Annotated in this window: 105 protein-coding genes, 8 pseudogenes and 1 riboswitch (1 of these 114 running past the window's edge); of the genes and pseudogenes, 55 read left to right on the forward strand and 58 right to left on the reverse strand. The window is 71.6% G+C overall.

The genetic code is table 11. From position 1 onward, the window contains the following. The 7 genes and pseudogenes from IE257_RS38270 to IE257_RS15595 form a co-directional block, all read left to right on the forward strand. On the forward strand, positions 1–455 hold a 455-nt coding region (locus IE257_RS38270), incomplete at its 5' end, for a zinc-binding dehydrogenase (protein WP_229920382.1). A 208-nt stretch (positions 456–663) separates the two neighbouring features. After that, positions 664–921 (forward strand): annotated as a pseudogene (locus tag IE257_RS39410) (DUF2804 family protein); the annotation flags it as partial. Between the two features lie 128 nt (positions 922–1049). Next, complete coding sequence (locus tag IE257_RS39415; protein WP_268251410.1) at positions 1050–1712, forward strand: DUF2804 domain-containing protein; 663 nt, start codon at positions 1050–1052, stop codon at positions 1710–1712. A gap of 177 nt (positions 1713–1889) precedes the next feature. Next, a complete protein-coding gene (locus IE257_RS15580) occupies positions 1890–2582 on the forward strand; it encodes a helix-turn-helix transcriptional regulator (RefSeq protein ID WP_189968925.1) in 693 nt (230 codons plus the stop codon). Between the two features lie 32 nt (positions 2583–2614). After that, entirely contained in the window at positions 2615–3103 is a 489-nt protein-coding gene (locus IE257_RS15585; RefSeq protein WP_189968927.1) for a DUF3291 domain-containing protein, read from the forward strand. 91 nt (positions 3104–3194) lie between these two features. Beyond that, the gene (locus IE257_RS15590; protein ID WP_189968929.1) at positions 3195–3839 is read left to right on the forward strand and encodes a dihydrofolate reductase family protein; all 645 of its coding nucleotides are present in this window, start codon (positions 3195–3197) and stop codon (positions 3837–3839) included. 160 nt (positions 3840–3999) lie between these two features. Beyond that, on the forward strand, positions 4000–5841 hold the full coding sequence (locus tag IE257_RS15595) for a glycoside hydrolase family 15 protein (RefSeq protein WP_189968930.1): 1842 nt from the start codon (positions 4000–4002) through the stop codon (positions 5839–5841). A gap of 68 nt (positions 5842–5909) precedes the next feature. Here the strand turns inward: IE257_RS15595 and IE257_RS15600 are convergent, their stop codons facing one another. From IE257_RS15600 to IE257_RS15630, 7 genes are all read right to left on the reverse strand, one after another. Continuing rightward, the gene (locus IE257_RS15600) at positions 5910–6554 is read right to left on the reverse strand and encodes a CatB-related O-acetyltransferase (RefSeq protein ID WP_189968932.1); all 645 of its coding nucleotides are present in this window, start codon (positions 6552–6554) and stop codon (positions 5910–5912) included. Positions 6555–6670: 116 nt separating this feature from the next. Then, the gene (locus IE257_RS15605) at positions 6671–7714 is read right to left on the reverse strand and encodes a cytochrome d ubiquinol oxidase subunit II (protein WP_189968934.1); all 1044 of its coding nucleotides are present in this window, start codon (positions 7712–7714) and stop codon (positions 6671–6673) included. Continuing rightward, on the reverse strand, positions 7711–9204 hold the full coding sequence (locus IE257_RS15610) for a cytochrome ubiquinol oxidase subunit I (RefSeq protein WP_189968936.1): 1494 nt from the start codon (positions 9202–9204) through the stop codon (positions 7711–7713). Before IE257_RS15610 ends, IE257_RS15605 begins: the two co-directional genes overlap by 4 nt. A 33-nt stretch (positions 9205–9237) precedes the next feature. Further along, positions 9238–10077 (reverse strand): SDR family oxidoreductase, encoded by an 840-nt coding sequence (locus IE257_RS15615; protein ID WP_229920383.1) that lies wholly within the window; start codon positions 10075–10077, stop codon positions 9238–9240. Between the two features lie 168 nt (positions 10078–10245). Then, a complete protein-coding gene (locus tag IE257_RS15620) occupies positions 10246–11826 on the reverse strand; it encodes a GMC oxidoreductase (protein WP_189968938.1) in 1581 nt (526 codons plus the stop codon). Between the two features lie 114 nt (positions 11827–11940). Next, positions 11941–12855, reverse strand: a complete 915-nt coding sequence (locus tag IE257_RS15625; protein ID WP_189969246.1) for a cyclase family protein — start codon at positions 12853–12855, stop codon at positions 11941–11943. Positions 12856–12989: 134 nt separating this feature from the next. Beyond that, positions 12990–13592 carry a TetR/AcrR family transcriptional regulator gene (locus IE257_RS15630; protein ID WP_189968940.1) on the reverse strand — a complete coding sequence of 201 codons (603 nt, stop codon included), beginning with the start codon at positions 13590–13592 and terminating at the stop codon, positions 12990–12992. Positions 13593–13785: 193 nt separating this feature from the next. Here IE257_RS15630 and IE257_RS15635 point away from each other — a divergent pair, with 193 nt between their 5' ends. Beyond that, a complete protein-coding gene (locus tag IE257_RS15635; RefSeq protein WP_372453012.1) occupies positions 13786–14313 on the forward strand; it encodes an ATP-binding protein in 528 nt (175 codons plus the stop codon). Between the two features lie 71 nt (positions 14314–14384). Here the strand turns inward: IE257_RS15635 and IE257_RS15640 are convergent, their stop codons facing one another. Beyond that, on the reverse strand, positions 14385–15194 hold the full coding sequence (locus IE257_RS15640; protein WP_189968943.1) for a M15 family metallopeptidase: 810 nt from the start codon (positions 15192–15194) through the stop codon (positions 14385–14387). A gap of 297 nt (positions 15195–15491) precedes the next feature. Between IE257_RS15640 and IE257_RS15645 the strand changes: the two genes are divergently transcribed. Then, on the forward strand, positions 15492–16232 hold the full coding sequence (locus IE257_RS15645; RefSeq protein ID WP_189968944.1) for a hypothetical protein: 741 nt from the start codon (positions 15492–15494) through the stop codon (positions 16230–16232). Positions 16233–16309: 77 nt separating this feature from the next. Here IE257_RS15645 and IE257_RS15650 read toward each other — a convergent pair whose 3' ends face one another. From IE257_RS15650 to IE257_RS15705, 12 genes are all read right to left on the reverse strand, one after another. Next, positions 16310–17674 (reverse strand): carotenoid oxygenase family protein, encoded by a 1365-nt coding sequence (locus tag IE257_RS15650; RefSeq protein WP_189968946.1) that lies wholly within the window; start codon positions 17672–17674, stop codon positions 16310–16312. After that, positions 17671–17856, reverse strand: coding sequence for a hypothetical protein (locus IE257_RS15655; protein ID WP_189968948.1), 186 nt, complete (start codon positions 17854–17856; stop codon positions 17671–17673). The genes IE257_RS15650 and IE257_RS15655 overlap by 4 nt, the downstream gene beginning before the upstream one ends. Before the next feature lie 84 nt (positions 17857–17940). Further along, entirely contained in the window at positions 17941–19377 is a 1437-nt protein-coding gene (locus IE257_RS15660; RefSeq protein ID WP_229920385.1) for an MFS transporter, read from the reverse strand. Positions 19378–19497: 120 nt separating this feature from the next. After that, positions 19498–20064 carry a TetR/AcrR family transcriptional regulator gene (locus IE257_RS15665; RefSeq protein ID WP_189968949.1) on the reverse strand — a complete coding sequence of 189 codons (567 nt, stop codon included), beginning with the start codon at positions 20062–20064 and terminating at the stop codon, positions 19498–19500. Positions 20065–20095: 31 nt separating this feature from the next. After that, the gene (locus tag IE257_RS15670; protein WP_372452970.1) at positions 20096–22999 is read right to left on the reverse strand and encodes an NHLP bacteriocin export ABC transporter permease/ATPase subunit; all 2904 of its coding nucleotides are present in this window, start codon (positions 22997–22999) and stop codon (positions 20096–20098) included. A gap of 1 nt (position 23000) precedes the next feature. Next, a complete protein-coding gene (locus tag IE257_RS15675) occupies positions 23001–25259 on the reverse strand; it encodes an NHLP family bacteriocin export ABC transporter peptidase/permease/ATPase subunit (protein WP_189968950.1) in 2259 nt (752 codons plus the stop codon). Beyond that, complete coding sequence (locus IE257_RS15680; protein WP_189968951.1) at positions 25256–26062, reverse strand: HlyD family efflux transporter periplasmic adaptor subunit; 807 nt, start codon at positions 26060–26062, stop codon at positions 25256–25258. The genes IE257_RS15675 and IE257_RS15680 overlap by 4 nt, the downstream gene beginning before the upstream one ends. Before the next feature lie 102 nt (positions 26063–26164). Next, complete coding sequence (locus IE257_RS15685; RefSeq protein ID WP_189968952.1) at positions 26165–26404, reverse strand: hypothetical protein; 240 nt, start codon at positions 26402–26404, stop codon at positions 26165–26167. Positions 26405–26855: 451 nt separating this feature from the next. After that, positions 26856–27653: an N-formylglutamate amidohydrolase gene (locus tag IE257_RS15690; protein ID WP_189968953.1), complete on the reverse strand. Its 798-nt coding sequence runs from the start codon at positions 27651–27653 to the stop codon at positions 26856–26858. A gap of 52 nt (positions 27654–27705) precedes the next feature. Next, positions 27706–28218 (reverse strand): SRPBCC family protein, encoded by a 513-nt coding sequence (locus IE257_RS15695; RefSeq protein ID WP_189968954.1) that lies wholly within the window; start codon positions 28216–28218, stop codon positions 27706–27708. Between the two features lie 127 nt (positions 28219–28345). Then, on the reverse strand, positions 28346–30352 hold the full coding sequence (gene recQ / locus IE257_RS15700) for a DNA helicase RecQ (RefSeq protein ID WP_189968955.1): 2007 nt from the start codon (positions 30350–30352) through the stop codon (positions 28346–28348). A gap of 91 nt (positions 30353–30443) precedes the next feature. Continuing rightward, the gene (locus IE257_RS15705; RefSeq protein WP_189968957.1) at positions 30444–30986 is read right to left on the reverse strand and encodes a GNAT family N-acetyltransferase; all 543 of its coding nucleotides are present in this window, start codon (positions 30984–30986) and stop codon (positions 30444–30446) included. Between the two features lie 175 nt (positions 30987–31161). On the opposite strand from IE257_RS15705, the gene IE257_RS15710 reads away from it, so the two are divergent. From IE257_RS15710 to IE257_RS15735, 6 genes are all read left to right on the forward strand, one after another. After that, on the forward strand, positions 31162–31494 hold the full coding sequence (locus IE257_RS15710; protein ID WP_189968959.1) for a GYD domain-containing protein: 333 nt from the start codon (positions 31162–31164) through the stop codon (positions 31492–31494). Between the two features lie 352 nt (positions 31495–31846). Beyond that, positions 31847–33385, forward strand: a complete 1539-nt coding sequence (locus tag IE257_RS15715; protein ID WP_189968961.1) for a sensor histidine kinase — start codon at positions 31847–31849, stop codon at positions 33383–33385. A 6-nt stretch (positions 33386–33391) separates the two neighbouring features. After that, the gene (locus tag IE257_RS15720; protein ID WP_189968963.1) at positions 33392–33796 is read left to right on the forward strand and encodes a roadblock/LC7 domain-containing protein; all 405 of its coding nucleotides are present in this window, start codon (positions 33392–33394) and stop codon (positions 33794–33796) included. Beyond that, complete coding sequence (locus IE257_RS15725; RefSeq protein WP_189968965.1) at positions 33793–34152, forward strand: DUF742 domain-containing protein; 360 nt, start codon at positions 33793–33795, stop codon at positions 34150–34152. Before IE257_RS15720 ends, IE257_RS15725 begins: the two co-directional genes overlap by 4 nt. Further along, entirely contained in the window at positions 34133–34753 is a 621-nt protein-coding gene (locus IE257_RS15730) for a GTP-binding protein (protein ID WP_189968967.1), read from the forward strand. Before IE257_RS15725 ends, IE257_RS15730 begins: the two co-directional genes overlap by 20 nt. Then, positions 34750–36156 carry a cytochrome P450 gene (locus IE257_RS15735; RefSeq protein WP_229920386.1) on the forward strand — a complete coding sequence of 469 codons (1407 nt, stop codon included), beginning with the start codon at positions 34750–34752 and terminating at the stop codon, positions 36154–36156. Before IE257_RS15730 ends, IE257_RS15735 begins: the two co-directional genes overlap by 4 nt. A 96-nt stretch (positions 36157–36252) precedes the next feature. Here the strand turns inward: IE257_RS15735 and IE257_RS15740 are convergent, their stop codons facing one another. From IE257_RS15740 to IE257_RS15755, 4 genes are all read right to left on the reverse strand, one after another. Beyond that, entirely contained in the window at positions 36253–37350 is a 1098-nt protein-coding gene (locus tag IE257_RS15740; protein ID WP_229920387.1) for a terpene synthase family protein, read from the reverse strand. Then, positions 37347–38264 (reverse strand): SAM-dependent methyltransferase, encoded by a 918-nt coding sequence (locus tag IE257_RS15745; protein ID WP_189968969.1) that lies wholly within the window; start codon positions 38262–38264, stop codon positions 37347–37349. The genes IE257_RS15740 and IE257_RS15745 overlap by 4 nt, the downstream gene beginning before the upstream one ends. Before the next feature lie 176 nt (positions 38265–38440). Then, the gene (locus IE257_RS15750) at positions 38441–39274 is read right to left on the reverse strand and encodes a hypothetical protein (protein WP_189968971.1); all 834 of its coding nucleotides are present in this window, start codon (positions 39272–39274) and stop codon (positions 38441–38443) included. A gap of 169 nt (positions 39275–39443) precedes the next feature. Further along, the gene (locus IE257_RS15755; protein ID WP_229920388.1) at positions 39444–40160 is read right to left on the reverse strand and encodes a restriction endonuclease; all 717 of its coding nucleotides are present in this window, start codon (positions 40158–40160) and stop codon (positions 39444–39446) included. A gap of 336 nt (positions 40161–40496) precedes the next feature. On the opposite strand from IE257_RS15755, the gene IE257_RS15760 reads away from it, so the two are divergent. The 5 genes from IE257_RS15760 to IE257_RS15780 all read left to right on the forward strand — a co-directional run bounded on the left by IE257_RS15760 (position 40497) and on the right by IE257_RS15780 (position 45573). Continuing rightward, the gene (locus tag IE257_RS15760) at positions 40497–41255 is read left to right on the forward strand and encodes an esterase/lipase family protein (RefSeq protein WP_189968973.1); all 759 of its coding nucleotides are present in this window, start codon (positions 40497–40499) and stop codon (positions 41253–41255) included. An 87-nt stretch (positions 41256–41342) separates the two neighbouring features. Next, entirely contained in the window at positions 41343–43106 is a 1764-nt protein-coding gene (locus IE257_RS15765) for a bifunctional phosphatase PAP2/diacylglycerol kinase family protein (protein WP_189968975.1), read from the forward strand. Further along, entirely contained in the window at positions 43060–44016 is a 957-nt protein-coding gene (locus IE257_RS15770) for a YihY/virulence factor BrkB family protein (RefSeq protein WP_189968978.1), read from the forward strand. The genes IE257_RS15765 and IE257_RS15770 overlap by 47 nt, the downstream gene beginning before the upstream one ends. Positions 44017–44088: 72 nt before the next feature. Next, on the forward strand, positions 44089–44952 hold the full coding sequence (locus IE257_RS15775; RefSeq protein ID WP_189968980.1) for a phosphatase PAP2 family protein: 864 nt from the start codon (positions 44089–44091) through the stop codon (positions 44950–44952). 150 nt (positions 44953–45102) lie between these two features. Next, a complete protein-coding gene (locus IE257_RS15780) occupies positions 45103–45573 on the forward strand; it encodes a Dps family protein (protein ID WP_189968982.1) in 471 nt (156 codons plus the stop codon). Between the two features lie 62 nt (positions 45574–45635). On the opposite strand, the gene rph is transcribed toward IE257_RS15780, so the two are convergent. Beyond that, positions 45636–48257 (reverse strand): rifamycin-inactivating phosphotransferase, encoded by a 2622-nt coding sequence (rph, locus tag IE257_RS15785; protein ID WP_189968984.1) that lies wholly within the window; start codon positions 48255–48257, stop codon positions 45636–45638. A gap of 210 nt (positions 48258–48467) precedes the next feature. Between rph and IE257_RS15790 the strand changes: the two genes are divergently transcribed. The 3 genes from IE257_RS15790 to IE257_RS15800 all read left to right on the forward strand — a co-directional run bounded on the left by IE257_RS15790 (position 48468) and on the right by IE257_RS15800 (position 53757). Then, positions 48468–49034: a hypothetical protein gene (locus IE257_RS15790; protein ID WP_189968986.1), complete on the forward strand. Its 567-nt coding sequence runs from the start codon at positions 48468–48470 to the stop codon at positions 49032–49034. 7 nt (positions 49035–49041) lie between these two features. Then, complete coding sequence (locus IE257_RS15795) at positions 49042–53397, forward strand: P-loop NTPase family protein (protein ID WP_189968988.1); 4356 nt, start codon at positions 49042–49044, stop codon at positions 53395–53397. Positions 53398–53613: 216 nt separating this feature from the next. Beyond that, complete coding sequence (locus IE257_RS15800) at positions 53614–53757, forward strand: hypothetical protein (protein WP_189968990.1); 144 nt, start codon at positions 53614–53616, stop codon at positions 53755–53757. Here the strand turns inward: IE257_RS15800 and xdhC are convergent. From xdhC to IE257_RS15815, 3 genes are read right to left on the reverse strand one after another with little or no spacing between them, the layout of a single operon-like run. Next, positions 53747–54589: a xanthine dehydrogenase accessory protein XdhC gene (xdhC, locus tag IE257_RS15805; RefSeq protein ID WP_189969260.1), complete on the reverse strand. Its 843-nt coding sequence runs from the start codon at positions 54587–54589 to the stop codon at positions 53747–53749. The two genes, IE257_RS15800 and xdhC, sit on opposite strands and share 11 nt — an antisense overlap. 1 nt (position 54590) lies before the next feature. Further along, the gene (gene xdhB, locus IE257_RS15810; protein ID WP_189968992.1) at positions 54591–56990 is read right to left on the reverse strand and encodes a xanthine dehydrogenase molybdopterin binding subunit; all 2400 of its coding nucleotides are present in this window, start codon (positions 56988–56990) and stop codon (positions 54591–54593) included. Continuing rightward, positions 56987–58450, reverse strand: a complete 1464-nt coding sequence (locus IE257_RS15815; RefSeq protein ID WP_189968994.1) for a xanthine dehydrogenase small subunit — start codon at positions 58448–58450, stop codon at positions 56987–56989. Before IE257_RS15815 ends, xdhB begins: the two co-directional genes overlap by 4 nt. Before the next feature lie 688 nt (positions 58451–59138). Here IE257_RS15815 and IE257_RS15820 point away from each other — a divergent pair. Then, positions 59139–59507 (forward strand): hypothetical protein, encoded by a 369-nt coding sequence (locus IE257_RS15820; RefSeq protein WP_189968996.1) that lies wholly within the window; start codon positions 59139–59141, stop codon positions 59505–59507. A 79-nt stretch (positions 59508–59586) separates the two neighbouring features. Here the strand turns inward: IE257_RS15820 and IE257_RS15825 are convergent, their stop codons facing one another. Both IE257_RS15825 and IE257_RS15830 read right to left on the reverse strand, forming a co-directional pair. Continuing rightward, entirely contained in the window at positions 59587–60006 is a 420-nt protein-coding gene (locus tag IE257_RS15825) for an ArsR/SmtB family transcription factor (RefSeq protein WP_189969262.1), read from the reverse strand. Positions 60007–60187: 181 nt separating this feature from the next. After that, the gene (locus tag IE257_RS15830; protein WP_189968998.1) at positions 60188–60562 is read right to left on the reverse strand and encodes a hypothetical protein; all 375 of its coding nucleotides are present in this window, start codon (positions 60560–60562) and stop codon (positions 60188–60190) included. A 412-nt stretch (positions 60563–60974) separates the two neighbouring features. On the opposite strand from IE257_RS15830, the gene IE257_RS15835 reads away from it, so the two are divergent. Next, on the forward strand, positions 60975–62207 hold the full coding sequence (locus tag IE257_RS15835; RefSeq protein WP_189969000.1) for a serine hydrolase domain-containing protein: 1233 nt from the start codon (positions 60975–60977) through the stop codon (positions 62205–62207). Between the two features lie 25 nt (positions 62208–62232). On the opposite strand, the gene IE257_RS15840 is transcribed toward IE257_RS15835, so the two are convergent. After that, a complete protein-coding gene (locus IE257_RS15840) occupies positions 62233–62688 on the reverse strand; it encodes an STAS domain-containing protein (RefSeq protein WP_189969002.1) in 456 nt (151 codons plus the stop codon). Positions 62689–62965: 277 nt separating this feature from the next. Here IE257_RS15840 and IE257_RS15845 point away from each other — a divergent pair, with 277 nt between their 5' ends. The 4 genes from IE257_RS15845 (at position 62966) to IE257_RS15860 (ending at position 65378) form a co-directional block, all read left to right on the forward strand. Beyond that, a complete protein-coding gene (locus IE257_RS15845; RefSeq protein WP_189969004.1) occupies positions 62966–63196 on the forward strand; it encodes a DUF6480 family protein in 231 nt (76 codons plus the stop codon). A 97-nt stretch (positions 63197–63293) separates the two neighbouring features. Then, positions 63294–64055: a HemK2/MTQ2 family protein methyltransferase gene (locus IE257_RS15850; RefSeq protein ID WP_189969006.1), complete on the forward strand. Its 762-nt coding sequence runs from the start codon at positions 63294–63296 to the stop codon at positions 64053–64055. Then, positions 64039–64302 (forward strand): CDGSH iron-sulfur domain-containing protein, encoded by a 264-nt coding sequence (locus tag IE257_RS15855; RefSeq protein ID WP_229920389.1) that lies wholly within the window; start codon positions 64039–64041, stop codon positions 64300–64302. Before IE257_RS15850 ends, IE257_RS15855 begins: the two co-directional genes overlap by 17 nt. Continuing rightward, positions 64302–65378, forward strand: a complete 1077-nt coding sequence (locus IE257_RS15860) for an iron-containing redox enzyme family protein (protein ID WP_189969008.1) — start codon at positions 64302–64304, stop codon at positions 65376–65378. Before IE257_RS15855 ends, IE257_RS15860 begins: the two co-directional genes overlap by 1 nt. Before the next feature lie 27 nt (positions 65379–65405). Here the strand turns inward: IE257_RS15860 and IE257_RS15865 are convergent, their stop codons facing one another. Continuing rightward, positions 65406–65765 carry an STAS domain-containing protein gene (locus tag IE257_RS15865; protein ID WP_189969010.1) on the reverse strand — a complete coding sequence of 120 codons (360 nt, stop codon included), beginning with the start codon at positions 65763–65765 and terminating at the stop codon, positions 65406–65408. A gap of 240 nt (positions 65766–66005) precedes the next feature. Between IE257_RS15865 and IE257_RS15870 the strand changes: the two genes are divergently transcribed. Beyond that, positions 66006–66467, forward strand: coding sequence for a DUF5709 domain-containing protein (locus tag IE257_RS15870; protein WP_189969011.1), 462 nt, complete (start codon positions 66006–66008; stop codon positions 66465–66467). Between the two features lie 111 nt (positions 66468–66578). Here IE257_RS15870 and IE257_RS15875 read toward each other — a convergent pair whose 3' ends face one another. After that, complete coding sequence (locus IE257_RS15875; RefSeq protein WP_189969013.1) at positions 66579–66920, reverse strand: HopJ type III effector protein; 342 nt, start codon at positions 66918–66920, stop codon at positions 66579–66581. A gap of 137 nt (positions 66921–67057) precedes the next feature. Here IE257_RS15875 and IE257_RS15880 point away from each other — a divergent pair, with 137 nt between their 5' ends. Further along, positions 67058–67255, forward strand: coding sequence for a hypothetical protein (locus tag IE257_RS15880; protein WP_189969291.1), 198 nt, complete (start codon positions 67058–67060; stop codon positions 67253–67255). Here the strand turns inward: IE257_RS15880 and IE257_RS15885 are convergent. Then, complete coding sequence (locus IE257_RS15885) at positions 67252–68160, reverse strand: LysR family transcriptional regulator (protein WP_189969014.1); 909 nt, start codon at positions 68158–68160, stop codon at positions 67252–67254. The genes IE257_RS15880 and IE257_RS15885 overlap by 4 nt on opposite strands. A gap of 117 nt (positions 68161–68277) precedes the next feature. Here IE257_RS15885 and IE257_RS15890 point away from each other — a divergent pair, with 117 nt between their 5' ends. The 3 genes from IE257_RS15890 (at position 68278) to IE257_RS15900 (ending at position 70532) form a co-directional block, all read left to right on the forward strand. Continuing rightward, positions 68278–69006, forward strand: a complete 729-nt coding sequence (locus IE257_RS15890) for an SDR family NAD(P)-dependent oxidoreductase (protein ID WP_189969016.1) — start codon at positions 68278–68280, stop codon at positions 69004–69006. Positions 69007–69042: 36 nt separating this feature from the next. After that, positions 69043–69249, forward strand: a complete 207-nt coding sequence (locus IE257_RS15895; protein ID WP_189969018.1) for a tautomerase family protein — start codon at positions 69043–69045, stop codon at positions 69247–69249. A gap of 260 nt (positions 69250–69509) precedes the next feature. Then, on the forward strand, positions 69510–70532 hold the full coding sequence (locus IE257_RS15900; protein WP_189969021.1) for a hypothetical protein: 1023 nt from the start codon (positions 69510–69512) through the stop codon (positions 70530–70532). 55 nt (positions 70533–70587) lie between these two features. Here the strand turns inward: IE257_RS15900 and IE257_RS15905 are convergent, their stop codons facing one another. Next, complete coding sequence (locus tag IE257_RS15905) at positions 70588–70953, reverse strand: hypothetical protein (protein WP_229920390.1); 366 nt, start codon at positions 70951–70953, stop codon at positions 70588–70590. A gap of 293 nt (positions 70954–71246) precedes the next feature. Next, a complete protein-coding gene (locus tag IE257_RS15910; protein ID WP_189969023.1) occupies positions 71247–71735 on the reverse strand; it encodes a lamin tail domain-containing protein in 489 nt (162 codons plus the stop codon). 1238 nt (positions 71736–72973) lie between these two features. On the opposite strand from IE257_RS15910, the gene IE257_RS15915 reads away from it, so the two are divergent. From IE257_RS15915 to IE257_RS15925, 3 genes are all read left to right on the forward strand, one after another. Next, positions 72974–73183 carry a hypothetical protein gene (locus IE257_RS15915; RefSeq protein WP_189969024.1) on the forward strand — a complete coding sequence of 70 codons (210 nt, stop codon included), beginning with the start codon at positions 72974–72976 and terminating at the stop codon, positions 73181–73183. A gap of 70 nt (positions 73184–73253) precedes the next feature. Then, on the forward strand, positions 73254–73943 hold the full coding sequence (locus tag IE257_RS15920) for a restriction endonuclease (protein WP_189969026.1): 690 nt from the start codon (positions 73254–73256) through the stop codon (positions 73941–73943). A gap of 404 nt (positions 73944–74347) precedes the next feature. Next, the gene (locus IE257_RS15925; protein ID WP_189969027.1) at positions 74348–75202 is read left to right on the forward strand and encodes a hypothetical protein; all 855 of its coding nucleotides are present in this window, start codon (positions 74348–74350) and stop codon (positions 75200–75202) included. A gap of 266 nt (positions 75203–75468) precedes the next feature. On the opposite strand, the gene IE257_RS15930 is transcribed toward IE257_RS15925, so the two are convergent. Next, on the reverse strand, positions 75469–76542 hold the full coding sequence (locus tag IE257_RS15930) for an alpha/beta hydrolase family protein (protein ID WP_189969028.1): 1074 nt from the start codon (positions 76540–76542) through the stop codon (positions 75469–75471). Positions 76543–76627: 85 nt separating this feature from the next. Between IE257_RS15930 and IE257_RS15935 the strand changes: the two genes are divergently transcribed. Beyond that, positions 76628–77590, forward strand: coding sequence for an ArsR/SmtB family transcription factor (locus IE257_RS15935; RefSeq protein ID WP_189969029.1), 963 nt, complete (start codon positions 76628–76630; stop codon positions 77588–77590). Positions 77591–77728: 138 nt separating this feature from the next. On the opposite strand, the gene IE257_RS15940 is transcribed toward IE257_RS15935, so the two are convergent. Then, complete coding sequence (locus IE257_RS15940) at positions 77729–78310, reverse strand: dihydrofolate reductase family protein (RefSeq protein ID WP_189969030.1); 582 nt, start codon at positions 78308–78310, stop codon at positions 77729–77731. A gap of 841 nt (positions 78311–79151) precedes the next feature. Here IE257_RS15940 and IE257_RS15945 point away from each other — a divergent pair. Then, complete coding sequence (locus IE257_RS15945) at positions 79152–79889, forward strand: dienelactone hydrolase family protein (RefSeq protein WP_189969031.1); 738 nt, start codon at positions 79152–79154, stop codon at positions 79887–79889. Positions 79890–80174: 285 nt separating this feature from the next. After that, on the forward strand, positions 80175–80477 hold the full coding sequence (locus IE257_RS15950; RefSeq protein ID WP_268251409.1) for a C2 domain-containing protein: 303 nt from the start codon (positions 80175–80177) through the stop codon (positions 80475–80477). Between the two features lie 182 nt (positions 80478–80659). Here IE257_RS15950 and IE257_RS15955 read toward each other — a convergent pair whose 3' ends face one another. Further along, positions 80660–81289 carry a winged helix-turn-helix transcriptional regulator gene (locus IE257_RS15955; protein WP_189969034.1) on the reverse strand — a complete coding sequence of 210 codons (630 nt, stop codon included), beginning with the start codon at positions 81287–81289 and terminating at the stop codon, positions 80660–80662. An 81-nt stretch (positions 81290–81370) separates the two neighbouring features. Here IE257_RS15955 and IE257_RS15960 point away from each other — a divergent pair, with 81 nt between their 5' ends. The 5 genes from IE257_RS15960 (at position 81371) to IE257_RS15980 (ending at position 85662) form a co-directional block, all read left to right on the forward strand. Further along, positions 81371–82123, forward strand: a complete 753-nt coding sequence (locus tag IE257_RS15960) for an MBL fold metallo-hydrolase (protein WP_189969036.1) — start codon at positions 81371–81373, stop codon at positions 82121–82123. 23 nt (positions 82124–82146) lie between these two features. Next, positions 82147–82791 carry an NAD(P)-dependent oxidoreductase gene (locus IE257_RS15965; RefSeq protein ID WP_189969037.1) on the forward strand — a complete coding sequence of 215 codons (645 nt, stop codon included), beginning with the start codon at positions 82147–82149 and terminating at the stop codon, positions 82789–82791. Between the two features lie 3 nt (positions 82792–82794). After that, a complete protein-coding gene (locus IE257_RS15970) occupies positions 82795–84060 on the forward strand; it encodes a multidrug effflux MFS transporter (protein WP_189969039.1) in 1266 nt (421 codons plus the stop codon). Positions 84061–84407: 347 nt separating this feature from the next. Next, the gene (locus IE257_RS15975) at positions 84408–84980 is read left to right on the forward strand and encodes a DUF4240 domain-containing protein (RefSeq protein ID WP_189969041.1); all 573 of its coding nucleotides are present in this window, start codon (positions 84408–84410) and stop codon (positions 84978–84980) included. 337 nt (positions 84981–85317) lie between these two features. Continuing rightward, on the forward strand, positions 85318–85662 hold the full coding sequence (locus IE257_RS15980; RefSeq protein WP_189969043.1) for a hypothetical protein: 345 nt from the start codon (positions 85318–85320) through the stop codon (positions 85660–85662). A gap of 446 nt (positions 85663–86108) precedes the next feature. Here the strand turns inward: IE257_RS15980 and IE257_RS15985 are convergent, their stop codons facing one another. Further along, entirely contained in the window at positions 86109–86324 is a 216-nt protein-coding gene (locus IE257_RS15985) for a DUF6479 family protein (RefSeq protein WP_189969045.1), read from the reverse strand. 226 nt (positions 86325–86550) lie between these two features. On the opposite strand from IE257_RS15985, the gene IE257_RS15990 reads away from it, so the two are divergent. Further along, positions 86551–86757: a CsbD family protein gene (locus tag IE257_RS15990; RefSeq protein ID WP_189969047.1), complete on the forward strand. Its 207-nt coding sequence runs from the start codon at positions 86551–86553 to the stop codon at positions 86755–86757. A gap of 187 nt (positions 86758–86944) precedes the next feature. On the opposite strand, the pseudogene IE257_RS39420 reads toward IE257_RS15990, so the two are convergent. After that, positions 86945–87421: pseudogene (locus IE257_RS39420) on the reverse strand (oleate hydratase); the annotation flags it as partial. Between the two features lie 127 nt (positions 87422–87548). Beyond that, positions 87549–87920: pseudogene (locus tag IE257_RS39425) on the reverse strand (oleate hydratase); the annotation flags it as partial. Between IE257_RS39425 and IE257_RS16000 the strand changes: the two are divergent. The 3 genes from IE257_RS16000 (at position 87894) to IE257_RS16010 (ending at position 90427) form a co-directional block, all read left to right on the forward strand. Continuing rightward, on the forward strand, positions 87894–88565 hold the full coding sequence (locus tag IE257_RS16000; protein WP_189969049.1) for a HEAT repeat domain-containing protein: 672 nt from the start codon (positions 87894–87896) through the stop codon (positions 88563–88565). The pseudogene IE257_RS39425 and the gene IE257_RS16000 sit on opposite strands and share 27 nt — an antisense overlap. Before the next feature lie 3 nt (positions 88566–88568). Beyond that, positions 88569–89627 carry a MerR family transcriptional regulator gene (locus IE257_RS16005; RefSeq protein WP_189969051.1) on the forward strand — a complete coding sequence of 353 codons (1059 nt, stop codon included), beginning with the start codon at positions 88569–88571 and terminating at the stop codon, positions 89625–89627. A 374-nt stretch (positions 89628–90001) separates the two neighbouring features. After that, on the forward strand, positions 90002–90427 hold the full coding sequence (locus tag IE257_RS16010) for a subtilase-type protease inhibitor (protein ID WP_189969053.1): 426 nt from the start codon (positions 90002–90004) through the stop codon (positions 90425–90427). A gap of 12 nt (positions 90428–90439) precedes the next feature. Here IE257_RS16010 and IE257_RS16015 read toward each other — a convergent pair whose 3' ends face one another. The 3 genes from IE257_RS16015 to IE257_RS16025 all read right to left on the reverse strand — a co-directional run bounded on the left by IE257_RS16015 (position 90440) and on the right by IE257_RS16025 (position 95214). Continuing rightward, positions 90440–91369, reverse strand: a complete 930-nt coding sequence (locus IE257_RS16015; protein WP_189969055.1) for an alpha/beta fold hydrolase — start codon at positions 91367–91369, stop codon at positions 90440–90442. Positions 91370–91454: 85 nt separating this feature from the next. After that, positions 91455–93908, reverse strand: coding sequence for a SpoIIE family protein phosphatase (locus IE257_RS16020; RefSeq protein ID WP_229920393.1), 2454 nt, complete (start codon positions 93906–93908; stop codon positions 91455–91457). Between the two features lie 94 nt (positions 93909–94002). Beyond that, complete coding sequence (locus tag IE257_RS16025) at positions 94003–95214, reverse strand: PP2C family protein-serine/threonine phosphatase (protein WP_189969059.1); 1212 nt, start codon at positions 95212–95214, stop codon at positions 94003–94005. 137 nt (positions 95215–95351) lie between these two features. On the opposite strand from IE257_RS16025, the gene IE257_RS16030 reads away from it, so the two are divergent. Further along, entirely contained in the window at positions 95352–95843 is a 492-nt protein-coding gene (locus IE257_RS16030; protein ID WP_189969061.1) for an SRPBCC domain-containing protein, read from the forward strand. A gap of 9 nt (positions 95844–95852) precedes the next feature. Here the strand turns inward: IE257_RS16030 and IE257_RS16035 are convergent, their stop codons facing one another. Beyond that, positions 95853–97340, reverse strand: coding sequence for a SulP family inorganic anion transporter (locus tag IE257_RS16035; RefSeq protein ID WP_189969267.1), 1488 nt, complete (start codon positions 97338–97340; stop codon positions 95853–95855). 169 nt (positions 97341–97509) lie between these two features. Here IE257_RS16035 and IE257_RS16040 point away from each other — a divergent pair, with 169 nt between their 5' ends. Beyond that, a complete protein-coding gene (locus IE257_RS16040; protein ID WP_189969064.1) occupies positions 97510–98784 on the forward strand; it encodes a cytochrome P450 in 1275 nt (424 codons plus the stop codon). On the opposite strand, the gene IE257_RS16045 is transcribed toward IE257_RS16040, so the two are convergent. Both IE257_RS16045 and IE257_RS16050 read right to left on the reverse strand, forming a co-directional pair. After that, positions 98781–99452: a hypothetical protein gene (locus IE257_RS16045; RefSeq protein WP_229920394.1), complete on the reverse strand. Its 672-nt coding sequence runs from the start codon at positions 99450–99452 to the stop codon at positions 98781–98783. The genes IE257_RS16040 and IE257_RS16045 overlap by 4 nt on opposite strands. Continuing rightward, complete coding sequence (locus IE257_RS16050) at positions 99449–102103, reverse strand: amino acid permease (RefSeq protein WP_229920395.1); 2655 nt, start codon at positions 102101–102103, stop codon at positions 99449–99451. Before IE257_RS16050 ends, IE257_RS16045 begins: the two co-directional genes overlap by 4 nt. A gap of 245 nt (positions 102104–102348) precedes the next feature. On the opposite strand from IE257_RS16050, the gene IE257_RS16055 reads away from it, so the two are divergent. Next, the gene (locus IE257_RS16055; protein WP_229920396.1) at positions 102349–102759 is read left to right on the forward strand and encodes an MFS transporter; all 411 of its coding nucleotides are present in this window, start codon (positions 102349–102351) and stop codon (positions 102757–102759) included. 34 nt (positions 102760–102793) lie between these two features. Here IE257_RS16055 and IE257_RS16060 read toward each other — a convergent pair whose 3' ends face one another. The 5 genes and pseudogenes from IE257_RS16060 to IE257_RS16070 form a co-directional block, all read right to left on the reverse strand. Further along, entirely contained in the window at positions 102794–103279 is a 486-nt protein-coding gene (locus IE257_RS16060; RefSeq protein WP_189969070.1) for a VOC family protein, read from the reverse strand. Positions 103280–103415: 136 nt separating this feature from the next. Beyond that, positions 103416–103508 (reverse strand): annotated as a pseudogene (locus IE257_RS38280) (ECF transporter S component); the annotation flags it as partial. Positions 103509–103724: 216 nt separating this feature from the next. Beyond that, a pseudogene (locus IE257_RS38285) lies at positions 103725–103931 on the reverse strand (3-hydroxyacyl-CoA dehydrogenase family protein); the annotation flags it as partial. Between the two features lie 3 nt (positions 103932–103934). Then, positions 103935–104455: pseudogene (locus IE257_RS38290) on the reverse strand (malate synthase A); the annotation flags it as partial. After that, positions 104450–104956, reverse strand: a pseudogene (locus tag IE257_RS16070) (isocitrate lyase); the annotation flags it as partial. The pseudogenes IE257_RS16070 and IE257_RS38290, both read right to left, overlap by 6 nt. On the opposite strand from IE257_RS16070, the pseudogene IE257_RS16075 reads away from it, so the two are divergent. Next, positions 104956–105534: pseudogene (locus IE257_RS16075) on the forward strand (enoyl-CoA hydratase-related protein); the annotation flags it as partial. The pseudogenes IE257_RS16070 and IE257_RS16075 sit on opposite strands and share 1 nt — an antisense overlap. An 89-nt stretch (positions 105535–105623) precedes the next feature. On the opposite strand, the gene IE257_RS16080 reads toward IE257_RS16075, so the two are convergent. The 5 genes from IE257_RS16080 to IE257_RS16100 all read right to left on the reverse strand — a co-directional run bounded on the left by IE257_RS16080 (position 105624) and on the right by IE257_RS16100 (position 112753). Further along, a complete protein-coding gene (locus IE257_RS16080; protein ID WP_189969074.1) occupies positions 105624–106289 on the reverse strand; it encodes a deoxynucleoside kinase in 666 nt (221 codons plus the stop codon). A 288-nt stretch (positions 106290–106577) separates the two neighbouring features. After that, positions 106578–107384, reverse strand: coding sequence for a dihydropteroate synthase (folP, locus tag IE257_RS16085; RefSeq protein WP_372453169.1), 807 nt, complete (start codon positions 107382–107384; stop codon positions 106578–106580). Beyond that, on the reverse strand, positions 107279–109603 hold the full coding sequence (gene metE / locus IE257_RS16090; RefSeq protein WP_189969076.1) for a 5-methyltetrahydropteroyltriglutamate--homocysteine S-methyltransferase: 2325 nt from the start codon (positions 109601–109603) through the stop codon (positions 107279–107281). Before metE ends, folP begins: the two co-directional genes overlap by 106 nt. A gap of 164 nt (positions 109604–109767) precedes the next feature. Next, positions 109768–109993: riboswitch (cobalamin riboswitch) on the reverse strand. A gap of 149 nt (positions 109994–110142) precedes the next feature. After that, complete coding sequence (locus IE257_RS16095) at positions 110143–111567, reverse strand: amino acid permease (protein ID WP_245385868.1); 1425 nt, start codon at positions 111565–111567, stop codon at positions 110143–110145. 205 nt (positions 111568–111772) lie between these two features. Further along, entirely contained in the window at positions 111773–112753 is a 981-nt protein-coding gene (locus IE257_RS16100; protein ID WP_189969080.1) for a hypothetical protein, read from the reverse strand. 409 nt (positions 112754–113162) lie between these two features. Here IE257_RS16100 and IE257_RS16105 point away from each other — a divergent pair, with 409 nt between their 5' ends. Together IE257_RS16105 and IE257_RS16110 are read left to right on the forward strand one after the other, a co-directional pair. After that, positions 113163–114602: an FGGY family carbohydrate kinase gene (locus tag IE257_RS16105; RefSeq protein WP_189969272.1), complete on the forward strand. Its 1440-nt coding sequence runs from the start codon at positions 113163–113165 to the stop codon at positions 114600–114602. Then, positions 114599–114723: the beginning of an FAD-dependent oxidoreductase gene (locus IE257_RS16110; RefSeq protein WP_372453168.1), read on the forward strand. 1321 nt of this gene lie beyond the right edge of the window; only the first 125 of its 1446 coding nucleotides appear in the window; it begins with the start codon at positions 114599–114601; its stop codon lies off the right edge, out of view. The genes IE257_RS16105 and IE257_RS16110 overlap by 4 nt, the downstream gene beginning before the upstream one ends.

The following is a 114723-nucleotide window of genomic DNA, read 5'->3' on the forward strand; positions in this document are numbered from 1 at the left end:
TGGGCACGGTCGCCGCGCAGTTGGCCGTGGCCCGGGGCATCACCGTCGTCGGAACGGCCGCCGAGCACGACATCGAACGGGTGACCGCGCTGGGAGCCACGGCCGTCCGTTACGGCGACGGCTGGCCGGAGCGGGTGAAGGCCGCCACCCCTCAGGGGGTGGACTTCGTCCTCGACACCTCCGGCGCCGGCGTGCCGGCAGAATCCGTCGAGCTGACCGGTGACAGCGCACGCGTCCTGACCATCGCCGACATGGCGGCGGCGCAGCACGGCGTGCGCTTCAGCACCGGAAGCGGCGACCGGACCGGGGACGGCCTGCCGGAGCTGGTGGGGCTGGCGGCCGAGGGGAAGCTCTCGGTGCCGGTCTGGCGCACCTATCCGCTGGCGGAAGACGCGCAGGCCCACGCCGACCTGGAGGCCCGCCGCAACCGCGACAAGGCCGTCCTGCTGCCCTGAGCCGCGCCGGGAGAGATCCCGCCCGGCCCGTCCACGGCTCAGGACCGCCCGAGGGTGCGGTTCGCACCGGGGCCGGTCAGCACGGAGGATCCTGCATAGGCGAAGGTGTGTGCGGTTCGCGTCATGTGGAAAACGCTACGAGGGGCCACTGACAACGGCGTTCGCGAACGGCGTCGAAGCGTGCGCCGACGCCCTGTAGGGTCCGGCCATGGCCACGCACGAACGCGAGATCACCGCTCCCGTCGACCTGTGCCGCGCCGACGGAAGGATCGACCCGGGCGCGATCGGCTGGTCGCGCCGGCCGCTGCACCGCAGTCGGATATCCGGTTGGGGGCGGACGAAGCGGTGGGAGTACTGGTGCGTGACCACGCCGACCCACCTGGTGGCACTGACCGTGAGCGACCTCGACTACCTGGCCCTGAACTCGATCTACGTTCTGGAATTCGGTGCTGAGGTGCGGGAGTTCGAGCGCACCGCGCTCGTGCCCGGCGGATTCGGCGTCCGCCTCCCCGACACCGTCGCCGGAGCTCCGGAACCGGGGTCTGCGTCACTTGTGGTCGGACCGCCCCGGCCGGGGGCCGGATACGGATCGAGATCCGCGGCGAGGGCTCCGCCACCCGCCTGCGGGCGCGCTGCAGGGGTCCGCAGGGCCTCCCGTTGGAGGTGGACCTGCTCGTCGGGATGCCCGCCGGGCACGAGACCCTCTCGGTGGTGGTGCCCTGGGACGAACGCCGCTTCCAGTACACCTCCAAGCACACGGCCCGGCCCGCGTCCGGCACGGTGCGCATCGGCGGCGACGTGCTGGCGTTCGGCGAGGGTGCCTGGGGCACCCTCGACCACGGACGGGGCCGGTGGCCCCGCTCGGTCGCCTGGAACTGGGGCGCTGCCTCCGGCCGCACGGACGGCCGCACCGTCGGGCTGCAGTTCGGCGGCCGCTGGACGCGCGGCACCGGCGCGACGGAGAACGCGGTGTGCGTGGACGGCCGGATCAGCAAGATCGGCCAGGAGCTCCAGTGGCACTGGTCCCGCGGCGACCACCTGGCACCGTGGTCGATCCGCAGCCCTGAACCGGCGGGGGTGGACCTGGTGTTCACGCCGTTCCACAACCGGTCCACCCGCACCGACATCGGCCTCCTCGCCAACCGCACCGATCAGTGCTTCGGCCACTACACGGGCTCGATCCGCACGGACGACGGCGAGCGGATCGTGGTGGACCGGCTGCTGGGCTGGGCCGAGGACGTCCGCATGCGTTGGTAGCCCCGGCCACGTGCACCCGCGGCAGAGGTGGTCCGGGCGGGTGGGCTCGTGATCGAGCAGCGGATCCACGGCCTGCTCGCCGAAATCGACGTTCCGGCATCGGCGTGAGCGCCGCCGAGCGGCCGTGAGGGGTTCCGCCATTCTATTTCCAATCTGCGTTGTTCCTAGAATGGTCGCGTGAAGGACATCGATGCGATCGCGGCGCTGCAGGATCCGGTGCGGCGGCGCCTGTACGAGTACGTGGCGGCACAGGGCCGTGAGGTCGGCCGCAACGAAGCCGCCGAGGCGGCCGGGGTGGCGCGCACGCTCGCCGCGCACCATCTGGACAAACTGGTTCAGGCCGGGCTGCTGGAGAGCGGCAGTCGCCGTCTGACGGGTCGCTCGGGTCCGGGGGCCGGCCGCCCGGCCAAGGTGTACACGCGAGCGCGGGCCGAGCGGTCGGTGTCGCTGCCCGCGCGCGACTACCGGACCGCCGCCGAGCTGCTCGCGGAGGCGGCCGAGGAGGTCGGGCTGGACGCGGTGCTGTGCGCGTCCGCACGCCGCCGGGGCGAGGCCCTGCGCGGCTCTGCGGCCCCCTGTGGTGGCCTCGCGGAGGCCATGGAGGTGCTGGCCGCCCGCGGCTACGAGCCGCACCTGGAAGGCGGCAAGGATGTCCAGGACGCCGAGGGGGAGGCCGCCGCGCGCGTCGTCCGGATGCGCAACTGCCCCTTCCATGCCGTGGCCGAACGCTTCCCGCCGCTCGTCTGCGGCATGAATCTCGCGCTGCTGGAGGGGCTGCTCGGTGCGGACGGTCCCGTCCGGGCCCGCATGGACGCCCGGCCGGGGGAGTGCTGCGTGGTGGTGGAGGCTTCTAAAAACAAAAATGATTGACATAGAAAACGGCGCCGTGCTGGGATGAGGCCATGACCGCATCCCCGCATGCCACCCACCACCTCGCCCAGCTCAACGTCGCCACGCTCCGTCACCCCCTCGACGATCCGCGCACGGCGCCGTTCGTCGAGATGCTCGATCCGGTCAACGCCGCCGCCGACGCCGCGCCCGGCTTCGTCTGGCGGCTCGTGGAGGAGGGCGCCGGCGACGCCACCGGCCTGCGCCCGGCGGGTGAGCGCGTCATCGTCAACCTTTCGGTGTGGGAGACCCAGGAGGCGCTGTGGGACTTCGCCTACCGCAGCGGGCACCTGGAGGTGATGCGGCAGCGCCGCGACTGGTTCGAGCGGCACGTCGAGGCGCACCTGGTCCTCTGGTGGGTACCCGCCGGGCACCTCCCGACCGTCGGTGAGTCCCTGGAACGGCTGGCGGAGCTGCGGGCGCACGGCCCGTCCCCGCGTGCGTTCACCTTCACCTCCTCCTACACCGCCGGCGAGGCCGCACCGCACCTCCGACCGGCGTAGTCCGTGATCCGGCCCCGTCGCGGCGATGAGTCCGGGGGCGCCCGCAGGTCTATCCCTATGACGGAGACAACCGACTCACCGGGAGTACGCCATGGGCCACATCCACCTCGAACTGTTCGCGACCCTCGACCTCGTCGGGCAGGCGCCCGGCGGTCCCGACGAGGACCCCGCGGGGTTCCCGTTCGGCGGCTGGCAGGCGCCCCTGCTGGACGAGGTCGCCGGGGCCCAGGTCGGTGCCGCGTACGAGGGCACGGACGCCCTCCTGCTCGGCCGGCGGACGTACGACATCTTCGCGGCCTACTGGCCCCACCAGAAGGGCGGCGAGGACGGCGAGATCGCCACGCTCTACAACAGCGTCCCGAAGTACGTGGCTTCCCGCGGCAGGCCCGACCTCTCGTGGGCCGGGTCCACGCAGCTCGGCCCGGACCTCGCCGGCGCGGTCCGTGAGATCCGTGAACGGCACCGGAACGTGAAGGTCGTCGGGAGCCTGAACCTCGTGCAGACCCTCCTGCGCGAGAAGCTCTTCGACCGTATCGACCTCTGGCTGCACCCGATCGTGCTCGGCGTCGGGAAGAAGGTGTTCGAGGACGGCGCGGTACCCACCAACGTCACGCTCCTCGCGCCGCCGGTGGCCGGACCGAAAGGCACCGTGTACCTGCGCTACGGGCTGGCCGACGGGATTCCCGCGACGGGGGACATGAGCGCCCCCGACCGCGGTCTCGGAAGCGACGGCTGAAGCCCTCCGCGCCGGCCGGCCGCTCGGCAGTACGGCCCGCGTCGTACGTCGTACGACGCGGGCCCGGCCACGGCTCGGCGGGACGGTACCGCGGGCCCGGCATACGCTGGTTCGGGGGGCCGAGATCCGGGCGGCGACGCATGCCGGAAGGGACGCCCTGATGGACGAGTACCCGCTGATCGAGAACCACGGCCTGATAGGTGATCTGCAGACCGCGGCGCTGGTGACCTCCGACGGAACGGTCGACTGGTTCTGCTGCCCGCGTTTCGATTCGCCCAGCGTGTTCGGAGCCCTTCTGGACAAGGGCAAGGGTGGCCATTGCACGGTCCGCCCGGCCCACACGACGTACGCGACCAAACAGTTGTACCTGCCCGACACCGCGGTCCTGGTGACCCGCTTCATGACCGAGGCCGGCGCCGGCGAGGTGATCGACTTCATGCCGCTGACCGGCACCACGGTCACCGACCGGCACCGGCTGGTCCGCATGGTCCGCTGCGTGCGCGGCAGCATGACCTTCGAAGTCGACATCGCGCCCCGGTTCGACTACGGGCGCAAATCGCACGAACTGCACACCACCGAGAACGGGGCGGTGTTCACCGCCGACGGCACGACCCTGACCGTGCACCCCATCCGGGAACCGGACGACGAGCGACTGGGCCGCCTCCTCACGGGTGACCACGACCTGCGTCTCACCCTGAACCTGCAGGCAGGGCAGCAGCGCGGGCTGATGCTGGAGTCCGCCGCCGACGGCCCGCCCCGGCAGATCCGCCTCGCCGAGTACGAGGAGATCTTCCACGCCACCATCGGCTTCTGGCGGTCCTGGCTGAGCACCTCCCGCTACACCGGCCGCTGGCGCGAGGCGGTGGAGCGCTCCGCCGTGACCCTGAAGCTGATGACCTACGCCCCCACCGGCGCCGTGGTCGCCGCCCCCACCACCGGCCTGCCCGAGCAGCTCGGCGGCGAGCGCAACTGGGACTACCGCTACACGTGGATCCGGGACGCCTCGTTCTCCGTGTACGCCCTGCTCGGCATGGGGTTCACGGAGGAGGCGAGGGCGTTCATCGGGTGGCTCGGCGACCGGATCGAGGAACGGGCGGGCGATGAGGGGGACACCGGGCCGCTGAACATCATGTACGCGGTCGACGGCTCCTCCGACCTGAAGGAGGAGACCCTGGACCACTGGGAGGGCTACGAAGGCTCGGCGCCCGTCCGCATCGGGAACGGAGCGGCCACCCAGCTCCAGATGGACATCTACGGCGAGGCGCTGGACAGCATCTCGTTCGCGCAGGGACACGGCATCCACCTCGGGTACCGCGGATGGACCGGCCTGATCCGCGTGCTGGAGTGGCTGGCGGACCACTGGGACTCGGCCGACGAGGGCCTGTGGGAGACCCGTGGCGGGGCCCAGGACTTCACCTACGGCCGCGTGATGTCCTGGGTGGCGTTCGACCGTGCGCTGCGGCTCGCCGACTTCAGCGGCCGCCCCGCCCCGGCACAGCACTGGAGCGCCGCCCGGGACCGGATCTTCCAACAGGTCATGGCGAAGGGATGGAGCCAGGAGCGCGGCGCGTTCGTCCAGCACTACGGCAGCGGGGTCCTGGACTCCTCGCTCCTGCGCATGCCCACCGTCGGCTTCCTCACTCCCCAGGACCCGATGTGGTCCTCCACCCTCGACGCGATGGAGCAGGAACTCGTCAGCGACAGCCTGGTGTACCGCTACAACCCGGAGGCGTCGCCGGACGGCCTGCGCGGCTCCGAGGGCACCTTCTCCCTGTGCACCTTCATGTACGTCGACGCACTCGCCCGGGCCGGACGGATCGACCAGGCCAGGCTCGTCCTGGAGAAGATGCTGGGCTACGCCAACCACCTCGGCCTGTACTCCGAGGAGATCGACCTCACCGGACGCCAACTGGGCAACTTCCCGCAGGCGTTCACCCACCTCGCCCTCATCGACGCGGCGATCACCCTCGACGCGGCCCTGAACCGCGGCTCCGCGCCGTAGTTGCAGGGCCGGCGGCGCCGTGGGCCGGGTGGATGACGACCCCGGAGCCGTCCGGTACGCCCGTCCGGTCACGCTCGGGGTGCGGCCTTCTCCAGGTCGTCGATCGTGCCCGACATGACGGTCCGAATGTGTTCGGTGAGGTGGGCCGTCGGCCAGTCCCACCAGGCGATCGAGAGCAGGCGGACGATGTCCTGTTCGGTGTGCCGCGTACGGATGAGCCCGGCCGGGTTGCCGCCGACGATGCCGTAGTCGGGGACGTCGTCGACCACGACGGCACCGGAGGCGATGACGGCGCCGTGCCCGATGCGCACCCCGGGCATGACCGTCGTGTTGTGGCCGAACCAGACGTCGTTGCCGACGACGGTGTCCCCCCTGGAGGGAAGGCCGGTGAGCAGGTCGAAGTGCTCGGCCCAGGAGCCGCCCATGATGGGGAAGGGGAACGTGGAGGGGCCGTCCATGCGGTGGTTGGCCCCGTTCATGATGAACCGGACCCCGGTGCCCAGCGCGCAGAACTTCCCGATGACCAGCCGCTCCGGCCCGTAGTGGTAGAGGACGTTCCTGGTCTCGAACGCGGTCGGGTCCTCCGGGTCGTCGTAGTACGAGTACTCCCCGGCCTCGATCAGCGGTGACTTCAGCAGCGGCTTCAGCAGCACCACGCGCGGCTGGTCCGGAAACGGGTGGAGGACGGTCGGGTCCGCGGGAAGACGATTCACGGCAGTCGCTTTCGAAACGGCGGGCAGTGGCTGGCGAAGGCTCCATTCTGCGCGTGCCGTGCCGTGCCGTGCGGTGCTTCGGCGATCCGCCGCCGGCTCCGGGACCCGGCGGCCCGTCAGCCCTCGCGTTCCGGCCCGCCCCGGCGCAGGTCCGCGTCGGCTAGGGGTTCCAGTTCGCCGCGGGTGTCGAGCCGGTACAGGAAGGCCACGGCGGGGAAGACCAGGACCGCGGCCACGACGGTCACGACGAGCAGCCAGTGCAGAGTGCTGGGTGCCCCCGCCGCCTCGGCCACCGTCAGCCGGCCGGGGATGAGGTACGGGCGCTGCGCCACGCCCCACGCGATCACGGCCGAGGCCATGACGCCGACGGCCGCCGGCCGGGACCAAGCCCCGGAGGTGCGCAGCAGCAGCCCTGCCGTCACGAGGGTGGACACCACGGCCACGATGACGAAGAAGAGCCCGGCGCCGTGCGTGAGGCCGTGCCACAGATGGGGTGCGTCGCCGTGGGCGACGGTCAGCGTGACCGCTCCCAGCACGGCGAAGGCGGCGAGGGCGGTCAGGGCCCGCCGCCGGAAGTAGGCGTGCAGGTCGGGGGCTTCGTAGCGGACGGCGTCCGCGGCCAGGAACACCGCCCCCAGCAGCGCCGTGCCGACGACGGCCAGCAGACCGAAGAAGACGGAGGTCGGGTTGAACCAGGCGTGCGCCGACGGCTCGGTGCCCGGTGCCACGCGCCCCGAGGCGATCCCGCCCACCGCGGCACCGAGGAAGAACGGGGTGAGGAGCGAGGAGACCGCGAACACGGCGCCGTAGACGCGCCGTCCGGCGAGCCTGCGGGTGGGCTTGCGCAGCGCGAAGCCGGCACCCCGCAGCACGATGCCGATGGCGGCCAGGGCCAGCGGCAGCCACATCGCGGAGAACACGGTCTGGAAGAACACCGGGAACCCGGTCCACATGGTGATCAGGACGAAGATCAGCCAGACGTTGTTGACCTCCCAGACCGGGGCCATGGCGTGGTCGATGAGCCACCGGGGGCGCTTCCCGCGTTCCGCGCCGCCCGCCGTCAGGTCCCAGAACCCCGCGCCGTAGTCGGTACCGCCGGCACAGGTGTAGGCGGCCACCGCGAGGAGCAGGACGGCGGCGACCACGCCGGCGGCGGTCACGGCCGGCCGTCCTCGGTCGGTGCCGTGCCGTCGCCGTTCCCCGCAGCGGGGGCGGGGGCGTCGCCGGCCGCGACGGCGGCGCGGGGCCCATAGGGGGTGTCGGTCTCCGGTGTCGCCATCGTGCCCGCCCCAAGGCTTCGTTCGTCGTCCAGGCGCCATCGGGTGCGCATCTTCAGGAGCACGGCCAGGAAGGAGCCGAAGATGAGCACGTACACGAGGACGACCACCCCGAACATGGTCCACAAGGAACTCGAGCGGGCCCCGGTCACGGCATCGGCGACCCGCATGTTCTCGTAGACGATCCATGGCTGGCGGCCCACCTCGGTGGTGATCCAGCCGCACTCGACGGCGATGACGCTGGCCACGCCGGCGCAGGCGGCGCTGCGGTAGAACCACGGCGAGGCGGGCAGCCGGCGGCGGCGCCACCAGACGAACGCGTACCAGACGACGAGCAGCAGGAGCACCGTGCCGATGCCGACCATGATGTCGAAGGCCCAGTGGGTGATGGTGGCCTGGGTCGCGTTGGGCCGGTCGGCCGCCGCCACGGAGGCCAGCCCGCGCACCTCGGTGTCGGGGCTGAAGCCGGCCAGGATGGAGTCGAGTTGCGGGATGGCGATGCCGCCGGAGACCGTCCCGTCGGGGTGGAGGCGGCCGAAGAGGTACTCCGGAACGTGCGTGTCGGTGTTCCAGACGATCTCCATCGCCGCGAACTTCACCGGCTGCTTCTGGAACACCGCCCGGGCGATGGAGTCGCCCAGGAAGAACTGGACGGGAGTGAACACGGCCGCGACCGTGAACGGAACGGTGAAGCCGAGGCGGTGGTAGCGGTCGCGGCGCCCGCGCAGCCAGCCGACGGCGTAGACACCGGCCACCACGAATCCGGCGGTGAGCAGCATGGCCACGACGAAGTGCCAGTACTGCGGCCCGAACATCGGCGTGAAGATCGCCTTGCGGACGTCCACGTCGACGGGGTTGCCCTCGGAGTCGAGGGAGAAGCCCTGCGGGGTGTTCATCCAGGAGTTGGCGGCCAGGATGCCGAAGGCACCCAGCAGGGCCGTCGCCGGCAGGGGCAGCCCGAGCAGGAAGTGGGTACGGGCCGGCAGCCGGCGCCACCCGTAGAGGTAGATGGCGATGAGGACGGCCTCCAGGAAGAAGGCCCAGGCCTCGACGCCGAAGCCGATCCCGAACACGTCGCCCCACCGGCCCATCAGGCCCGGCCACAGCAGGCCGAACTCGAAGGACAGGACGGTGCCCGTGACGACGCCGATGGCGAACTGCACCGCCATGACCGCCGACCAGCGGCGCGCCAGCAGCAGGGCGGTCGCATCGCCGCGCCGCAGCCCGTAGCCGTGCATGATCAGAGTGATCAGCGGCAGCGCCACGCCCATGGGCACCAGGATGATGTGCGAGGCGAGGGTGAAGGCCATGAGCGATCGGGCCGGCAGCATCTGAGGCGGTGCCTCAGCGAGCAGGTGGAGCGTCGTGTGCATGCGTCCCTTCCCGGGGCCGAAGCGGACGGAGGGTCAGCCGCCGGTGGCGAAGCCGGGGAAGAGGGTCATTCCGCCGTCGACGTACAGCGTGGTGCCCACGACGTAGTCCATGAGGTCGGAAGCGAGGCCGACGGCCGCGTGGGCGATGTCCGCCGGGTCGCCGACGCGGCCGTACGGGATCAGCTTGAGCAGGTCCTGCTCGGCCTGCTCGGTGTCCCAGGCGCTGCGGTTGATGGGCGTCCGGATCGCGCCGGGGGCGATCGCGTTCACGCGGATCTTCTGCGGGGCGAGCTCCTGGGCCAGGGTCTCCATCATCATCTGCACACCGCCCTTGGAGGAGGCGTAGTTCACGTGTCCCGCCCACGGGATGATCTGGTGCACCGAGCTCATGCAGATGATCTTTCCGGCGGAGCTGGAGACCTCCGGGACGACCCCGCGCCGGAGGAACTCCTTCGTCGCCTCGCGGGCGCACAGGAACTGCCCGGTCAGGTTGACGTCGATGACCTTCTGCCACTGGGCGAGCGTCATCTCGGTGAAGGCGGAGTCCCGTTGCAGGCCGGCGTTGGCGACGAGGATGTCGATGGTCCCGAACTCCTCGACCATGCGGTTCGTCATGGCCACGACCTGGTCCTCGTCGGACACGTCCGCCTCGTACGCCACCGCGCGCACCCCGAAGGAGGCGATCTCCTCGACGACCTTCTCGGCCTCCTCCCGCCCGGACACGTAGTTCACGACCACGTCCGCCCCGGCCCGGCCCATGCCGATCGCCGTGGCTTTGCCGATCCCGGAGTTCGCACCCGTCACCAGTGCCTTCTGGCCCCGGAGCAGGTGTGGGGGGATCACACCCCGGGGTGCGCCTTCGGTGGAACTCACGACGGACTGCCTCCTTCGCACCGCCACCCCGCGCCGTCGGGATGACGGCACCCCTGGCGGGTCCGGCGTCACCCAATCACCGGGCCGGGGGCGTGGCGGCTCACCGGAATCCGTGTTGCGCCACCCGGCCCAGGATCTTCGCCCGGTCGGCGGTGTCCCGTCGCGGGGTCAGCTCAACCGCTCAAGGAGGTGGTCGCCGACCCGCAGGGCGTTCGCGATGGCCGTCAGGGAGGGGTTGACCGCGCCGATGCTCGGGAAGAAGCTCGTGTCGACCACGTACAGGTTGTCCAGCTCGTGCGCCTTGCAGTTGAGGTCCAGGGCGGACGACGCCGGGTCGGTTCCGAACCGTACGGTGCCGGCCTGGTGCGCGGTGGCACCGATCGGCATGCCCTTGTGCAGGTAGAGGCTGTGGTCCAGCAGGTGGTGCTCGTGCATGCCGAGGCGGCCCAGCATGCTCTGGAGTTTGTGCCGCAGCCGCTTGAGCCCGGCCGTGTTGTGGGACTCGTCGAGCGCGAGGTGGATGCGCCCGTCGCCGTCCAGGGTGACGCGGTTGTCGTGCAGCGGCAGGTCCTCCCCACACAGCCAGAAGTCCACCGCATGGTGGGCCATGACCTCGAACGGCATGTCGGGGGTCACCGCCCCGGCCCAGCGCGGGGCCTCGCCGTGGATCTGCTCGGCGTCCGACTTGCCGAGCATCTGGATCCCGCCGAGGGGGTAGTCCCAGTCGTCGGCGCCCAGGTACCAGTCGTGCAGGGCGAGGGTCTTCTGGAACTGCGTGTTGTTCGGTTCCCTGGAGACGGCCATCAGAGCCAGGTTGTTGTGACGCATGTAGAACCGCCCGACCACGTCCGAACCGTTCGCGAGGCCGCGCGGGTGCCGGTCGTTCGCCGAGGCGAGCAGCAGCGCGGCCGAGTTGACCGCGCCGCAGGCCACGACGACCAGGTCGGCGGAGAACCGGGACTCCTCGCCGTCGGCCAGGCGGGCGACGACCGAGCTGACCGTGCGCCCCGTAGGGTCGGTCTCGAGCCGCAGCACGTGGGCGTGGGTGACCAGTTCGACGCCCGGGTGCAGCAGCGCCGGCTCCACGCAGATCACCTGGGCGTCGGACTTGCCGCGCACCAGGCACGGGAAGCCGTCGACCCGGTTGCAGCGGATGCAGACGCTGGACGGGGTCGCCCGGCCGGCCGCGTCCTGGTCCAGATCCACCCCGATGGGCAGGTGGAAGGGGTGCAGGCCCTGCTTCTCCAGATCGTCGCTCAACTGCTGGATCCGTGGCTCGTGTTCCACCGGCGGGTGGGCGTACTGGGCACTCGCCGGACCCTCCGTGGGGTCCTCGCCGTGCCGGCCGTGCACCCGGTAGAGGTGCTCCGCCTGGGTGTAGTACGGCTCCAGGTCCTCGTAGCGGATCGGCCAGGCGGGCGAGATCCCGTCGTGGTGGCGCAGTTCGCCGAAGTCCTCCGAACGCAGCCGGAACAGAGCCGCACCGTAGAACTTGGTGTTGCCGCCGACGTAGTAGTTGACCTCGGGAGGGAACTCGCGGCCGTGCCGGTCGAACCAGAACTCGGGCGCGCGGTACTTCCCCTTGACGAACACCGCGGTGGAGTCCCAGTTGTCGCGTTCGCGCGGCAGGAAGCCACCGCGCTCCAGGATCAGCACCCGCTTTCCCGACGGGGCGAGCCGGTGGGCGAGCGTGCCGCCGCCGGCCCCCGTTCCGATGACGATGACGTCGTAGTGCGAAGCGTCGTTCAACCGGTCACCGTCCTCGGCTTGCGGTGCCGCCGCCCGGTGGGCCTGTCGCGGCAGGGTCCCCCTCCGAACGTATACGCCCCCCGCCGGTGCGGCACCCGGGGATGCGCACGCCGGTCACAGCACGGCGATCGGGTTCACCGGGGAACCGGTGGCGCCCGGCAGCCGCAGCGGTGCCACCGTGCACAGGAACCGCCAGCGCCCGAGCTCCGCGCACGCGTGGGCCAGTTCGTCCAGGTCCAGGTAGTCCAGGAGGTGCATGCCCAGGGCGTGCAGGGCCAGGACGTGCACGGGGAAGGGGACGCCGGCCACCGGGCTCGGGGCCGTGTCGTTGTTGCCGTCCGAGCCGAGGAGGGCAACCTGCCGCTCGGCCAGCAGCCGCATGCACGCCGGATGCAGCCCCGCTCGGGCGTGCGCAGCGTCCCACGCGCCGGTCTCCCGGCGCCGACGGCGGTGACCGACCCGTACGAGCAGCAGGTCGCCCGGACCGATCCGGACGCCCTGGGCCTCCTCGGCCGCCGCGAGCTCCTCGACGGTCACGAAGTCCCCGGGCTCCAGCCAGGAGACCGCGCGCAGCCGCGGGACGTCCAGCAGGACCCCGGGGCCCACGATCCCGTCGCGCACCAGGTCGAGGGTGATCCGACGGGCACCGCCCGCCGCCAGTCGGCTCTCCGGGACGCCGCCGTGCAGCTCTCCGTCGAACACGACGTGGCACAGCGCATCGAGATGGCTGTGGGCGTCCCCGTGCACGTTCATGGCGAACCGGTCCAGGGCGAAATGCACACCGGGGGTTCCGCTCTCCGGCCCGGTCGGGGCGGTCAGACGGTAGACGGCGGGCTGCGGATCGTCCGGACCCGGCTGCGTCTCGATGGGGGCGGCCAGCGACACAGTGCGCCCCAGACGCACTTCGGCCGCGGCCGCGACCACGCGCTCGGGGGTCAGATGGGCGAGGGCTCCGTGCCGGTGCTCCGCTCCGGTGGGTGCCCGCCGGAGCAGCTCGGCGTGGAGGGAACGGAAGGCCGCCTCCGTCATGAAAGGCGAAGCCGTCGGGTGGGGCGTCGGGTAGGGCGTCGGGCCGTCGTCCGTCACGTGGGTCCTCCCGGTCTGCCGAAGGCGCCGCCTCCACTGTCCGCTGCCGCCACGTACCGCGCATCCCGGCGGCCGTGTCATGCCTGGGGGGTCCGCCAGCCGGGTTCCAGGCGGTCCAGGAGGAGGACGAAGGCGCGGTCGGACCGGTCCCGGTCGCCGTCGGCGAGCGGCGCGAGCAGCAGGCCGAACGTGCCGTCGACGAGAAGGGCCGCTTCGGTGCGCGCCCGGGCCGGGGGCAGGCCCAGGCCGGTGAGGAGGCCGTTGGTCAGGTCGGTCCATTCGGTGAGGATGTCCCGCATCACGGGCCCGAACCGCTCCGGGTGCAGCACGCTGGTGGCCATCATCTCCAGGTAGAGCGGGAGGGAGGCCTGGATGTCCGGGACGTGGAACTGCTGCCACACCCGCTCCATCGTCCGCCGCAGCGCAGCGGCGTCCCGTGGCGGATCGTGCGAGCCCAGCAGCTGCCGCAGCCGGAGGATGGGGCGCTGCTCGTCCAGGGCGAGGGCTTCCGCCACCATGCGCTCCTTGGTGCCGAAGTAGTAGAGCAGCATGCGGTCACTGGTGCCGAGGGCACGGGCGAGGGGGCGCAGGGACAGCTCGGACAGGCCGTGCCCGCGTACGTACGCACGGACCCGTTCCAGCAGGTTGCGGCGTTTGGCCTGGTCAGTGGGGCGTGGCACGGGCACCTCCGGAAGAACGGACAGGCACGGACACATGTCTGATTTGAGTGTTTTTGTTAGGGCTTTACTGTAATGCCCGCTACGTGTATTCTGTAAATGTAGCGCCTGCTACGTGAACGCGGCCGTGCACCCCGCCCGGCCGATCGGAACCCACCGAACGTCCGGGCCACCGGCACAGAAGGGACTGATGACCATGGCCCGCCCCACCGCCCTCTCCACAGCATGCGGCGCGGAATGGGTCAGGAAGAACGCATCGACCACGTGGCTCACTCGGCACCTGGGTCTCTGGGCGCGGAACCTGGAGCCCCTGCGACCCCTCTGCGCGCCCGCCGCCCGGGCGACCGACCGCGAGGCGTCCTGGCCCCTGCCCCGGGACCTCTCCTCGGCCGGCCGGGCTCGTAGGCTGGCCCGCGGAAGCCTGCGGGACTGGGACTTGGACCAGCTCACCGAGACCGCCGAACTGCTGGTCAGCGAAGTGGTCGGCAATGCCTTGCGGCACGCGAGGGGGCCCGTGCGACTCAACCTGCGCGCGACGGGCGACCGGCTGATGTGCGAGGTGGAGGACACCTGCGACACCGCCCCGGTACGCCGCACCACCGACCTCGGTGCCGAGGGCGGCCGCGGCCTCGACCTCCTCGACCTGCTCAGCGAATCCTGGGGCAGCGCCCGGACGGCCACCGGCAAGTCGACGTGGTTCGTGCTGTCCGCTCCCTCCCGCTGAGGCGGTACGCATCCCCTCCGCCCGGGCGTGCACCGGGGAGGACGGTCGGCTTCGGATTCGGATCGAAGCCGTCAGGGGCGGCGCCCGGCGATCGACCGGTGTGCGACGGGGAAGTCGAAGTACGTGTCGGGGAACAGCTCCGGCTTGTGCGTGAAGTGCCACCACTCCTCGGGCAGGTTGACGAACCCCTGCGCCGTCAGCGCCGACCTCAGGAGGTCCCGGTTCGCTCGCTGCACCCCCTGCACCCGCGGGTCGTCGGTGTGCGACAGCGTGTCGAAGCAGTCGAAACCCGTGCCCATGTCCACGGAGTTGTCCGGGTACCGCTCCGCCCGGGGCGCGTAGCAGGGCACCGACTCCTGCCCCGGCCGCGGGCGTGGCGCCGGAAGCGCGGGCAGCCGTACGAGCGTCACGTCCATGGTGCTGCCCCGGCTGTGTCCCGACTTCTCGGCGATGTAGCCGTCCTCGAACAGCCGGGACTTCTCGACACGCGGATAGAACTCCGCCTTGCGCCGCTCGTCCCCGAGGTCCTTGGCCCACCGGACGAAATGGTCGACGGCCCGCTGCGGCCGGTAGCAGTCGTACACCTTGAGCGAGTACCCCTGGCGCAGCAGGCCCGCCTGGGCCCGGTGCAGGGCCTCGGCGGCCGGGCGGGTCAGGATGCAGACGGGTTGGCGGTAGCCGTCGACCGGTTCGCCGACGAAGTTGTGCGGACGCAGGTACCGCATCTCCTGCAGGATCGTCGGGTCGACCGAGCTCAGTGCCACGAACGCGCGCGGAGCTTTCGGCTCCGGGGGCGGTGCGCCCGCCGCGGAGGTGACCGAACCGGCCATCGCGAGTGCGGTGGCGGCGGCCGTCACGGTCACGGCGAGGCGAGTACTCATCGGCGGCAAGGACGCGGAACCGGTCATCCAACCCTCCATCGGCGGTGCTGCGGGGACGTGATCGGGCACCATGCTGCCCGACACCGGGGCCGTCCCGTCCGAGTCCGGCCGAATCCCGCTCCGCCCGCTGCCGGGGCCGTCCGTACGCCCGTCCCCGTACGCCCGTGCCGCCGGCCGCCCGGACTGCGCCCGCCTCGCTGCGGACCTACGCTGATCAGGTGACCGGCCGCGCCCGGGAAGCGGTGGGGCGGTGATGCCCGCCGCGGTCCTGACACGGCCCGAGGAAGGTGATGCCCGATGTCCGCATCCAGGGCAGGCGCGGCCCGCTGCGCAACCGCCGGAGCCGCCTGCCTGCTGGTCCTCGCGAGCGGAACCACTGCCGGAGCCGATGACAACGGCATCGCCGACGAGAGCGCCCAGGCCATCGCACAGGCCTCGCGCGAGGCCATGGCCGACGTCACCTCGATGCGCTTGGTGGGCAAGGTGACCGAGGCCTCGGGCACCACCGCACTCGACCTCCGGTTCGACGAGCAGGGCAACTGCGTCGGCAGCGTCACACCTCCCGGCAACGCCGGGACGGCCGACATCGTCAAACGCGGCAACGACGTCTGGATGAAGCTCGACGACGCCCTGCTGAAGGCCCAGGTACCGGGTGCCGGGGCAGACGCCGCGATCGCGCTCGTCAACGGCCGGTACCTGCACGGCACCACGGACAGCCCGATGCTGCGCGAATTCGCCCAGGTCTGCGACCTGGACTTCTTCAAGAAGGAGTTCTCGGCGAAGCCGGCGGGCGAACAGCTGGCCAAGGGCTCCCGGACCACCGTCGACGGCCGGCCCGCCATCACGATCACCAGCCGCCGCGAGGGCAGGACCGGCACGTACCAGGTCTCCACCGAGGACAAGCCGTACTTGCTCCAGGTCCAGGGCACCGAGGAGTCCGGCGAGCGGGTGACCGCCACGTTCTCGGCCTTCGACGAACCGGTCAAGGCCGTTCCCCCGGCGCCGGCCGACTCGGTCGACCTGTCCCGGCTCCAGTAGTGGCCGACCGGGCGCGAACCGTGACCCGGGGGAGGGGTTCCCCGGGTCACGGTGGTCGGCGGCGGACCGGTCGGTGGTCAGTGGTCGGAGCCGCCGAGGTCGCTGTCGGGGATCCAGGAGCCGTGGATGCCGGCGGTGACGCGGCGCGGCAGGTGCACGGTGGCGATCCGGTCGAGGCCGGAGGCATCCAGGACCAGGAGCTGCGAGGAGTCCTGCTTGAGGTCGGAGACGACGGTGAGCAGATAGCCGTCGTCCTCGCGCGTGGCGCCGGCGGCGGGGACGAACACGGCCTCGCTGGGCAGGCGGGCATCGCCGGCCTCGTGGATGTCCCGGGCGCCGGTGGTGCGGTCGTACTTGACGATGCCGTAGCCGCCCTGGCCCTCCTGGTCGGGGAAGGATATCGCGTACTGGTAGCGGTGCTCGGAACCGAGGAACTCTTCGTTGAGCGTCGGGAATTCGATCGCGAGGTCGTCGGTGATCTGCTCGGCGACGCTGTCGGCGGCCAGGTCGATGACCCATCGGCGGTTGTAGGAGCGGGCATTGGGCTCGGTGCCGCGGCCCGGGGCGCCGACCCACCAGTTCCACGAGAGCCGGAACCCCTCCCGGTCCACGGTCGGGCCCTCCAGCACGATGCGGCCCCGAGCGTCCTCGTACGCGTTGGCGGCGTGCAGCATGCTGCCGGGCTCGATGGGGAACCATCGAATCAGCCCGGCGCCCCGGGGCCCGCGAGGCATGACGCCGATCCTGGCGGGCTGCTCGTCGTTCCAGCCGTAGGGGATGCCGGAGTGCTCGGTGGGGTCGAAGGTGACGGTGCCCTCGATGAAGACCACGTGGTGGCGGGTGATGGCGAAGTCGTGCTTGAGCGCGGCGGTCGCCCCCGGCACTTCGGCGCTGTGGGTGATCCGGCCGTTGGCGTCGGCGACGTAGTACATCAGGTGGGGCGGGAGGGGGGAGGAGCCGAAGAAGTGCAGCTCGCCGGTGATCGGGTCCGTCTTGGGATGCGCGGTCATGGCGCCGCGCAGCCTGCCGTCGAAGTCGTGGGCGCCGACCGTCTCCAGCTCCGGGGTGAGTTCGAAGGGGAGGTTCGCCTCGCACAGGGCGAGGAGGCGTCCGGCGTGTTCGATGACGTGGGTGCCGGCGGTGCTGGCGGTCAGGTCGGGGCCGTGCTCGGTCAGGTAGGGGGCGCCGTCCAGGGCGGGCGTGTGCACCCAGCGGTTGCGGTACCACTCGGCGCGGCCCTCGCGCAGCCGGATGCCGTGGACCATGCCGCTGCCCTTGAACCAGTGGGTGGGGGTGACGCCGGCCTTGGGGTTGTGGCTGTTGCGGATCAGCCGGCCGGTGAGCTCCGGCGGCAGGGAGCCCTCCACGGTCAGTTCGGTGGCGGTGATCTCGTCGACGGCCGGGGTGTAATGGCCGGTCAGGAAGGGCGCGTTGGTGGTCATGGCAGGAACCTCGTTCGGTGTGTGGGTGCGTGGGCGCTCGGGTCGTGGAGGGCGGGCGGTGGTGCGGGTGACCGGGGCGGACGTCGGTCGGCCTGCTCCGCGCGGGCCTTGAGGGCGGCGAGCCAGGCGGTCGGCCAGCCGTGCAGGGCCCGGCCGAGCTCGTCGGTCGCGGTGTCTGTCACGGTGGACAGGCGGACGATGACGGGTGCGGTTTCGTCGACGGGAACATGTTTGTTCTTCCTCTCGGTTCGGTTGACGTGCGGTGGTTACGGGCGCGGAGCCGCGGCCGCGGGAACGGCCGCGGTGCGGCGGGTGCCGGTACGGATGAGGAGCAGGGTGAGGACGGCGGTGGCCGCGAGGACCGCGGAGGAGATGCCGAAGGCGGTCCGGTAACCGGCGGTGAGCGCTTCGAGGTGCGGCCGGTGCGCGGCCGCGTGGGCGGTGGTGGTGCCGGCCAGGGTGGCCAGGACGGCGAGGCCGATCGCACCGCCGACCTGCCGGGTGGTGTTCACCAGGCCGCCGGCCAGCCCGGCGTCCTGTCCGGGGACGCCCTCCACGGACAGGGCGGTGAGCTGGACGAAGGCGATGCCCAGGCCCAGGCCGATGAGGGTGCTCGGGCCGAGGACGTCGGTGAGGTAGTCGCCGTGGGCGCTGATCCGGGTCAGCCACAGCATCCCGGCCGCCTCGGTCAGCAGGGCCGTGGTCACCGTCGCGGTGGCGCCGATCCGGCGGGAGATCCGTGGGGCGAGGGTGGAGCCGAGCATGTTGGCCGCGGCCAGCGGGAGTTGGCCCAGTCCGGCGGCCAGGGGGCTGGAGCCGAGGACCTGCTGCTGGTAGAGCGGGAGGAAGAAGAACAGGGCGATCCACACCGAGCCCAGCAGGGCCATCAGCAGATTGCCGGCGGTGACCCGCCCGGTGCGGAACAGGCGTGGCGGCAGCAGTGGGTGCGGGTGGTGGCGCTCGACGAGGACGAACGCGCCCGCCAGCACCGTGGTGAGGGCGAAGGCCCCGAGGACGGAGGTGTCCGTCCAGCCCGACCGGCGGGCCGTGGTCAGGCCCCACACCAGGGAGGTCACCGCGAGGGTGGCCGTGATGCTGCCGGGCAGGTCGAACCGGCCGCCGCCGCTGATCGCGGTCCGCGGCACGCACACCGCGACACCGGCCAGGACCGGGAGGGCGCCGATGGCGGCGGCGTGGAAGACCCACTGCCAGCCCCACGCCTGGGTGAGGACGCCGCCGAGCAGGACTCCGGCCGCGGCTCCCGCACCGGACACGGCGCCCCACACCCCCAGTGCCCTTCCCCGCCCGGGCCCCGGCGGGAAGAGCTCCATCACCAGGGCCAGCGCCGCCGGGGCGATCGCCGCCGCGCCCAGGCCCTGCACCGCGCGGGCCGCGATCAGTACGGGGGCCGAGGCGGCCAGCCCCGCCGCCAGTGAGGCGCCGCCGAACAGCGCGAGCCCCGCGAGCAGTACCCGGCGCCGGCCGACGAGGTCGGCCGCCCGGCCACCGGCCAGCAACAGCGCGCCGAAGGCCAGGCCGTAGGCGTTGACCACCCACGTGGTGCCGTTGTCCGACAGCCCGACGCCGTCGCGGATCTGTGGCAGGGCCACGTTCACGATGGAGGTGGCGAGCATGACGGTGAACTGCGCTCCTGCCAGTGCGGCGAGTGCCGCTCCGGGGCTGCGGGTGGTGGCGGGTTGCACTGCGATCCTCCTTGAGTGGTTGACCACTCACTCTTTAGGTCGAAGAAAAGGCGGAGCCGGGCGCCCCGCCGACAGTCGAACGGTCGGACGTCGGTCGGTCGGACGTCGGTCGTGCGGGTATCAGAAGTGCTTGATGCCTGCGGACAGGGTTCGGGTCCAGGGGGCGTCGACCTCGTCGGCCCCCATCGAGACGATGAGATGGCACAGCATGCCCTGCGCGAAGAACTCCTGGACCTGCCCTTCGGTGCCGCCCGAGGCGCCCCGGACGTACTCCACCAGCCGCGCGTAGCCCTGCCGGACCGCCTCGCGGACTGCCGGCTCGGAGACGGCCGCGGCCTGGGCGTGCAACTGGATCAGCATCAGGTCGTTGTCGCTGATCAGCAGTGCGTACGCATCCCCCATGGCCCCCAGTACGGCCTCGGGGGAGCTGCCCCTCGCCTCGGCCGCCGCCCGCTCCAGGCTGGCCCGGACCTGTACGAAGCAGTGCTCGACCACGGCCGTGAACAGCAGTTCCTTGTTCGGGAACAGGCGGTAGACGTACGCCTGCGAGATGCCGGCCGCCTTCGCCACCTCGGTCGTGGTGGTGCCCCAGTAGCCGCGCGCCGCGAAGGCGCCGATGGCGGTGCGCAGCACCGTCTCGCGGCGCTCCTCGGCGGTGGACAGCTGGCGGGGTCGTTCGCTCTTCATGTGAGTACTCAACCACTCACACTTTCGTGTGTCAACGCAGTTGCCGGCGGACCAGGCCGTGGAAGAGGCCGGTCGTATCGGCGAGCAGCTCGGCGGGCGGCCCCTGCTGGACGACCCGGCCGTCCGCCATGACGATCACGCGGTCGGCGTCCATGACCGTGGAGAGGCGGTGGGCGATCACGACGCGGGTGGTCCGCAGGGTGCGGGTGGATTCGATGACCACGCGCTGGGCCTCGTTGTCCAGCGCGCTCGTGGCCTCGTCGAGGAACAGGACGCGCGGTTTGCGGACGAGCGCCTGGGCGATCATCAGCCGCTGGCGCTGACCGCCCGAGACGGTGCCGCCTCCGTCGGACAGGATGGTGTGCATGCCCATCGGCATGGCCTTGATGTCCTCCGCGAGACCCGCCAGCGCCGCTGCCTCCCACGCCTCCTCCAGCGAGAACGTCCCGGCGCCGCAGATGCAGTCGAGGATCGAACCGGAGAGGGGCTGGGCGTTCTGCAGCACCACGCCGCACTGGCGGCGTACGGCCGCCCGGTCGAGCGCCGCCAGGTCCTGGCCGTCGTAGAGCACGCTGCCCGAGAGGGGCCTGTCGAACCCGATGAGCAGCCGCAGCAGGGTCGACTTTCCGCAGCCACTGGCCCCGACGATCGCGACGAACTCGCCCGCTCCGACCCGGAGGCCGACGTCATCGAGTACGAGCGGGCCGTCGTCGGTGTAGCGGTAGGACAGGTTCCTGGCCTCGACGGCACCGGTCAGCTCCCCCGGGCGGGTACTGGAGCGGTCCACCTCCGGGGTCTCCCGCAGGAGCGGCCGGATCTGCTCGAACATCGGCAGTACCGCGGCGGCCGAGACGAGGGCCCCGGTCACCTGCGTGACCGACGACAGCAGCATCGTCAGTGCGGTGCTGAAGGTGAGGAACTCGCTCGCGGACAGGGTGCCGCGGGCCGGGCCGGCCAGCAGCACGAACATCACGAGGGTGCACAGCGGCAGGTGGACGGCGCCGAGGACCGTGCTGACGTTCTGCGTCCGGCCGATGCGCTGCTGCAGGTCCCGGGTACGGGCGAACTCCTTCGCCCAGGCCGCGTACGCGAAGCTCTCGGCCGCCGCGACCCGGAGCTTGGGCAGGCCGCGCAGGGTCTGGAAGGCCTGGTTGCCCAGCCGGTGGCCGAGCGTGTTCAGCCGGCGCTCGTACCGCAACTGCCACAGTCCCAGGCCCAGGAAGATCCCCGCGACGACGACCAGCATGGCCAGCGCCGCCATCGCCAGCGGCACGCTGTGGACGAGCAGCAGCACGAAGCTGACCGCGCCGACCGCGCCCGCCTGAACGCAGACCGGGCCGATGCCGGACAGCACGCGGCGGATGGCGCTGATGCCCATCGCAGCGCCGGCCAGTTCGCCGGTGGAACGACCGGTGAAGAACGTCGCCGGCAGCCTCAGCAGCCGGTCCCACACGGCCGGTTGCAGGGTGGCCTCGATGCGGCCCTCCATCCGCAGCAGGGAGGTGTTCTGCAGCAGCATGAAGACGGCCGAGACCACGGCGGTCGCGATCAGCGCCAGCCCTGTCTGCACGATGAGGCCGGTCTCGCCCTGCGGGACGTACCGGCCGAGGACCTGGCCGGTGGCGACCGGCACCAGTGCGCCCAGGACCACCGCGACCAGCCCGCCCAGCATCAGGCTGCGCAGCTCCGGCAGGATGCCGCGCGCGCTGAACCGGAGCAGCGCCGGCAGGCTCACCCGCCCGTCGGGCAGGGGGCGGTACAGCATGACGGCGCGCGGTTCGTAGGCGGCCACATTGCCCTTCCCGACGCGGTCGCGCGTGCCGGTGGCGGGGTCGACCGCCTCGTAGCCGCCGCGCCGCCACAGCAGGGCGACCGGCGCGCCGTCCTTCTCGCGCCGCCCCACCAGCGGACCGCTGTTCTCCCGCCACCAGCGCCCGCCGAGCCGGACCACCCGGGTCCGGATCCGTGAGGCGAGCGCGATGCGTTCGACGGGATCCAGCTGCTCGGACGCGGCATCGGCCCCGCCCGGCGCGGTCAGGGCGATGCGTGCCGCGTCGGCGACGACGCGGCACGCCGCGAGGGTCGCGTCCACGTCCGCGCTCCGGTGAGGATCCCGGCCGCCGGCGCGGACGATGGACGCCAGCAGCGTCCGGTCCGCCTGGGTGCGGGCCGCCCGGCCCGCTTCGATCCCGGCCGCCGTACGGTCCTCGTGCGCGCGTTCGAGTTGCTCGATCCAGTCGTCCAGGGCGTACAGCAGCCGGTACTGCTGGTCGACCATGCCCTGCCACATCGCCGCGTCGACCAGGAGGGTGCCCACCGCCTCCGCCTCGTACACGGCGCCGTACTGCACACTGCCCGGCGTGATCCGCATCCACAGGATGTCCTCGTCGGCTCCACCGTGCCCGGTGGTGGCGGTGCCGTCCAGCGGCGCCTGGTAGAGCACGCGCAGACCGCGGCCGATGCCGCGCGCGAAGGCGTCCTCCAGGGGGCTGGGCAGTCCCGCGGCCACGGGGCCGTACTGCCCTTCGTCGGCGTACTGCGGATACGGCGGATACTGCGGGTCCTGCGGGCGGTACAGCTCCCGCAGAGCGATGCGGCGCAGCCGGCACCCCGGCAGGGGCCGGCCGACCAGGGTGTGGTCGGGGCCCTCGGCGGGGCCCAGCAGCAGCGTGCCCGGCTCCAGCCGGCCCAGGAAGTGCCAGTGCCCGCCCTGCGCGGCGTCCACCGCGAAGAGGTCCAGCTCGCCCTGGACGACCAGCCACAGGACGAGCGGACCTTCCAGGGACAGGCTGCGCATGCCCGTGCAGTCGACCGGCCGGCCCAGCGCACCCAGGGCCGCGACGACCGGGTCCGGGGCCCCGCCCGCGGGGGCGGCGGCAGCGGCGCCAGGGGCGGCACCGGTGGCCGTGGTGGGCGGGTGCTGTGCGTACGTCACCTCAGTGCTCCTTGACCAGTGCGGCGTACCGGCCCTGCGCGGCCACCAGATGCTCGTGCCGGCCGCGCTCCACGACCGTGCCCCGGTCGAGCACGACGATCTCGTCGCTGTCGCGCACCGTGCTCAGCCGGTGGGCGATGACCACGCAGGCGCAGCCCCGGCGGCGCAGGTTCTCGATGATGACCTGCTCGGTCACCGCGTCCAGGGCGCTGGTCACCTCGTCGAGCACCATGACGCTGGGGCGGCGCACCAGCGCCCGCGCGATCTCCAGGCGCTGGCGCTGGCCACCGGAGAAGTTGCGCCCGTCCTGCTCGACGCGGCTGTGGATGCCGCCGGGGCGGCGGGCGACCACCTCGTGCACGGCGGCGTCCTCCAGCGCGGCGACCACGGCCTCGTCCGGGATGGAGGGGTCCCACAGCGTGACGTTGTCGCGGACGGTGCCCTCGAAGAGGAAGACGTCCTGGTCGACGAAGGAGACGGAAGCGGCCAGCGCGCCGCGCGGGATGTCCTCCAGCCGCATCCCGTCGATGCGGATGGCCCCGGCCCAGGGGGCGTGGAGGCCCGAGATCAGCCGCGACACGGTGGACTTGCCGCTGCCGGAGCCGCCGACGAGCGCGACCTGCTGCCCGGGTCCGACCGTGAGCGAGAACTCCTCCAGCAGCGGGGCGTCCAGCGGGTTGTAGCCGAAGGTGATGCGGTCCAGCTCCACGTGGCCCTTGAGCCGTCGGGTGGAGGTGGCGGGCTCGCGCCGTGCGTAGACGCGGTCGACCGGGAAGTTCTCGACGTCCCTGAGCCGGGCGACGTCGGCCGCGAAGTCCTGGATCCGGCCGGCGACGCCGCCCAGCCGGGAGATCGGGGCGGTGAAGCTGGTCACCAGGGCCTGGAAGGCGACGAGCAGGCCCACGGTGAGGTGCCCCTCCACCGCCCGCAGACCGCCGATCGTCAGGATCAGCGCACTGTTGAACGCCGCCAGCGTGGGCGCGACGATCGCCAGCCACGCGCTGGGCACGCCGAGCCGCTGCTGCACGTCGAGGGTGACCGCGTGCTGTCCGGCCCAGCGGCGGAAGAAGCCGTTCTCGCCGCCCGTGGCCTTCATCGTTTCGATGAGCTGGAGACCGCTGTACGAGGTGTTGGTCAGCCGGGCGCTCTCGGCGCGCAGCTTGTGGGTACCGGTGGCCCGGAGCCGGATCGCGATCCGCAGGGCGACCACGTTGAGCAGCGCCACGGCCACACCGACGAGGGTGAGCTGCGGGTCGTAGGTCCACAGCAGCACTGCGTAGAGCAGCACCACCACGGCGTCCACAGCGGCGGCGGAGAGGTCCCGGGCGAGGGTCTCGGCCACCGAGTCGTTGGACTGCAGGCGCTGGACCAGATCGGCCGGGTTGCGCTGGGAGTAGAAGGTGACCGGAAGCCTGAGCAGGTGCCGGAAGAAGCGGGCACTGCCCAGGGTCGAGGAGATGATGCGCCCGCGCAGCAGGTTGGCCTGCAGCAGGGCGGTGAGGGTCGCGGTGAGGACGAGGGCGACGGCCATCGAGGCGAACAGCACACCCAGCAGGGAGGTCTGCTCGCCGATGAGGAACATGTCGATGTACGTACGGCTCAGGGTCGGCACCGCCGCACCGACGACGACCAGGAGGAGACTGGCGAGCACGGCGGCGGTCATGGTGCCCGAGGTGCCCCGCAGACGGGCCGGCACGGTCCCCAGGACGCCGGGCCTGCGGCCGCCGCGGCGGAAGCCGTCGCCGGGCTCGAAGGTGAGGACGACGCCCGTGAAGCTGGTGTCGAACTCTTCGATGGGGACGAACCGGCGGCCCTTGGCGGGGTCGTTGACGTACACGCCCCGGCGGCCGAGGCGCCGTGCCGTGCCGTCGTAGACGACGTAGTGGTTGAACTCCCAGAACAGGACGGCCGGGCCGCTCACTTCGGCGAGCGCGGCCAGGTCCATCTGCATGCCCTTGGCCTTCAGCCCGTACCCACGGGCGGCCTTGAGGAGGTTGCTGGCGCGGGAGCCGTCGCGGGAGACGCCGCACGCGATGCGCAGTTCTTCGAGCGGGACGAAGCGGCCGTAGTGGCCGAGGACCATGGCCAGGGCGGCGGCGCCGCACTCCACCGCCTCCATCTGCAGCACGGTGGGGGTGCGTACGGGGCGGGGCGTCCTGCCCCTGGGGGCGGTTGCGGGCGCGGCCCTGCGCCGGGAGCCGCTCTTCGGGCCGGGCCGGTGGCGCCGGCGTCCGGCGGGAGGGAGGTGCGGCGCGGTCACGGCAGCAGCCAGTCGACCGGGCGCTGCGCGGAGAGGTGGACGGCGCCGGTGACCGGGGTCCTCGAATCGACGGCGTACGGGGGCCCGTCCGAGGAGGACCAGCGGTAGCCGGACGGGGTGGAGGAGGAGCGATCGAGCGCGACGAGCACGGCCACCGGGTTGCCGTGGCGGGAGAACTGTTCGGCGAGCGCGCTGTCGCCGAGGAAGCCGCCGATCTGCGCCTGCGTCAGGGGTGCGCGGCCGACCGCCTCGACCCGGCCGCGCAGCATGCCGAACTGCTGCCGCGGGACGGACTGGAGGCTCAGGTCGACCGGGGCGCCCACGTTGATCGCCGAACCGCTGCCGCCGGGCACGTACAGCACGGCGACCAGCGGGTCCTGCGGATCCTTCACGCGTTCCACGGTCGCCACGTCGGCACCGGTGGCGATGACCGCGCCCACCTTGGCCACGAGTGTCGTCAACCGGCCGCCGGTCACCAGCCGCACGGGGCGTTCACCCTGCTCCGTACGGACATTGAGCAGGGGCGCGCCCGCGGCGAGCAGTTGTCCCTCCTGGGCGAGGACCTCCGTCACCTGGCCCGCGGTCGGGGTCTGCAGCACGTAGCTGCCCTCGGCGCGGGTGAGGATTCCGGCTGCGCTCAACTTGGACGACACGGTGCCGGTGAAGGCCCAGAACGTCGCAGCCGCCATGACGAGGACCGTGACGGCCATGACGAGCCGCCCCTGCGGGCGGGCAAAGCGAACGGGCAGGTCGAGTTCTTCGGGCGATTGCAGCTTGGAAAGAGCCTTTTGGCGAAACTGCACGGACTGTTCCTTCAACTGCATTCGTATCTTCGGGCGGGCGCAGGGACGGCCGAGAACCCCGGAGCCGTGGGGGACGCTCCGGGGTTCACGGGTATTTCCCGATCAGAGACCGGCGCGACCGGCGTTCACCGAAACGCCGGTGAGGCCCGTGACGAGGCCGGGGACGTGGGACACGATGCCCTGCGCGGCCTGGACGGTGTTGAGGGAGCCCACGACACCCACGATGTTGCTGACGTCGCTGGTCACGGCGCCGCCGAGGCCGCCGGACACGCTGATGAGACCGCCGGAGACGGCGTCCAGCTCGGTGTCGTCGATCTCACGGGTCTCAAGGTCGTTACGCATGGCGCGCACCTTTCATTGGGGGGAGGAATTCACGCTGCGCGGTGGGCGGCACGAAACTCTGCCGCCGTTCCCGACTGCTGCGATGCGGACGATGAAAGCACGCGAACGGGCCGCCCACCCAATTCCATTGACTCCCCGTCACGGGCAGATGGTCGCCTCCGTCGACGGACGTGCAGCTTGATTCACCGAATGGTGGCGACTTCTTCACAGAAACGAGTAACAGATATGGCAGACGCGTTGCTTACACAGAACTAAGCAGAGTAAATCAGCACCAAAAGGACAGGGCATACCAGGCGTATCGCCACACGGAGGAGGTCTGCTGTCGAGATCGCGAACACGATGTGCAGGTTTCCTGAGGGTGCACGGGGTGACGCCCCCATCACGCCGGGTGTGCACGCGGAAAGGGCCGGGCCGTCGTTCGACAGGCCCGGCCCTTTCGGTCGGATGCGGCCTAGGGGTGGAGGCGGTCCACGAGTTCGGCCAGAGCCGCCGCCGGCGCGAGGAGGCGGGGACCTGCCGGCCCGCCCGGCTCGGACATGTACACGTCCCGGCGGATCTCGACCATCAGCGCAGCGACCCGCCGGTCCCTGCCGTAGTGCTCCAGCGGCACGTACGTCCCCGCGAAGGGGCTGTCGAGCCCCGTGCCGCCGAAGCCCGCGAAGGCCTTCTCGGCCGCTGCGAGGAGGTCGGGCGCGGTGTGGAAGGGGTCGGTGCCCAGGCAGATCGGTGGCCGAGGGCCGGCGCTGTGCAGTTCGTACGGGAGCGGCTCCGTCGGGTACGAGTGCACGTCGATGATCACGGCTCGTCCGACGGCCGCCAGTCGGTCCTCCACGGCCCGCGTCATCGCGTCCGCGTACGGGTGGAAGTAGCGCTCGATCAGCGGCCGGGCGTCGAAGCCGTCCGCGCGCAGACGCTCCCGGTGGGTGGTGCGCGTGTACACCGCTCCCATGCCCGCGGCCAGCATCTCCTCGCGCTCGTCCGGGAAGCGCTCGGGGTCGATGACCAGACGGGACAGCCCGTTGACGAACCGCCACGGCGGGAGGGCGCAGCCGGCGGCGGCCGCCTCGGCGATGTCCGCGGTGTGGGAGTCGGTGATGTGGTCCAGCTCCTGCTCCAGTTCCCGGTCGCCCAGCACGATGCCGCCGCGGACTGCCTCCGGTATGACGCGCGAGGAGTGCGGGACGTGCAGGATCACCGGCGACGCGGCGGCGCCGGGCAGGAGCCGGAAGGACTCGGGTGCAGGGTTCATGTGGATTCCTCGGTGGGACGGGTCGTACGCGCGGACGCCGCGGACACCGGGGTCACCGCGTGTCGGGCGCCGGCTCCAGGGCCTTCTTGAGGTTGCGCAGGGTGGTCGCGATGTTCCTGCGCTGGAAATCGGCGAAGGTGTGGCCTCGTGTGGCGATCCGGTCGAAGGCGTGCGCCACGAAGTCCGGCCACGAGCGGCGGTCGTCGGTCCACGTCTCGGTCACCCGCGTGCCCTCCGGCACCGGCTCGAACCGGTACTCCCAGGTGGCGATGGGGCCGGGCACCCGTGGACGCCGGATCCCGATGGCGTGCACCCGGAACCGGAACAGCCGCTCCTGTTCGACCGCCGTCACCGTGCACCGAGTGGTCCAGCGGAAGGACCCGCGCTTGTTCCGTCCGTCGAAGACCATCCCGACATGGGTCTCCCCGGCCTCTCCGTGCACGGTGGCACCGAGGTTCTCCGGGCTCCAGCCGCCCATCCGGGCGGGATCGGAAACGTGCCGGTAGACGTCGGCGGGACTGACGCGGACGACGATGCTGTCGGACACGGTGAACGTACGAGACATGGCTCTCCCCTCCAAGGACCACGACGCTACCGTCCCGCCCCACCCGTGGCTACCCTTCGGTAACTTCACGGGTGGGCTCACGCAGGGCGCCGCGGCTCCGACTCCCGCCTGCTGCGACGGCGGCCGGCTACTGCCAGTCGTCCCAGGGCGGCGGGGCCATCTCGTCCAGGTCGAAGGGCGGCTCGTCGTCGTCCGGCGCCGCCGGGCGGGCCGGAGCGGCGGACCCGGACCCGGACCCGGGCGCGGGCGCGGGCGCGGCGACGGCAGCGTCCGGGTCCGTGGCTCCGCACTCCGCCAGGGTGCCGAGGACGCCCTCGGCGTACTTGGCGAGCTTGGCCTCGCCGATGCCGCCGACGGTGCCCAGCTCCTCCGCCGTGGCCGGCAGCCGCGTCGCGATCTCCCGCAGCGTCGCGTCGTGGAAGACGACGTACGCCGGTACGCCCTGTTCCTTCGCGGTCTCGGCCCGCCAGGCGCGCAGGGCCAGGAAGACCGGTTCGGCCGCGGCCGGCAGGTCGACCGGTACGCGGGCGCCCTTGCCCGAGCGCGATCCGGACTCCTTGCGGGCGGGGCCCGCCGGCGCCTTCTCCTTCCGCATCGAGACGCTGCGGCGTCCGCCCAGCACCTCGCCGCTGTCCTCGGTCAGCACCAGCGTCCCGTAGTCGCCCTCCACCGCCAGCAGCCGCTGCGCGAGCAGCTGGCGTACGACGCCCCGCCACTCCGCGGTACCCAGCTCCGACCCGACGCCGAACACCGAGAGCGCGTCGTGGTCGAACTGGATGACCTTGGCCGTCTTCTTGCCCTGGAGGATGTCGATGACCTGGCCGGCGCCGAACTTCTGGCGCCGCTCCTTCGCCAGCCGCCACACGGTCGACAGCAGCTTCTGCGAGGCGACCGTCGCGTCCCAGGACTCGGCCGGCGTCAGGCACGTGTCGCAATTGCCGCACGGAACGCCCGACTGCCCGAAGTACTCCAGCAGCCGCACCCGGCGGCAGTCGACCGTCTCGCACAGCGCGAGCATGGCATCCAGGTGCATGCCCAGGGACCGGCGGTGCATCTCGTCGCCCTCGGATCCCTCGATGAGCTTGCGCTGCTGCACCACGTCCTGCAGGCCGTACGCCAGCCACGCCGTGGCCGGCTCGCCGTCGCGGCCGGCCCGGCCGGTCTCCTGGTAGTAGCCCTCGACCGACTTCGGAAGGTCGAGGTGCGCCACGAACCGCACGTCCGGCTTGTCGATGCCCATGCCGAAGGCGATCGTGGCCACCACGACGACTCCGTCGTCCCGCAGGAAGCGCGCCTGGTTCGCCGCACGCGTGCGGGCGTCCATGCCGGCGTGGTACGCCACGGCGTCGATGCCCTCCTCCACCAGGAAGGCCGCGGTCTTCTCCACCGAGGCCCGCGAGAGGCAGTACACGACTCCGGCGTCACCGGCGTGCTCGCTCCGGATCAGCTCCAGCACCTGCTTGAGCGGGTTGTTCTTGGGGGCGATCCGGTACTGGATGTTCGGCCGGTCGAAGCTGGCGACGAAGTGCCGGGCGTCCTCCAGACCGAGCCTCGCCACGATCTCGGCGTGGGTGGCCTCGGTGGCCGTCGCGGTCAGCGCGATCCGCGGCACCTTCGGCCAGCGCTCGTGCAGCATCGACAGTGCGAGGTAGTCGGGCCGGAAGTCGTGACCCCACTGGGCGACGCAGTGCGCCTCGTCGATCGCGAAGAGCGACACCTTGCCCCGGTCGAGCAGCCGCTGGGTGCTCTCGGTCCGCAGCCGCTCGGGAGCCAGGTAGAGCAGGTCCAGCTCGTCGGCGAGGAAGGCCTGCTCGACGGCCTGCCGCTCGTACGGGTCCTGTGTCGAGTTGAGGAATCCGGCCCGCACCCCGAGGGCGGTCAGTGCGTTCACCTGGTCCTGCATCAGTGCGATGAGCGGCGAGATCACGATGCCCGTGCCGTCTCTGACGAGCGCCGGGATCTGGTAGCAGAGCGATTTGCCGCCACCGGTCGGCATCAGCACGAGGGCGTCGCCGCCGCCGACGACCTGCTCGATGATGTCCTGCTGCTCGCCGCGGAAGGAGCTGTATCCGAACACGCGGTGCAGTACCTGCAGGGCGTCGGAGGTGTCGGGGGAAGCGTCCGGAAGTGCCATCCACGAAGCCTATCGGCCCCCACCGACACGCCGTCCCGATCCACCCGGACCGGGACGGCGGAGGCGGCCCGACGAGGCGGACGCCGTCGGCCTAGCCCTGCGGGTCCCGCTTCCAGTCCTGGGCGAGGAGCCCGAGGAGGACCTCGTCCAGGAACTCGCCCAGCACCCAGGCCGAGGAGCGCAGCACACCCTCGCGGACGAAGCCGTTGCGCTCGGCGGCGCGCAGCATCGCGGTGTTGTCCGACAGCGTCTCGATCTGCAGCCGCTGCAGGCCGCGCACGACGAAGCCGTAGTGGCACAGCGCCGCCACCACATCGGTGCCGTAGCCCTTGCCGCGGGAGGACGGCAGCAGTCCCAGCCCGATGTGCGCGGACCGGTTGTGGTCGTCGATGCCCCACAGCGTCGCCGTGCCGACGAGCGTGCCGCCGTCCAGCTCCACCACGGAGAACCGGACGTGCCGCTGCTCCTCGTCGTCGGCCACGAGCCGCGGATCCTTCGAGCCGGGCGGGACCGGCCGCCACGGCCCGCTCTCGGCCCGCGAGGCGTTGATCACGTCGTCGTAGAGCTCGGCCCGCAGGATCGGGATGTCTTCCTCGTGCCGGGCCCTGAGCCCGACCGTGCTGCCTCGTAGCATGCAGGCTTCCTACCCGGCCGGACCGGCCGGCGGCAAGCCGATTTGCCGCGGACCGGACGGGCCGACCCGGCCGTGACGGCGGGTGCTGAGCGACAATGGTCGGGTCGGCGAACCGATCCCTGATCCCGGTCACCTGCTCATCGGCGGTGCCGGCGGAGCAGTGGGGAGAGAGACCATGCCGCTCTATCTGTCGAGGTTCAGCTACACGCCGCAGACCTGGGCCCGGCTCATCAGCCACCCCGAGGACCGCGCAAAGGCCGCTCAGGCGTACATCGAGTCCGTCGGCGGGAAGCTCCACGGCTTCTGGTACGCCTTCGGTACGCACGACGGCTACAACCTGTGGGAGGCGCCGGACAACGTCTCCATGGCCGCCGTGGCGCTGGCGATCAGCGGGGGCGGCGCGCTCAGCTCCTTCGAGACGACCGTCCTGCTGACCGTCGACGAAACGCTGGACGCCCTGCGCAGGGTCGAGCAGGTCCAGTACCGGGCTCCTGGCCTGCAGCAGTGAGCCACGCTCGCGAGTGCCACGGGCAGGAGTGAGCCGGCCGTCGGCGCCGGCTTCCTAGCGCATTTCCGTCCGCGACACCACTTCGGCACGACGCGATACGGCCATCCCCGGCGCCGGTGTACGTACGGGTTTCCTCCCCGTGCGGGCGGTCGCACGTCCTCGACCTGCTCCTACGTCGGCGCGTGCTGCAGACGGGCGCCCGCGGTTGCCGGAATTCGCCCCGGTTGATGGCGCATAACTGTTCCTTCGGTCCGATGAACTCCAACGAAAGCGCCCGTGCGGGCAGTTGAGCGTAGTTATGCTCCCGCCCACCGGTCCAAAGGTCGCCCTTTTCGATAATTCGAGGACACAGATGGAGCAAAAAGACATTCCTCCCGAGTCGGTCCACTCGGAGGAGGGGAGAGGTCCCGTGCTCGCAACGCTCGGCGCCCTGGCCGCCGCCTGTCTGGTCGGGGCGCTCCTCTCCTCCTCGGAACCCGTCGGCACGGGCCTGATCGCCGCGGGCGCCGCCTGCACCGCCGCCGTGTTCGTCGAAGCGCTGCGCCGCGGCCGCGCGCTCGCCGCGGAGCGCGCCCAGGTGGCGGCACTCCGGCACGCCCTGTCCCGGCAGGAGGCCGAGGCGATCCGGCTGTCCGCCGTGGTGCTGCCCGAGGCCATCGAGCGCCTCCGCAGGGGCGAACTGCCCGAAGAGGTGCTGACCGCCCTGGGCGGGCGCCGCGGACACGGCAACCGCTGGGGCAACGACGCAGCCCTGACCCCGCGCTTCAGAGCCGCCCTGCAAGCCGTTCTCGCCCATTCCGTCGACGCGGTCGACAACGAGGAGAGCCTCCGCGACTCGGCGCAGCGGGCCTTCGTGAACGTGGCCCGCCGCGTGCAGGCGATCGTCCACCAGCAGGCCCAAGAGATGCGCGAGATGGAGGACCGGCACGGCACCAACCCGGACGTCTTCGGCGACCTCCTGCGCCTCGACCACGGCACCGCCCTGATCGGCAGGCTCGCCGACTCCATCTCGGTCCTCGGCGGCGCGCGTCCCGGCCGCCAGTGGAGCAGGGCCGTCACGCTCTACAGCGTGCTGCGCGGTGCGATGTCGAGGATCATCGACTACCAGCGGGTGGAACTGCACTCGGTCTCCGAGGTCGCCGTCATCGGCCCGGTCGTGGAACCACTGATCCACACCCTCGCGGAGCTGCTGGACAACGCCACCCGGTACTCGCCCCCGCACACCCGGGTCCACCTCACCGCCGTCGAGGTGCAGTCGGGCATCGCCGTGGAGATCGAGGACGGCGGTCTGAGCATGAGCGAGGAGGCGCGCGCACGCGCCGAGAAGATGCTCGCGCAGGCGCAGTCCGGCATCGACCTCAACGACCTGGGCGAGACGCCCCGGCTGGGCCTGGCGGTGGTGGGCCGGCTGGCCCAGGCGTACGGGTTCCAGGTCTCCCTGCGCTCGTCCGCGTACGGCGGCGTGCGCGCCGTGGTCATCGTGCCGCAGCACCTGATCACCACGGCCTCCGCGGCGACCGGCCTCGCCCACGGCATCGGCTCCTCCTCGGGCCCCAGGGCCGTGGCCGCCACCCCGCGCGAGCACCCCGTGCACCATCCGTCGGCCGGCGTGTCCGCGCCGCGGTCGGCCCGGGTTCCGGCGCCCGGGCCGGCGCCCGTCAGCGGCGGGCCGACCGCTGACCGCACCGCGACCGGCCTGCCGCAGCGACGCCGGAAGGACCGTGTCACCACCTACGACTACGACACCCGGCCGGCCGCGGGGCCGCAGTCGGCGGACGACAGCGGCCCCGGAATGTGGCTGGAGGCGTTCCACAGCGGACTGTCCGGTGAGCCCGGCCAGGACGCACAGGGCGCGGAGGACGCGTCGGGCTCAGCGACCAAAGGGGCGTAAACAGTGATGACTCAGCGAAGCAGTATGGACTGGATGCTCAAGGACCTGGCCGCCGGGGTGCCGCAGACCCGGCACGTGATCGTACTGTCCGCGGACGGGCTCTGCGTCGCTCAGTACGGGGCCGAGACGGACACGGCCGACCGCCTGGCGGCCGCGTGCGCCGGCCTGCAGAGCCTCGCCGGAGCGGTGGCCGCGGAACTGCCCAACTCCCGGGGCAGAATGCGGCTGGTCGTGATCGAGATGGACGGCGGGTTCTTCTACCTGATGGCCGCCGGAGACGGCTCCTACCTCGCGGTGCTCGCCGACGAGGGTGTCGACGCGGGCCTGATGGGCGCACAGATGCGCGCCCTGGTCTCCCGGATGGGGGACCACCTGAGCAGCCCGCCCCGGCACGACGGGCAGCCCGCGTGAAAGAGCCGCCCTCAAGCTGGGAGGACAGCAGTCCCGAACGGCTCTACGTCATCACCGGCGGACGCAGCGGACCTTCCACCGCCGTCCACCTGGACCTCGTGACCTTAGTGGTGGCCAAAGGGCCTCCCCGGCCCGAGACGCAGCCCGAGCAGGCAGCCATTCTGCGGATGTGCCGGTCACCGCTCTCGGTGGCCGAGATCGCCGCGTACGTCGGCCTGCCCGTGAGCGTCGTCACCGTGCTGGTCGGAGACCTGATGGCCGCCGAGCGCGTGCACGTCCGCCCGCCCGTTCCCGCCGCGCAGCTACCCGACCTTGCTCTGATCGAGGCAGTGATCGATGGACTTCAGAAGCTCTGACGCCCCTGCCGGGCCGCTCCCCGCGGACATACTCCCGGAGACGGCCGCGGCCGCCGTGAAAGTCGTCATCGTCGGCGGCTTCGGCGTGGGCAAGACGACGATGGTCGGTGCGGTCAGCGAGATCAAACCGCTGACGACCGAGGAGACGATGACCCGGGCCGGCGTCGGCGTCGACGACACCTGGGGCGTCTCCCGCAAGATCACCACCACCGTGGCCATGGACTTCGGCCGCATCAGCATCAACGACGAACTCGTGCTGTACCTGTTCGGAACCCCCGGCCAGGAGCGCTTCTGGTTCCTGTGGCGCGGGCTCTTCGAGGGCGCCCTCGGAGCGGTCGTCATCCTCGACACCCGCCGGCTGGAGATCAGCTTCGATGTGATCGGACGGCTGGAGGAGCGCGGCGTCCCCTTCGTCGTCGCGGTCAACTCCTTCCCCGGCGCGCCCGAACATCCGCTGGAGGAACTGCGCGAGGCCCTCGACCTGCCCGCCGCCGTCCCGATCCTCGTCTGCGACGCCAGACGGCGGGAATCGTCCCGCGACGTCCTGCTGACCCTCATGCGCTACCTGCACTCCCAGGCAGCCACCCAGGAGGCAATGTGAGCACCACCCCCACCCCACCGCCCGAGTGCCCCGCCCACGCGGCGGCGACCGCGGGGGGTCTGTACCGTCTCCACGGAGCGGAGGCCCAGGCCGATCCCTTCGCACTGTACGAGAAGCTGCGGGCCGAACACGGCTCGGTGGCCCCCGTACTGGTGAGCGGGGACCTCCCGGCCTGGCTGGTCCTCGGCCACCGGGAGAACCTGGACGTGGCCCGCACGTCCTCGCGCTTCGCCCGCGACCCCCGCGGCTGGCGCGACATGAGAGAGGGCCGCGTACCGGCCGACACCCCGCTCGGCCCCATGGTCTCCTGGGTGCCGGTGTGCAACTTCACCGACGGCCCCGTCCACGAGCGGCTGCGCGGGGCCGTGGTGGAGTCCCTGGAGCGCTTCGACAAGCGCGGCATCCGGCGCTACGTGACGCGCTTCGCCAACCAGCTCGTCGACCAGATCGCGGGCGAGGGCTACGCCGATCTGGTGTCCGCCTTCTCGGACCAGCTTCCGATGCTGGTGATGACGCAACTCCTCGGGGCACCCGACGAACACGGCCCCCTGCTCGTCAACGCGGCACGCGACATGCTCCAGGGGACCGAGACCGCCCTCCAGAGCGACCGCTACGTCACCACCACGCTGGAGAACCTGGTGGCGGAGCGGAAGGCCGAACCCGCCCGCGACCTCGCCTCCTGGCTGATCGAGCACCCCGCGAACCTGACCGACACCGAGGTGCTCATGCACCTGCGCGTCGTGTTGATCGCCGCCTACGAGACCACCGCCAACCTCATCGCCAACACCCTGCGGACGGTGCTGACCGACCCGCGCTTCCGGGCGAGCCTCTCCGGAGGCCACATGACCCTGCCCGACGCGCTGGAGCAGGTCCTGTGGGACGACCCGCCGATCAACACGATCATCGGGCGCTGGGCCACCGGAGACACGCTGCTGGGCGGCCGGCAGGTCAAGGCCGGCGACATGATCCTGCTCGGCCTGGCGGCCGGCAACGCCGACCCGCAGATCCGGCCGGATCCCAACGCCTCCGTTCACGGCAACCGTTCCCACCTCGCCTTCAGCAGCGGACCGCACGAGTGCCCGGGCCAGGACATCGGGCGCGCCATCGCCGACACCGGCATCGAGGTCCTGCTGGACCGGCTGCCCGACCTCCAGCTGGCGGTCGACGCGAGCGAACTCCGCTGGCGCGGCACCCTCATGTCCCGCCACCTGCTGTCCCTGCCGGTACGGTTCGCTCCGCGCTCCGCGCCGGCCCCGCAGCTCGAACCGGAGCAGCCGGCCGGGCACCCCGTGCACGCGCTGATCCCGCCGCAGCCGACGGCACCGCCGACGCCGGTGCCGGCCGTCACCGGTCGCCGCCGGCGTGGCGTCAGCTGGTGGCGCCGACTGCTCGGCCGCATCTGACGGCCTTCCGCAGCGCGGGGCCCGCGCCTACCGAGGGCCCCGTACCGAAGGCCCGTACCGGGGCCCCGGCCACACCGGCCGGGGCCCCGGCAGCGCTCAGCGGCGTACCAGCCGCCACCAGGACGCGAGCGCCGGCAGGTCCGGCGGTTCGGTTCCCGTGACGCTGGGCCCGTCGGCGAAACCTATCGCGAACGCCGCGTCCGGCAGGGGCAGTTCGTGCCGGTTGCGCGGACTGGCGTACCGGGGCGCGCGAGTCTGCCACCCGATGGAGCCGGCCACGTAGTGCCCCAACGCCGCCAGATGGCGGCCCAGTTCGCCGTCCGCACCGTCCTCCAGCTGCTCCCGCAGCCGGAGGAAGAGGACCATCACCCGGTCGCGCAAGGCCACCGCGAGCGGCACCGCCTCGGCCGGGGAACAGTTCTCCTGATGGGCCAGGACGTTGACGAGATTCACCTCGCGCGGCTCCAGGTGGTCGTCCTTGTCGTAGGAGAACAGGTCGTTGTCCGCACTGACGACGAAGCCCGCCGCGTCCGTCAGCGCCGTCAGGGCGGGGGAGCAGCGGACGTCCGCCGGCAGCCGGACCCCGCGCGCGACGTCGGACCAGGTCAGTGAGAACCGCGTACCGTTCGCGAGCGGCCCCATGGCGACGAAGTCGTTCAGCCCCGGCATCGTCCGCGCCTCCGCCCGTGCGGCCCGCCAGGCCGCCCCGAGCAGCCAGTCCCGCGTCCCCTCCGCGAACCTGCGGAGCTCGTAGGGCGAGAGCATGGCGTGCGTACGGCTCACCAGGTCCGCCAGCGCCGCGGTCATCGGACCCGGGGGCAGCACGGATGCTCCCGGGTCCTCGATGGTCCGCAGCAGCCGTGCCCCGTGCTCGATGACGGCGGCCGTTCCCACCTCTTCGGAACCGGAGTCCTGCCAGTCGTCGACGGCGTTGGCCCAGTAGTTCCACTGGGTGAACAGGAGGACGGCCTCCACGTTCCCGTCGGGGACGATGCGGCAGGAGAAGTCGGCGCTGTGGGTGGCGAGACCCCATGCGCGCTCGACGGGATCGGGGTACAGGCCGAAGGCGTCCAGCCACTCGACGGCCCGGGCCTCCACCTGCTTGGCCTCGGGGTGGACGAGGTCGCGGGGGAGGGGGCAGTAGAAGGCCGGCAGGCGCGGACCGAGGAGGGAGGGGCGCGGCGACGCGGTCATCGGCCGCCCCCGAGCCGGAAGCGCAGCAGCCGGGTCTGCACCGCGTGGTCGCGCCAGAGGCGGAAGAACCTGCTGTGCGCGATCGTCGATTGTTCGAGTCTTTCACCGGTCCAGGCGCCGGGTTCACCGCCGGCGCCCGCTCTGAGCCGGTCGAGTTCGGCGGTGTTCCACGCCATGGACTGCACCCAGAACTCCGTCACCGAGTCCGTCACGTCCTCGTCCTGCACCAGTTCGAAGCCGGCCGCCTCGGCCGCGGCCAGGTACTCCGCGCGGCGTCCGAGCCGGGTTCTGTAGTAGCCGTCCATGAACTCGCGCCACTGGGAGGGGCCGACGAAGTGTTCCTGGATCCCGAACCATCCACCGGGTACCAGCGCCCTGGCCACGACCTCGAACAGGCGGGCCCGGTCGGTGTACCCGCTGCTCTCGTTGGCGTAGACGGCGTCGTACGCACGGGTTTCGTCGAGCCGGTGCACATCCGCCAGACGCGGATGCACCTGTTCGTGGACCCCGGCGCGCCGGGCGAACTGCCGCACGATCGGCAGGTGTTCCCGTGCGACGGTGAGACTGGTGACCGATGCCCCGTGCTCCTGCGCCCAGTAGAGCGACGTGCCGCCCAGGCCGCAGCCGATGTCCAGCAGCCGCCGCGGAGGCTCTTCGTACGCGCCCCAGGAGCGGGCCGCGTGCTCGACTATCCGCTCCTGTGCGTCGAGCAGGCGCTGCTTGAGCATGTATTGGGGGACGGTGGTGTCCGGTGGGCCGTCGGGATAGAGCCCTACGTGGAAGTGGACGCGGGGGCCCGGGCCGTACTTCTGGAGTATTTCCTGGGTCTTGCGGCTGTAGTAGAGCCGTACCGGATCGTCCGCGGCCGAGCCCTGGTCGCTGCCTAAGGACGATACGGGAGGTGTCACGCGCATGGGATGTCCGCCCTTTCGTGGGGTAGGGCCGTTCTTCCGGGACGCGCTGCGGCCGCCCTCACCGCGTCCCTTCCGTGCACTGTCGAAGCACGGGTCATCGTGGCACTTCAGGTGTCCCGCGTCAGCCCACTGGACGACGCGGAACCCGATCGATTCCGCTACGCACCGGGGCCGGCTCAACCTTCACGGCGACGCTGCAGGGCTGCGCGGATCTCCCGGGCCCTTCGGGTGCCGAGCAGGTCGAGCACCTGTTCCGTGGTCGTCACCGGGTGCCCGGCCAGTACCTCGGCGGCCTGCTCGGGCAGCAGGGGGTCGACCTCCTCGGCCAGCCGCTCGACGACCGACACCTGCGGCACTTGCGCCGGCTCGCGGTGGGGCGCGGGGGACAGTGCCGGGCGGGCGGACGCGGACGCGGTCGGGGGCGGAGCGGGTTCGGGCACCGGCGCGGCGAAGGCCGGCAGCGGGTGTCCGGGCGGCCAGGGGGCGCGGTGGACCAGCGCTGCCGTGACCGCGCACAGCCACGGGGCCCAGGCTCCCGAGAAGAGCAGGGGGGCACCCCCGTTGAAGGTCAGGTGCACCGCCCGGCCGTCCGGGGCGGGGGTGAGGGCCAGGAGGTGCTCCCACCAGTACACCTCGGCGCCGCTGCCGAAGAAGCCGACGAGACGGTGATCCGTGAGCACCACCCGGATCTCGCCCTCCCACCGCCACTGCATCTCCGCCATCCGCTCGGCCTGTCGGCGGGTCCGGGCGTGGTGGAGCTCGCCGGTCAGGACACCGAAGGCCATGAAGAGCGGGCCGCCCTGCACCGCGTAGCCCGAGGAGTACTCGACATTCGTCCCGTAGTAGGCGTGGGCGCCGACCACGAGGTCCGCGTACTGGGTCTCCCCCTGCCGGGTCACCATCGTCGGGGTCATCGGAACGAGGGGGTGGCCGGAGGACAGGTGCGTCACCAGGCTCCGGACCGCCTCGTCGGGAGACTCCTGCGCCCGCCGACGTCTCAGCCACCCCATGGAACCCCTCCCCGCGCGCGACAGCTGTGCCAACAAGCCTGTGTGCACGGCATGTTGGGTCGACAGCGTAACGGTCGAACCGATCCCGCAGACACGACTTCCGCCGTACACCGCGTCTGCCGGTGCCCGGTGCGGAGCCACGGAGCCACGGAGCCGCGGAGCCACGGAGCTACGGGGTACCGGCGCCGGCCACCCCCTGCGCGCCCTCGGGGCGTGCCGCGGCGATGCTCTCCCACGGAGGGGGTGTCCGCGACCGGGTCCACTCGGCCAGGTCGTCGCCGTCGACGCAGACGATGTCGCAGGCGGCGGCGTACTCCGCGGCCGGAGCAGTGAAGGAGCTCGTGGTCACGACGACGGCCACGTCCGCCTCGTGGACGGCGAAGCAGGTCCCGCCGAAGCGCTGGAGGTCCTGCGAACCGACCCGGTTGCCCTCGCCGTAGTGCTTGCACTGGATGACCACGCGCAGGCCGTCCGCCGTCGTGGCGATCACGTCCGCCCCCAAGTCGCCCGCGCCACCGACCACTTCCACCTGGGGGCAACCGTCCCGCGCGCACAACGCGGCGACCGAGTGCTCGAAACCGTCGGCGTCCACCGCGGAGTGGTCCAGGGCGTCGGTGCCCACCTCGTGCAGGCCCGCCGTCTCCGGGTTGCCCCCCGCCCCGGCTTCCGGGGCGCAGGTTGCCGGGATGCCGGGGGCCAGCGGTCCGCGCCGGTCGGACCCGCGTACGGGCGAGCGGTGCGGGCCCGGAGCCACGCACCACCGCATGACCGCCGCCGCGGCCAGCAGGACGAGCACGCCGACGATCGGCGTCACCGGTACGCCGCCGCCCGCCGACGGACCGGCCGTCCTGACGAAGACGGCGGCCCCACCCAGGCAGATCCCCACCAACCCCACCGCCAACACGACGTCACGCCCCACCGATACGGGGCCCTCGCCCCCACCGCGCCGACGTCCTCTCTGTACCTTCACCACGCGCCCCCTCTCACTCGCCACCCGACACGGCCGATCACCCCGCCCGGGGGTGACGGACCCGGTGGTTACTCTCCGTCTGATCAGGAACGCCGGATCCAAACGGCCCGGTGCACGGGGACTTCCCGTGGTCAGCGGCCGCTCGGCCGCGATCGCGACCGAAACGTTTCTGGTGTGAAGTGCGGCAGCCGGACGGGTGAGTGGGGCGGCATCGGGGCCGGGGCCGGTGCGGCGCACCGCTACAAACGGGCCATGCACGCGTACTTGCTCCGCCTCGTCCCGGCCGTGGTCGTGGCCCTGGCCGTCTGCGCGGCCCCGGCCGCCGCTCGTCCCATCGTGCCGGCCCACGCGTCGGCCCACGCGTCGGCCCACGCGTCGGCCCACGCGTCGGCCCGCGCGCCCGCCGACGTACCGGCCCACGTAGCGGCCGAACCCGACCCCGTGGTCTTCGTACACGGCTGGAACGGCGACGGGTCGACCTGGAACACCTTCGTCGACCGGTTCCTGGCGGACGGCCGGCCCGCCGACCGCCTGTACCGGTGGACGTACCCCACCTCCCAGTCCAACGCCACGACCGCGTCGCAACTCGCCGCCACCGTCGACCGCGTCCTGACCGCGACCGGAGCTGCCGAGGTGGACCTCGTCACCCACTCCATGGGCGCCCTGCCGTCGCGCTACTACCTCAAGAACCTCGGCGGCGACGCCAAGGTCGACGCATGGGTGTCCTTGGCGGGCCCCAACCACGGCACGGACACCGCCCGCCTCTGCGGGCAGGCCTCGTGCGTCGAGATGCGGCCCGGTTCCGCCTTCCTCACCGCGCTCAACGCGGGTGACGAAACACCCGGCCCCACCCGCTACGCCACCTGGCGGTCCCCCTGTGACCTGGTCGTCAGTCCCGACAGCACGGTTGCTCTCGCCGGCGCGATGAACACCCGGATCCCGTGTCTGCAACATTCCGCCTTCCTCACCGACCCCGGGGTGTACGCGCAGGTGCGGGACCACATCGGCTGACCGCGGACGCCGCCGTGTGACCGCGCCCCCGCCGAACCCCGGCGGACCGGCGCGCATCATCGGGCCGGGACGGGTCAGACGGGCCCCATGAAGAGAAGACGCGGCGCCGCCGCTCGCGGGGCAGCCCGGCCGCTGCTGCTCCTGCCGGTCCAGGCGGCCCTGCTGATCGGCCTGGGCGGGCTGGTCACCGGGCCGGCCGCGCACCACTGGCCGCTCGCGGTCGAGGACCGGGTCCCCCGGGCCCTGGCGGAGTACCGCGATGCGCCCGTCCTCATCACGGTGTCCGAGTGGCTCTCCGCACTCGGGAGCACGCAGGTCGTCGTCGGGCTGACCCTGGCCGCGCTGCTCGCCCTGCTCCGGCTGCCCCGGGTGGCGCTGCGCCGAGAGGCGCTCTTCCTCGGTGCCGCGGTCGCCGCGCAGTCGGCGGTGTTCGTCCTGGTCACGGCGTTCGTGGAACGGCCGCGCCCGGACCTCCCCCGACTCGACGCCGCACCGCCCACTTCCAGCTTCCCCTCCGGCCACGTCGGAGCCTCGCTGGCCCTCTACGGCGGACTGGCCGTCATCGCGGCCCTGCGGCTGCGCGGCCCCTGGCGCCCCGCCGTGATGGCCGCCCTCCTGCTGGTGCCGCCCGCGGTCGGCCTGGCCCGGGTCTACCGCGGCATGCACTACCCCAGCGACATCGCAGGCGGCCTCCTCAACGGCGCAGCCACCCTCCTGATCACGGCTTCGGTCTTCCTCCACGGCCGCCACCGGTCCACGCCCCGGCCGCCGCACGGCCCGCACCTGCCCGCTCAGGCGGCCACCGCCGATGCCCGCGGCGGGCGGACGGAGCTCGTCGTGCCGACGGTGCTCGTCGTACGGCACCCGTACGGCTGCCCGGACGACCTCGCCGAGCGGTTGCGCGCCGTACTCGAAGGCCACGGCCACCCCCACCGCGAGCAGCGCTGGATCCGCACCACCGCCGAGCGCCCGGCGGGCGCTCTCACCGAGGAGCTCGCCGCGCGCCGCCCCGCCCTGGTGGTGGCCTGCGGCGGCGACGGCACCCTGCGCGCCTGCGCCGAGCTGCTGGCCGGCAGCGGGATCCCGCTGGCCGTGGTGCCCTGCGGCACCGGCAACCTCCTGGCCCGGAACCTAGGCCTCCCGCTGGACCCGGCTGCGGCGCTCGACGCGTCCCTGGCCGGCGACAGCCACCTCATCGACGTCGGGCGCGTCCGGGGCGACGGCCTCGCGCCCACCCGGTTCACCGTCATGGCCGGCGCCGGGTTCGACGCCGCGATGGTCAAGGACGCCTCACCCCGCCTCAAGTCCCGGCTGGGCTGGGCCGCGTACGTGCTGTCGGCGCTCCGGCACCTGCGCGATCCGAGCGTGCGACTGACGATCCGCGTGGACGGGGCCCGCGCACGGCGGCGCCGGGCCCGGATGGTCGTCATCGGGAACGTGGGCACCCTCCAGGGCGGGCTGCCGCTGCTGCCGGGAGCCCGCCCCGACAGCGGACACCTGGACGTGGTGCTGTTCGACCCGCGCGGCCCGGCCGGATGGCTCGCGGCCGCCACCCACCTCCTGTCCCGTCTCCTGCGCCGCCACCCGCCGCTCCCGGCCGCCGCCGCGCGCACGGAGGCCGGGGGAGCCCTGGAGTACTTCACCGCGACCCGTGTCGACGTGCGCTGCGCACGCCCCCAGCCCCGCGAACTCGACGGCGACCCGGTCTCCGACGGCACCCGCCTCACCGCCTGGATCGAACCGGGCGCACTGCGCGTCCAGCTGCCCCGGACCACCGCCGTACGAGAAGGAGAGGAGGAACGGCATGGGAACAGCCCGACGCGTACCGCCGCGCCACGGCGTGCACGGTGACGAACTCTCCGGCGACGAGGCGTGGACCGCGCTGCGCCGCTACGGCAGTTGGAGCCTGGCCCGTGACTCCTTCGTCCGATTCCGCTACGCCGACGGGTTCAGCCACGCCCGCGCACTCGCCCTGCAGACCGTCCTGTGCCTGGTCCCGCTGGCGATCGCCGCCGTCGGCCTCTCCAGTGTCCTGCACACCGAGGACGCCGGCCGGGTGGTCGAGCTGACCATCCGCGGCCTCACCCCCAGCGGCCCCGGCCGGGCGGCGGTGGACGACGCGCTCAGCGGCAGCCGCCGCCGGGCGGGCGACGGCGGCCAACTCGCCCTGTGGTTGGGCCTGCTGTTCGCCGTCGTCAACGTCACCACGGCCCTCTGCCAGGTCGAGCGCGGCGCCAACCGCATATACGGCAACGAACGCGATCGGCCGTTCCTCGCCAAGTACGCCCGCGGCCTCGCGATGTCGGCCCTCGCCGGCTTCCCGCTGGGCCTCAGCTTCGTCCTCACCGTACTCGGCGCCGACCTCACCCGCGCCCTCGCCGAGGTGTACGACCTGGCCCCCGCCACCGTGCGGACCTGGGAGATCCTGCGCCTGCCCGCGGGTGTCCTGCTGGCCGTCCTCGCCACCAGCGCGATCTTCCGGCTCTCCCCGCGACGCCGGCAACCCGGCTACACCTGGCTGGCCTTCGGCGCCGTCGTGTACCTGGCGCTGTGGAACCTCGCCACCTGGGGCCTCAGCCTGTACGTCGGCGCCAGCGGCTCGTTCACCAGCGTCTACGGGCCGCTCAGCGCCATCGTGTCCCTGCTCCTGTGGTCGTACCTCACCTCGACGGCCCTGTTCCTCGGACTGTCCTTCGCCGCCCAGCTGGAAGCCGTACGCGCCGGGGTCCGCGACCCGGTCCTCCCCGACCCCGGGATCTGACCGACCGCCACCGGCCGCCACCGACCGCCGACAACTGCCACCGACCGCCGCACACGAGAGGACGCCGCAGGCATGGCACCACCCACCGGAAGCTCCCCCCGCCGTGCGGCCCTGCGCGATCGGCTCCGCCATCCGCTGCGGCACCTGCCGGCGTGGCACGGCGGCCCCGACGCCACTTTCGCCGCCCGGCTGCTCCTCACCACGGCTGCGACCGCCGTGGTGTCCGTCCCCTTCGCCGTCGCCCTGGTCCTCGTCGAGTCCGGGTGGCAGCCCCTGCTCCGCCTGGACCGTGCGACGGCCGAACGGCTGCACGCCACGGCCCTGGAGCACCCCGGCCTGGTGCGCGTCCTCGACGTCCTCACCGGGGTGGTGTGGGACCCGGTGACCCTACGCCTCCTGGTGGCCCTGCTGGTCGTCCGGCTGGCCGTTCGCGGAGCATGGCGGCCGGCCGCCTGGGCCGCCGTCACGGCGGCCGGCAGCGCCCTGGTGGGGTACCTCGCGAAGATCGCCGTCGAGCGGGCCCGGCCCCACCTCCCCGAGCCGGTCGCCCACGCACCCGGCTTCTCCTTCCCCTCCGGGCACGCCATGACGGCCCTCACCTCCAGCGCGGTGCTGCTGCTGGTCCTGCTGCCGCTCGTCCCGCGCGCCTGGCGCCCGCTGCCCTGGGCGCTGGCCGTGCTCACCGTGGTGGGCGTCGGCTACACCCGGGTGGCGCTGGGCGTCCACTGGGTCAGCGACGTCGTCGGCGGCTGGCTCCTGGGGCTGGTCACGGTCACCGCGACGACCCTGGTCTTCGAGGCCTGGCGGGCGGACACCGGACGCCCCCGGGCCGCGGTCACCGACGGCCTCGAACCCGAGCTCACCGGCCCCGACCCCGAGTCCGCACCTCCGGCCGGTGCCCCGGCCCCGCCTGCGCCCCGCACGGGCCGCCGATGAGCAGCCACTGCTTCCGCACGCGGACGACACCTGTCCGCCGGTTGTCCGGCTCGACCGAAAGGACCAGCCGGACGATCGGCCCGTTTTGGCTCGGGCATAGCGGGTAGTCGACGTTTCATCGATACATATCCCGATATGAATGGAGACGTCGTGTCCGTCGTCAAGAACGCCCTCCCGGAAGCCGACCTCAAGGTCGTCGGTGAAGCGCTGCAGGGCGCTCTGGTGGACCTGGTGGACCTCTCGCTCGTGGCCAAGCAGGTGCACTGGAACGTGGTGGGACCCCGCTTCCGGTCCGTACACCTCCAGCTCGACGAGGTCGTCACCACGGCGCGCACCCACTCGGACGTCGTGGCCGAGCGGGCCTCCGCCCTCGGGATCACCCCGGACGGCCGGGCCGCGACGGTGGCGTCCGCCACCGCGATCACGGGTGTGCCCGAGGGCTGGATCAAGGACGTGGACGCGGTCCGCATCCTCGTCGACGCCCTCAGCACGGTGATCACCCGCATGCGCGAGCGCATCCGGTCCACGGACGAACCCGACCCGGTCACCCAGGACCTCCTGATCGCCCTCACCGGCGAGCTCGAGAAGCACCACTGGATGTTCGCCGCCGAGAACATCTGAGCGCGCCGGCCGGCGTGGCCCCGGACGGCAGCAGCCGTCCGGGGCCACGCCGGTGCGCCCGCTCAGGAGAGGATTTCGACGTACCCGTCGGTCCCGTGCAAGCGGATCCGCTGGCCGTCGCGGATCAGCCGGGTGGCCTGCTCCACGCCGACGACGGCGGGCAGACCGTACTCCCGGGCGATCACCGCGCCATGGGTCATCAGGCCGCCCACCTCGGTCACCAGGCCCGCGATGCCGACGAACAGCGGCGACCAGCTGGGGTCCGTGAAGGCCGTGACCAGGATGTCGCCCGCTTCGAGATCGGCCTCCGCCATGTCGAGGACCACCCGCGCCCGTCCCTCGACCGTCCCGGCCGAGACCGGTACGCCGACCAGGGCGCCGGCCGGTACGTCGTCGCGCCGGTACGCCCCGGTGAGGGCCTCACCGTCCGAGGTGAGCACCCGGGGCGGCGTGAGCGCGTGGTAGGCACGGAAGGCCTCCTTGCGCTGCTGGACGAGCTGCTGGAGGGCCTGCCGGTCGTCCGCGCTGTTCGAACGCACGACCTCGTGGAGTTCCTGGAAGGTGAGGTGGAAGACGTCCTCCCGCTCAGGGACCACGCCCGCCTGCACGAGGCGCCCGGCCTCCTCCATCAGGGCCCGCTTGTAGAGGAAGTAGCGGCTGATGATGCCGTACTTCGGGTACTCCCGGTACCCGATGAAAGTGCGCACCCGGTCGATCATCCGCTTGGTCTCGTCGGCCTTCCGCTCCCCGTCCGGCAGGGCGCGCAGGCGTGACAGCACGTCCTGTTCTTTCTCCTGCGCCTTCTTCCGCCCCTCCTCGAAGCGCCGCTCGGCCGCGCCCGGCTCGAAGTTCCGCACGTTGTCGAGGATCACGGGCACCAGGGTGCCGGGGCGCTCGCGCCAACGCGGCCTGGTGATGTCGATCTCGCCGACGCAGCGCATGCCGTACCGGTCGAGGTATGTCTCGATGGCGTCGCGCGCCTCGGCCCCGCCCGGGAGCTTCGCCAGCTCGTCCAGGAAGGCTTCGTCCTCGATGGGGTCCACGCCCTGCAGGAAGGCCACCACCTCCGGCAGCGGACGGATCACGTCCGCGACGTCGAGCAGCGCCAGTCCCATCTCCGACGTGATGTTGTCGGGGGCGGACAGCGTCAGCGTGTCGGCCGCGTTCTTCTCGCCCAGCCACTCCTGCAGCTTGTCGTTCAGCCACCAGGTGGCCTCCATTCCCGCCATGATCGCCTGAATGCTCAGGGGATCACTGAGGAGCCGCTTGTGCTCCTCGAAGGCCTCCAGCAGGAAGTCGAACAGAGCCGGTCCGCTCTTCGTCCGGATGTCGCGCTCCAGGGCGGCGACGGACACCCGGCTGCGCTCGATCAGCGCGGTGACGACGGCCGGACCGGTCTCGATCGGGGCGGGTGCACCGCCGGCCGGCGGCCCGCCGGGGACCGCGTCCGGGAGCGACGGGACGAAGTCCCCGCGGTCGAGGACGGTCTCCAGAGCGTCCCTGATCAGCGGATCGCCCTTCCCCAGGGCGTCCAGGAGGCCGGCGCGGCTCGCGGGCGAGGCCAGGCGCGCGGTGACGTCCACGAACAGCCTTCCGCCGGCCTCGTGCATCGGCACCATGGCCGTCAGCTGCCACATGGAGAACCCCAGCGCCTTCATGGGGTCGGTCATCATCTGTCCGTGGCCGACGGAGACGTAGACGTGGTTCTCCCGGTCGCCGCTCTCCGGGACGGGGAACAGCGTCGTGATCGGCCGGCTCTGCACGATCCGGAAGCCGTCGTCGACCAGGCACCACTCGATGTCCTGCGGGCGGCCGAAGTGCGCCTCGATCCGCCGCCCGAGCTCTACCAGCCGCACGACCTGCGCATCCGTCAGCGCCGGCTGGTCCTGCCGCTGCGCGTCGATCGCCACCTCCTGCGTACCGCCGGCCGGCAGGGCGGTCAGGGCGCGCTGCTTCGAGGCGATCGCCTTGGCGACGACCTCGCCGTCGCGCACCGTGAAGACGTCCGGGTTCACCAGGCCGGAGACCAGGGCCTCGCCGAGGCCGAAGCCGGCGTCCACGGTGGAGACCTTGCGGTCGCCCGTGACCGGGTCGGCCGTGAACAGGATGCCGGAGGCGTGCGGGAAGGCCATCTGCTGCACGACCACGGCCATGTGCACCGTGCGGTGGTCGATGCCGCCCCGCTCGCGGTAGGTCACGGCGCGCTCGGTGAACAGCGAGGCCCAGCACCGGCTGATGTGCCGGAGGATCTCCGCCGGCCCCACGATGTTCAGGTACGTGTCCTGCTGGCCCGCGAAGGACGCCGTCGGCAGGTCCTCCGCCGTCGCGCTGGACCGGACGGCGTACGCGGCCTGCTCGCCGGACCGGGCGAGCGCGCCGGTGATCTCCGCCGCGAGATCGTCCGGGACGCGGATCCCTTCGACGGTCCGGCGGATCTGCGCGCTGAGCGTGCGGATCGCCTCACGGTCGTCCGGGTCGACGCGCGACAACCGGTCGAGCAGATCGTCGAGCGAGGGCGCTTCCACCATGATCCGCCGGAAGGCCTCCGTCGTCACGCAGAACCCTCCCGGCACGCGGACGCCTTCGATCCGCGACAGCGCGCCCAGGTGCGCGCCCTTGCCGCCGACGACCGCGACCTGCGTCTCGTCCACCAGGTGAAGGTCCCGTACGTACTGCTCGTTCACTGCGATGCCTCCGAGGCGATTGTGGCTCAGGTCGATGATTCTGCGCTGTGCCCCGGGCCTTGCGGCAAGCCCCCCTGCGCGCTATAACTTGAGAGTGGCAAGGAGAGGGCTCTCCTTGCCTTTGTCGTTTCCGGTCACGCCAGAAGTGACGAACGATGAGATATCGCCACTCGAACCGTGTGCGCGACGGGTTCGGGTTAAGTTCTGACCATGTCTGTCGAGTTACCCCTCGCTGCCGTGACCGTGACCGTCCTGACCGAAGGCGTCAGATTCCTCTACGACCAGGCGGGCGCGCTGCTGGCGCGACGCCGCGAGCGTGCCGCCGAGGCGGGCGCCGCCGAAGAGAGCTCGCCCACCCCACCGGTCGTCGCCGAGCCGCGTGAACTTCCCGCGCCCGACCCGATCCTGGTGGAGCGCTTCGAGGCGGAGTTGCGGGGCCTTCGGGCCGATCTTCACGAATACGCCAGTGGCGTCGATCCGGTGACCACCACCGACCCGGAGCTCCTGGGCCGCGTCGACGCTCTGCGCCGGGTCCTGGAGGCGATCCACGGCACGCCGCTGCTCTTCACCGGCGAGCCGGGCGATCCAGGAGAGCCGGACGCAACGACCGTGGTGCGCGGCCGGGTCGACACCGACGAGGTGGCGGGCTACGTCGCCGCCGTACGGGCCGAACGGCCCGCCGGCACCGTCGAGGGCTACGTGCGGGCGAAGCGGGTGGAACAGGGCGGCGAGGTCGTCGGGGTGGATCTCGGATCCGGCTCCCGGACACGGCCGTAGTACCACCATGGACCGTATCGACCGCTCCTTCGAGGACCTCGTCCGCGCCCGTACCGGACCGGAGTTCATCGAGCGCCGCTGGCTGCACGAACGCATCGAGCAGGCACACGGCAGCCACGTCCTGGTGACGGGCGAGCCAGGCGCGGGCAAGACGAGCCTGCTCGCCGGCCTGGCCCGCTCCCACCCCGAATGGCTGCGCTACTTCGCGCGCCGGGACAGCCGCACCGCACTCGCCGGCGGGGACGTCCAGTCCTTCCTGCTCGAAATCGGTCACCAGCTTGCCCGCCGCCGCCCCGAGCTCTTCCGGCCGCAGCGCCTCGAAGTGGTGGTCCGCCAGCACATCGACACGGTCCTGCCCGACGGCAGCGTGGTCGGGATCCGGATCGAGGACCTGTCGGTCTCGCCGTTCCACCGGACCGCGAGCCTGTACCTGGATCAGCAGGTCACCGAGGTCGCCGGCACCGTCAGCGGGATCGAGATCGGCACCGCCGGCCTGGAGCCGCGGCTGCTGGAACCCGCCAACCTGGCGTACCTGGCGCTGATCGGTCCGGCCGAGGCCCTCCTCGCCGAGGACCCGTCCGCCAGGATCGTGATCCTGCTCGACGCCCTGGACGAGTTCGCCGACGGCTCCGCACCCACCAGCCTGCTGCGCTGGCTGGCCCAGGGGCCCGAGCTGCCCTCCAACGTGACGCTGGTCATGACCTCCCGGCCCCATGCCGCCCTGGCGCAGCTGCGTCACCGGACGACCGAACTGCCGATCGACCCGGTCTCCGCGCAGGTCACGGCGGACCTGCTCGCCTACGCGACCCGTGTCATGGCGACCGCGCCCCTCAAGGCCGCCGCCGAAGCCGCCGGTCTCTACCCGGACGTCCTGCACCGCGACGTCGTACGGCACGCCGCCGGCAACTTCCTCTACCTGTCCACGTACGCCCGCGCTCTGGCCGGGGCCGTCGCCGCTGCGGACGGCGCGCTCACCGCCCGCCTGCTCGACCTGGCCGAACTGCCGCACGGCCTGACCGGCCTGTACGCCTTCTTCATCGACAGCGCGCGCACCGACCTCGGCAGCCTCGGCATGCTCGACATCCGCGAACCCACCGGCCCCGCCGACCACCTCACACCCGCCTGGGAGGGCGTCGGCCAGCCCCTCCTCGGCGTTCTCGCCGTCGCCCGCGAGCCGCTGACCGTCGATCAGCTGACCGCGCTCGCCGGCCTGCGGGTATGGCCCCGCGCCGTACGCAACCTCCTGGCCCGCCTGCGCTGGCTCCTCGAAGAACGGGACGGCCGGATCGCGCTGTACCACTCGTCGATCGGCGAGTTCCTCACGGCGGACCCGACCTACCGGGAACACCCCGACAGCTGGGTCGACGCACTCGAATGGCACGAGCGGATCGTCCGCCACTACCGGGGCGACGCCGCCACCTGGGCCGACGTGCCCTGGAACGCCGTGGACCGCTACGGGCTGCTCCACCTCACCGACCACGCGCTGTGCGCCGGGGACGAGATCGCGGCCGAGGCCGTCGGCGGGCTCGCCTGCCCCGGCCTGCTCCGTGCCCACCGGCAGACCTTCGGCAACCACCGCCACTTCCAACGCCTGGCCGCTCTCCTCGCCGACCACGCCGTCGACCGGCTCGCCCCGGATGCCGCCCTGCCCGCCCTGCTGTACCTGGGGATCGTCCGACGCCAACTCATCAGCATCAGCCGCACCGTCGCCCCGCCGGCCCTCGGGCTGCTCGCGCGGCTGGGCCGCACCGATGAGGCACTGGAACACGTGGCGGCCATGGAGCCCTCGTACCAGCAGTTCCGCGGGGTACTGGCGATCTGGGAGCACCTACGGCCCGGTGACGGTGCGCCCGACCGGCGCGACCTGCTGGAGCTGCTGATCCAGGTGGCCTTCGCCATCCCACCGAGCACGGACCGGTACGGTCGGGTCTGGCGGTCCACCCAGCCGTTCCGCGATGCCGCGGTGCTGCTGGCCCCGTACGACCTCGACCGGGCCGTGCGAATGTGGCAGCACGCCTGGGACATCGACTTCGCCGACCGGGGCTCGGACGCGCCCGCGTTCCAGAAGCCGCCGGACGCGGTCCACGCCGCCGCTGCCGCGGCCGAGGAGGACATCGACCGGGCCTGCGCACTGATCGCCCGGATCGCCCCCGACACCGCACGCAACCCCTCCTCGCTCATCGGAGCCGGGAGCGACCGGGCGAACGCCTACCTCGATCTGGCCGCGCGCGCCGGAGCCGCCGACGTGCCCGGCCTGCTCAGGCTGGCCGAGCAGGGTATGGAGACGGCCCATCCGGACACCCGGCTGCGCGTCCTCGCCAGACTGGCGGCCGCCTGGGCCCCGTACGACCTGGACGAGGCCGGGCGGGCCCTCGCCGTACTGCGGGACGAGACGGCCCCGGAGCACCGGCCCGTGCAGGACTTGCGCCGCGGGCTGGTCGACGCGGTGGCCGAGATCGCGGGGCCCTTCCCCGCGACCGCCGGCCACCTGCTGGAACGCGTCGTGCAGGACCCCGTGAACGGGGACACCAGCCGGGTCGTCCTGTACCTGGCCCGACTGCTGGCCGCCTACGGCGACACGGAGCGGGCGCGCGACCTCATCGACCGCGTGGATGCGCAGCGGTACGAGGGCGTCAGCGCCAGTGCGGCCCTCGCCACCTTCGACCGGGACGCCGCACTGCGACTGCTGGAACGCGCCTACGAGCGGCTCCCGTCCGCCGACGACCCCGACGAGCGGAGCATGCGCGAGTTCCATCTCCAGAGCCTGGTAGTGGAGATGATCGAGCACGACCGGATGCGGGCGGCCCGGCTGGCCCGCGAACTGACCGACACCGCCTGGGGCGGCTTCGAGAGCGACCGGTACTCGACGCTGGCCCGGATCGCCCACGCGTCCCTGGACCACGGTGACTCCGGGCACGCGCAGGAGCTGCTGGCGGAATGCCTCAAGGCCGGCGAGGTCACCCCGCCCCTGGAGGGCGGGAGGCCGTCCGGCTTCTACCGGCCGGCGACCGGAGCGCCCGCCATGCCGATCGGGAGCACCTACCTCACCGCGCTGAGCGACTCCTTCAACAGCTCCCAGGAGTGGGCCGTGCGCGCCAACGCGTACTTCCACCGGGATCCGGCCGACGTGGTGCGCGACGTCTCGCCCGGCCCCTACAACTGGGGCCGGACCGCCCGGATCCTCGCCGAGGCCCTCGCCGGACGGGACCTGCCCCGCGCCGTCGCCGTCGTGGACGGCCTGGCCGACTGGGACGAGCGCACGATCGGCCTGGCCGGTCTGCTGAACCGCGCCGCCCTGGGGGAGCGGCCGGAGGCGGCGGCGCTGTCGCTCCGGCTCGACGAGGCCCTCGCCGCCGTGCCCGCGTACGAGTGGCTGGCCGGCGACGACGACGACAAGGCCTGGGCCTATGAACGACCCGACCATCGCGTACGGTTCGAGGCCGCCCTGCGGATCGCCCCGTTCCGGGCCGAGTCGGGAAAGCTCGTCGAGGGCGCCCCGTTCCTGTCCTCCGTCCTGCGCCTGGCCCGTATCGCCTGGGCATCGCAGCTCTTCGCGGACGGCACCCTCGGCCGGGCCCGCTTTTGGCCCGTGACCCAGGAGATCCACGAGTACACGCTCGGCCCCGCCTGGCAGCCGGGGAACCACGAGCTCCTGGTCGACCTGACCCGGGCGGCCGCGGCCTTCCACGAGCACCGGGCGGCGGCCGGCCGCCCGACGGACCGTCCCCGCTCCCCGCGGGTTCCGGCGCTCCAGCAGCCGATCTACGCCGCCGCCGCGGAAGTGGTGACCCCGGCCGGCTGCCGGGAACCCACCCCGGCCGCCCTCGCCGGCATCCGCGGCCTGCTCACCGAAGGCCTGGTGGTCGCGGCTGCCCAACTGACGGCGTTCGCCGTGGAGATCCACCCCTCCGCCGGCGGGCAGCTGCGTACGCTGGCCTCCGACGTCATCGCCGCTGCGGCACGGACATCGCCCGGCATCCGGATCGACGCACTCGCCCGCCTCGCGCTCTCACCTGCCCTCGCCGACCTGGTGGACCCCGCGGACGTGCTCCGGGAGACCACCCGCCCCGGCGTACGGACCACCGGACAGCCTTGGGTCCGCGGGCACGTCCGTCACCTGCTGTTCCCCGCCCTGCTGACCCGCTCTCCCGCGGTCGCGCTACGCCAGTTCCACGAGGCCGTCGCCGACAGCTGGGAGGAGGTCGCGGCGCTGCTGGAGCACGGTGCCGCAGAGGTCGTCGAGGCCCTCGGCCCCGACGTCGTCACCATCCTGCACACCGTGATCCGGCGGGCCCTGAGCTGTACCTCGCCCGACGGCTCGGCACCCGAGAGCGTGGACGGGCTCCGTCTGGCACCGCGGTGAGTGGCTGACCGGGTCAGCCCCGGAGCGCCCGGAGTGCGCGGGGAGCGGGCCGGCGCTGCCCGCGCGGTACGGCAGGTGATGCGCTCGCCGCGTCACCGAGCCCGGCGAACTGCACCTGGCACAGCGGCAGTTAGGGACACCGCGAAGAGCCTGCCCGTCCACGAGGAGACCCGCCGACTGGCCCGGTTCGCGTCGTCGGCCGTCGCCCGCCACCGGGTGACGGAGGTCAACACGAACCCCGGCCGGACGCGGCGCTGCGGCTGGCCGCGGCGCACGGGCACCCTGCGCGCGGAACTGGAGAAGCGCTACCGCGACCTGGAGGAGCGCGTCGACCGGTTCCAGCGGCTGCTCAGATTCTGACCGCCGTTCGCCGAGGAGGTGGTGCAGGCCGGTCCTGCTCGAAGGTGCGGAGCAGGTCGGCCGCCACGCTCACCGCGATCGTGGCGGGTTCCTTGCCGGCGATCCCGGCCACTCCGATCGGGGTCTTGATCCGGTCGATGGCCTCGTCGTCGTGGCCGCCCTCGGTGGCCAGGCGCTGCCGGAACCGCGCCCACTTCGCGGACGAGCCGATCAGACCGATCGAGCCGAGCCCGGCGGTGCGCAGCGCGGCATCGCACAGCGCGGCGTCCTCGGCGTGGTCGTGGGTCATGATCAGGACGTGGGCGCCGGGCGGCAGCTCGGCGAGCACCTCCTCCGGAAGCAGCGGGGTGTGGTGCACGTGGATCTGCGCCACGGCGTCCGCGAGTACGCCCAGCCGTTCGTCGGTGAGCATGTCGGGGCGGCTGTCCGTCAGGTGCAGGTCGAGGTTGTGCCGGGCCAGGATGCGGGCCAGCTCCAGTCCGACGTGCCCGACGCCGAAGACCGCCACCGCCTGGACCACCGGGAGCGGTTCGAGCAGCACGGTGACGGCCCCGCCGCAGCACTGCACGCCGTGCCGGCCGGTGACCTTGTCGTTGAGGGCGAAATCCATCAGTTCCGGCTCGGGATCGGGTGTGCCGCTCAGCTCACGCGCCCGGTCGATGGCGACGGCCTCGATGTTGCCACCGCCGATCGAACCCCACGTCTCGGTCCGTCCCACGACGAGTTTGGCGCCGGCCCGGCGGGGCGCATGGCCGCGCACGGTCGCGACGGTCACGAGCACCCCGGGTTCCCGGCGTGCCCGCAACCGCGCGACCGCGGCCACCCAGCTCATGTCAGGCATGGCTCAAGGTGCTTGCGCCGACGGGGGTCACGCTGCCGCCGGGCGCCTGCCCGTCGTGGTGCGCGCCGCCCCTACGGGCCGCTTCGATCGCCCAGTACACCGCCTCGGGGGTGGCCGGCGAGGCGAGTTCCACACTGACCCCGCCGGGCCCGAACTCCGCGGCGGCCTGCCGCAGCGCCTCCCGTACCGAGAAGGCCAGCATCAGCGGAGGCTCGCCGACCGCCTTGGACCCGTAGACCGCGCCCTCCTCCGTGGCGTTCTCCAGCAGCCTCACGTTGAACTCCTCGGGCATCTCCGAGAAGCTGGGCAGCTTGTAGGTGCTCGCCGCCTGGGTCAGCAGCCGGCCCCGGTTCGGCCCGTCACCGGTGTCCCATCGCAGGTCCTCCAGCGTCAACCAGCCCGCGCCCTGCACGAAACCGCCCTCGACCTGACCGATGTCGATCATCGGGGAGAGGCTGTCGCCGACATCGTGCACGATGTCCACCCGCCGGATCCGGTACGCGCCGGTGAAGCCGTCCACCTCCACATCGGCCGCGGCGGCTCCGTAGGAGAAGTACTTGAACGGCGAGCCCTGGAACACCTTCGCGTCCCAGTGCAGGCCCTCGGTCCGGTAGAAACCGGCCGCGGACAGCTGGACCCGCTGGAAGTACGCGGTGCGCACCAGATCGTTCCAGGCCAGCTCCTTTTCGCTGCCCAGAACGCGGGCGACCCCCTCGACGATGCGCACGTCCGAGGCGTTCGCACCCAGCTGGGTACCGGCGACCCGGAGCAGCCGCTCGCGGATCTGCTCGCAGGCGTTCTTCACCGCGGCGCCGTTGAGGTCCGCCCCGGCGCTGGCCGCGGTGGCAGAGGTGTTGGGCACCTTGTCCGTGCGGGTCGGGGCCAGCCGCACCTTGTGCAGCGGAATGCCCAGGGTGGTCGCCGCCACCTGCAGCATCTTGGTGTGCAGGCCCTGCCCCATCTCGGTGCCGCCGTGGTTGATCAGGACCGAGCCGTCCTTGTAGACCAGCACCAGCGCGCCGGCCTGGTTGAAGGCGGTGAGGTTGAAGGAGATCCCGAACTTGATCCCGGTGATCGCGATCGCCCGCTTGGTGTGCGGGTGCACGGCGTTGAAGGCTTCGATCTCGCGCCTGCGACCGTCGATGCCGGCGTCGTCATGGACCTGCCGCCAGACGGTGGAGATCCGTTCGGGGTGCAGGACCGGCTGCCCGTACGGCGTGGACTGGCCCTGCCGGTAGAAGTTGCGTTCGCGCAGCTCCGACGGGTCCAGGCCGAGCAGCGGCGCGCACCGGCCCAGGATGTCCTCGATCACCAGCATGCCCTGCGGTCCGCCGAAGCCGCGGAATGCGGTGTTGGAGACCTTGTTGGTCCGGGCGACGCGCCCGGCGATGCGGGCGTGGGGAATCCAGTAGGTGTTGTCGATGTGGCACAGCGCGCGGGCCACCACCGGCTCGGAGAGGTCCAGGCTCCAGCCGCCGTCCGCGGTCAGGGTCGCGTCCAGGGCCTGGATGCGGCCCTCGTCGTCGAAGCCGATCCTCCACGACGCGTGGAACCCGTGGCGCTTGCCGGACATCGTCAGGTCCTGGGTCCGGTTGAGCCGCACTCGGACCGGCCGGCCGGTCAGCCGGGCGCCGAGCGCCGCGACGGCAGCGAACCCGTGCGGCTGCATCTCCTTGCCGCCGAAGCCGCCACCCATCCGCAGGCACTGCACGGTCACCTCGTGGCTGTGCAGGCCGAGCACGTGCGCAACGATCTCCTGCGTCTCCGACGGGTGCTGGGTGCTGCTCTGGACGAACATCTGCCCGTTCTCGTCGACGTGGGCCAGCGCCGCGTGCGTCTCGAGATAGAAGTGTTCCTGGTCGGAGAACTGGAACTCACCGGTGAACACGTGCGCGGAGTCGCCGAAGCCGGCGTCGACGTCGCCGGTCAGCATCACGGGCCGGGCGCCGTGGAAGCTGTCGGCCTCGATGGCCTCCCGCAGCGTGATCAGGGAGGGCTTCTCGTCGAGGTCCACCTCGACGGCCGCCGCACCGAGCCGGGCGGCCTCCAGGGTCTCGCCGAGCACCCAGGCGACGGCGTGGCCGTGGAACATGACCTCGTCGGGGAACAGCGGTTCGTCGTGCTTCATCCCGGCGTCGTTGACGCCCGGCACGTCGGCACCGGTCAGTACGCGGACCACACCGGGCACGGCGTACGCGGGCCCGGTGCGCAGGGCGGTGATCCTGCCGTGCGCCTTCATCACCTGGACCGGGTGGGCGTGCAGCACGTCCTTGGTGCGGTGGACCAGGTCGTCGGTGTAGAGCGCGGTGCCCGTGACGTGCAGGGTGGCACTCTCGTGCGGCATCGAGACGCCGACGACGGGCTTCTCGGGTCGATCGGACAGCCGGCTCATGCCGACACCGCCTCAGTGGTCTGCGCGTACAGCTTGAGCAGGCTCTGCCCGAGCATCGCGGAGCGGTAGCGGGCGCTGGCCCGGTGGTCGTCCATGGGCGTCCCCTGCGACTGGAGCACGCGGGTCGCGGCCGCGACGGTCTCCGCCGTCCACGGCCTGCCTTCCAGGGCCGCCTCGGCGGCGAGGGCGCGGACCGGGGTGGCGGCCACGCCGCCCAGGCCGATGCGCGCCCTGCGGACCGTCCCGTCCTCGATGTCGAGTGCGAAGGCGACCGCCACGCTGGAGATGTCGTCGAAGCGCCGTTTGGCGATCTTGTGGAAGGCGGTGACCGGCGACAGCGGCAGCGGGATGCGTACCGAGCGGATCAGCTCGCCGGGACGGCGCACGCTCTGCCGGTAGCCGGTGAAGTAGTCCGACAGGGGGACCTCGCGCTCGCCGTCGGCGTCGGCGAGCACCACCGAAGCCTCCAGCGCGAGCAGTACCGGCGGGCTGTCGCCGATGGGGGAGCCGGTCCCCAGATTGCCACCGAGGGTCGCGCTGTTGCGGATGAGCCGGGAGGCGAACTGCGGGAAGAGCTCCGCCAGCAGCGGAACACGGCCGTCGAGCCGGCGTTCGATCTCGGTGAGCGTCTGCGCCGCCCCGATCTCGATGTGGTCGGACTCGACGCGCAGCGCCCGTAGTTCGGGCAGGCGGTCGACCGCGACCACGCACTTCTCGCGGCGCGCGCGGATGTTGACCTCCACGCCCCAGTCGGTGCTTCCGGCCACCACGACTGCGCCGGGTCGCTCGCGCAGCAGCCGCAGCGCTTCGGCCAGGGTGCCCGGCCGCAGGAACGTGCTGTCCTCCCGGGTGTACTCGGTGGCGACCGGTTCGGGCGGGGACTGCTCGCGGCGCTGCGCGAGGGCGTCGTCCTCGGTGGGCGTCCCGACGGCGAACGCGGCATCGCGGATCGGGCGGTAGCCGGTGCACCGGCACAGGTTCCCGCTCAGCGCGTGCAGATCGAAACCGTTCGGACCGTGCTCGGGGTCGGTGCCGTCGCCCGGGTCCGCGTGGGCGCAGCGGTCGGGCCGGTAGTACTCGGCGGCCATACTGCAGATGAATCCCGGTGTGCAGTAACCGCATTGGGAGCCGCCGCGGACGGCCATCTCCTCCTGCACGGGGTGCAGGGCGGTGGGGCCGCCGGATGAGCCGCCGGTGGCGAGTCCTTCCGAGGTGATGACCTCCTGACCGTCGAGCGCCGCGACGGGGACCAGGCAGGCGTTGACCGCCACCCAGTCGGTGGGCCTGTTCACTCCGGGACGGGCCACCATGACCGAGCAGGCGCCGCATTCACCCTCGGCGCAGCCCTCCTTGGTGCCGGTGAGGCCGCGTTCGCGGAGGAAGTCCAGCACCGTGGTGTGGGGTGCCGCCGGTGAAATCGGTGTTTCTTTCCCGTTGACCGTGATCCGTGCCGCTACCACGGCAGGTCCTCGTTTCGGCGCGCGATCGACATGACTATCCTGGTCGCCATTTCAGGTGCTTTCTCTTTTGGCGGTCGCGGCTCGGGACACGGGAGCGCGACGCAGCGGCACGCGACGGCGTGCTGCAGGTGGTGACAGAGACGAGAAGGTGCCGGGGCCGCGGACGGGCACGCCGGGAGGGGCTGCTCAGCAGCCGTGCGCTATGCGACCCGGAGCCCAGGCGATCCGGTGTGCGAGGCGAAGCAGTTCGGAGACGGTCGGCATCCGGCTTCGCCTCCTTCCAGCAGCTCACGAGTGGGTGCGGTCGAAGTTACGTTGCCCCAGGTTCTCCGGTCAAGCGATGGTGGGTGGATTCACCGAGGGCCGGACGCGCCCCGGGGCCGGTTTTCGTACGGTGAACCGGTGGCGCCCGGTGCCCGTGCCCGATCCGGGGAGCGGGTCGTCGTCGCCCCGGCCCTCGTACGGCTGCCGTTAGGGTCTGTGGCCGAATGCAAGGGCCGGAGAGTTTTGGTTTTGGGGTGGGCATGAGGACGGGGCGTGCAGCCGGTGGGCGCTGCTCCGGTTCGACGGCGGCCGCGCCGTTCTCTTCGGCCAGGACGACTCCAGCAGGGTCGGGCGGTACGCGCCGCCGATCGATCTGCTCGACGGGGCGCCCGGATGGGCGAACCATGAGCTCCTGCACGCCCGGATGGAGCAGGGAAGGGTCGAGTGCGTCTACTGGTTCGAGGACGGTTCCTGGCACCGGGCGCCGTACCCCGAGAACCTGCACGACGACGGGCTCGACTGCGGCATCGGTCATCTGACCTCGCGCGACCACGCCGTGGAGGCGATCTGTGCACTGTTCGAGTTCGACGAGGACTGCGAAGGCGCCTCGGAGGCCTGCGAGCGGTTCTTCGAGCACGCGGAGCGGGGCACGGTCACCGAGCGGGTGGTGCGCTCCTTCGCCGATGAGGTCTTCCGGATCCAGACCGAGCACGAACTCCTCTGGCCGAAGCTCCCGGTCGCCCGGTCGGAGGCGGAGCTCGCATCGATGACCGCCCTGGTGCGCTGGGGGTGATGCCGCGGGGGACCCGAGGTGGCCAGGCCTCCGGTCCCCGCGCCGCACGGTCACCCGGCGTACCGCGCACGGACGGGGGTCAGGACCTGTCGGCCCCGGCGTGGTCTGCCGCCATGCGCCCGGGGCCGTCGGCGCCCCGGCCCCGGCCCTGGCCCGTGCTGTGCGTCGGCGGTCCCGACTGCTGCAGTTCGGCGAGGAGTTCGCTCTGACCCACCAGGAGTTCGGTCAGGATGCGGCGCGCCGCACGCAGGAGGTCGGCCACGTCGCCGCCGGCGAGGGCGTAGCTGACCGTCGCTCCGTCGCGGATGGACACGACGATGCCGGAGCGGCGCAGGACCGCCAGCTGCTGAGAGAGGTTGGACGCCTCGACGTCGATCGCGGCGAGGAGGTCGCGTACGGGTACGGGGCCGTTCTGCAGGAGCTCCAGGACGCGGATGCGGACGGGGTGTCCGAGCATGCGGAAGAACTCGGCCTTCGCCTGGTAGAGGGGTACCTGCATTCCCATGAGTGCTCCTGCTGTTGCTTCAAACCGTGTTGGGGGTCGCGGGGCTTCCAGTCGGCCGACCTCCCATACGTTCGTACGGACGGGCCCACGCACGCCCGGGTATGACCTGTTTCAGATGTGCCGGATTGAAGAATTCTTCAACTCGTGGGCATGCGTGGGCGCGGAAGTGCCGGGGTCAGAGGTCCAGGTCGGACTCGATGCGCTTGAGCTGGTGCCGGGCCATGGCCAGGTTGGATTTGGACTTGTCCAGCACGACGTACAGGAACAGACCGCCGTTCCCGCGGCCCTTGAGCAGCCGGATCAGGTGGTACTGGCCGCCGAGGGTGATCAGGATGTCCTCGATCTCGTCCTGCAGGCCCAGCATCTCCATGGTGCGGAACTTGGCCCGGATCACATCGGTGTTGCCCGCGGCCGCGACCGTGAGGTCGAGGTCCTTCCCCCCACCGAGGGTCCCCAGCGCCATACCGCTGGTGTAGTCCACCAGGGCGGCTCCCACCGCACCTTCGATCGAGGTCATCGTCTCCTTCAAAGAGACCTCAACATTCGCCATCGTCACTCGCTCCCTTGCCTTCTGCGGTCCCCGTCCGGTGCTCCGTTTCCCGGCAGCACCGGACAGCTGGTGATCTCGAAGCTACCGAGCGTGCGCGGCGGCGATGGGGGGAACGGTGGATTGCGTGGAATGTCCACGCAGGCCCGACGGGCCTCTCCCCGCGTCCACGCCGACGCGCGCGATGCGCGGCGCGCGGACCTGCGGACTGTGCGTTCACGCACAGCTCATTGCAATTGCGGACCAGGTCGAGGATTGCGTTCAGCTGCATTGTCATTGCAACGGAAGCCTAGAAACTGCCTATAAATCATGCAGAGTTGCTTCTCTTTGATCTTTGACCGTTTCATGAACGCAATGTACTGTCGCTGACGTTCAGCGATTGCTGAACGTCGTTGCCGACACAAGGGGGTTCGTGATGGGAAAGGGACGCGACGGCTTCTCCGAGGCGGGGCTGCGCAGGCTGCACGAGGTGCTGGCACGGTATGTCGAGTCGGGGAGGATCCCCGGGCTCGTCGCCCTCGTCGGCCGGGGCGACGAGACGCATGTCGAGGAAGTCGGGACGATGCGCCACGACGGTGGTGGCGCACCGATGCGCCGGGACACGATCTTCCGCATGGCGTCCACCTCCAAGCCGGTCACGATGGCGGCGACGATGGTCCTTCTGGACGAGTGCAGGCTGCGCCTCGACGATCCGGTGGACGCATGGCTGCCCGAACTCGCCGACCGCCGGGTGCTGAAGCGGATCGACGGCCCGCTGGACGACACCGTGCCCGCGCGGCGGCCCATCACCGTACGGGACCTGGTGACTTCCACCTTCGGGCTCGGCATCGACCTGACGGCGCTCGGTTCCCCCGTCATGAACGCCATCTTCGAAGGCGGCGTCTTCAGCCAGGGCGCGAAGCCGCTGCCCGAGCCGGACGAGTGGATGCGCGACCTCGGCGCGCTGCCGCTGATGCGGCAGCCCGGTGAGCACTGGCAGTACCACCTCAGCCATGACGTGCTCGGCGTGCTCGTCGCGCGCGTCACGGGCCGGCCGTTCGAGACGTTCCTGCGCGAGCGCGTGCTCGATCCGCTGGGGATGAAGGACACCGGTTTCCACGTGCCCGCCGACAGGATCGACCGGCTGCCACCCAGCTACGCCCCCGACCCGCAGACCGGGGAGTTCACCGTGTGGGACGAGGCGGCGGGCGGGCAGTACAGCGCACCTCCGGCGTTCCAGGCGGGCGGCGGCGGGCTGGTCTCCACCGCCGACGACTACCACGCCTACTTCCGGATGCTGCTGAACCGGGGCAGGCACGGCACCGAACGGATCCTGTCCCGGCCCGCTGTCGAGCTGATGACCACCAACTGCCTCACTCCCGAGCAGGAGGCGAGCCGATCCGCCCTTGCCCGCAACGCCGTTCACGTCTCGTTCGGACAGGGACAGCAGGGCGGCTGGGGGTTCGGAATGGCGGTACGCACCTACCGCGGGGACTACGCGCCCATCGGTCAGTTCGGCTGGGACGGCGGGACCGGCACCTCCGCCTACGCCGACCCGGAGAACCGGCTCACCGGAATCCTGCTCACCCAGGTCGGACTGTCCGTTCCGGATCCGGCGCGGCTCATCCATGACTTCTGGACCACGCTCTACCAGGCGATCGACGACTGAGACCGAGCCCGCGAGCCGGTCGGGCTCAGGACAGCACCACGTGGCGCTCCGCCGGCTCTCCTGCGTCCGCCGGGTCGTGCGTGCCTTTCTGCCCGGCCCGGGCCTCGCCGATGAGCCGTGCCAAACGGCTGCGGGCCTCCAGGTCGGCGCAGAATTCGGCGGCGCCCGCCGAGGGCGTCCTCATCGTGATGTCGACCTTGCCCGCCATGTCCACGAGACGCGTCGGCTGGTGTCTCAGCCCCATGACCAGGAGTGCCGTCCGGCTGCGCCGGCTGCGCGCGCGCAGGGACGAGATGAAATGGAGAGCGGCGGTGTCCATGAAGGTGACACCGCCCATGTCCACCACGACCGCCGCGTCGGGCGGCAGCGTGCGCAGCAGCAGACTCAGATCCGGCCGCACCGCCATGTCGATCTCGCCGGTGAGCGTGACCAGGAGGGTGGCGCCACCGAGCGGTACCACGGTTGCCTCGAAGGACTCCATGGCGTCCTCCCTGGGCCGAGTGGCTGTCGCCGAACCTTTCCCGGGCACTGCACGCGCACGGCTCGTAGCCGTGCCGGAGGGCAGGGCGGCAGGCCCCGTCCACATACCCATGTGATAGACCCCGGACCCCGCGAAGCGCAACCTCTCCAGCCGTCGGTCCGCGAGGAGTGAGCGCACGGGTGGCGGGTAGCCGCCGGGTACCCGTGCTTGCTCCTGCGCGCCGGGCCGGCCGGCCCCGCGCTTCGGCAGGCAAGGTGGCTTCGAGGAGGTGCGCTCCATGTCCGCAGCCAACCCTGACCCGCGTCCGCGGACCCCGTCCGGCACGCCGGAGAGACGCGGTGTCCCGCCGGGCGAAACCCCGCCCGGGGAATCGAGCACCGGCTCCGGGGCGGGCCCGTACCGGCCCCTCTCACGCGGCTGGGCCATGGGGCCCCTCGTGTTGATCTGCCTGCTCGCCCTGGTGTGCGCCCTGTTCTTCCTCGCCTACGCCATCGTCCTGGACCTCTGACCGGCAACACGGAAGCCCCCGGCCGCCACGCACGGTGCGGGTGTACGACCCGCCGGAGCATCTTCCGTTCGATCCTCCGAAGATCGGTCTCGGTCGCATGCGCCGCCCCCGCCGGGGCAGCCGCACCGTGTCGACGATCCTGGAGGTTCCGGTGTCCACCACGACGGCTCATACGGCCGGTACGGCCCCGAAGTCGGGCGCACTGCCCGGAGGCCTCCTCGCCCTGCCGGGTGTCTATCGGCCGCAGGCGGACACCCGGCTGCTGGCAGAAGCGCTCGCGCAGGAGCCTCTCGGCCCGGGTTCGCACGTGCTGGAGATCGGCACGGGCACGGGCGGACTGGCCCTGCAGGCCGCCGACACCGGCGCGCGGGTGACGGCGGTCGACGTGTCCTGGCCCGCCGTGGTCACCGCCCGCCTCAACGCGCTGCGCCGCAGGCTGCCCCTGCGCGTCGTGCACGGCGACTTCGCGGAACGTGCCGCCGGTCGCCACTACGACCTGGTCGTCTCGAACCCACCCTACGTACCCGCCCCGGGCGTCCGGCTGCCGTCGCGCGGGCCGCGGCGGGCCTGGGACGCCGGCCCCGACGGGCGTACCGTCATCGACCGGATCTGCGCGAGAGCCCCCGGCCTCCTGCGGCCCGGCGGCGTACTGCTCATGGTGCACTCGGGGATGTGCGGGGCCGAGGAGACCGTCCGCCGGCTGGCAGGGGAGGGCCTGGCGACCGAGGTGACGGCGAGGGCGTCCGTGCCCTGGGGGCCCGTGCTGCGCTCGCGCCGCGGATGGCTGGAGCAGCAGGGCCTGGCCGCCCGGGCCGAGGACCGCGAAGAGCTGGTGGTGATCCGTGCCCAGTACCTCTGACAACGACCCCCCGATTGCCGCACCGGTCCCCGCGCCCGCCCGCCGGGTGTCCGTGGATCCGCAGGGACCGGTCCTGGTCGAAGGCCCCGTCGAGATCCTCCTGGACGACGGCACGACCGTCCGGTCCGACCGCTTCATGGTCGCGGTGTGCACCTGCCGCCGCAGCGGTACGTACCCCTGGTGCGACACCAGCCACCGCCGCCGCGAGCGACCCGCCTCGCCGGCCCCCGACGACAGGAACGCGTGATGCCCCCTCCCGGTCGCCTCTCGACTGCGCCGCCCCCCGTCCGCCGTGCGAGCGCCGGAGCGAGCGGCTCCCGGCCTCCTCTCGTCGAAGAGCGGGGAGAGCTGTCCGCGGCCGTCACGCGGGCCCTGCGGTCGGGCGGCCCACCCGTGCCCGGCTCCGGCTCCCGCTCCGACTCCGTGCAGAGGGCCGACCCCTACGGCGAGGACCTCCAACTCGCCCTCTACCTGCTCTACGAACTGCACTACCGCGGCTTCGACGGCGTCGACGACGAACGCGAATGGGATCCGGATTTGCTGCAGCTGCGCCGGGCGATGGAAGCGCGCTTCCTCGACGCCCTGCGCGCCGACCTGTCCGAGGGCCCCCGTTCGGTCGAGGACGCCTTCGCCCCGCTCCTGGTGGAGCCCGCAGACCTCTCCGGAAGCCTCAGCCACCACCTCCAGCACCGGGGTGAACTGTGGCAGCTGCGGGAGTACGCGGCCCTGCGCTCCCTCTACCACCTCAAGGAGGCGGACCCCCACGCCTGGGTGATCCCCCGGCTCACCGGACGGGCCAAGGCGGCCATGGTCGCCATCGAGTACGACGAGTTCGGCGCCGGTCGCGCCGACCGCATCCACGCGCAGCTCTTCGCGGACCTCATGGCCGACCTCGGGCTGGATCCCACGTACGGACGCTACCTGGACCGCGTCCCGGCCTGCCTGCTCGCCACCGTGAACCTGATGTCGCTCCTGGGTCTCCACCGGGCTCTGCGCGGCGCGCTCGTCGGCCACTTCGCCTGTGTGGAGGTCACCTCGTCACCCGGCTCCAGGCGCCTGGCCCGGGCCATGCGGCGCTGCGCGGCCGGGCCCGCCGCCGAGCACTTCTACGCCGAGCACGTGGAGGCCGACGCCGTACACGAGCAGGTGGTGCGCCACGAGGTCATCGGCGGGCTGCTCGCGGCGGAGCCGGACCTGGAGGCGGACGTCGCCTTCGGATGCGCGGCCACCGTCCTGCTGGAGGACCGCCTCGCCTCGTACATCCGCGAGCACTGGGACCACGGCCGCAGCGCGCTGCGCAGCCCCTTGCCGCCGCAGGAGTGACGCGGCAGGGGCTGCCCGGGCGGCAGACTAGGCCGCTGCCGCCCCCACCGTGGCCGACAGGGCGGCGACGGCCAAGGGGATGGTGGTGTGGACGTCCGGCGCGTGGGCTCCGGCGCCGAGTCCGAGGACGCGGCGGGCTTCCGGGCTGGGAGTGACCACGGCCGCCGTCGTGCCCGCCTCGCGGCAGATGCGGATCGCCCGTGAGACGGTGCTCACGGCCGAGGGACTCAGTGCGCCGTCGGTCAGTTCGAGCACGACCGGTGAGGACCGGTGTGACGACAGGAGGCGGTCGATCGCGCACGCGGTCGTGGCGCGCCTGTCGATGTCGAGATCGGCCTGCAGACGGATGATCAGCACACCTCGGTCGGTCACCTTGACGGGCAGCACGGACACTCCTTCGCTACGGGACTCACACCTGCTGGGTACCTGCCCGCCTGCCCGGCCCCCGCGGTTGTATGCGCACGGATGGCCGACCGCGGGCCCGGCGTAATGTGGATCTCATACCTCTGGGGACAGGGAGTCGCCCCGTCACCCGCCGAGGGTGCGGACGGAATCCCACCGATCCGCGTGAGCGTCGTATTTCCGGGGAGTGGCCAGGAGAGCGCACGGTGTGAAGGAGGACAGATCATGAGCGAGACCAGTGCCCGCGGCGACGACGTCTACCAGCCGCAGCCGGAGGCCGAGCCCTCCGAACTGCAGCCGGACATGGACGACAGCCTCGGCGAGCTCGGGATGGACGCCCTGCTCGACCAGGGGTACTCGCCGCCCGAGCGGCCCCACGCGAGGGAAGGGGACGACACCACCGGCGAGGGGCAACGGCGGGGGGAGAGCCTCGACGAACGCCTCGCCAGGGAACTGCCCGAGCAGGAGCCCGCGGCGGGGGACGGCATCGGGGACCTGGCCGACGGCGAGGGCGAACCCGTGGACGCACAGGCGGGCGGCCCGCGCGCCGGACGGCTGGCGCCGGTCGCCGCCTCGCCCCACATGAACTCCGTCCTCGCGCACGACGTGGGGATCGACGCGGGGGCCGCCTCGGCCGAGGAAGCCGCCGTGCACGTCATCGAGGACCTGGACGAGGACGAGGCCTAGGTCCTGTCCGACGGAACGTGCGACCGTCTGCTCGCCCGGTCGCCCGGTCGCCCGGTAGGGCCGGCCGGTGATGAGTTCGAGGCCGACGTCGTATCCGCCGGATTTCGCTGTTCAGCTCTTGCGGGCCAACGGTTGCCCGGCGAAGCGCACCCCTGCCAGGCCATGGACCAGGAGGTTGCGAATGTTGCCGTGATCGGTGTCGTTCGGCGTCGCCAGCACGCTGCGACAGTGCTCACCGAATGCCTGCAGGGCTTCTTGGTCGGTCAGTCCTTCCAGCAGGGCCAGTCCCAGCGTCTTGCAAGAGCCCTCGTTCTCACCGGCGGCATTTTCCAGTTCCCCGTTGCGGAACGCCTGCGGCTGGTACTCGTAATGCGCGGCGATGAAGGCCAGGGTGGCGGCGAACTCGTGCTCACCCGACGCGAGGCTTGCCCGCAGCGAGTTCAGATCAGTCATGTCGGTTCCCTCGGGTTGAGCAGACGATTCGATTGCCGTCCGTGACCGGGGGACAATATCTCCTTGAGGCCGGCCGGCAGGAATCGGGCCACATGGCGGAACGAGCGGTATCTCCGCAGGTCACGATGTGCTTCTGTGTGACCCGCCGAGAGCCGGTTCGGGGCCGGGCGATCGGCCGCACCTCGTGGACCGCATGGCTGGACGCGATCCGGCCGGAGCCCGGCGCGGACCTGGCGGCGGTCACCGCCGACGACGCGGCGAGGCGGCGGCGTGGCGAGGCGGCGGCGTGGCGCAAGTCGACGCGGGCCGGGCACGATCCGAAGGAGACGGCCTAACCGCTGATCGGGGCGGTGAGGCGGCCGGTGAGCTCCTCGACGAAGGCCTCGATGTGGGGCGGGCGTTGCCCGGTCCGGGTGGCGCAGAACCACGTGCGGGTCAGCGGCTGCTCGCCGATGCGGACCAGCGCGAGGCCGTGCGAGGACACGTACGGGGCGGCCACCCAGTTGGGGAGGACCGTCACGCCCTGGCCGCCCGCCACCATCTCGATCACCAGGTCGGTCACCACCGGCATGGTGGTGATCCGGCCGGGCCGGGCCCCGGCCGGGATCGGCAGCGGCATCGACGGGATGCGGTTCTGGTCGTAGCCGTCATAGAGGACCAGGTCGGCGCCGTCGAAGTCACGGGCGGTCAGGTGCCTGCGGGAGGCCCACGGGTGTCCGGCGGGCACGACGGCCATCATCTCGTCGTCGAACAGCTTGGTCAGGGACACCCGGTCCATCTGCAGGTCCGGCTTGGTGACCAGCGCGACGTCGACCAGGTCGGCGAGCAGCGCCGGGATCGGGGCGTCGTCGGCGACGGTCTCGATGCGCACGTCGATGTCCGGCTCGCGCTCCCGGAAGGCGCGCAGGACGGGCGGCAGCCACGGGAAGGTGGTGCTGCACTGCGCGGTGAAGCGGACCCGGCGGCCGCGCCCGTCGCGGATCTCTCGTAGGTCCCGGGAGGCCGAATCCAGTTCGCCGATGATGTGGCGGGCGGCGACCAACAGCCGGCGGCCTGCCGCGTTGGGCACCAGGCGGCGGCCCTTGCGGTCGAAGAGGGGCATGCCGAGGCGGGCCTCCAGCCGGGTGAGCCGCTGACTGAGGGCCGGCTGGCTCACGTAGAGCCGCGCCGCGGCGGCCGTCAGTGAGCCGGCCTCGGCGGTGGCGTCGAGAAGCTCCAGGTCACGCAGGTCCACATCCATAACCTGGGATTATCACATGCTCCAATCTACGTCGTGGTGTTATGGGTTGAAGGTTCATAGGTTCTTGGGTGTCAGCCGGACGAACCAGTCCGCCGATCCACCCGAAAGGCACCCGCCATGACCACTGCTCTCATCACCGGATCCTCCAGCGGCATCGGACTGGACATCGCCCGCGCCTTCCTGGAAAGCGGCGCCCACGTCGTCCTGAACGGCCGGGACCCCGAGCGCCTCGCCAAGGCCGCCGCAGGACTCGGCCATCCGGAGCGGACCGCGTGGGTCGCGGGCAGCATCGCCGAGCGGGAGACCGGCGAGGCCCTCGTCCGTACGGCGCTGGAGCGCTTCGGCCGCGTCGACGTCCTGGTCAACAACGCCGGCACCTTCGCGTCCAAGCCCTTCACCGACGTCACGGAGGCCGAACTCGACGGCTTCCTGACGGGCAACCTCAAGGGCACCTACCTCACCACCCAGGCCGTGGTGCGCGCCCTGCGTGCGCAGGGCGAGGGCGGCAGCATCGTCAACATCGGCACCGTCCTGGTGGACCACGGGCTGGCCGGCTTCCCGGCCTCCGCGCCGGTGGTCAGCAAGGCCGGCGTGCACGGGCTGACCACGAGCCTGGCCGCCGAGCTGGCGGCCGACGGCATTCGCGTCAACCTCGTCTCGCCCGGCATCATCCGCACCCCGCTGCACGGGGGAGCGGACGTGGACACCTTCGGCGGACTCGCCCTGCTCAACCGGGTCGGCGAGACCTCCGAGATCGCCGAGGCGGTGCTGTACCTCGCGGGCGCCGGCTTCGTGACGGGCCACGCCCTGCGCGTAGACGGCGGCCACGTCACCGGCCGCTCCTGACCACCCCTCACTCCCCTCTCCCGGAAGGACTTCCACGTGCCGTACGTCAATGTCAAGATCACCCGTGAAGGCGCCACCGCCGCCCAGAAGGCCGCGATCATCGCCGGCATCACGGACCTCCTGGTCAAGGTCCTCGACAAGGACCCGGCCACCACCTTCGTCCTCATCGACGAGGTCGCTCTGGAGGACTGGGGCGTGGCCGGCGTCCCCACCGACGAATACCGCCGCCGCGCCCGCGGCTAGTCCGTCTCTTGCGGATCCTGCCGGGCCCGCGAGGCCCGGCACCGCACCCGGCCGCGCTGTCGGGGCGCCCAAGTACGTCCAGTGCTTGGGTGTTCCCCCGCTTTCTTTGCCGAGCGCACTGAAGTCGACGTGGTCACCGGTCCTGCCGGTTGACCGTGCGTGGCAATCGGTACCCAGCCTCCACACAGCACACGAGCCGAGCCGGAGGACACCACGGGCTCTTAGGATCTTCTTAGGACCGCTTCCTAGTCTCGCAGCCCATGACGACCCGACAACTGTCTGCCGTGCTCGGCATTCTCCTTACTTCGGCCCTGGCGCACACCGGCCTCGTTCCGGTGGCCGCGGCGGCTCCCGCCGGCTCCGGCCCCGACCACGCGTCCCGGCCTGCGGCCCCGGCCCAGTACCTCTACTCCTCGATCGGGGACTTCGATACCGAGGTCAAGCCGTTGGCGGACCGGTCCGACATCGCGGGTGTCCAGGTGGTCGTGCCGTGGAAGGCCCTGGAACCGCAGAAGGACCAGTACGACTTTTCTGCGATCGAGGAGGCACTCACCTACCTCCAGGCACGCCACAAGAAGCTGTTCGTCCAGGTGCAGGACCGCTTCTTCAGCGCTCCCACACGGCTTCCGAACTACCTGCTCACGGACCCGGCGTACGGAGGTGGCGCCGCGGCGACCACCAACGAGAACGGACTGGGGCCCGGCGAACCCGGAGCCGTCGCAGCCCAGTGGAACCCCGAGGTGCGCCGACGCTTCCAAAGCTTGCTCAAGGCGCTCGCCGACCGTTTCGACGGGCGTCTGGCGGGGGTGAACCTTCCGGAGACCGCTACCCAGGTGGATCTGGGCAAGGACCACAGCGGCTACACGGACGAGTCGTACTTCCGGGCCGAACTCGACAACATGGCCTACGGCGCCAAGGTCTTCAAACGGACTCAGTTCATCCAGTACGTGAACTTCTGGCCCGGTGAGTGGAACAACGACCGCGGCTACATGGAGAAGACCTTCGAGTTCGCCAAAGCCCACGGTGTGGGCCTCGGCGGACCCGACGTCCTACCGAACCGCCCGGCGCAGATGGAGAACTCCTACCCCTTCTTCGAGCGGTACCGCGGGCAGCTCCCCATGGTGGCGATGGCTGTGCAGGAACCGGACTTCGAGTACACGAACCCCTCGACCGGCAAGCCCTACACCAAGGAGGAGTTCGTGGACTTCGGCGGTCGGCGCCTGGGCGCGGACGTGATGTTCTGGGCGACGAACGCACCCTGGCTCCACCGACCCGCGTCCTGAGGCACTCATGAGGCACCGGGCGAGTCCCGCCGTGGACAGGAGCCGCGTTTCACGGTCAACGGCGGGCGGTGATCCATCGGACGAGGGCTGTGTTGGTCGCGTCGTCGAGTGCCGACAGGGTGTGGATGGCTGCCAGGTCGCCGGGGAGTGGTGGAATGCCGACGGTGGTCAGCACTGAGTGGAGGTCCAGGCGGCGGCGGTCCCAGGCGTGCAGGGACCAGGTGCGGCGTGGGTCGGCCGGCTGCTGGTGTGCGCGCGGATTCCATTCGGTCGGGGGAGGAAGCGTGTTCTCTTCGCCCGGCTTCTGTGGAGGGTCGTCGCAGGGTGTGGGCTCCACGCTGTCGGCGCCGGGGAAGCGGTAGGGGTCGAGGGCCAGCTGGGGGATCGTGGCCGCTGATGGGGAACAGTGCCAGGGCTCCACAAGAACCTCCTGGGTCGGATGTGCCGCTGCTGTTTCCGGAGTGAGTGATCGGAGCCCGCCTCCTGCAGCGGAGGTGGGCCAGGGGCGTCGGTACGCGCCGAAACCGGGTCCTGCCGCACCGGGGGTGGATCTGCCGGTGCTGCGGCGTACGCCGCGGATGTGGGGTGCCGGCCTGCTGGTGCCGGGGTGGATCCGGCGCCGGGTTGTGTCGGGGGCGGCGTGCCGCGGCTGGTTGCCGCGGCACGCGGTTGTCGGCAGTTCACTGCCCCCGACGGTGTGACTGCCGGCCCGGGTCAGCGGCGGTGGTTGTCGTGGTGTCCGCGGTGGCCCCAGGACTCGGTGTCGATGACGTTGCCGCGGGTGTCGCGGAGGGTGGCGGTGTCGCGCTCGTCCCAGATCTGGTGGTGGCGGTCCTGGTAGACGTCGCGGTGGGTGTCGTGTCCGTTGCCGGTGTGGACCTTGATGCTGGAGCGGCCTTCCAGCCGGAGGTGGTTGAAGCGGTAGCGGTTGCCCTGTTGGTCGGTGAGCGTGAATCCGCGCAGGTTGACGGCGTTGCGGCCGATGTTCTTCACCTCGACCCATTCGCGGTTCAGGGCGCGGTTGTCGCGGCCCCGGCCGTCGTGCTGGACGTCGCCGATGACGATGGAGGAGTGCTGGCCGCGGTGGCCGTGCCGGTCGTCGTCGTGGGCGGCGGCCGGGACGGCGGCAGCGCCGACCAGGGCGCCGGCGGCCAGGGCTGCCGAGAGAAGGCGGCGCAGTCGGGTGGCGGGAGAAGCAGACATGCAGATGGCTCCTTGAACGGTCGGGCCTGTCCGGGCCTGTCCGGGCTTGTGCAGGCTGTTCGGGCCTCGTGCGGTTCCCGGCGTCCTGCCGGGAAGCGACACTCTGGCCCGCACCGCGGCCAACCGCCACAACGTGTGATGTGTGTTTCTCAATGCGGACATGTCCGTAACTCTCCCTTGTAAGAGGCAGACGTCAGGGCCCGGTTGACGCGAACGGGGCGGGACCGGGGGGCAGTCCGCGGGATGTCGAAGCCAGGGGTTTCAGCCACATAAGCAGTTCATTCACGCCAGACCGTGTGCTGTGCGCCGAACGGGTTCCGGGTCACGTAACAGGTACTTCTCCTGTTTCCTCGCACACAGCTACGTGCCCCCGCGCTGATGTGTGGGGCCGGCGCCGCCAGCGCTTCGACAGCCCCGGCAGAACCCCGCCCGAACACTGCACAAGATCCGCCCCCTCACGCACGACGGCGAATCCCGCGTCCGCCCGGGTCGGCTGCGCCCGACCGGCTGGGGACGGACCCCGACCTGGAGGTCCGTGAACAGGCAGTCAAGGTCCTCCTCCCACCCCGTCCGCGGCTGATGGACGCCGGGATCCGCAGAAGCTGACACTGTCGGACGGGAATCGGCGCGACGCGATCAGTCGCCGTTCACTACCGTCACTTCGGAAAAGGACGTGGACACGGCGCTGGCCAAAAGGGGATCGCGGCTCATTACCGTGGACGGCACCTCCAACCGGCCGCACCCGAGTAACCGGTTCGGAACGCACCGCAGCCCGGTCCTGCCCGCCCAGGTGGCTGACGGCATCCGCGCCGCCCCCGCCGGCGGCTGGACTCCGGGGAACCCCGGCTCGCCGTTCTGCCTCGACCCGTCGGCCGGCTCCGTCTCGTCCCACTGACTCACCCGCACTCAAGGACTCACCGACCCGGCCACGGGCGAGTCCTTCTACGCCCCTTGCCGGTCGCGAGCGTGGACGCCAGGTCAGACGGGCTCGAAGCCAGGTGTTGCCGGGCCGATGTTGCCCGCTTCGGGGGAGCGGCAAAGGCCCCGGGTGTACAGCGCTCAAATCAGCGCCTCTGCGGATCGCGGCCCACGTCTCGGGGGCCATGGAACTCAATTCGGCCAACACGTTGCATTGCCGCCAATCTCCGGCAATCCAGCCACACTTCTGCTGACCTCCAGCTACACAAGAAGCCGGGGGCTGTCGTCCGCTGCCCCGATTCCGGCGGGGGGATGGGCGCTTGCTGACGATCAACGTGGCAGTACTGCTGGTGATCGTCGTCGTGCTGCGGCTGCGTCGGCGCACCGAAGCCCGGAGCCGGTTCGACGAGAAGACGACCGTAGTCATCGTCCTGGCGCTGGGCATCATGCTCGCCCCCACCGACCTGGGCCAGGGCATTGCCGGCTTCCTCGGCCAGCTCGTCAGCGGCGTGTCCCAGGCGGGCCAGTGATCCCGGCCGACTCCCTTCGCACACGGCTCGGGCGGCATACGGCGGACTCCCCGCCGGCGCGGTGGGACCGGTGAGCGGGCGGCGTCGTCCGGTACGGCGGTCCCGGCGGCGGAAGAACCAGCACCTGGAGCAGGTGCTCCTGGCCGCGTTCGCGGCCACGGTCGTGCTCGGCCTGGTGGCCGCAGTGCTGCGTTGGCTGGCTGAGCATCCCTGGGTCGTGGTCCTCGCAGTCCTGGCAGCGGCCGGGGTGGGCGGGGCCTGGATGCGGCGTCGCAGGGAAGCAGCACGGTGGGAGCAGGTTCGCGCGCAGGGCCTGCGCTACGCGATGGAGCAGCTGGACCATCTGCACCACACGCAATTCGAGTTCGCAGTGCGCGACCTCATGCACCGGGACGGATGCGCGGACGCGCAGCGGGTCGGCGGACGCGGCGACAACGGCGCGGACGTGAAGGCAACTGATCCGTACGGGCGGCGCTGGGTGATCCAGTGCAAGCACCGCAAGGCAGGCTGGTCCGGGAAGCCGGTCGGCACCCCCGATCTCCACGTCCTGAACGGCACGGGCCGGCAGGTCCACAACGGCGACGTTCTGGTCATGCTGACCAACGGCCGGATCACGAGCAACGCCGTGGACTTCGCCAAGGACCAGCGCCTGCACCTGGTGGACCGCCGGGTGCTCGCCGAGTGGGCCGCCGGCTCCCGCCCCCTGTGGGAGGTGCTGCGCGCGGTACCTCCGCCCAGGCGCCAGTCCCCCCTCTCCTAGGTGTGGGCGGGTACTGCGGCCTGAGCGCGATGTGCGTGCCCGGCGTTGTCAGTGGGCGGGTCTACCTTGGGAGGTTGGCGGCCGAGCGGGCCGTCCGGGTTACCCCGGTAAGTCAGATCCTACGAGGGCCCGGCCACCGGCCGGGCCCCCTCGTCATGTCGTACGGCCGCGGACAGCGGCACCGCAGAGGACGGCACGTTCCTCCAACTGGCTTGGACGCGCGCCCGCCGAGCGCGAGATCCTCGGCGGCCGGCGCAGTCCGCCCCACCCAGGGTGCAAGGCAGCGGCGGTCACGGAAGCTCGCCTTCGCTGCCCGGCCGTCGTCGGGGTCTCGGCCCGAGACGGAACGTACGATGGGACATCGGGCCTAACGGAGAGCTGCGAGGACTCAAGTGGCCGGCGAAATGAGCAAAGAGCTGATAGTCGGCCCCCGCAGTGAGCGCGTGCGAGTGGAGCTCGCGGAAGCCGCCGCCTGGAGCGCGTACGCGGCGGAGCTTCGCGAGGTGCTCGGAGCCGCGATTGGGAAGAGCGGCGCAGACCTCTTGGAGGTGGGCGGGCTGCTGGTGAGCGAGCCCCTTCCCGAAGAGCGCCGCGGCCTGCGCAACGGTGCGGAGGTCCGGCCGTCGCAAGCGATAGGTCTCGCCGAGGGAATGGCAGCCGGGCGCGGGCCGTATTGTCAGCTCACCGCGCCCGGGAGACTTCAGATCGAGGCGGGATGGGACGGATCGATACACCTCTTCACCACACCGGCGGTGGCCGCCGATCTGGCTGGACTCCATGGTGAGGGCGTGACGTTCCTGTGGCGAGACGCGGCTCCTGAACCCATAGAGGTCTCGGACCCCGTCGACACCGTCGCGGACGCGGGTTTCTGGACGAGGGTGGCGGAGGCGTCCGAGCGCCTGACCCTGGTATGCGAGCGCTGGGCGTACGGCGCTCACGGGTGCAGATGGTTCCGCGTGACTCCGGAGAGAACAGCCGAAGTGGCCCGACTACTGCGGCCGCGCTCGCTGGTTTGCGTGGCCGTCGAGCCGGAGCTGAACCCCCGAGCGGAACTGCTGCAAGACGACTTCACCGCCTTCGTGGCCCCGCTGCCGCACGGCGAACTGGCCCACCGGAACTACCCCGGTGGAGCCGACACACTCTCCGAGGTCACGGATGACGGTTTCTCCCTCATGCTGGCCGATGCGGTGCTGGGCGACTGGTGCGCCGTCGTACCGGACACGGGGGGTGGCCAGGGGGCAGTGGGAGACTCCGGGTGAGTAGTTGAGGTACGGAAGATCCCCGGCGAGAATGATCCTGCTGGGGTTCGCCCACCTCCTACGAGCTCCGAGCTGAGGGGGACGGCGCCGGACCGCAGCTTTCTCCGGTCGGGGTGTGGTTGTAGGGGGCGCCTGGGGAGACGCCGCGGGCGCCTGGGCCTGGTCGCGGTGGGTTGATCACTTGAGGGTGCCATCGTTTGACGACGGACGACCGGCGCCCCGCAGTGCGGCCGCATCAGGCCACCGGCCGCCTCCTCGTAGTTCCGCTACAACAGATGGCCGGTGAAGAAGGTCCCCACCCGGGCCCGTACCTCGGCGAGTGTCACTGCAGGATCGCCGGTGCCGATGAGGGCGGCTCGTGCTGTCGCTGTCACAAGACCGGCGGTCTGGAGGCGTGCGACGAGCGAGCCGTAGTCGGTGAACGCCCAGTGGTTCGCGTCGGCAAGCAGCACGCGGTGGCCGGGAAGGCTCGCCCAGGAGGACTCGATGCGGGCGGCGCCCTCGAATCCGTCGGTGCGGAACAGCAGCAGTGGCCGGTCGGAGACGGCCGGCGTCGGGTACAGGTCGAGATAGCCCTCCAGGTTCGCCACCGCGCCGACCCTGCGGTCGCCACCGGCCGCGTACACCGCCGCCGTGCCGCCTGCGGAGTGCCCGTACAACCCGATCCGACAGGAGTCCATGACCGGTGCGAGCGGCAGGTCGCCGAGCCGGTCCAGGACCAGGCGGAGGTCCGCGATCCGGGTGTCCACCATCGTGCGGAAGGTCGCCGGGTCCGGCGCTCCGATCAGGACGGTCGTCCGCATCCCGGTGGGCAGCTCCACCTGAGAAGCGTCACCGGGGTGGTCGACGAGGACGACCACTCGGCCGTGGCTCGCCAGGTCCTCGGCGAGGGTTGTGCCGAGCGTGCGGGAGTCACCGCCGCCGGGTGAGTACACCAGTACCGGACGCCGCCCGGGCAGCGGCGGCGCGCCCACGTACCCGTGGGTGAGGACCGCGCCCCAGTCCACCGCCCCCGGCTCCGGCAGACCGGGATGAACGTGCGGCGCGTACTCGGCGAACACCCCGGCCTCGTCCGGGGTGAGCTGCGGGGCCCTGGAGAAGCCGCGGACCGATCGGGCCGGGTACAGGACGGTCAGCATCAACTCCCGCACGCCGCCCACCCACGGGTCGGTACGGGCCGGGTCCGTCAGATGGACCGTCTGCATGCCTACGGGGTACGGGCCGGCGGGCGCGGGCAGCCGGAGGATCGAGCGGCCACCGGAGGCGGACGCAGCCGTTGGCAGCAGGGCGGCGGTACTCCCGAATAGGGTGCCTTTCAGAAGAGTGCGTCGAGAAGTCATACGAACATCCTTGGGGCGGGGGCCGCCACGATGCGAAGGTTCAGGCCCTGGCCGAAAGGCTGGCCCAAGACGAGGAGTTGTGAGAGTGCTGCGAATCCATTTCACCGCAGAGGACTTCGCCCGGATCCGCTTCGCACCCCGCCCGGCGCCGCTCCAGGAGCTGCACGCCGCCCTGACGACAGCCGTGACCCGGCGTGGCGGGCCGCTGTTCGCGCCGTGGCGCGGCCGCGTCCTGCGCTCCCTCCCGGCCGCAGCCAACCCGCTCGCGGACCTGGTTCCAGCAGGCCACCCGCCCTCCTTCCTCGACGTCATCGGTGACACCATGGCCGACGGCTTCGAACAGATCCGCGCCACCGGCCCCCGTCTCGTCCGCTCCGAGCTGGAGCGGGTCCGGGTCTACGCGGCGGTGCCCGCGCCTCGCTGGATCCGCGGCCTGCACGCGGGCGACGAGACGGCCTGGCGCACCCTGCACCGCGCCCAGCAGGCCGCGTACGAGACGGTCCTCGCCCCGGTCTGGTCCGTCGTACAGGATCTGCACCGTGAGGAGTTCACCCACTACGCCCTGACGGTCGCCGAGCACGGCGTGGCCGCCACGCTGACCGGCCTGGCCCCGGGCAGCCGACTCCACGAGGGTGTGTGGGAATGGCCCGACGCAGCGCCGGACCGCGACGTCTGCCTCGACGGGCGCGGCCTGGTTCTGCTGCCCACCTTCCACCACCCGGCGGGCCCACTTCTTCAGGACCCCCCGGGCCGTCCCGCAGTCCTGACGTACCCGGCCGGTCCCGGGCTCCCGCCCACTGCGGGGCGCCCGGTCGTCCCCGCCGAGACCCCGGCCGCCGTCCTGGGCCGTACCCGGCTGGAGGCCCTGCGCCTCCTCGCCGAGCCTCACACCACGACATCCCTGGCCCGCGCCCTCCGCGTCAGCAACGCGACGGCCTCGTCCCACGCGGCGGCACTCAGATCGGCAGGCATGGCGACGACGACCCGCACAGGCCGCTCGGTCGCCCACCAGCGCACGGCCCTCGGCACGCTGGTTGCAGGCGCCTGATCGCCGTAGTTCTCCACAAGACGAGCGGGCCCCGCCCCGCAGGTGGAGTATCCGACCACGCTCGCGGAGTAAGTCGGCAAGGAGCGGTTCGAGGCCGAGTGCGCCAAGGCGAGAGCCGGGTGTCCTCCTCGCGATCGGTCAACGGCGCACCCGGTAGCGCAGGTGAAGGACGCGGTTGCCCTGAATCACCACGTCGGGATCCTCCAACAGGTGCTGCGCGTGGACCGACCCGAAGAAGCGCTTGCCGGACCCGAACACGACGGGTACGACGTCCATGCGCACCTCGTCGATCAGGCCCGCGGCAAGCACCTGGCCACCGACGTCGCCAGCGGCGACCTCGACCATGCGGTCACCCGCAAGCTCCTGCGCCTTGGCCATGGCTGCCTCGACGCCGTCGACGAAGTGAAACGGCGCCTCGGGGTCCCAGCCCTCGGGCTCCGGCCGGTGCGTCACGACGACCACGTGGTCGATCCCGCCCGGAGGCTTCCCGTCCCAGCCGTCCGTCAGGTCGAAGACGTGCCGCCCGACGATCGTGACTCCGATCCGGTCCCAGTACGGCCGGGTGTAGTCGTAGGACGTCTGCGACACCTTCAGCTCGCCGCTCTCGTCCAACGGGACGTCACCGCTGGACAACCAGTCGAACAGTGGTCCGGGCTGGTCATTCTCGTCCGCGACGAAGCCGTCCACCGACACCGAGCTGTACATGACCACCTTGCCCACGGGGCTCTCCTCTGCTTTGGGGTGCCCCAAATTAGCGTCTGGGCCTGGTCGAAGCAGCCTGCGCCACAGGCGAGGTCGCCCCGGTCGATCGGTCCGGCGGGGTTGATCGCGAACACGGTGGCGGCGAAACGGTAGGCGCGGGCCAGCCGCTTCGGCGTGACACCGATGAGTTCCTTGAACCGCTGCGCCGGATGAGTGCTGCTGACACTGACACTGACACCGGCTGCCACGTTCAGGTCGCCGATAGCCGCCGCCCCGCTCGCCCTTGCCTACGGCGTTGCACCCACCTCCGCCGCGCCGCACCAGGCCGAGGACACGGAGGTCTGGAAGCTCCGCTCGTCACGTCATCGGATCAGTGGTCCGGAACGGATGCAACTGTCCAGGCCTCGATCAACGGCGACCCGAGGGGTAGCACTCCGTTCCTCGAGCTCAACAAGGACGGTGACGGCTTTGCACACCAGACGGTGCACGAGAACTTGCCTGAGTTCAGACGGTCATACCGAACCGAAGCGGTCCGACGCCGACAGTCGGCGCATACGACCACTCGTCCCGTTCGGCGACTCCGAATTCGGCTTCGGTCTCGAACGCCATAGTCGCTCCTCTGGAGAATCTGAGCACTTGCCGGTCGCCCATCATGCCCATCGCCGACCGGCAGGCCGCCGGGTGCCGCCGAGCTCGGGCAGGTCACTCAGGGGTGACCGAGGTATGCGCCGAAGGGGCAACGAGATGTTCTTGAAGACCTGAGCGATCGGCCCCCGTATTTCAGAGGGATACCCGCGCTGTTCTGCCGGCGGCAGAACACCGGCCGGACCGGGCCCGACGATCACTACCGTCAAGTCTCATGACGACGATCACGACGCGTACGGTCGAGTATCCGGCGGACGGTTTGACGATGATCGGGCACCTCGCGCTCCCGGCCGGTGTCGACCGCCGGCCCGCGGTGCTGCTCGGACCAGAGGGCATGGGGCTCAGCGACGTCGAGCGCCGCCGGGCCGATGCTCTCGCCGAGCTGGGATATGTAGCGCTGGCCTTCGACCTTCACGGCGGGCGCTATTTGGGCGACCCCGAGGAGATGCTGGCCCGTTGCCTGCCGTTGCTCGCTGATCCCGACCGGATGCGGGGCATCGGTCATGCGGCGCTCGACGTGTTGCGCACCGAACCGCGGACCGACCCCGACCGGATCGCCGCCGTCGGCTACGGCACCGGGGGCGCTGTCGGGCTGGAACTCGGGCGCGGTGGCGTGAGCCTGCGCGCGATCGGGACGGTCAACGCACTGACCACGGGCCGACCGGGCGAGGCGGCGCGCATTCGCTGCCCGGTGTGGGCCGGGGTCGGGTCGGAAGACCCGATCATGCCGCCCGCGCAACGGAACGCGTTCACCGCCGAGATGCAGGCCGCGGGCGTCGACTGGCGCCTCGCGGTCTACGGCGGCGCCTTGCACGCCTTCCACCACCCGCCGGTCGACCACCCCGTGGTCCCCGGCGTCGGCTACCACCCACGGCACGCGCAGCGAGCCTGGCGCGACGTCGTCGACCTGCTCGCCGAGTGCCTGCCCGTGACGGAGGATCTGCGGGCATGACCTCCCCTCAAGTCCGCACAGCAGAACCACATTGGGGCGGAGGCTCGATCGCGGAGACGCGTTCGCAACTGCCTCAGTGAATACCGCATTTACTGCGACGGAGCCCCTGCCGTGATCGTCGCGACCTGCGGCGGTCCGTTCCGGCCGCCAGGGCGAGGTGTACGCATCGGGGTCTCTGGACAGGTAGGGCGACTCACCCGCTGACGTCTTGGACGGGATGAGGGTGCTGCGGCGGGAAGGCGGCCCGCAGGCACGTGACCATCGTTGAGCAGTCATGATCCATTCGTGGACGGGCCTACCGGCTCTAACGGCCCGTATGTAATCGCATCTGTGGGCACACCGAGCCACGAGACGAAGGTGAAGGTGGAGGCGGGGCGCGACGCTACCTGGAACGAGACCTTCACGTTCACGCTTCAGGAGTCGGGCACGACCGTGGATCTTGAGGTGTACGACAAGGACACTTTGAACGCCGATCTCATCGGCGGAACGAAGATCCCGCTGGAAACCGTCCTGCAGCAGGGGAAAGCGTCGGCCTGGTACCCCATCGGCAAAGCTTCCAAAAGCGCGGCGAAGTACAGGTGGACATGAGCACGCAGACCATCTGACAGGCATGGCCGTACCACCCACGACACGCCACAGGCTCAGCAGGTGTCCTGCTGAGCCTGTGGTGCCGGGACGGGACGGTCGGGCTGCCGTGGGACAACCGGAATCAAGATGGGCCGATCGTCGCTACTGGTCGTTCCAATCCTCCTACCAGTCTCACACCCGGATCAGCGGGGCAGGATGCGCAGTACTGCCTCGCGTTCGCCGCTGAGCCGCAGGCCTTGTTGTACTGCGGCGCTCAGATCGAGGTCGCCGAGCAGGGTCGCGGCCAGCAGGTGCGGCGGTCCGGTCAGGGACGCGGTGGGGTGGTCGACCCGGCCGGCGTGGGTGTGCACCGAGCCGTCCTTGACTTCGATGACCAGGTCTTCGTTGCCGTCGGCGTGCAGTTGCAGGGCGATTGCCGGCTGGTCGGGGCGGTGGTCGGTCAGTGCCCGGGCGGGCATGTCCAGCCAGTGGGTGCGGAAGGTGTCGCTGCCGCCCGGCTCACGCAACAGCGGAATTCCCCATCGGCTCAGTTCCTGCAGCACCGGCTCCAGCTCGCGGCCACGCTCGGTGAGGGAGAACAGGGTGGTGGCCACCGGCGGCGGGGCGGCCTCGCGGTGGATCAGGCCGGCTTCCTCGAGTTCGCGGAGCCGGTCGACCAGCAGGTTGCTGGCGATCCCGGGCAGACCGTTGCGCAGGTCGGTGTGCCGGCACGGACCCAGGGCGAGCAGTTCACGGACGATCAGCAGGGTCCATCGGTCGCCGACGGTGTCCAGTGTTTTCGCGATGCCGCAGTACTGCCCGTAGGTGCGCATGCCACCACCCTACATCGTGGTGTTGAGATTCAAAACTCTCTTGTTGACTTTCTCAACAACGTCGGTCTAGCGTCGCTGCCCATGACCACCACCCTTTCCGTGCGTCGGCTGGCCTGGGCCGGCGTCGAGATCCGTCTCGGCGACACCCGCCTGCTGATCGACCCGCTCGAGAACGTCGCTCCGCTGGCGCCGGTGATGGGGCCGCCGCACCGGCCGGTCGACCCGGTCGATACCCCGCCCGGCACCCACGCCCTCATCACCCACCTGCACCCCGACCACTACGACCACGATCTGATCGCCCGGATCGCGGCCACCGGCACGATCGGCTGCCACACCCCGAGCGCGGCGGCGCTGCACGAGGTGGGCATCACCCCCGTTGCCCAGGACCTGGGCCAGTCACGGCGCATCGGAAAGCTGACCGTCACCCCGGTGACCTCGCTGGACTGGCGCGGCAACGACTGTGACCAGGTCGCCTGGGTCGTCGAAGGCGCCGGCCGGCGGGTCATCCACTGCGGCGACACCCAGTGGCACGGCAGCTGGTGGCAGATCGCCCGCGACCACGGCCCGTTCGACGTCGCGTTCGTCCCGGTCAACGGCGTCATAGCCCACTTCGAGGGCTACGCGGCCAACGTCCCGGCGACCATGACCCCCGAGCAGGGCGTCGAGGCCGCCGTCGCACTCGGCGCCGGCACCGTCTGCGCCATGCACTACGGCCTGTTCCACAACCCGCCGTTCTACACCGAACAACCCGACATCGAGCAGCGCTTCCAGCACGCCGCCGACGAGCGGGGCATCACCGCGGCCATCATCGCCGACGGCCAGCCCGTCCTCTGACCATCAGAAACAAGGAGCAACACATGAAGATCGTCCTGTTCGGTGCCAGCGGCAACATCGGCCGGCCCACCACCGAGGAACTGCTGCGTCGCGGCCACACCGTCACCGCGGTCACCCGAGCCGGCCACGTCGACGGACTCAAGCACAAGGCCCTGACCGTGACCACCGGTGACGTCACAGACGCCGCCGCGGTCGCCGGCCTCGCCGCCTCCCACGACGCCGTACTGTCGGCCGTCGGCCCCCGGATCGGCCAGGAAAGCGACCGCGCCACGATCGTCGGTGCCGCCCGTGCGCTGATCGACGGACTCCGCCGAGCCGGCGTCACCCGCCTGGTCACCATCGGCGGTGCCGGTAGCCTACGCACGCCGACCGGCGCCCGGGTCATGGACGACCCGGACTTCCCCGCGCTGTGGAAGGCCAACGCCGAGGCCCAGTCCGAAGCGCTCGACCTCTACCGCGGCGTGCACGACCTCGACTGGACGTACGTGTCGCCCGCCGCGGTCATCGGAGCGGGCGAGCGGACCGGGGCCTACCGCAGCGCCGGGGACACCCTGCTCACCGACGACGACGGCAACAGCCGCATCTCGTACGCCGACTACGCGATCGCCTTGGCCGACACGATCGAGAGCGGCACCGCGATCCGCCGCCGCATCACCGTGGCGTACTGAGCCATGAGCAACGACGCCGCCGGCCGGCACACCCGATTCATCGTCCTGCTCGCAGCGCTCGTGGCCCTGGGACCACTGTCCATCGACGGCTACCTGCCCGGACTGCCGGACCTCGCCGGCGACCTGCGCGCCAGCGCCGCGGCCACCCAGCTCACCATCACCGCCTGTCTGGTCGGGCTGGCCATCGGGCAGCTGATCGCCGGGCCGCTGAGCGACATCTACGGCCGGCGGCGTCCGTTGCTGGCGGGCCTCGCCCTCTACACGATCGCCAGCGCGCTCTGCGCGGTGGCGCCCGACGTCCGGACCTTCGTCGGCCTACGCCTGGTCCAGGGCATCGGCGGGGCGTTCGGCATCGTCATCGCCAACGCCATGGTTCGCGACCGCACCTCCGGAACCCGCACCGCACGTCTCTTCTCCGCACTGACCTTGATCACCGGCCTGGCGCCGGTGTTCGCGCCGGTCCTCGGCGGCCAGCTACTGCGCGTCACGGCCTGGCCGGGGATCTTCGTGGGCCTGGCCGTACTCGGCGCCGTGATGCTGGCGGCCTCCGCCGCAGGACTGCCGGAGACCCGGTCCTCCGCGTCACGCCAGCCCCTGCCGGCTGTCGTCGGGCAGCTGCTCAGCGACCGGGTCTTCACCGGGTACGTCCTGGCCAACGGCCTGGTCTTCGCGGCGATGTTCGCCTACATCTCCGGCTCGCCGTTCGTCCTGCAGGAAATCCACGGCCTGTCACCGCAGCAGTACAGCGCCGTGTTCGCCGTCAACGCCGCCGGACTCATTGCGGCCGCCCAGATCAGCGGCCGGCTGGTGGCCCGGGCCGGCGCCCGCGTGCTGCTGCTCGCCGGTCTGCTGGGCGCGACAGCCGGTGGCACCACGGTCCTGGGCGCGGTGCTGACACGGGCACCCCTGCCCGTGCTCCTGATCGGCCTGTTCGTCCTGGTCTCCAGCGTGGGCCTGGTCATGCCGAACGCCGCGGCCCAGGCCCTGGCCGACCACGGCGGACACGCCGGGTCGGCAGCCGCTCTGCTCGGCTTCAGCCAGTTCATGTTGGGCGGGGCACTTGCTCCGCTGGCCGGCGCGGGTGGCGCCACCGACGCCTTGCCGATGGGAATCATCGTCGCCGTGCTGCCGGCGCTCGCTCTGCTCACACTCGGCGTCCTCACCCGGTCGATGCCCGGTGAGCGCACTCGCAGGCCGGCTCGCCAAGGACGTGCCGGGCCCCGGCGACCGCACCGGCACATCGATCGCAGAGGAGCCGGCATCCAGTGAATCGGGCCAGCGTCTGGCGAACAGGGTGATTCCGCGATCAGCGTGACAGACGTACGACGACGGTCGGGTGCAGCGACGCGTGGAACGCGAAAGATCGGCGTCCCGCCGCAACGAGGCAGGACCTCCGCGATCCGCCAGCTCGTCCTCCAAGCCCCGGCACCCATCATCGCGAAGGCACTCGGGTACCGCGACAAGACCGCCACCCGCCTGGTCACCGAAGCCGGAGGAACCTGGAGTCGATATGCACCTGGCGACCACATACGCTGACAGGAGCGACGTGGCTGTTCTGGTGAACCAAGCTGCCGCGACCGGCCCGATGCCAGTACCAGGTGGCAGGCTCTGCCTCCATGAACAAGCAGCAGTTCTGGCAGCTCATTGAGGCAGCCCGCAATCAGGCGTCCAACCCGAACGACGGCGAAGCGGTCGCTCGCGAGGCGACCTCGCTGCTGGCCTCCCGGCCGGTCGAGGAGATCGTCGCAGCTGAGCAGGTTCTGTGGGACCTGATGGTTGACTCCTACAGCAATCCTCTCTGGGCCGCTGCTTACCTTGCCAACGGTGGGTGCTCTGACGACGGCTTCGACTACTTCCGCGGCTGGCTGATCGCTCAGGGCTGTGAAGTATTCGAGCGCGTAGTCGCTGATCCCGATGCCCTGCCAGAACTGCCCATCGTCCAAGCCTCCGCAGCCGACGGCGTCGACCTGGAGGGTGAGGACATGCTGGGCATCGCCTGGAACGCACACATCTCGGCGACCGGTGATCAGCTCCCAGCGAGCCCACCCACCATCCGCTACCGGGAGCTGGACCCCACCTGGAACTTCGATTCCGATGACCACGACGAAATGACCCGCCGACTGCCCCGCTTGGCAGCTGGCAGCCGGACTACCCGATTGACCGAGCTCCAGAATGTGCTGAACGGCTGAAATTCCCTGGAGCGACCTTAGAGCAGGGCAGCCCGGGGAAGCTTTCAAGGGACACGGTATGTCGGGGAGCTGCCTCATCCACAAGCCCCAGAAAGAAGGAAAGCAACGTGCGAGAGCACACGTCGCGTGAGACCTCCTTGGAAGATTTCGCGCCAATTGCTGCACTGCTTCGCGAGGAAATCGAGGAGGTAGTCGCCAATACTTCAACTGTGGGTGCCGCGACTCCTCGCGAAGACGTTGAACCAACGCCGCGCACGGAGCCGGCAGATGACATCCCAGACTCTATCGTCGAGCAGTGGCGGCAGCGCAGGGCTGCAGGTCAGGAAAGCAGCTAAGCATGCCCTACTTCACGAACGCTCACACGGCCGTGGTCGCCGTGGCAGGCATGGAATACGAGCCCGAGTGCGCTGTCGACGGTGATCCATTCATCGCCTTCGGCTGGTTTAACTTGAACCCAAACCAGCGCGGATACATGCTCGGCAATCGGCGCTACTTCTACTGGTACGCAGAGTCGGTAGACGGTCTCGTTTGGGGGAACGGTCCGTATACCGTGCACGTTCCCCGCACACGCTTTGTCAAATGCCGGGATGTGGCATCCTCCACCGGGGAATACATCGTGAGGATGCAACAGCATGACACGGAGAAGTTTCCTGGCGGCGTCAGGCTCATTCGTAGCACCTGAGCGGGCTGCCATGCCCTTGGTGAGCTGGTAGCTCTTGCCGATCTCACCGTTACGGACTCACGGTCTCCCACGTCGCAGTGCTGCCATTGCGCGTTCCCGGTCGCGGGTGGGGTGTGGGATGTCGATGCAGCCGAGGCCGAGGCCGAGGCCGTGGCCGAAGGCCTGAGCTGACCGCGCAGTTGGCGCGGGCAGTGGCGGCACGGGGCCCGTACCCGTTGGCGATGCGTGTCCGTGACGAGCTGGGCGAATGGTTCGCGGACGCCGAGCGGGCGGGCCGAGTGGCGCGTCCGGGCCGGTCGTGGCCGGACAGCTCGACATCGTCGAAGCAACTGTCTTCGGTACTGGCGCGAGAATCCGGCAGTCGGGGAACGTCCGGCGCCCTGGGTGCAGCCTCCGGCCTGCTCTGTCCTCGGGAGCCCACCCGGCACCGGAGCGAGGAGGCCGGGTCAGGGGCGGGGGTGGCCCTGGTTCGGGTCGTCCTGGGGGGTCTGCCAGGAGTCGCTGCGCGGCTGCGGGGGCGGGCCGACGGGGGAGCGGCGGCGCGCGGCGCGGCGGCTGCCCCACCAGAAGGCGGCGACCAGCAGGGCCGCGATCAGCACGCCGACGACGATCAGGAGCAGGGACGGGGTTACTCCGGCGGACAGCACGGTTGCGAGGTTCATGGTCGGCGCCTACCCCCGATCGTCCGCGTCGTGCATCGGGAGAGGCCGCGCATTGCTGTGCATGCGAGAGGGGCGACTGGGCAGACGGCGTGTCGGAGGCGGATGGCGATGGTTCCCCTGTTGCTCGTTCTTCTGCTCGTCGTCGTTCGGCACCTTCCGCACACACGCGGCAACCCGATTCGTCCCGTACGGGCCTCGTCGGGGTGCCCGGATCAAGGAGTTCACCATGGTTGACAAGGGAAAGACGGACCAGGCCAAGGGCAAGGCCAAGGAGGCCGTCGGCAAGGTCACCGGCAATGACCGGTTGAAGGCCGAGGGCAAGACCGACCAGGCGAAGGGCAAGGCGAAGGAGGCCCTGAACGAAGCCGCGGATCGCGCCCGTGGCGTCCAGGACTCGCTGCGTGGCGACCGGGACAAGCCCGACAGGACCTGACGACGCCCCGGTGGGGCGCTTCGCGGCTCACCGCCGGGCGGGATGCGGCCCCCGGCGCCTCGGCGTCGCGGGGCCGTGCCCCGTTCCGGATCCGGGGTGGCTGCCGGTCCAGGCGGAGCAGGCGTGCCACGGCGGTCCAAGCCGTCCGCACCGACTGCTCGACGGTGAACACCACGTCGTCGGGGACTTCGGCGTACTGGCCGATGAAGGCGAGGTTGGTGGATCCCGCCGGAACGACCTCGGGGCGGTCACCGGCCTTGCGGACCAGGAACTGGCTGGTGATGTACGGCATCAGGGCCGGCCGCACGGTCGCGGACTCGATGATCTGCTCGCTCTGCGCGAGCCGCAGGTGTCCGCACACCTCGGTCAGGATCTCCCGGCCGGTGCACTCGGCCATCGCCTTGCCCACATGGTCGCCCGTCCGGTCGGGGAACAGCGCGTAGCCCCACCACACATAGGTGTCGTCGGGCTGCTGGCGGAAGTGCGGCTGGTGGTTGAGGACGATGGTCAGCAGCCAGCGGGAGTCCTTGAAGGTGATCAGCCCGCCCCTTGCCGGCTTCGCTGCCGGAGAACTCCTCCATGGCCTTGAAGAAGGTCGGATCCTTGGTGGTGACGGTGAGCCACGAGGCGTCGGGGGCGGAACTGTCCCGTACGGGGGCTGCATCGGTCGATCCGAGCATCGAATTCGCGGTCATCGAACCGTTGGTGACGAACACCAGGTCCTCGGGGGCGAGGTCGTAGGTGCACTCGAAGTGCAGTTCGAACATCCGCCCGCCGCGCATGGTGTAACCGGCGTCCGGGTCTCCCTCCGCGTCCAGGTTTCCGCCGGTGCGGTTCCGGGCCTCCAGGATCGTGATGTCCGCGCCGGCGAAACCGCCCTCCCGGATCAGCAGCGCCGCCGCCGACAGGGAAGCGATGCCCGCAGCCACGAGACAGGCCTTGGCCACGACGCGTCGCCGCTCGCCGGGGGCCTCGTCGTCCCCGGTCGGCCGCGCGGTCACCCCCGCCAGCCCACCACCCGCTGCGGGGCGGCCGCAATCCGGGTGCGCCATTCGGGGGACAGCGGTGGGCCGTGGGGGCCGGCTTGACCTTGACACGGTGACAAGGTCTTCACTGCGGTCCAGGAGGTGGTGGCGATGACCACGACAGGACAGGACACCCATACGGTGCGAGCACTCCGGGAGCTGGAGGACACCCGAGCGTCGGTGCGGCTGCGGGCAGCGATGGCGATCGGCTCGACCCCGGACCCCCGGTCCGTCGAGAGGATCGTCGAACGGTGCGCGACCGAGCCCGAGTTCTCCGTACGCGAGATGCTGACATGGGCACTCACCCGTCACTCGGCGTCCGTCACGGTTCCGCTGCTGATCGGCGAGCTCCGATCCGAGCTGCCGCAGGCACGGAGCCAGGCGCTGCACACGCTGTCCAAGATCGGGGAACGGCAGGCGTGGCCGGCGATCACCCGGGCGCTCCTGTCCGACGCGGACGACGAGGTGGCGCGCAGTGCCTGGCGGGCAGCGGTCGTGCTCGTGCCCGAGGGCGAGGAGTCCGAACTGGCCGGAGCGTTGGCGACACAGCTCGGGCGGGGCGGGCACGAGACGCAGCTCAGCCTCAGCCGGGCACTGATCGTCCTCGGTGAGGCCGCATCTGCGACGCTGCAGGTTGCCGTGACGGATCTCGACCCCCGCGTGCGTCATCATGCGGTCGCGACACAGCGGCTGCTGCGCGACCCGGAGGCCGGCTTCGAGTCCGCGATCGAGGAGGCGAAGCGCGTCGCGGTCCTGCAGGACGGGCCAGGAGGAGGAACGTAGTCCGTGTTGATCGGTGATGTGGCCAGGCGGTCCGGGGTCAGCGCCCGCATGCTCAGGCACTACGACGCGCTGGGCCTGGTGCGGCCGACCGGACGCACCGTCTCCGGCTATCGGGAGTACTCCGGCGAGGACATCCGGCGGATCTTCCACGTCGAGAGTCTGCGGTCCCTGGGGCTGTCGCTGCGTGAGGTGGCGCGCGCCCTGGACGACCCCGGCTTCAGACCCGCGGAACTCGTCGAAGACCTCGCCCGTCAGACCCGCGAACGCATCGCCGTCGAGACGGCACTGCTCACACGGCTGCGCCGGATCGGCGCCGCCGAACCGACCGAGTGGGAGGACGTGCTCCAGACCGTCGCGCTCCTGCACGCGCTGGGTTCGGAGAACGCCGCGAACCGGCAGCGTGCGGCGCTGTCCTCCGGCGAGGAGGCAGCCGTACCCGTGGACGCGCTGGTCGAGGCGGCGTTGGGTGAGGAGGATCCGGTCGTTGCCGGTGCCCTCCGGTGGGCCGTGGCGCAGTCGGCCGAGGCCGCACTGGAACTGCTGGCGGACGGCCTGGACTCACCGGTGGCCGCGGTACGGGAGCGGGCCGTCCGGTCCATCGCCGAGATTCCGCACGAGCGGGCGGCCGCCCTGTTGCAGGGCGCCCTCCGGAGCCCCGACCGGGTGGTCCGCGGGCATGCGGCCCTCGCGCTCGGAGCGCAGGGAAATCCGCAGGATGGACCGCACGGAGAACCGCACGGAGAACAGGGCGCGGTCGACGTGGTCCCCACGCTGGTCGACATGATCGTCGAGGGGACGAACGACGTCGACGCGGCCGACGCGCTGAGCGCCCTGGCGAGCAGCCCCGCGGCGGCCGATCGGATCGCCACCGCGATGGTGGGCCGCCTCGCCGCCGACCCCGACGCACTGCCCTCCCGGCGACGGCTGACGCAGGCGCTCGCGGACATCCCCGGAGCCACGGCCGCGCGCGCCCTCGCCGAGCTGTCGCACGACGAGGATCCTGCCGTCGCGCTGACCGCGGCGTACCTCCTCACGCTTCGCGAGGCGCGGCAGCCGGACTGAACGTCCCTTGGTTCGGCAGCGGTTGCAGGACGGTGGAGTGGTTGATTCCGAAAGGGCTGTGGACCCGTCACCGCATCGATCCGGTCACCCTGGTGGGCCGTTCGGTGAACCGGACGTGGCCGCCACCAGGGCGGCAGGTGGGGGAGAGGCCGCCGGGCCGGACGAGACGCCGTCCTGTCGCACGGTGTGAGCGGCCGGATACCAGGCGTGAGCTGCGCGAACACCCGTCCGATCGTCGGTATCCGAACTAACTGTCCGTAAATCGACCGCCAGTGTGCGGCAACCCTTCATACCTGGCAGGCTCGGCCTCGCTTCGGCGCTGCATACAAGATGCGATGCGCCAAACCACCTTTGAATCGAAAGGGAGTCCTCTCATGCGTCACCGCTTAGCCACCGTCTCCGCCGCCGCTCTCCTCTGCCTCGCCGGCGCCACGGGCCTTGCGGAGGCGAGCCCCACGAGCCTGTACGCCCCCTCCGCCATGGTCTTCACCGTCACCCAGGGGGACGACGTCGCCACGGGCACCGTCCTGCGGGCGGCCGTCCTCAGCTGCGCCTACACCGCCGAGGGCACGCACCCCGCCCCCAGGGCCGCGTGCGACGCCCTGGGCGCCACCGAGGGCGAGTTCAACCGCCTGCTGTCCGCCCCGGAACCGAACCGTGCCTGCCCGCGGCACTACAACCCCGTCACCATCACCGCGGACGGCGTGTGGCGCGGCAGCCACGTCGCGTGGAAGCACACCTTCGCCAACGCGTGCGTGATGTCCGCGACCCTGAACGGCAACGCCCTCTACGCGTTCTGACGCCGCCGGGTCTCAGCGATTGCCGCTGCGGTCCGCGATCAGGCGGATCGCCGCGATCGTGAGGTCCGGGTCGTGCAGCTGGACGTAATGGTCGCTGCCGGTCGCCAGGAGGTGCGGGGTCTGCGGACGCAGCTCCACCAGCGCCTGTTGGGCCTGCGGCCAGGCCTTCTCCAGCGCGGCGAGCAGCTCCCCGGACATGGTGGGAGGAGCCGCGAAGGGCGCGGTCTTGCTGAGCACCGCGACCGGGACCGCCGGGACCGGTCCGCCGCCGTCGATGGCGGTCACCCCGCTGTCGATGTCGACCTGTTCGAAGTCCGGGTCGGCGTCGAAGGGGGTCCCGGGGTGCCGCAGCGCTTCGACGTACGGCGCCCAGTGCGCCCCCATCGCGGGCTTCAGCCCGGGGCCGAGCGCATCGACCAGGACCAGCCCGCGGACCTCGTCCGGGTGCGTCTGCGCGTACCGCAGGGCGAGCATCCCGCCGAAGGAGTGTCCCACCAGCAGGTAGGGCCCCGGCACGTGCCCGGCGGACAGCAGCCGGTCCAGGTCCTGGACCATGGCGGCCAGGGGCCGGGTGCCGCTCACCGGGGTGCTGCGCGTGGTGAGCGTCGGTGGCTGCGTGTAGCGGATGGTGCCGGGCCGGTCGTAGGTGCACACCCGGGTGAAGGCGGCCACCCCGGGCAGCACTGCCGGGGCCTTCGGCACCGGAGGGGTGGTGTCGGTCAGCGACCACGGGTCGGAGGCCTCGTGCAGCCCGGACAGCAGGACCACGGTGGGGCTGCCGGAACCCGCGCACTGCAGGTACAGGCTCCGCCCGCCGCCGATCTCCACCTGCCGCCCCGAGTCCCCGGAGCCGCCTGGGTCCCCGGAACCCGGTCCGGCGGCCGTGACCAGAAGGAGGGCGGCCACCGCGGCTGCCGTCCGGCCGGGCACACGCCAACGCATACACCCAGCCTCCCGCCCCGCCCGCCGCCCCGCCAATCGAACCCGCCGCCCCGAAGGCTCCTTCGGGCGGCGCCCCACGAGGGCCTCACCCCGCGCGCCGGTCGCTCTCGGGGTGCCAGGGGATCTCCGCCCACACCTGCTTGCCGCCGCTGAGCGGCACCGAGCCCCAGGCCGCCGCCGTCGCCTCGACGATGAGCAGTCCGCGACCGCCCGTCGATTCCCAGCTCACCCATATCGGTTTGACGGGGCTGCGCGGCGAGGCGTCGTTCACGGCGATCCGCAGCCGGTCCGCCGACAGGGTCAGGTCCATGCCCACCTCGCCCTGCGTGTGCGCGATCGCATTGGTGACCAGCTCGGACACGACCAGCAGGGCTTCGTCGAGTGTGTCCACCACGCCCCACGACCGCAGGATGCGCGCGGTGAAACGGCGCGCGTGCAGGACCGCGTTGGGCACCCGCCACACCGTCCAGTGGCTCCGCTTCGGCCGGTCGCCCGTGCCGTCGTAGCGCAGCATCAGCAGTGCCACGTCGTCGTCGCGCCGCCGGCCCCCACCGACGAGCAACTCGTCGGCCACCTCTCCGGCATCGACCGGGTCGGCCGCGGCGAGCACCTCGCACACCCGCCGCATGCCCTCCTCCATGGGCAGTCTGGCCGACTCGACCAGGCCGTCCGTCAGCAGGACGAGCAGGGTGCCGGGGAGCAGCCCCACCTCGGTCATGGGGAACTCGGCTTCCGCGAGCACCCCGAGAGGAGGCCCGCCCTCGACCACCATCTCCTCGGCGACGCCGTCCGGATGACGCAGGATCGGCGGGAGATGGCCCGCCCGTACGACCCTGGCGATGCCCTCCTCCATGTCCAGGTCCACATATCCGCAGGTGGCGAACAGATCGGTCTCCATGCCGACGAGGAGACGGTTGGCCCGCGCGACCACCACGTCGGGCGGGTGCCCCTCCACCGCGTACGCCCGCACCGCCGTACGCATCTGGCCCATGATGGTGGCGGCCCCGGCGCTGTGCCCCTGTACGTCCCCGATCACGAACGCCACATGACCGTCGCGCAGCGGAATCACGTCGTACCAGTCGCCGCCGACCTCCAGGCCGGCCGTGGCGGGCAGGTAGCGGGCGACGGCGATCCCGCCCGGCAGCTCCGGGAGCTTACGGGGCAGCAGACTGCGCTGAAGCATGGTGGCGAGTTCGTGGCCCGCGTCCAGCGCGTGGGCGCGCACCAGCGCCTGCCCCACCAGCCCCGCCGTCGCGGTCAGCAGCGACCGCTCCTCCGGTCCGAACCGGTGCTCCCCGTCCCACCCCACCAGGCACACCCCGACCATCCGGCCGTCGGCGGGCAGCGGAACCACCGCGAGACCACCGGGCCCGACGCCCAGCAGACCGGGTTCGAGAGCCTCGCCCGGCGGCCACAGGCTCAAGTGGCCCCCGCGCAGGGCGCTCTGCAGGGTGGGGAGGTCGCTGAGCGACACTTCGGGCCACTCGGACCGCCACTCCGAGCGCCAGACCTCGGGCCAGGCATCGGGCTCCGGGGGGCCGAGGGCGGTGACGATGAGCCGCTCGCTCTCCAGTTCCCCGACCGCGACCCGGGAGGCGCCGAGCGGCTCGCGCAGGGCGGCGACCGCCAGCCGGCTGACCTCGCGGATCGTCGCCGCGCCCGCCAGCGTGGCGGACAACCGCTGGACGAGGGAGACCTCGTCGGCGCTGGGGCGCAGATACGTGGCATCGGCCACCACGCCCAGGACGCGCCGCGGCGTTCCGCCGGAGTCCACCTCCACACGGCACCGCAGCCCCAGCCAGCGCAGCTCGCCGTTCGGGCGGCGGATCCGGAACGCCAGCTGCTGTCCGGTGGCGGCCAGCCGGTCCGGCTCCACGATCGCCATCAACGCGGGCATGTCGTCGGGGACGGCGCAGGCGAGCAGGGTCTCCACCTGCCCGTCGAACTGCTCGGGAGGCAGCCCGAGCAGCTCCAGTACGTGCGCGTGGGCCTCCATGCGGCCGGTGTCCAGTTCCAGGATGAACGCGCCGCCCTGATCGGGTACGAGGGACTGACCCAGGTGTGCCTGCGGCGCCGGGGGTCTGCGCCCGGCGAAGCGCGCGGCGACCGATTCGAGTCCGGCGGCCACCTGGTCGGCGTAGAGCTCCAGAAGGCTGCGGTCGTCGGCGCTGAAGCCGTCCCCCGCCTGCCCGGCGACGACCAGGCAGCCGAGCTCCTGCGCGCCGTGTCCCAGGGGCAGCGCGCCCAGCGAGATCCGGGCCGGCGAGTCGGGGGCACCGTCCCGGACCCGGGTCGGGAAGTGGTGGGGGTCGTCCTCGATGAACGAGGCGAGCTCCTTGGGAGTCAGCCACAGCGGGCGGCCGGAGCGGAAGGCGTTGGCGGCGGGCGAGTGCCCCGCCAGGGCGAGGATCGCGGGCAGCCCGTAGAGGATGCCGCGGTTGCCGGTCAGCTCGGCGAGATGGAGTTCCCTGCCCTGGTCGGCGACCACGTAGACAGCGGCGAGCTCGGCCCCGCAGAACGCAAAGCGATGACTGGTCACTTTCCGTATCACATCCTCCGGAGGGCATCCCGCTGATCGCCCTCCCTCCATGCTGTCGCCCCCGGGCCCGTTCGGGCGACTCGGAACACGGACGCTACGCCGGACCGGTCGCCGCACCGTGGTCCCCGTCCCCGTCCCCGTCCCCGTCCCCGTCCCGGTCCCCGTCCCCGTCCGCGTCCTCGCATCGGTCGACGAGTACCACTGCCACGTCGTCCGCCAGGCGGCTGCGGGTGTGGCGGAGCAACGCCTGGTGCAGACCTTCCAGGAACGCCGCCCGGGAGTGGTCGCGCATGGCCGCCATGGCCTCGGCCAGGTCGAAGAAGGTGCCCTTCCCGTCGCGGGCCTCGATGACGCCGTCGGTGTACAGCAGCAGCCGGTCGCCGGGCACGAACGGATAGCGGTCCGGCTGAGCGGGAGGACCGCTGATGAACTCCTCGAGACCGAGCGGCGGCAGCGGGGCGGTGGGCATCAGGGACCGGACCGTGCCGTCGTGCAGCAGCAGCGGTGGGGGATGACCCCGGTTGATCACCTCGACGTGCGGGCCGTCCGGGATCTGGGCCACGAGCGCGGTGACGAAGCCCTCCAGGAGGAGGGCGTCGTCACCGCCGGTCGCGCCCGCGGCGACGGCGTCCCTCCGCAGGGCCGCAACACACCGGTCGATGACCTCCACCAGGTCCTCCTCGTAGTGCACGGCTTCGCGGAACGCTCGCAGGACGATCGCGGCGGCCCGTACGGCGGGCAGTCCCTTGCCCCGGACGTCCCCGACGATCATCCGTACCCCGTACTGGGTCTGGACCACGTCGTAGAGATCGCCGCCGATCTGCGCGCCGGTCTCGGCCGCCAGGTACGTGCTGGCCGCCCGCACCGGGCCCAGCCGGTCCGGTACCGGCCGCAGCAGTACCTCCTGGGCGGCCGTGGCGATCCGGCGGACCTGGTTGAGTTCGTTCTCCCGGCGCGTGCGCGCCGTGCGGCTCGTCAGGAAGCTCGCCACCGAGACCAGGAACAGGGCGAGGAAATTCGTGTAGACCTGCTGGGTTCCCCAGGCCTGGTTGTAGGTGGCGGTGGCCACGCTGACCCCGACGGCCGTCCCCGCTGCCGCGAGCGTGCCCGTGGGCCCCATCGTCACCGCCGCCAGCGCCGGTGTCGCCACCAGCAGGGGGCCGGTGTACAGCACGTGCAGGGGGGTGAACTCGACGAGCAGCACCAGCAGGGCGATCGCGAAGGGCACGCACGCCGCGAAGACGAAGAGGACCTGGTGGTGACCTTCGGCTCGCGGTCCAGGGGGCGAGCGCAAGGGCGCTCTCATGAGTCCAGCCTGCCCCTCCGTGCCCCGTGGCCGCCACTCCGGTCCCCGGGCCCCCGCGAACGACCGAGCGGGCGGCGCCCGGGGCATGCCGGTGTCGGACAGCGCGTCGCACGGGCCCCGGCGGGCAGAATCGGTCCATGAGCAGGACAGACCGTGGGAGTCGGTTTATCGCAGCTCCGCCGGCGGCCGTCTACGCCGCCCTCCTCGACCGGGAATCCCTGGAGAGGTGGCTGCCGCCGGACGGGATGCGCGGGAGGGTCGAGCGGTGGGATCCGCGGCCCGGCGGGGGATTCCGGATGGTCCTGACCTACCTCGATCCCGCTGACGGGCTCGGCAAGACGTCGGATGCGACGGACGTCGTCGAGGTCGTCTTCGCGGACCTGCTGCCTTCGCGGCACGTGGTGCAGCGGGCGGTCTTCGAGGCCGACGACCCCCGGTACGCGGGGACCATGACCCTGACCTGGCACCTCGCCGCTGTCGGTGGGGGGACCGAGGTGAGCGTCACGGCCGAGGACGTGCCGCCCGGCATCGACCAGGCCGTGCACGAGGCGGGGATCGCCTCCTCGCTGGCCAACCTGAGGTCGTACGTCGAAGCCGCCCGGCCCGGGACGCCGTCGCCCGGGCGGTGAGTTCCCGGGTCAGTCGGCCGTGGCGAGTTCGCCGCTGAGCGTCCGGTGCAGGCGGGCGCTCGGACCGTTCAGGCCGGTGATCTCGACGGTCTTGCCGCGCTGGGCGTAGCGGTGCTCGATCGCGTCGAGCGCCGCGACCGACGAGGCGTCCCAGACGTGTGCGGCGGACAGGTCGATGACGACCTTGTCGGGGTCGCCGGCGTAGTCGAAGCGGCCGACGATCTCGTTGGAGGAGGCGAAGAACAGCTGGCCGCTGACGGCGTAGACGACCTGGCTGCCGTCGGGGTCGGTGACCGCAGTGACATCGGCGAGCCGGGCGACGCGCCTGGCGAAGATGACCATCGCGGTGACGGATCCGGCGACGACGCCGACGGCGAGGTTGTGGGTGGCGACCACGCAGGCCACGGTGACGACCATGACGGTGATCTCGCCCGCGGGCATCCGCCGGAGGGTCTTGGGTGCGACGGAGTGCCAGTCGAAGGTCGCGAAGCAGACCATGATCATGACGGCGACCAGGGCGGCCATCGGGATCTCCGAGACCACCGGGCCGAAGACGATGCACAGCACCATCAGGAACACGCCCGCGAGGAAGGTGGACAGGCGGGTCCGGGCGCCGGAGACCTTCACATTGATCATGGTCTGGCCGATCATCGCGCAACCGCCCATCCCGCCGAAGAACCCCGTGACGATGTTCGCGACGCCCTGCCCGATGGACTCCCGGGTCTTCGACGAGGCGGTGTCGGTGATCTCGTCGACCAGCTTCGCCGTCATCAGCGACTCCATCAGCCCGACGAGCGCCATGGCGAAGGCGTACGGGGCGACCGTGGTCAGCGTGGCGAGGGTGAACGGTACGTCGGGCAGCCCGGGAACGGGTAGTGCGGACGGGAGCGCGCCCTTGTCGCCGACCGTCGGTACGGCGATTCCGGCAGCGACGGTGATCACGGTGAGGATCGCGATCGACACCAGCGGGGCCGGGACCGACCTCGTGATCCTCGGGAACAGGACCAGCAGCGCCAGGCCGGCGGCGAGGAGCGGGTAGACGGCCCACGGCACGTTCCGCAGCTCCGGAACCTGGGCCATGAAGACGAGGATGGCCAGGGAGTTCACGAAGCCGACCATCACCGAGCGCGGGATGAACCGCATCAGCCTGCCCACGCCCAGCGCGCCGAGGACGATCTGGAAGACCCCGGCCAGGATGACGGCGGCCACCAGGTACCCGAAGCCGTGCTGCCGGTTCAGCGGAGCGATGACCAGGGCCACGGCTCCGGTGGCCGCGGAGATCATCGCGGGCCGCCCGCCGACGACGGCGATGGTCACGGCCATGGTGAAGGAGGCGAACAGGCCGATCGCCGGATCCACCCCGGCGATGATCGAGAAGGAGATCGCCTCCGGGATCAGCGCCAGCGAGACCACCAGCCCGGCCAGCACCTCGGTACGCAGCACCTTCGGCGACAGCCAGGACGGGCGGAAGCCGCGCAGGCGCACGGGTATGGACACGGCGGAGTCGGGCAAGGGAAGCAGACCTGTCAGTGCGAAGGACGGAACGCGGGAACGCGGGAACGGAGGAACGCGGGAACGAGAGAACGACCCCCAAAGGTACCGCGCGGGCCGCGGCACCCGGCCGGGCGCCCGGTGTGCGGGCGGCCCGGCGGGGTAGCCGACGGGCATGACCCGACTCACGACGACCCTCGCCCCCTGGACCGACAGCACCCTCCCCCTGCTGGCCCGCGGCTACGCCTGGCTGCCCGACCGGATGCGTGCCACGCACGGCGGGCCGGTCCGCACCCGGCTGCTCGGCCGTCCGGCGATCGCGCTGCGCGGCCCCGCGGCCATCGGCTTCTTCTACGACGAGAGGCACATCAGCCGCACCGCGGCCCTTCCCGGACCCGTGCTCGACACGCTCTTCGGGCAGGGCGCGGTGCACACGCTGGACGGCGACGCCCACCGCGCCCGCAAGGCCATGTTCCTCGCGCTCCTCAAGGACGAGGCGGGGGCGGCGGCGCTGGCCGACCACGTGGTCCTCCAGTGGTCCGAGGCGCTGACCGGCCGTGACGGCGGCCGGCGCGTCGTGCTCTTCGACGAGACCGCGTTGATCCTGGCCCGCTCCGTCTGCGCGTGGACGGGCGTACCGCTCTCCGACGAGGCCGCCCGGCAGATGGCAGGGGATTGCACGGCCATGGTCGACGGCTTCGCCACTCTCGGCGTCCGGCACTGGCGTGCCCGCGCCGCCCGCGCCCGTCAGGAGGACGCCCTCGCCGCACTGGTCCGCCTCGCCCGAGAGGGCGAGGAGCTCGCGGGCGACAGCGGCACCGCGTTCGAGGTCGTGGCCTGGCACCGGGACGCCGACGGCCGCCTCCTCGACCCGCACACGGCAGCCGTCGAGCTGCTCAACATCATCCGGCCCACCGTCGCCATCGCCTGGTTCGCCGTCTTCGCGGCGCACGCACTGCACCGCTGGCCGTCCCACCGGGACCTGCTGCGCAAGGATGCCGACGGGCACTACGCGCGGGCGTTCGCCCATGAGGTGCGTCGCTTCTACCCCTTCGCCCCGTTCGTCGGCGGCCTCGCCGCGACCGACCTCACCTGGCAGGGCGAAACGATCGCGAAGGACACCCTGGTCCTGCTCGACCTCTACGGCCACCACCACGACCCCGAGCTGTGGGACGCCCCGTACCGTTTCGACCCGCAGCGGTTCGTCGGACGCGAACCCGGCGCGGACGAGCTCGTCCCGCAGGGCGGCGGGGATCCGGCCCACGGCCACCGCTGCCCCGGCGAGGACATCACCGTCGCCCTGCTGGCCACGCTCGCGGCGGAACTCGCCGCCCTCGACTTCGACGTCCCCGAGCAGGACCTGTCGATTCCGCTGTCCCGGATCCCCACCCGCCCGCGCAGCGGATTCGTCCTCACCACGGCCCGGCAGGATCCGAGGGGGACGGTCTAGCCGAACGGCCGGCGGGGCACGGTCGGAGCGGAGATACGTTCGACCGTGGAGACGACCCGTACCAGTGCCGGCGTGGCGGGCGCCGACGCGAATCCGAACCGGACGGGCGGAACCACCGGAGCGAGCGGACCGAGGTCGACCCCCGCGAACGATGCGACGGCCGAGGTGATCACATGGAGGTCGCGGGCGGCGTACCACTGCCGCCACCCGGGCCGCGAGCTTCCCCGGGTCCGTACGCCGACCAGCAGCCGTGCGGGCCCGCTGACCAGCGCGGCCCAACCCGGCCGACGGGCGAGCGGCCCAGGTACGGCCCGCAGCGCGAGGCCGAGCCCTCCGCGGCGGCCGACGGTGAAGCGCAGGCGCAGGCTTCCGGCGGCGACGTCCCACACCGGCCCCCTGCTGTGCACGGCCACCGGTCCCGTCCGGACCTCGTCGAAGTGGTAGACGCCCGCGATGTACTCCGCCGTACGGGCGGTCGGAGCCAGCAGGATGCGACGCCCGTCGGCGCGCTCCAGCATCACGTCGCTGAACGGCCCGAAGGGGGACCGCGGCCAGTGGCCCACCACCACACGGGTGCCGGACTCCGTTCCGACGGCGGCGATCCAGCCGTCGAACGTCAGGCGGTCTCGCCCCTTGACCACATGTGCCGCGGGCTCCTCGGTGCTCACGGCCGCTCCGTCGGAGCCACGAGCTGCTCGGTCCAGATGGTCTTTCCGGCGGCGGTGTAGCGCGTCCCCCACCGGTGGACCATCTGGGCGATGAGGAAGAGGCCGCGGCCGCCCTCCTCGTCGGTGGCGGCGTGGCGCAGATGCGGTGAGGTGTGGCCGGTGTCGGAGACCTCGCAGACGAGGTTCTCGTCACGGATCAGCCGGACGTGGACGGGGCCGTCCGTGTAGCGGATGGCGTTGGTGACCAGCTCGCTGACGATCAGTTCGGTGACGAACGAGAGATCGTCGAGCCCCCAGGCCTCCAGTTGCCCGGTGACGGCGGCGCGGGCGACGGCGACCATCGCCGGGTCGGATGCCAGCTCCCACTGCGCCACATGGCGCTCGTCGAGCATCCGGGTCCGGACCAGGAGCACGGCCACGTCGTCGTCCACGGGCCCGGGCAGCAGTCTCGCCAGGGCGAGGTCGCACAGCTGCTCCAGGGGGCGCCGGTGCCGGGAGAGCGTTTCGGCGAGGCGGCCGAGGGCCTCGTCGCGGTCGTGGCCGACGGCATGCGTCAGACCGTCGGTGAACAGGGCGATGAGGCTGCCGGGCGGCAGCTGGAGTTCGACGTTCTGGAAGGTCTGGCCCCCCAGGCCCAGCGGGGGGCCCGACGGCAGGTCAGGGAAGGAGACCGTACCGGTGTCCGCCTCCACCACCGCGGGCGGCCAGCCGCCCGCCCGCGCCATGGTGCACCGCCCCGACACCGGGTCGTAGACGACGTACAGGCAGGTCACCGCGGCAACGTCCGGACCGGCATCGGACCGTGCGCCGTCCCGGCGGAGCTCGCCGTTCCCACCGCGCTCGCCGCCGTCCCTGCCGAGCTCGCGGGCCCACTCCGAGGAGGTCTGCCGGGCCACGTCGTCCAGGTGGGAGAGCACCTCGTCCGGAGGCAGGTCCATCCTGGCGAGGACACGCACGCTCGCACGCAGGAGCCCCATGGCGGCAGCGGCGTGCAGTCCGTGCCCCCGCACATTGCCGACCACCAGGGCCACGCGCGTGCTCGACAGCGGAACGAGGTCGAACCAGTCGCCGCCGACTCCGGACCGGCTGTCCGCCGGCACGTAGCGGCTCGCCGCCTCGACGGCCGTCTGCGGCTCCAGTTTGCGCGGCAGCAGGCTCCGTTGCAGCTTCAGGGCCGCGGTGTGTTCCCGGGTGACGACCAGCATGAGGACGACCCCGATCAGCAGGGCGCCCAGCCCCACGACGGCCACCCCGCCCGTCGGCCCGAGCAGCGGCAGGTCGATGGAGGTCGCACCGTAGTGGGGGTCGGCGTAGACGTGGAAGCCCGCGTAGCAGAACACCGAGAGCATCATCAGGCCGCCCAGCCCCGGCAGCAGGCCCTTGGACACGAAGTCCTTCGTACTGCGCGTCAGCACCCTGCGGTAGTACCAGACGCAGGCGAAGCCGGTCAGGCCGTAGTAGAAGGCGATGGCGAGGCCGACCGACTCGATCGAGTCGGCCAGCACGTCATGGCTGATCAGCGTCAGCAGGACGTAGAAGGCGATCGAGGCCAGACCCATCCCGACCGTCGACCAGGTCGGGGTGAGGTATTTCCGGTGGACCCGGGCGAAACGGGCGGGAACGGCCTTGTGCGCGGCCATCGAGAAGACGGTCCGGGCCAGGGGCAGGATCGTGGTCTGGGTGGAGGCCGCCGCCGAGGTGACCACCATGAAGATCAGCAGCCCGGTGAGGAACACGCCGACGCCCTGATCGCCGAAGACCGCGCTGCCGAGATCGGAGAGCACGTCGTCGGCGTTCTCCTGGTTGCCCAGGCCGATGCCCTCGGTCCCGACGCCGGCGAAGGCCTGCGCCGAGGTGGCGACCGCGACGTAGATGACCAGCAGCAGGACGGTCGAGATGACCGCGGCGCGCCCGGGGATGTGCGTGCTGTCGGCGGTCTCCTCGTTGACCGTGACGGCGGTGTCCCAGCCCCAGTAGATGAAGACGGCCGCCAGCAGCCCCGCGGTCAACGCCTCGGCGCTGGGTACGTTCAGGGGGTTGAACCAGGAGGCGGAGACGCGGATCGCCGTCGCCGGGGGATCCGCGTAGACCTTGGTCATGGCGGTGACGGCGAAGACGATCAGTACGACCACCTCGACCGTCAGCAGGCCGCGCTGCAGGGCGGCGGAGATCTCGATGCCCACGTAGGAGACGGCGGTCATCACGGCGATCCAGAGGACCCCCGCGATCGTGGTCCACAGCCTGCTCTCGGCGAGCGACTCGTACCCGAACAGCCGGTACGTGTAGACACCGGCGATCTCCGCGAGGTTCGCCATGACGATGACGTCGGCAACGATGATCCCCCAGCCGCCCATCCACCCGATGCGGGGGCCGAAGGCCCGGGTCGCCCAGGTGAAGGTGGTCCCGCAGTCCGCGTCCGTGGCGTTGAGCTCCCGGTAGGCGTAGGCGATCAGCAGCATCGGGATGAAGGCCAGCATCGTGATGACCGGGGCCTGGGGGCCGACCCGCGTCACGATGAGGCCGAGCGTGGCCGCGAGGCTGTAGGCGGGGGCGGTGGACGCCACGCCGATGGCCACGGAGGAGGCCAGGCCCAAGGCGCCCGTCTTGAGGCCCTTCTCCCCGGCTCCGGGACCCGCGGCGATCGGAGCCACTTCCTCCACGTAACCACTGGGCGGCGTCACAACCGATTCACCGACTTCCTGCGCGGTCCACGGGCCCCGACACGGCATCTTCCCCCAGCGGGAGAGGCTGCCCGATCCGACATGCCGCGCGGTGCGTCTTCGCCGCCGGTCGGGTGGACCTGACGCCCGATCACACCGCAGGCGCGGCGGACCCGCCATAGTGGGGGATCCCCCCGTACCTGCTCGGCGCTCTCGCCGTCGGCGCGCTCGGCGCCGTGCTGCTGGGCATGGCGGTGACTCCCGACGGCTCGTACGCAGAACTGGTACCGGGGCTCGTCGCGCTCAGTGCCGGGGACGGCATCGTGTTCACCGCCATGTTCATCGCCGCCGGAACCGGGGTGGCCGACCGGGACCAGGGCATCGCCTCCGGGATCGCCTCCACCGGCTCCGGAATGGGCGCAGCGGTGGGCCTCGCCCTTCTGGTCCTGGTGCAGACCGCGGGCCTCGGCGGACTCACGGGGGAGCCGCTGCGCGAAGCCACGGCGCAGGGGATCGGCGACGCCCTCTTCGCGGTGGCGGCGGGCATCGCCCTGACCTTCCTCGTCGCCCTGCTCCGGCCCGGGGGAAGGCCCGCAGTGCAACCGGCGGCGGCGCCGATTCCGCCCTGCCGGGGGCGGCGCTGCTGACGGGCGGGGCGCCCTCACCTCGGCCGAAGGCGCTTCAGGCGCCGTCGGGTGGGGTGTCCGCGGCTTCCAAGGCCTCCTTGCCCCGCTTCTCCATCTCCTCGGGGGACACGTCCTCCACGTGCGTGGCGACGTTCCAGCGGTGGCCGAAGGGGTCCTCGAACTGCCCGGTGCGGTCGCCGTAGAACTGGTCCTTGACCGCCGACAGCTCCGTGGCGCCGAGCGAGAGGGCCGTGGCGAAGACGGAGTCGACGTCCTCGACGTACACGTGCAGGGTGATGGGCGTGCCGCCCACCGACTTCGGCGACCGGAACCCCATCTCCGGGTACTCGTCGGCGATCATGACGACCGAGTTGCCCAGCTCCAGCTCCGCGTGGCCGATCCTGCCGTCGGGTGCGGGCATCCTCATCCGCTCGGCCGCGCCGAGCACGGCCACGTAGAAGTCGATCGCGGCTGCGGCCCCGTCCACGCAGAGGTAGGGCGTGACGCGCTGGTATCCCTCGGGAATCGGTTTGACTGTCACCGGCTTCGGGCCCTTCCGCACAGTGGCGATCGCCGTTGATCGCCGTAGGGGTCCACTGATATCCCCACCGCGTGCGAAAACCTCCCGGCGCCGCGCGGAACCCGGCGACGGATGCCCCGAAGGGCCGCCAAGACTCCGTCTCGATACCGGCCGTGCCCGCGCCCAGCGGGCGGATCGCGGCGTTCACCGCGGACGGCACGCCCGGCACGGCCGGGGCTTTGTCCAAGCCGCGGGTGGGTTCGTCGAGGAGCAGGACCCCGGGGCGGCGGACAGCCGGATGGCCCGGACGAGGGCGAGCTTCTGGCCGTCGGGAATGCCGATTCACGTGGCCGGGCACGGATTTCGGCCGAGCACGGCAGGGCGGGGCGTGACGACACCACTCGCCACGCCCCGCCCGTTCCTCAGCTGCCGGGGCACCCTCAGCCCGGGCGGCGGACCGGGACCCTCAGTCCCGGCCGTACGTGTGGAACCCGCGGCCGGTCTTGCGGCCGAGCAGCCCCGCCTGGACCATCCGCTGGAGGAGCGGGGGCGGGGCGTAGAGGGGTTCCTTGAACTCGTCGTAGAGCGATTCCGCGATGGCCGCGACCGTGTCGAGGCCGATGAGGTCGGCGAGCCTCAGCGGGCCCATGGGGTGGGCACAGCCGAGCACCATGCGGATCTCCTCCATCTCGAACGCGGCGGTGATCGTCTCGATGAGAACGGTCGCCCGGACGGTGCCGCGCGGTATGCCGAGCAGTTCCTGGGCAAGAAGGAAGATGTCGTTCCACAGGCGTGCCTCGTACCGGTTCTCCAGCTCGGGGAGGTAGAAGTACGGGCTGTGGCGGCGTCGATCTGGGGCCGGGCGCAGTGGAAGAAGTACAGGCCGAAGTCGACGAGGGACGCGGAGACGGGGCGGCCGTCGATCTCCAGGTGCTCCTCGAGGAGGTGCCGGCCGCGCGGGCGGACCATGATGGTCGCGAGCTCCGGCCCGAGCCGGTACACCTTGCTCTCCGGGCTGGTGAAGTCGATCCGCCGCTCGATCACGTCGAGCAGGGTCAGCTGGCCGCCGATGACGTCGTCCCAGGTGGGCGAGGTGGCGTCTTCGAGGTCGGCCATCCACACCCGGGCACCCGAGTTGAGGGCGTTCACCGCCATCCGGCGGTCCGGCGGGCCGGTGATCTCCACCCGGCAGCCCGTGCCGACCTCGCGCTGGTGCTTGACCGCGGTGAAGCCCTGCGCCTGGGCGGCGAACTCCCGCTCCTGGAGGTCCACGTACGCGGTCATGCCGTGCTCGGCATAGCCGCGGGCGAGGTCGAACATGCCGTGGTTGAGGGAGTGGAAACCGGCGAGGGTGATGAACTGGAAGCGGTAGCCCATGGCGCTAAGCTCCCGCCGGAACTTGGCGATCTGGTCGTCGTCCAGCGCGGCCTTCCAGTTGAACGACGGCGAGCAGTTGTAGGCGAGCATCCGGTCGGGGTACTGCGCATGGATCGCCTCGGCGAACTCGCGGGCCTGCTCCAGGTCCGGGGTGCCGGTCTCCGCCCAGATCAGGTCGGCATACGGGGCGTAGGCGAGGCCGCGGGCGATGACCGGGGCCATGCCGTTCTGCACCCGGTAGAAGCCTTCCGCCGTGCGCTCGCCCGTCACGAACTGCGCGTCGCGCTCGTCGACGTCGCTGGTGATCAGGTTCGCGGCCAGACATTAAGGAGTTGCAGCCGCAGGGGTACATGGACATGTACCTCACCGACTGGTTCACCGCCTGGGACCGCCTCGGCAACCTGCGCACCCCCACCGTCGCCGCCGTATCCGGCTACGCCCTGGGCGGCGGCTGCGAACTGGCCATGCTCTGCGACATCCTCCTGGCCGCCGACACCGCCGTCTTCGGCCGGCCCGAGATCAAGCTCGGCGTGATCCCCGGCATCGGCGGCTCGCAGCGGCTCACCCGGGCCGTCGGCAAGGCGAAGGCCATGGAGCTCTGCCTCACCGGCCGGACCATGGATGCCGTCGAGGCCGAGCGGGCCGGACTCGTCTCCCGTATCGTCCCCGCCGATGATCTGATGGCCGAAGCCCTGGCCGTCGCCGAAACGGTCGCGGGCATGTCCGCGCCCGTCGCGATGATGGGGAAGGAGGCGGTCAACCGGGCCTTCGAGACCACCCTCGCCGAAGGCGTCCGCTTCGAACGCCGCCTCTTCCACGCCGTCTTCGCCACCGCCGACCAGAAGGAGGGCATGAGCGCCTTCGTGGACAAGAGGTCCCCGGACTTCACCCACCGCTGAGGTCCTCCCCGAGCGGCTCCTCGTCCTCCCTCCCGGAACGAGGAGCCGCTCGGGGCCAGCACGCGTGAGCGGGGGCCGGGCGGCCGGGTTCAGACCCGGCGGGCGGCGACCGCCGTCAGGGTGTCCTTGACCTCCCGCACCACGCGGGCCGCGTCCTCGGGGTTGTGCACGACATCCGTGTGGTTCATGTCGATGACGAGGACCTCGCTGGCCGAGTAGTGCTTGTGCACCCAGTCGTCGTAGCCGGACCACAGCGTCCGGTAGTACTCGACGAGGCTCTCGTCCTGTTCGAAATCGCGGCCACGCAGACCGATACGGTGCAGCACCGTCTCGAAGTCCGCCTTCAGGTAGACCATGAGATCGGGTGCCTTGCGGTACGGCAGGCCGTCGATCTCGCGCATCATCTCGCCCAGGAGTCCCTCGTACACCTGCATTTCGAGGGAGCTGATCCGCCCCAGGTCGTGATTGACCTTGGCGAAGTACCAGTCCTCGTAGATGGACCGGTCGAGCACGTTGTCGCCCTGCTTGTACGCCTCCTTGATCGCGGCGAACCGCGTCTGCAGGAAGTAGAGCTGGAGCAGGAAGGGGTAGCGCTTGGCCTGGATCTCCTCGGGGCTCGCCGTGTAGAAGAGCGGAAGGATCGGGTTGTCCTCCACGCTCTCGTAGAAGACCTCGCTGCCCAGCTCCTTGGCGATCAGTTCGGCGACGCTCGTCTTGCCGATTCCGATCATGCCTCCGACGCAGATCACTGGCATACCTCACTTCTCCCTGGGGGTTTTCTGTTCGTGGGCGGTGGGCCGAGCGCCACGCACCACTGAGACGCACGCCGGTGGTCAGGCGATTCCCCGGGATCTTCATGATCAGCGTCACGTGTCGGCCGTCCGGACCACGGCCCGGTCCCGGGCCGCTCTCCTCGACCGGCCCGACCGTTCCGCAGCCATGCGGCCGCCCTGAATCCTAAATGACGATCTGCCCCGTGCAGGCCCAGAGCGTCGGCGCCCGCCTCACCCCGCCCGCCGCCTGCCCGCCTCGCTCCGCCCGCCTCACCCCGCCCGTGTTTCCGCCACCGCGTGGGAGACCCGTACGGCGTCCGCCGTCGCCCGTACGTCGTGCACCCTGACGGCCCAGGCGCCCTGGTGGGCGGCGATGGCCGACAGGGCGGCCGTGGCCGCATCCCGACCGTCGGCAGGGGGCGGCGTGCCGTCGGCGCCGGCCAGGACCCGGCCGAGGAATCGCTTCCGGGAGCCCGCGACCAGCACGGGCCGCCCCAGCGCACGCAGCTCGGCCAGCCCGGCCACCAGGCGCAGGTCGTGCTGCGCCAGCTTGGCGAAGCCCAGGCCCGGGTCGATCACGAGCCGCTCGGGCGGGATGCCGGCGCCCACCACGGCGTCCATCCGGGCGCGCAGCTCCGCGACGACCTCGCCGACGACGTCCCCGTACACCGCGCGGCTGTTCATGTCGTGGCTGTGGCCGCGCCAGTGCATGACGACGCAGGGGACGCCGCCGGCCGCCACGGCCGCGAGCATGGCCGGGTCCGCCAGGCCACCGCTCACGTCGTTGACGAGAACCGCGCCCGCGTCGATCGCCTGCTCGGCGACGCGGGCGCGGCTGTACACCATGGGCATGGGGGTCTTCTCCGGGAGAGGTGGGTTCACGGCACGCAGCCGCGTATGTGCGTATGTGCGTATGTGCGGCCGGGCCGGGACGGACACCCCCTGGGTGTCCGTCCCGGCCCGGCCACGGGTCAGGAACCGCCGGCCGTGAGGTCCGCGCGGACCTCGTGCGCGGCCGCGACGAGGTTCTCCAGGGAGGCCCGGGTCTCGGTCCAGCCGCGGGTCTTCAGGCCGCAGTCGGGATTGACCCAGAGCCGCTCGGCGGGGATGGCCCGGAGCCCCTTGCGCAGCAGGGCTGCCGCCTCCTGGGCGGAGGGGATGCGGGGCGAGTGGATGTCCCAGACGCCGGGACCGGCCTCACGCGGGTAGCCGTGCTCGGCGAGCTCGTCCGCGACCTGCATGTGGGAGCGGGCGGCCTCCAGGCTGATGACGTCGGCGTCGAGGTCGTCGATGGCCCGGACGATGTCGCCGAACTCCGCGTAGCACATGTGGGTGTGGATCTGGGTGTCCGGCCGGACACCGCTGGTGGTGAGCCGGAAGGACTCGGTGGCCCAGGCCAGGTACCCCGCGTGGTCGGCGGCCCGCAGCGGAAGGGTCTCGCGCAGGGCCGGCTCGTCGACCTGGATGACCGAGGTACCGGCCGCCTCCAGGTCGCCCACCTCGTCGCGCAGGGCGAGTGCCACCTGGCGGGCGGTGTCGCCGAGGGGCTGGTCGTCGCGTACGAAGGACCAGGCGAGCATGGTGACGGGGCCGGTCAGCATGCCCTTGACCGGCTTGGTCGTCTGCGACTGGGCGTACGAGGTCCAGCGCACGGTCATCGGCTCGGGGCGGGAGATGTCCCCGGCCAGCACCGGCGGGCGGACGTAGCGGGTGCCGTAGGACTGCACCCAGCCGTGCTGGGTGGCGAGGTATCCCGTCAGCTGCTCGGCGAAGTACTGCACCATGTCGTTGCGTTCGGGCTCGCCGTGCACGAGCACGTCGATACCGGTCTTCTCCTGGAAGGAGAGGACCTCGCGGATCTCGTCCTTGATCCGCTCCTCGTACCCGGCGGTGTCGATGCGCCCGGCCCGCAGATCGGCGCGCGCGGTGCGCAGCTCGTTCGTCTGCGGGAACGACCCGATGGTGGTCGTGGGCAGCAGGGGCAGCCCCAGGTGGGCGCGCTGGGCGACGGTCCGCTGCGCGTACGGCTGGGAACGGCGTCCGTCCGCGTCGGTGACGGCCGCGGTACGGGCGCGGACGGCGGGATCGCGGGTGATGGCGGAACCGGCGCGGGAGGCGAGGTCGGCGCGGTTGGCGGCGAGTTCGGCGGCGATGGCGTCCGTGCCCTGGGCGAGGCCTCGGGCGAGGGTGGTGATCTCGGTGGTCTTCTGGCGGGCGAAGGCGAGCCAGCGGCGGATCTGGGGATCGACGTCGCGTTCGGCGTTGGCGTCCAGCGGCACGTGCAGGAGGGAGCAGGACGCGGCGACGTCCACCCGGTCGGCGAGGCCGAGCAGGGTGCCGAGGGTGGTCAGGGACTTCTGGAAGTCGTTGATCCAGATGTTGCGGCCGTTGACCACACCGGCGACGAGTCGCTTGCCGGGCAGGCCGCCGACGGCGGCGAGGTCGGCGAGGTTCGCGGCGGCGCCCTCGGTGAAGTCCAGCGCGAGGCCCTCGACGGGCGCGGCGGCGAGCACCTGGAGGGCGTCGCCGAGCCGGTCGAAGTAGGAGGCGACGAGCAGCTTGGGCCGGTCGGGCAGTGCGCCGAGCTCCCGGTAGGTGCGGGCGGCGGCGTTCAGGTCGGCCGGGGTACGGTCCTGGACCAGGGCGGGCTCGTCCAGCTGCACCCACTCGGCACCGGCGGCGTGCAGGTCGGCCAGGACCTGGGCGTAGACGGGCAGCAGCCGGTCGAGCAGGGTCAGCGGCTGGAAGTCGGCGGCCACGCCCGGGGCCGGCTTGGCCAGCAGCAGGTAGGTGACGGGTCCGACGAGGACCGGGCGGGCCGCGTGGCCCAGCGCGAGCGCTTCCGTCAGCTCGGCGACCTGCTTGGTGGAGTCGGCGGTGAAGACGGTGTCCGGCCCGAGTTCGGGCACGAGGTAGTGGTAGTTGGTGTCGAACCACTTGGTCATCTCCAGCGGGGCGACGTCCTGGGTGCCCCGGGCCATCGCGAAGAAGCCGTCGAGTGCGTCGGCCTCGACGGCCGCGCGGTGCCGCTCGGGAACAGCGCCGACCATGACACTGGTGTCCAGGACGTGGTCGTAGTACGAGAAGTCACCGGTCGGCACCTCGGTGATCCCGGCGTCGGCCAGCTGCTGCCAGTTCGAACGGCGGAGGTCGGCCGCGGTCTGCCGGAGGGCGTCGGCGGTGACGCGGCCCTTCCAGTAGCCCTCGACGGCCCTCTTCAGTTCGCGGTTCTGTCCCTGGCGGGGGTAGCCGTAAACGGTGGCTCGTGCTGCCGCGGCTGCGGGCTTCGCTGTCACGGAACTCTCCTTCGCGAGATGTGTCCTGAACATCCCGGGGACGGGACGCGGACGCGAAGGAAACGACAGAACGGGCGGCCCACGTCGCGGAAGACGCCGCACGTGCCGCTCGCTGTGTACGCCGACCCGCCCACGAGGTCACCGGAAATGGCCGCATGCGAACGGTCGCGTGCGGGCAACGGGCAGGTCTTCGGACTCGCGGGCACGCCTGCCGGTCTCCCGGCGGGCACCTACTGGCCGTCGCTTCCCAGGACCGTTGTCCGGTCCCAGTGCGTATGACGGCGGTCGTTCCCGCTCACCGCTGCGGGGCAGTCCCGGATTCCCACCGGGTTCCCTCTTACGACGCATCCCGCCTGGCGGACGGGGCGAACCAGCTGCGGAAACCACACTAGGCGGACTCGCTGGAGCGTGACTGCAGCCGTCCACATGCCGGACCGCGGAAATGAGACACCGGTCCCGGCGATCGGGGCCCGAGTACCGTCGCCCGTGCGTCCGGCCGCGACGCGCGTCCGGCCGCACGGGCCTCGTGCCGGGCGGGGTCAGACGATGTCCTCGGCGATCTCCGCCTGTTCGCGGGCGTTGCCGTAGGCCGACGGGGTGCCGTACGAGCGGCGGGCGACGTACCACCAGACGCTGGCCAGGACCAGCACCACCGCCAGGGCGATCACGGCGTAGTTCATCGAGTCGATGGTGACCGGGGACTTCTGGGGCAGGCAGAACAGGACGGTGACGAGCGCCACCCAGACGACGGCGATCCAGCCGATCGGCTTGCTCCACTTGCCCAGGCTCCAGGGGCCGGGCTCGAAGCGGTTGCCCGCGCGCAGGCGCAGGTAGATCGGGATGGCGTAGGCCGGGGTGATGCCGATGACGTTGATGGCGGTCACGGCCCCGTAGGCGGTGGCGGAGTACAGCGACGGGAGGGCCAGTACGCCCGCGACGGCGACTGCGAGCCAGACGGCCGGAACCGGTGTCTGGGTCCGGCTGCTGACCTTGCGCCACAGGGCCGAGCCGGGCAGTGCGTTGTCACGGCTGAACGCGAAGACCATCCGGCTCGCGGCGGCGACCTCGGCGTTGCCGCAGAAGAGCTGCGCGACGATGACGACGAGGAGCAGGGCGGTGGCGCCGCCGGAGCCCAGCGCGTCGATGAAGATCTGGGCGGGCGGGACGCCGGTGGCGCTGCCCTGGACGGCCGCGTAGTCCTGGATGGCGAAGGTGAGGCCGGCGAGCAGGGCGAAACCGGCGATCCAGGAGACCCAGATGGCCCGGACGATGCCCTTGGCGGCCGAGACGGACGCGTTGGAGGTCTCCTCCGAGAGGTGCGCGGAGGCGTCGTAGCCGGAGAAGGTGTACTGGGCGAGGAGCAGGCCGACCGCCGCCACGTAGAACGGGTTGGCCCAGCCGGTGTCGTTGACGAACTCGGTGAAGACGAACGAGGCCGACTGGTGGTTGTCGGGGACGAAGGCAAGGGCGCCGACGATCACGGCGACACCGCCCAGGTGCCACCAGACGCTGATGGAGTTGAGCACGCTGACGAGGCGGACGCCGAAGAGGTTGAGTGCGGCGTGCAGCAGCAGGATGCACAGGAAGATCAGGAAGGTCGAGCCGGGGGTGGGCACGAACCCGAAGCGCAGGTTGAGGAAGGCGCCGGTGAACAGGGCGGCGCCGTAGTCGATTCCGGCGATGGCGCCGAGCAGGCCGAGCAGGTTCAGCCAGCCCGTGTACCAGCCCCAGCGGCGTCCGCCGAGCCGGTCGGCCATGTAGTAGAGCGCCCCGGAGGTGGGGTAGGCGCTGGTCACCTCTGCCAGGGCGAGGCCCACGCAGAGCACGAAGAGGCCCACGCCGACCCAGCCCCACAGCATCACGGCCGGGCCGCCGGAGCCCATGCCGAAGCCGTAGAGGGTCATGCAGCCGGAGAGGACGGATATGACCGAGAAGCTGATGGCGAAGTTGCCGAAGCCGCCCATCCGCCGGGCGAGCACCGGCTGGTAGCCGAGTTCCCTGAGCCGCTGTTCCTCGTCCTGCTGGGGTGGGGCCTTGCGGTCCGGGCGGGCTGCCCATTCGGTTCTGGACACGGCGGTACCTCCGGGGGTCTGTGGAGCACGGGGGACGGTGGAGCGTGGGGGTGCGGTGGAGCGAGCGGGGCCGTGCCGTGGGGAAGGGAGGCGGGGGTCAGTTCCGGCCGGCCAGGCTGCGGGACCTGGCCTGCAGGAACACCTCCTCGGCGAGGGCACGGTCGGCCGGGTCACGGGTCCGCTGGGCCCATGGCACGGTGGTCCAGTACGGCCCGATGGTGTCGAAGACCCGGGCCGCCTCCTTGAACTGGAGGGCTCCCCACAGTGCGTGGGCGAGCTGGTTCAGATCGAGCGGGGAGGCGCGCGGCAGATCGGCGTGGTGGAACCAGGTGTCCATGGCGCGCAGGGCGTCGCGGACGGCGTCCTCGGCGACCCAGTGCAGGTCGAGGGCCCGCTCCTGGCCCCGTTCGCGCCGGTAGCGCTCGACCCGTACGTACAGCGGCAGGACGTGCAGGGCGGATCCCGGGGGTGCGGAACCGGCCGCCCAGTGCACGAAGTTGGCTGCCTCGGAGAGCGGTCCGGGCGTGCCCGCGTACACGAACTGGAGCATGCGGTGGTAGGCCTCGCGGTTGTGCGGGTCGCGCTTGTCGGCCTCCGCGAGGATGCCCCAGGGGCCCGGGGGCAGCATCGGTCCGGGCGGCGCGATCCGGTGCTCGGCCATCTGCCGGTGCTCGTCGAGGAGGGCGAGGGCGAGCAGGCAGACCCAGGGCACGGGGTCGGCGGGGCTGATGCCGGCGGCCTCCCGGCAGGTTTCCCAGGCCTCCTGCCACAGCTCGCCGGTGCGGGGGTGCCCGGCCCGGTGGGCGCGGACGGCCCGCTCGACGGTGACGCGCGTGTGCATCACCAGTGCGGCGACGCTGTTCGGTTCCTCGGTACGCCAGGCCTGGACCACGTCGGATCCGGCGGAGATGGCGGCGAGGACCTGGGTGCGCTGGGTCCACAGTCCCCAGCCTTCGGTGCGTTCGAGTAAGCGCGCCATCGACACCCAGCGCCCGGTGCGCACGTCCTGGGCGGCGGAACGCAGCTCGTTGTCGTGGCCGGCCGGATGGTAGACGGGCCGGAAATCGCTGCCCGCCATCACCTCGTCCCGGGCGACGGGCGGCGACTGCGGCCCGGTCGGGCGTGTGCTGCGGTGGTCGTGATCATCAGTCCTCGGATCGCATGGAGGGTGGGTCGATCCGGTGCTCGGCCGCCGCGCTGCAGCCTTGCCCGGTGCCAGGGATGCGTGAACCATGCGAGAACTGTTCGGCGAACCCCCGCCGTTGACCCACGGTCGATGTCGCTGCCCGTTGATCGGCGATCACTATAGAGCGATCGTGAGCATTCGCACCCAGAATCTTGTTCGAACGCAAGTATCAAGCCAGAAGCGGGATGTGATTATGCGTCAGTGCTGCGCGCAAGCGGCCGGCGGATCTTGACGGGTGGCGTCCGCTGGTGAAGGCTTCCGACCGATGTTCGATCACGGTGACACCAGGGACGGAGCGGTGATGACGGGCCCGGTGCTCGCTGTCGATCAAGGTACCTCGGGGACCAAGGCGCTCGTCGTCTGTCCGGTGCGCGGGGTCATCGGCTCCGGATCCGCCCCCGTGCGGCCCCGCTACCTGCCGGGCGGCCGGGTCGAGGTCGCCCCCATCGAGCTGCTGAACTCGGTCGTCGATGCCGGACGCGCCGCGCTGGCGGCAGCCGGCGAGCCCGTGGTGGCGGTGGGCCTCGCCAACCAGGGCGAGACCGTACTGGCCTGGGAGCCGGCGACCGGCGAGCCGCTGACCGACGCGATCGTCTGGCAGGACCGGCGCGCCGAACAGCTCTGTACCGAACTGGCCCCGCACGCAGCGGCATTGCGGGAGACGACCGGCCTCCCGCTCGATCCGTACTTCGCCGCCCCCAAGATGGCCTGGATACGCCGCCACCTGACCCGGGGCGGCGTCGTGACGACCAGCGACGTGTGGCTCGTGCACCGGCTCACCGGCGCCTTCGTCACCGACGCGGCGACTGCCGGCCGCACCCAGCTGCTCGACCTCGACACCACCCGCTGGTCGGACACGGCGCTGGAGGTCTACGGCCTCACGGGCGAACGGCTGCCGGAGGTCGTCGACGCGGACACCCACGTCGGGACCACCACTGCCTTCGGGCCCGAACTGCCCCTGACGGGACTGCTCGTCGACCAGCAGGCCGCCCTGCTCGCCCAGAGCGTCACCGAGCCCGGCGCCGCCAAGTGCACCTACGGAACCGGCGCGTTCCTGCTCGCGCAGACCGGCCCGCGCCCCCTGCGCAGCACCACCGGACTGGTCGGCTGCGTCGCCTGGCGACTCGCCGGCAGGACCAGCTACTGCCTCGACGGGCAGGTGTACACGGCTGCCTCCGCCGTGCGCTGGCTCACCGATCTCGGGGTGATCTCCGGCGCCGCGGACATCGACACCGTGGGCGGGAGCGTCCCGGACGCGGGCGGCGTCACCTTCGTGCCCGCGCTCGCCGGACTCGCCGCTCCGTGGTGGCGGGGCGACCTGCGGGGCTCGGTCACCGGTCTGGGCCTCGACACCACCGCCGGGCACCTGGTGCGTGCCCTGTGCGACGGCATCGCCGCTCAGGTGGCGGAGCTCGCGGACGCCGTCGCCGCCGACCTCGCCGCCCCGCTCGCCGCCCTGCGCGTCGACGGCGGCCTGACCCGCTCCGCGCTCCTCATGCAGGCCCAGGCCGACCTGCTCGGCATCCCCGTCGAGGTGTCGGCGCTGCCCGACGTCACCGCGCTCGGCGTCGCCGCCGTCGCCCGGCTCGGACTCGACCCCTCGCTCACCCTCGCCGAGGCCGTCCCGCAGTGGAAGCCGGCCGCGGTCTACGAACCGCGCGCCGACCCGGCGGACGCGGCCGGGCGCCGTACTCGGTTCCGCGCGGCGGTGTCGGCCCTGCTGGCGGAAGCACCGGCGTGAGCGCCACCGCAGTCACCGCTGCTGTCACCGCCACCGCCGCAGCCACCACCGTCACCACCGGCGGCGCCCTGCCCGGCGAGGAGTACGACGTCACCGTCGTCGGCGCCGGCGTGGTGGGCTC

The organism is Streptomyces avidinii, assembly GCF_014650695.1.
Classification (GTDB): domain Bacteria; phylum Actinomycetota; class Actinomycetes; order Streptomycetales; family Streptomycetaceae; genus Streptomyces; species Streptomyces avidinii.

Bases quoted from the DNA above. Each gene is read 5' to 3' on its own strand.
- IE257_RS15720 (WP_189968963.1), top strand. From the start codon at position 33,392: ATGACTCAGCGAAGCAGTATGGACTGGATGCTCAAGGACCTGGCCGCC.
- IE257_RS15790 (WP_189968986.1), top strand. From the start codon at position 48,468: ATGTCTGTCGAGTTACCCCTCGCTGCCGTGACCGTGACCGTCCTGACC.
- IE257_RS15875 (WP_189969013.1), bottom strand. From the start codon at position 66,920: ATGACTGATCTGAACTCGCTGCGGGCAAGCCTCGCGTCGGGTGAGCAC.
- IE257_RS15640 (WP_189968943.1), bottom strand. From the start codon at position 15,194: ATGAGTACTCGCCTCGCCGTGACCGTGACGGCCGCCGCCACCGCACTC.
- IE257_RS16000 (WP_189969049.1), top strand. From the start codon at position 87,894: ATGACCACGACAGGACAGGACACCCATACGGTGCGAGCACTCCGGGAG.
- IE257_RS15980 (WP_189969043.1), top strand. From the start codon at position 85,318: ATGCCCTACTTCACGAACGCTCACACGGCCGTGGTCGCCGTGGCAGGC.
- IE257_RS16100 (WP_189969080.1), bottom strand. From the start codon at position 112,753: ATGGCGGGCAGCGATTTCCGGCCCGTCTACCATCCGGCCGGCCACGAC.
- IE257_RS15850 (WP_189969006.1), top strand. From the start codon at position 63,294: ATGCGCCGCCCCCGCCGGGGCAGCCGCACCGTGTCGACGATCCTGGAG.
- IE257_RS16105 (WP_189969272.1), top strand. From the start codon at position 113,163: ATGACGGGCCCGGTGCTCGCTGTCGATCAAGGTACCTCGGGGACCAAG.
- IE257_RS15590 (WP_189968929.1), top strand. From the start codon at position 3,195: ATGGGCCACATCCACCTCGAACTGTTCGCGACCCTCGACCTCGTCGGG.
- IE257_RS15650 (WP_189968946.1), bottom strand. From the start codon at position 17,674: ATGACCACCAACGCGCCCTTCCTGACCGGCCATTACACCCCGGCCGTC.
- IE257_RS15965 (WP_189969037.1), top strand. From the start codon at position 82,147: ATGAAGATCGTCCTGTTCGGTGCCAGCGGCAACATCGGCCGGCCCACC.
- IE257_RS15610 (WP_189968936.1), bottom strand. From the start codon at position 9,204: ATGCACACGACGCTCCACCTGCTCGCTGAGGCACCGCCTCAGATGCTG.
- IE257_RS15825 (WP_189969262.1), bottom strand. From the start codon at position 60,006: ATGCAGGTACCCCTCTACCAGGCGAAGGCCGAGTTCTTCCGCATGCTC.
- IE257_RS15925 (WP_189969027.1), top strand. From the start codon at position 74,348: ATGAGCAAAGAGCTGATAGTCGGCCCCCGCAGTGAGCGCGTGCGAGTG.
- IE257_RS15900 (WP_189969021.1), top strand. From the start codon at position 69,510: ATGACGACCCGACAACTGTCTGCCGTGCTCGGCATTCTCCTTACTTCG.
- IE257_RS15990 (WP_189969047.1), top strand. From the start codon at position 86,551: ATGGTTGACAAGGGAAAGACGGACCAGGCCAAGGGCAAGGCCAAGGAG.
- IE257_RS15870 (WP_189969011.1), top strand. From the start codon at position 66,006: ATGAGCGAGACCAGTGCCCGCGGCGACGACGTCTACCAGCCGCAGCCG.
- IE257_RS15730 (WP_189968967.1), top strand. From the start codon at position 34,133: ATGGACTTCAGAAGCTCTGACGCCCCTGCCGGGCCGCTCCCCGCGGAC.
- IE257_RS15705 (WP_189968957.1), bottom strand. From the start codon at position 30,986: ATGCTACGAGGCAGCACGGTCGGGCTCAGGGCCCGGCACGAGGAAGAC.
- IE257_RS15665 (WP_189968949.1), bottom strand. From the start codon at position 20,064: ATGAAGAGCGAACGACCCCGCCAGCTGTCCACCGCCGAGGAGCGCCGC.
- IE257_RS15930 (WP_189969028.1), bottom strand. From the start codon at position 76,542: ATGACTTCTCGACGCACTCTTCTGAAAGGCACCCTATTCGGGAGTACC.
- IE257_RS16080 (WP_189969074.1), bottom strand. From the start codon at position 106,289: ATGCCAGTGATCTGCGTCGGAGGCATGATCGGAATCGGCAAGACGAGC.
- IE257_RS15775 (WP_189968980.1), top strand. From the start codon at position 44,089: ATGGCACCACCCACCGGAAGCTCCCCCCGCCGTGCGGCCCTGCGCGAT.
- IE257_RS15760 (WP_189968973.1), top strand. From the start codon at position 40,497: ATGCACGCGTACTTGCTCCGCCTCGTCCCGGCCGTGGTCGTGGCCCTG.
- IE257_RS15770 (WP_189968978.1), top strand. From the start codon at position 43,060: ATGGGAACAGCCCGACGCGTACCGCCGCGCCACGGCGTGCACGGTGAC.
- IE257_RS16095 (WP_245385868.1), bottom strand. From the start codon at position 111,567: ATGGGCGGCTTCGGCAACTTCGCCATCAGCTTCTCGGTCATATCCGTC.
- IE257_RS15955 (WP_189969034.1), bottom strand. From the start codon at position 81,289: ATGCGCACCTACGGGCAGTACTGCGGCATCGCGAAAACACTGGACACC.
- IE257_RS15820 (WP_189968996.1), top strand. From the start codon at position 59,139: ATGGAGCAGGGAAGGGTCGAGTGCGTCTACTGGTTCGAGGACGGTTCC.
- IE257_RS15945 (WP_189969031.1), top strand. From the start codon at position 79,152: ATGACGACGATCACGACGCGTACGGTCGAGTATCCGGCGGACGGTTTG.
- IE257_RS15645 (WP_189968944.1), top strand. From the start codon at position 15,492: ATGTCCGCATCCAGGGCAGGCGCGGCCCGCTGCGCAACCGCCGGAGCC.
- IE257_RS15910 (WP_189969023.1), bottom strand. From the start codon at position 71,735: ATGTCTGCTTCTCCCGCCACCCGACTGCGCCGCCTTCTCTCGGCAGCC.
- IE257_RS15740 (WP_229920387.1), bottom strand. From the start codon at position 37,350: ATGACCGCGTCGCCGCGCCCCTCCCTCCTCGGTCCGCGCCTGCCGGCC.
- IE257_RS15860 (WP_189969008.1), top strand. From the start codon at position 64,302: ATGCCCCCTCCCGGTCGCCTCTCGACTGCGCCGCCCCCCGTCCGCCGT.
- IE257_RS15750 (WP_189968971.1), bottom strand. From the start codon at position 39,274: ATGGGGTGGCTGAGACGTCGGCGGGCGCAGGAGTCTCCCGACGAGGCG.
- IE257_RS15585 (WP_189968927.1), top strand. From the start codon at position 2,615: ATGACCGCATCCCCGCATGCCACCCACCACCTCGCCCAGCTCAACGTC.
- IE257_RS15695 (WP_189968954.1), bottom strand. From the start codon at position 28,218: ATGTCTCGTACGTTCACCGTGTCCGACAGCATCGTCGTCCGCGTCAGT.
- IE257_RS15625 (WP_189969246.1), bottom strand. From the start codon at position 12,855: ATGACGGAGGCGGCCTTCCGTTCCCTCCACGCCGAGCTGCTCCGGCGG.
- IE257_RS15845 (WP_189969004.1), top strand. From the start codon at position 62,966: ATGTCCGCAGCCAACCCTGACCCGCGTCCGCGGACCCCGTCCGGCACG.
- IE257_RS15635 (WP_372453012.1), top strand. From the start codon at position 13,786: ATGGCCCGCCCCACCGCCCTCTCCACAGCATGCGGCGCGGAATGGGTC.
- IE257_RS16030 (WP_189969061.1), top strand. From the start codon at position 95,352: ATGAGCAGGACAGACCGTGGGAGTCGGTTTATCGCAGCTCCGCCGGCG.
- IE257_RS16015 (WP_189969055.1), bottom strand. From the start codon at position 91,369: ATGCGTTGGCGTGTGCCCGGCCGGACGGCAGCCGCGGTGGCCGCCCTC.
- IE257_RS16040 (WP_189969064.1), top strand. From the start codon at position 97,510: ATGACCCGACTCACGACGACCCTCGCCCCCTGGACCGACAGCACCCTC.
- IE257_RS15885 (WP_189969014.1), bottom strand. From the start codon at position 68,160: ATGGATGTGGACCTGCGTGACCTGGAGCTTCTCGACGCCACCGCCGAG.
- IE257_RS15890 (WP_189969016.1), top strand. From the start codon at position 68,278: ATGACCACTGCTCTCATCACCGGATCCTCCAGCGGCATCGGACTGGAC.
- IE257_RS15685 (WP_189968952.1), bottom strand. From the start codon at position 26,404: ATGCGTAACGACCTTGAGACCCGTGAGATCGACGACACCGAGCTGGAC.
- IE257_RS15835 (WP_189969000.1), top strand. From the start codon at position 60,975: ATGGGAAAGGGACGCGACGGCTTCTCCGAGGCGGGGCTGCGCAGGCTG.
- IE257_RS15595 (WP_189968930.1), top strand. From the start codon at position 4,000: ATGGACGAGTACCCGCTGATCGAGAACCACGGCCTGATAGGTGATCTG.
- xdhB (WP_189968992.1), bottom strand. From the start codon at position 56,990: ATGAGCCGGCTGTCCGATCGACCCGAGAAGCCCGTCGTCGGCGTCTCG.
- IE257_RS15715 (WP_189968961.1), top strand. From the start codon at position 31,847: ATGGAGCAAAAAGACATTCCTCCCGAGTCGGTCCACTCGGAGGAGGGG.
- IE257_RS16025 (WP_189969059.1), bottom strand. From the start codon at position 95,214: ATGAGAGCGCCCTTGCGCTCGCCCCCTGGACCGCGAGCCGAAGGTCAC.
- IE257_RS15795 (WP_189968988.1), top strand. From the start codon at position 49,042: ATGGACCGTATCGACCGCTCCTTCGAGGACCTCGTCCGCGCCCGTACC.
- IE257_RS16010 (WP_189969053.1), top strand. From the start codon at position 90,002: ATGCGTCACCGCTTAGCCACCGTCTCCGCCGCCGCTCTCCTCTGCCTC.
- IE257_RS15970 (WP_189969039.1), top strand. From the start codon at position 82,795: ATGAGCAACGACGCCGCCGGCCGGCACACCCGATTCATCGTCCTGCTC.
- IE257_RS15690 (WP_189968953.1), bottom strand. From the start codon at position 27,653: ATGAACCCTGCACCCGAGTCCTTCCGGCTCCTGCCCGGCGCCGCCGCG.
- IE257_RS15975 (WP_189969041.1), top strand. From the start codon at position 84,408: ATGAACAAGCAGCAGTTCTGGCAGCTCATTGAGGCAGCCCGCAATCAG.
- xdhC (WP_189969260.1), bottom strand. From the start codon at position 54,589: ATGAGCTGGGTGGCCGCGGTCGCGCGGTTGCGGGCACGCCGGGAACCC.
- IE257_RS15985 (WP_189969045.1), bottom strand. From the start codon at position 86,324: ATGAACCTCGCAACCGTGCTGTCCGCCGGAGTAACCCCGTCCCTGCTC.
- IE257_RS15960 (WP_189969036.1), top strand. From the start codon at position 81,371: ATGACCACCACCCTTTCCGTGCGTCGGCTGGCCTGGGCCGGCGTCGAG.
- recQ (WP_189968955.1), bottom strand. From the start codon at position 30,352: ATGGCACTTCCGGACGCTTCCCCCGACACCTCCGACGCCCTGCAGGTA.
- IE257_RS15765 (WP_189968975.1), top strand. From the start codon at position 41,343: ATGAAGAGAAGACGCGGCGCCGCCGCTCGCGGGGCAGCCCGGCCGCTG.
- IE257_RS15710 (WP_189968959.1), top strand. From the start codon at position 31,162: ATGCCGCTCTATCTGTCGAGGTTCAGCTACACGCCGCAGACCTGGGCC.
- IE257_RS15745 (WP_189968969.1), bottom strand. From the start codon at position 38,264: ATGCGCGTGACACCTCCCGTATCGTCCTTAGGCAGCGACCAGGGCTCG.
- IE257_RS15840 (WP_189969002.1), bottom strand. From the start codon at position 62,688: ATGGAGTCCTTCGAGGCAACCGTGGTACCGCTCGGTGGCGCCACCCTC.
- IE257_RS15830 (WP_189968998.1), bottom strand. From the start codon at position 60,562: ATGGCGAATGTTGAGGTCTCTTTGAAGGAGACGATGACCTCGATCGAA.